Here is a 114,298-nt window from a genome sequence, read left to right as displayed (position 1 = left end):
CAAAGAGGCGCAGGACGCCTTCGCCCAGAGTCCAGTCGAATCCGGCGATCATCGCGGTCAGAATCACGATGGTGATGAACACGACGACCGAGTAGTTGACGATCTCGGCGCGGGTCGGCCAGATCACCTTCTTGAGCTCGGAACGAACTTCGCCGACGAACTGGGCCGGCCCAGTTCGTTCCGTGGTGGGCGATGCTGACGCCGCCTGGCGTCGCTCGCGCCTGCCCGCGGGCGCGCCGTCAGCCCCCATCTCGCCCTGACGCTGCAGGTGACGGCGTGTCCGTCGGTTCATGGCCATCGGGGAAGTCTCCGACCTTCTCTTCCTTGAGGACTTGTCTTCGGGGGCTTGGGCACAGTCAATTCGGTCCGGCTGAGGGTCAAACTTGGCGGAAGCGCAGGGCAGGAGGGACTCGAACCCGCAACCGCCGGTTTTGGAGACCGGTGCTCTACCAAATTGAGCTACTGCCCTCAGCGTCGGCGCATCGGGGGCGATACGCGGTGACTCTCAGTGCGGTCATTCTCGGCGAATGTCCGCCGCAACAGGCTACCCGCAGCAATCTGGGTCGCGTCCAGCGGACTCTGGCCGCAGTAGCGGACTCTGGCCGCAGTAGCGGGACTGGGACTCACTGCGCCCAAGGCCCGCAGCGAAGCTGCGGCGAAGGACCTCACGATGCCGTGTCTATGGCGGCGACCGCAAACGGCCGCCGCTGCCGTGCGCTCTGACCAACTGAGCCATCCCGCCAGATCGTGACGGGAGAAGGCCGGATGGGTAGCGGGACTGGGACTCGAACCCAGGACCTCACGATTATGAGCCGTGCGCTCTGACCAACTGAGCTATCCCGCCAAAATATGCACGCAGAGCCTACTGGCACCACCATTCACGCTCCCCGCCAGGACCTCACGATGCTGCGCTACCGGCGGCGACCGCAAGCGGCCGCCGCTGCCGTGCGCTCTGACCAACTGAGCTATCCCGCCAAAATATGCACGCAGAGCCTACTGGCACCGCCGATCGTGCTCCCCGCCAGGACCTCGCTCGGCGAGCCCCGTGCCGGAATCGAACCGGCGACACCAGCCTTACCATGGCTGTGCTCTGCCTACTGAGCTAACGGGGCGAAATCGGCGCACAACCCGAGCGGTCTGCACCGACATGTGTGGGGTCTGGAGTGTAGCTGTGGACCCCCGATAGCTTCGCTGTCGTGCGGACCCGGCTGGCCACGATGGCCGATGCTGATGCCATCGCGGAGATCTACAACCGCGAGGTCACCGAAGGCACCGCGACGTTCGACATGGTGCCCCGCACCGCCGCGGAGCAAGCGGCCTGGATGCAGGACCACTCAGGTGCCTACCCCTGCATCGTGGCGGTGCCCGACACCGGCAGTGACGACAACCCCGGCGACACGGTGCTGGGCTGGGCGTGCCTGTCGCCATACCGCACCCGGCCGGCGTACTCAACCAGCGTCGAAGACTCCGTCTATGTCCACCGCGACCACCACGGTCGCGGCGTTGGCAGCCTGCTGCTCGGCGACTTGGTGGCGCTGGCCGACGAGCACGGCTTTCACGCAGTCTTCGCTCGTGTCGCAGATGCCGGCGCCGCTTCGGTGGCGCTGCACGCCAAGCACGGCTTCGAGCTCGTCGGGGTGGAGCGAGAGGTGGGCCGCAAGTTCGGGCGATGGCTCGACGTGACGCTCATGCAGCGCCTGCGCCCGACTTGACGCATTTCGCGGATCCAGTTGCGGTCACGACTCGTCGCGCACGGCAACGTTGTACTGCGACAGGATCAGCGTGATGAGATCAAATGCCTCCGCGCCGCATGACGAGTTGGCCGACATCACGATGTCGCCCGTGCCGATTCGATCGCCGAAGAAGACGAACGCGAAGCCGTCGGGCTCCCGACCCGAGCGCCACGTGAGTCCCTGTGCCCAATCGGCCCACTCGCGGATCGCCGCGGACCACTCGCGCGTCACGGGGTACTCGGTCGATGGTCCGATGGTCAATCGGGTGTCAATTCCGATGGCGGCGAGGTCGCTGCCAGAACGAAGGCTGACCAGTTCGAGACCTGCTGCGACGTCGATCTGACTGACGCACAACCCGGAGACCTCTTGGGAGAGCATTTCGCGCTTTCCGAATTGACTGACCGGCAGATCTCGAAGCAGTTTCTCCGCGACGGCAGTTCTGTCGTCCGCGGCAGCGTAGAGAAACGGGTACGGGTCCTGCGTTGCGGAATCGAAGCGGCCTCCCGCGAACTCACTCGCGAGGTCTTGGGCGACCGGATTCGGATTGAACTCGTCGGCGGGGTATTTCTCCCTGTGTACACGCCACAGCGGAGTTCCGGCCGATAGCGGGAGTTTGTTCGGAGTGCCGTTGAATTGAGTGGGTGGATCCGGCAGCGTCCGCAGGCGCCTTGATGGGGCGGAACCCATGGAGACGAGTTCCGCCTGTTACCGCAAGTACGTGGTGCCCTGACCGCGCGGCTATGCGGCCGGATCGGTCATCGCCTGCGCCGCAGCAAATACGGCATCGGCTAGGCGACGGCCCTCATCATCAGAGGAAGCGCCACCTTCTCCGATATCTGCGGCCGTGTGCATCAGGTCGGCCGGGCGGCCCCCCAATCGAACGTGCTCAGAGAACCACCACGAAGCGACACCCCAGGGGTCATCGGCAGCCCTCAAGTGCTGATTGACCCGCTGCGTCGTCTCATATGCGGAGCCTCTTTGGTCAAATTGGAATCTCGGATACAGGAATCCGCTGTCGGTCGGCAGTGCCAGCAGCATCGAATCGGCGCGCCTCGAGCGAATGTCCGCGATGTCCAGGTGACCATGGCTGACTGCAGCAACCTCGTCTTCGCTGTACATCGGCTCGTCCAGCACTTGCTGCCGCACGGCGGCCCTCAGCCGTGCCGGGGCCGCAAGCACCTGCTCAGATTCATCGAGCAGAACTCTGAGCTGTTCGACCAAGCCCCGCGTCACGTCTCGGATATCGGGGTCGTCCAACATCTGGGCGCTGTGCGCGGCAATTGCGATTAGCTGATTCTGCACATGGCGAGCGAGAGCGTTGCGGAGTCCCGCGCCGCCTTGCTCAAGAGACTGCTCATATTGCCAATCGACGCCGACGCGGCGCTTGCAACGGTCACGCAGTGCCTTATCGATCAGCGAGGACGACGAGACCACGACGTACGAGGGGCCAGGTACTTGCACGGGCTCAGCTGGAAGGAGCGCCATGGGCACAAGAAGGTCTCGCACCGCAGGGGTCACGCGAATCACAGGGTCTGCCGACGAGGCACCCCCCACGACCTCGTGAACGACACGCTGCAGGATGGACCAAGTTGGAGGTGCCGGAGCGGCTTGCAGCCAGCCCTCAGCGTGCTTGGCCGAATCATCGAAGATGCTTGGGTCGTAGAGACCATCAAGGTGGGTCTGCGACATCATGCCTCCAACGTGAGATTCGCAATGCCAGCAGCTTCCAAGGTCTCCCTCAGCGATGTGGCTTTTTCAATCGCCCGCTCGATTGTCGTCTTCATGACTCGCAGGTCGGACTGGTCCAGCGCCACATAGAAGCTGTTGCGTTTGCCCTCCCGCACAAAGTCAACCTTGAGCGAATGCGTCAACACAACCGCGTCCAGTCCCTCAGACACCTCGCCGCCGAACACGGGCCGAATGTCGGTGAGGATCCGAGCGTCCAAGAAGACGCTCTGGTGCTCCTGCATGAGAGCCAAACTCTTATGCAGGACCTGGGTCGACCTCTGCTCAACCAAGTACTTGATCCGAGCGGCGAGACGCTGCTGGCCTTCGTTCTCCAAGCTCAGCGCTTCAGATGAGGCCATCTCGTCACTCAGTTCGCTGATGTCTAGTTCGCTCGCTTCAGCATGGGCAGCGGTTGACAGCATCATTGAGAGCAGCGCTCGCGCCTCGTCAGCGGTTAGCTCGGCCAACTGGCCCGCTCGCTCGACGAAGTCAACGATGCCGGACGGCTCGTCAAGCGCCTCCACCGCGGTGCATAGGGCCTCATAGTCATCCGGTGAGATGTCGTTGAGCTTCGCAAGCACGGGGACGAAGGCCGTGGGCAACTGCTGAGTCATCATGGCTGTCCTCGGGTCATGCCCAGCCCGCCCGGTTCCTCGCAGGCAGCGCAGCAGCATAGGCGGCCACGAATCGGGGCGTCGCGCAGGACTGCTGAGGTCGTGGCAATCGACGGCACATTGTGAGTTATAGCGCGCGCTTGTTCGCACATGGTGAATCAAGAGTCCTTTTCAGAAGTGCCAGGGGAATTGCTCGAATTCCGGGTCTCGCTTTTCGAGGAATGCGTCGCGCCCTTCGGCGGCTTCGTCGGTGCCGTATGCCAGTCGGGTGGCCTCCCCCGCGAACACCTGCTGGCCGACGAGGCCGTCGTCGATGAGGTTGAACGCAAACTTGGCCATGCGCTGCGCCGTCGGTGAGCGCGACACGATTTCCGCAGCCCACTCCAGCGCGACCGATTCCAGCTCGGCGTGGGGCACCACGGCGTTCACGTCACCCATATCGAACCGCTCCTGGGCGGTGTAGGTGCGGCCGAGGAAGAAGATCTCGCGGGCCTTCTTCTGGCCGATCTGGCGCGCCAGGTAGGCCGAGCCGAAGCCGCCGTCGAAGCTGGCCACGTTGGTGTCGGTCTGGCGGAAGCGGGCGTGCTCTTGGGACGCAATGGTCAGATCGCACACGACGTGCAGGCTGTGGCCGCCGCCAGCAGCCCAGCCGCTCGCCACGCAGATGACCACCTTGGGCATCATCCGGATCAGCCGCTGGCACTCCAGGATGTGCAGGCGCCCGGTACGGGCCGGGTCGATCTCGGCGGCGGTCTCGCCGTCCGCGTAGCGGTAGCCGTCACGGCCCCGAATGCGCTGGTCGCCGCCCGAGCAGAACGCCCAACCGCCGTCCGCGGGAGCCGGCCCGTTGCCGGTGAGCAGGATGCAGCCGACATCGGGCGTCATGCGGGCGTGGTCCAGCGCCCGGTACAGCTCGTCGACGGTGTGCGGCCGGAAGGCGTTGCGCACATCGGGCCGATCAAACGCGATGCGAACGGTTCCGTGCTCGGTACTGCGGTGGTAGGTGATGTCGGTGGGATCGAATCCGTCGACGGCGTCCCAGCGCGACGGGTCGAAGATGTCCGAGACGTGTGGCAAGAACGGCATGGGTGCTCCAAGGCCGGCCGGGTAAGCGCAGTGAACCCGGTGCGGGCGACGAGGGCACGGTATTGGATCGGGTCACCGCAGCGGTCACCGCGAGCACGAGGCGGAGCCGATGGATGACGCGGTGATCCGCGTGACCGCTGAGGGCAGCGGTTGAGCGGTCAACGAGCGACGCTGCGCGCGAGACTGCGAATCCGGCGCTTGGCGACGGGCTCGTATCGAAGGGACAAGGGGCATGAAATTCGCACTGAGGTATTGCAACACCGGCAAGTTCGCCATGGATACGGCGCTCGCCGCCGAGCTGGTGCAGGCCGGCGAGGCGGCCGGATTCGAATCGGCGTGGACGGTCGAGCACACCGTCATCCCCTCGGGCTATGAGTCGCAGTACCCCTACAGCCCCGACGGCAAGATGGCCGGCGGCGTCGAGGATCTGCTGCTGCCCGATCCGCTGATGTGGATGGCCTACATGGCCGGCGTCACCTCCACCATCAAATTCGGCACCGGCATCCTGATCGTGCCCCAGCACAGTCCGGTGGTGTGCGCGAAGCAGATCGCCACACTCGACCACATGTCCGGCGGTCGGGTGCTGCTGGGCATCGGCGTGGGCTGGATGCGCGAAGAATTCGAGGCGATCGGAGTCGGCGACCACTTCCACGATCGCGGGCGCCGCACCGACGAGTACGTCGCGGCCATGCGAGAGCTGTGGTCGGCCGACCGACCCACGTTCCACGGAGAGTTTGTGAATTTCGATGCCGCGTACTGCCGACCGCAGCCGATGAACGGATCGGTGCCGATCATCGTGGGCGGCGATTCGAAGGTGGCTGCACGGCGGGCAGGACGGCTCGGTGACGGCTATTTCCCGGCGCGCGGTGCGCCGTGGGATCTGATCGATCTCGCTCGCCAGACGGCTGCGGACCACGGGCGAGACCCCGATGCACTGGAGATCACTGTGCAGCTGCCAGCCGACGTCGACGAGATTCCGGAACTGGCCCGGCGAGGGGTCAGCCGAATCGCCGTGCCGGTGTCGCCCATGGCCGGGCTGCAGACCGTCATTGCCACGCCTGATGACGTCAGTTCGTGGGCCGAAACCATCGAGCGCTTCGCCGATCTCTAGCAAGCCCGCATCGGTCGAGATCGAAATAAATCGAGACTCATCAAGAAGACTCGACCACTAGGTTGCGCACTGGCGGGACGGACCCGGGTTATCTCGTTGAGCCGTGCACCCGGTATCCGTCCCGCTCGTATCGCGCGATGACGCCAGCGTATACGCGGCTGAGCCGCTAATGGAAACGGAATTCGACGAGGTCGTCGCGGGCGTACTGGTCAGGCAGCGCGACCTCCCAGTCCAAGTAGCCCTGCATCGCGGCCCGGGCAACTTCTGCGTCTTCGGGGTCGTAGGGAAGCGGTGGCTGACGTGAGCGCAGTGCGGCCTCGGCGGCGTCGTTGCCGCCTGTGACCGACTCCGGTTCGCCAGCCCAGTCGGGCTCGAGCACGCAGGCATCCCAGCCCATCTGGATCAGCCACGACGCTGTCATGGTGGCACCGACGCCGTCGTGGTCGGCCAGCACCACCCTGGCTCCCCGGGTCACGAGGTACTCGTCGGTGGCCTGCACCAGCTGGCCGCCGGGGGCACCCGTCGCTTCCGGCAAATGGCCGGCGGCGAACTCTTCGGGGGTGCGCACGTCCATGACGTAGGTCGTGCGGTCGCTCTGCGCGAGCCATGCCGACAGTTGGTCACGATCAATCGTACGAACCCCGCAGCGCTCGGCCGCCGCCACCGCCGCAGCGAGTGCCTGCTGGCGGTCGTCGGCATCGGGCTCGGGCACCTGCTCGTCGCGGCCGTGTTCCAGCTGCAGCCCGGCCAGCTCCCAGCCCATCGTGCCGTCCTTCAGAGCGACGACCCGCTCCAGCCCAGCCGAGCGCAGCGACTGCGCGCCCATGATGCTTCGGGTCCGCCCGGCACAATTCACGACCACCGTGGTGCCCTCGCCGATCAGGTCTCCCACCCGGCGCACCAGCTCACCACCGGGGCACGACCGGCCTGTCGGGATGCTCATGCGGTTGAACTCCCGACGGGTCCGCGAGTCCACCACCACCAAGTCGCGGCCCTCCGCCAGCCAACCGGCCAGCTCTGTTGCAGAGACATGCGGCGTGTCGAAGTGCGCCTCGACCAATTCGCCGAACAGCTTTGAGGGCACATTGATGCCCGAATACAGCTCGCCACCCGCGGCCGCCCACGCGTCGATGCCGCCGTCGAGCACCGTTGTGTCGGTGTAGCCGAGCACGGTGAGCTCGAGCGCCACCGCCGCGGCTTCTCCCCCACCGTCGTCGCACACCACAACCGGCGCGCTGCGCCGGGGAATGCGCGCCGCCACTTCAAGCCCGACATGGCTCAGTGGCAGGTTCGCGGCATACAGCAAATGCCGCTGGGTGAACTCGGTGGGCTCGCGGGCGTCGACCAGCGCCAGCTCCGTGCCGTCGCCGCGCAGCAGATCGCGGTGCAATGCCATCAGCTCGGCCGCCGAGACGGCGCGGACGTCAGCCACCACACTTCCCTCGAAGCTGGGCCACGAGAGTGCGCGGAGTGGCGAACCTTCTCATCGCGTCGCTCCTTGTCTCCCGCTCATGTTCCCAATTCCCATTGGGGACGGGCTCACGGGCTGCTCAGGTCCCGCCCGCACCTGCGGCGGCTTAGGCAACGGCCGTTGAGGGGTAGCCCGGGCGGGCCTCAACGATGCTGGCGGTGTCGGCGAAGACCCGCCATTCACCTTCGTCGGCACTCCAATAGCGACGGCCTGTCATCGCCTCCATGGCCAGCCCGTAGCAGTGGAAGTTGGTCGATGCGCCTTCGATGTGGATGGAGTGGATGTCGTGGCCGAGCATGGCAACGCCGGTGCCGCGCTCGACCATCTCTTCACGTTCGACATGCGGCTCGCCCTCACCGGCGCAGCAGTCGTAGAAGCGATTCAGCTCCTGGCCGCGCATGCCCACGATGACCGCCCACGTCGTGTGCTCATGCGGCGGTGCCGACGTGCCGGTGCTGACGCTCTGGACGTACAGCGCGAGCGTGTCGTCGTCGTTTTGGGCGAGCCGGTAGTTGAAAGAGCCGCGCTCGCCGTCAGGAGGCGGGAAGTCTTCCGACGGGAACAGTTCGGTGTGGGTGGCCAGCTCCAGCAGCCGTTCCTTGATGCGTGCGATGCCTGCCCGGTCGATGCCGCCGTGGGAACTGCCGTGCGCATCGATCTTGGCGATGTCGTCCATCGCGTCTGCGACCGCTGCTGCGCGCGCTGCGGCCCTCGCTTGTGCCGAATCCGATGCGCTCATGGACTCATCTTTTCAGAACAGCGTGAGGTATTGATCGACCTCGCCGGCGGTGACGACGCTGTGATGGGCCAGGAACTCATCTCGCTTCACCTTCGCGAAATAGTCACGGTAGGGACCCTCGGCAGTCTCACCGAGGCCGGCGCCGAGAACACTGGAGGATGCAAGCTCGTCGGCTGCGTGCAGCAGCGTGGGCGGCAGCACCGCGATCCCCTTCGCCGCCACCTCTTCGGCTGACATGGCATGCAGGTTGTCGGTGTTGGGCTCGCCGGGGTCAACGTCATTGTCGACGCCGTCGAGCCCGCAGGCCAGATAGGCCGCGAACATCAGGTACGGGTTGGCGGCCCCGTCGCCGAGGCGGACCTCGATGCGGTCGGGTTCGGGAACGCGAATCATCTGGGTGCGGTTGTTGCCGCCGTAGACCGCGTACGCCGGTGCCCAGGTGGCGCCCGACGTGGGTGCACCCACTCCCATGCGCTTGTAGGAGTTGACAATCGGGCAGACCACGGCCACCAGCGAGCGGGCGTGGCGGATGAGCCCGCCCACGAACTTGTAGGCGAGGTCGCTCAGGCCCAGCCCTTTGGTGTCGGGACCGCCGCCGCTGCCGCCGATGAACAGCGGCTCGTCGGTGTCGGCGGTCCACAGGCTGAGGTGGGTGTGCAGCCCGTTGCCGGTCTTGTCCGCGAACGGCTTGGGCATGAACGTGGCGTAGCGGCCGTCGCGCTGGGCCAAGGTGTGCACCATCAGCCGGAACAGGATCAGCCGGTCGGCGGTGGTGAGCGCGTCGGAGTACAGCCAGTTCTGCTCGTACTGGCCGTTCGCATCCTCGTGGTCGTTGGCGTAGTTGCCCCATCCCATCGCATCGAGGTTCTTCGACACCGCGGTGAGGTGCGGGAGCATTCGAGTGAGGCCCTTGGCGTCGTAGCACGGCAGAGTCATGTTGTCGCGGTCGTCAGCCACCGAGAGCGAGCCGTCGTCGTTGCGCACCACCAGTGAGTACTCGGCCTCCACGCCGCACTTGAGCACGAGATTGCGCTCGGCCGCAGCTTCCAGCGCCCGGCGCAGGATCACACGCGGCGCATAGGGCCACAGCTCACCCTCGACGGTCGGATCGCACTGCATGGCGGCCACGTTGGGCTGCCATGGCAGCTGCGTGTATGAGGCTGGGTCGGGCAGCGCCAAGATGTCGGGGCTGGAGGGGTCCTGACCCATAGGGCCAGCGGCGAAACCCGCAAAGCCGGCCCCGTCGGCCATCAAGCCCTCGAGGGCGCTGACCGGCACCAGCTTGGCGCACGGTTTTCCGTGCATCTCCACGAACATGGCGTAGATGAACTCCACGCCGTCGGCTTCGGTCCGGCTGCGGATCTCGTCCAGTGCATCAGCGCTGTCGCTCATGGCGCGTCCCCTGTGATCATGCCCTGGCAACCGCGCCCTCACCGGCCCGCCCGGGCGCTGTCCCTGCGCCGACAGTACCCAACACACTCAACCGCGCGACATTGCCGCAGAACCCCGCAGCAGGCGAGAACGAGACCACACCCGATGACGCGTCGACATCGAATACGCCGTCCCCAGCCGGTTGCACCACCACGGAGTTCTTGTCCAAAGAACCGCCGGACGGCACCACATCGTTCGCCAGCACATCGACACTCAACGGCGCACCGAGCGGAGTTGACACGGTATCGTCGGCCGCACACGGTGCCGTAGCCGGGTATGCCACCACGGGCTCAAGCATGTACACCGTATGGGTGCCCCCGGCGGGATTGCGTCCCGTCGCTTGGATCGCGTACCCACGCGGCACAGGATCCGTCGCCGCATCGGGCGCTGAGGGCACCGTCCACGAGAGTTCCAGAGCCCCATCGGCACCAGCGATTGCTGCAGGAATGTCAAAGTCCTGTGAGGAGTCCCCGACTGCCGACGCCCACTTCCCGACGAAACTCACCGACGACCCCGCAGAGAATCCCGCCGCAGCGAGCATCAGCTGCTCGCCGGGAGACACGAACAGCTCTCCGCAACCCGACACCCCGGTCGCCCGGCCCACCACCAGAAAACCCGTCGAATCTTCCGCAGCGACTGCGGTATCGCTTGCGCCGCCGACACCGTCGCTGCCGCCGTCAACCTGCCGCACCGCGGAAACGGACCCGAACGCATCCCAATGCTCAGCGCCGTCTGCCGCCGTCACACGCGCTGACGCAACCGGGGCCGGATCGCCATCGGCGGCGCCAAACCGGCCGTCAGCGTCACTGCCCGACACGAACCCGAATGCAGAGATCTCCGCGCCGCCAGAGCCACAAGAACCACTACTGCAGCCAGCCCCACAGACCACAACACCCGCTTCCATCCCCTTGCACTCATCGACACTTCCCTCGTCCCCTCACCGGCCAACGCCCGAGTCGTGAGCGACGCCACCCGACGGGCCACAACCCGACCCCGGCCGTGCCGAAGCCACAAACGTGCTCACCAACACCGTCCCCGCCACCATGTCGTGCCAACCGCGCCGATCAACGCGAAGCAAAGCAGACAGCAGCACCGACAACCAAACTGCCACACTCGAAAGAGCGAGCAAGCCGACCACACGCCATAGGTCGAGACCAACCCCCAACGCCGACCCCACGACAAGCGACAGGCCGAAAGCCGCCGCGCATGTCCCAGACGACACGGCAAACCGACCGGCCGCGCGCCGAGGCGAAGCCGGCCGCCTGCAGTCGCTTGCAAGACGGATTTCGACTCTCCTGCCCGCCTTTCCGAGCGTGACTGTCTTACCGAGCGTCAAGCGCTTGACGGTGAGCGTAAACGGCTCGTAGCCCAGCGCAGCAAGCGCAGCCGCAGCAATGAACATGCCATATTCAGCAAAATCGGCATGAGGACTGCCGGTCCCCCCAAGGCCCAGGTCTCCCACGAGGAGAACAGTGAAGGATCCGAGCACGAGCAGAGTCGGCAACAACACGAGAGCGAACACAACACCCACCAGAATCAGATCAACCAAGCGGGCGGCCACCCGGTCCGCCATCGAGGCCGATCGCACCCCAGCGATTTCGGGCGACGGCTTCATTCGCTTGCCTCTGGCCCGAATGCAGAGATCTCCGCGCCGCCGGAGCCGCGGCCAGCCGCCGTCAGCGTCACAAGCGCCGCCCCAGCAGCCAGCCCCACAGACCACAACACCCGCTTCCACCCCCTTGCACTCATCGACACTTCCCTCGTCCCCTCACCGGCCAGCGCCCGAGCCGTCCACGACGCCACCCGACGGGCCACAACCCAACTGCGGCCGTGCCGAAGGCACAAACGTGCTCACCAACACCGTCCCCGCCACCATGTCGTGCCAACCGCGCCGATCACTGCGAAGCAAAGCAGACAGCAGCGCCGACAACCAAACCAGCGCACATGGAACGGCAATCAGAGCGACCACGCGCCAAGGTGTTACACCCATCCCTGCCGCGAGGGCCGCAGCTAACGACAGACCGATACACGCGCAACACGTCACTACTGAGACCGCATACCGGCCTAGCACCCGACCGGTCGAGGCATGTAGATGCGGGTCTGCACCATCTCGCAGCTCAATGTCAACCGTAGTCCTGCCAAAAGTGCGTCGTCTTGTCGACTGCCAGACTGGCTCCCAGCAGGCTGCTGCGAGTCCGCCGACCGCCAACGCTCCGACGAAGCCCTCGGTGCCGGATTGATTGCCGGGTTCCAGCATGTGTTGGAGGCCAACGAATCCGTCTATGACAATGATCGGAGCCGCCACAGCACAGAACACCGTGCCCATCATCAGCAGATCAAGGCCACGCGAAATGACGCGATCAATCATCGAAGCAGGAACGAACACCTTGCGCCCATCTGGCACCGTCATTGTCTCGCCCCAGGATTGACCGGCAAGCCGCTTTCGTTCAGCTGCGCGCCGACACTGACCTGTGATTCAATATATGACTCCAAGAGCCGCGCATACGCCCGGTGCCCCGTCTCATTGGGATGAAACGAGTCGTCAGCGACAGGCATGCGACGATGCCGTCCCAAACCTTCATAGGCAACAAAGCCTTTCAGCCACGGTTCGGCACCACACGGCGAATGACCGGCAAAGCCGGTCGCACGCTGCGACGACGAACCAGTGTTGACATCCACGAAATGCGCCCCTGCTACGGTTGCAGCGGCTTTGAGGATCTTATTCATCTCCGTCGCTGTCTGCCGCAAGAACACTGCTTCTTCAAACGAGATCGCTGTGTCAGCAACGTTGCCGCCCAACAGAAAATGAGTGACAGCCGGAATCACACCGGAATTGATCGATGATGCTCGCAGAGGCCGCCCGTGCAGCCCGCAGACTTCGATCGCGCGACGGTTCGCCTCGACAGGTTCCGGTGTGATGTGCGGGTAGCCGAGCATGAAGATCGATGCATTGGGCGCGGTTTGCTTCAATTCTGTGAGCAGTGCCGTGAGCCGAGCCGGGATCTCGTCGTAATCGTCCGGCAGATGGCGCCGCCCGCAATCGCGACCGCCCAACACGCACTTCCGCAGCACATCGGCGAATCCTGCGTCGTTGCCTCCAATCGTGACGGTGATCATGTCGACGTCGGCCATGCCCTGTGTCGCGGCGAGGGATGCTGCTTGACGCGGCTCCCAGCTGTCCGGCGGCGGGAGCAGCTCACCGGTGTCAGAGTCGTATCGAAGGCTCGGCACCTCATGCGAAGGCTTGTTCGTGTCGATCAAGTCCTCTTGAGTGACCCCGTTGCCGGGACCACGCGGGTCGTGGATGTTGCGGGTGATTGCACCGGTGCATGCGAAGGTGCGGAACTCGAGGTCGATGCCGGGGTCTGCGGCGCGCAGCACATCTTCGGCAAACACGTTCGGGTAGGCCTCGCTCCAGCGGCGGCAGTGCCCGTCGGCTGAGCTCACGCCGGACTGGTACGAGGTTCCAAGCGGCGGTTTCTCGCCCGCTTCGCCTGAGGAGTAGGAATCGCCTAGTGCGACGTAGCTGACCGTCTTGGCGACCGGGCGGGCGAGAAAGCTGGTAGGCGCGCCGAGTGCACGTCGGCCGTCTTGGTCGGGGTCGTGAAACACCGCGAGGACATCTTCAGTGCGGCGCAGCACGCTCGCCGCCGTACTGCCAACCTCATAGCGCACGATGACCTGCCCGTCCGCGTCTGTGCGGCACCGCGAACGTCTCACAGCCGACAGCCACAGCCGCCGACGCGTCCACCAGCGTCGCCCCTACCGGGTCCGACAACAACAAGCTGAACGACTCATTGCCTTCCGCTTCAGCGTCGTCGACCAACGACACCGAGACCGTCGCATGCCGCGCACCTACTGGGATCATCAGCGTGCCCGACACATCGCTGTAGTCGGAAGCCGCGCCGGCCGAGCCAGGCGCCAACGCATAATCGACCCGCACGTCGGCCTGCGGCGCAGATTCTGTCGAGCGCACAGTGAACACCAGCGTGCCGTCGCCCTCCACCACCGCCTCTGGGCACACCAACCGCACGTCTCCGAAATCCACAATGCCGAAGAAGTGCCGCGACAGCGGCGGCAGACTCGAATGCAACGCGCCCAGCCGCCGCGCGTCCTCAATGTCGCTCTCGCTCGGGGGAGTCTGCGCAGCCGCAGACTGCAACGGCCAGGCCAACAGCAAGAGCAAGCCGATCACTGCCACCAGCGAGTGCCGCCCACAAACGCGCCACAGGCCAAGCCGCCAGAGACGCGAAAGGCCCATGCCAGAACAGCGCCCACTGACGACAACGCGTCCAGCCGCCGTGTTCGCTGAACCGGGAGGATTCCGCTTCACTGGCACTGGCGCGAACAGTAGTCGTCATCACTTGACTCACGATCGTTCACGTGACGAGGGCATTCCCGGCAAGAACACACGCCCTCGGGCATGGCTCACCGATTCGGGGTCTGTCAGATCCGTGCGGACTCCGATGCGACACCAACTCGCAATATGGCAGGGCGCTACGGTGCGCGAGGCTGGGCAGACGGACGCGGGATCATCGGGCTGGGGGTGCATCATGTGCGGAATCGTGGGCCTGTTCTGCAAGACCAAGACCCACCGCCCTGAACTGGGACGGCTGACCGAGGTCATGCTGGCCGAGATGGGGGACCGCGGTCCCGACAGCGCCGGATTTGCTGTGTACGACGCCGGCACGCCGGGCCGAACCCGCATCACCGTGCTGGCCGAGGGGTTCGCTGTGGATTGGGAACCGGTCGCTGAAGCCTTGGAGCGGGCCCTGGGCGCGGAGGTGTCGGTGCGCTCGGTGCACGACCATGCGGTGTTCTCCACCCATGGCGACGGCCGGGTCGCCCGCCAGTGGCTCATCGACAACGTGGCTGGCGCGACCGTGCTGGCCTACGGCAGCCAGATCGAGCTGTACAAGGCGGTGGGGTATCCCGACCAGGTGGCCGAGCGCTACGACTTGGCGTCGCGCACTGGCACGCACGCTCTGGCCCACACCCGCATGGCCACCGAATCGGCGATCACCACCGCCGGTTCGCACCCATTCGCCACCGGCGCCGACACCTGCTTGGTGCACAACGGATCGCTGTCGAACCACAACCGGCTACGGCGTTTCCTGGAGGCCCACGGCGAATCGTTCCAGACCGAGAACGACTCCGAGGTTGCCGCTGGCTACCTGTCGTGGCGGATGCGCTCGGGCGACGCCATCTCCGAAGCGCTCGAGGGTGCGCTGAACGACCTGGACGGCTTCTACACCTTCGCCATCGGCGTGGCCGACGGGTTCGCCATCCTGCGCGATCCCATCGCCTGCAAGCCGGCAGTGGTGGCCGAGACCGACGATTGGGTGGCGATGTCGTCGGAATACCGGGCCATCGCCCGCCTGCCGGGCGCAACCGACGCTGAAGTGTGGGAACCCGAACCGGCCCGCATCTACTCATGGAGCCTGGCCGCGTGAAGGATCATGCGGCATGAGCGAAGCGGCACGCGTCTTCGACCTGGCCGAGGTGACCAAGCGAGAGCTCAATCAGACACTGCACGACGCCGCGGACGGCGAGTCGTTTGAGGTGATCAACCCGCGCGGCGCGCATGCGGTGGCCTGCGGGGTCACCGCAGACATCGAAGTGGTGGTGCGCGGCTCGGTGGGCTACTACTGCGCCGGCATGCACCAGCAGGGCAGCGTGCGGGTGGAAGGCAATGCCAGCACCGGCCTGGCCGAGAACATCATGTCGGGGAAGGTGCACATCACGGGCAACGCCACGATGTCGGCGGGTGCGACCGGTTGCGGCGGCCTGCTGGTGGTAGGCGGAAACGCCGGCGCCCGCTGCGGCATCTCGATGAAGGGCGTCGACATCGTGGTGGGCGGAAACGTCGGCCATATGAGCGCGTTCATGGCCCAAGCGGGGAACCTGGTGGTGTGCGGCGACGCTGCTGGCGACCTGGGCGACTCCATCTACGAGGCCCAGATCTTCGTCCGGGGCGATGTGGAGTCCCTGGGCGCCGACTGCGTCGAGAAGGAGATGCGGTCTGAGCACCGGGAGCTGCTGACGCGGCTGCTCGGCGCAGCAGCTCCCGTGACCCGCGGTGTGTTCGCAGAAGAATTCCGCCGGTTCGGATCGGCCCGCCGTCTGTACAACTTCGCCGTCGACGATGTGGCCGCGCTGGAATCCACAGCGCGAGGCGAGCAAGGGAATGCGAGCCAATGACCGGGGCGCCAAGCCGTGACGACGAAACAAGCAGGCCAGCAAACGGGTCAGCACGTCCGCCCGCCGCGGACCGCGACCTGAAACCGTTCGCCGAACCAGGCCCGGAGCACTGGCACCTGCGCGAGTCCTACACATTCGACCGCAACGCGATCGCCGAGATCCGGCGCGCGGCCAACACCGGCATCTACCGCATCCGGGGCTGGGGAGCCAAGCGTCGCTTGCCCACCCTCGACGACCTGGTGTTCCTCGGTGCGTCGATGTCGCGTTACCCGCTGGAGGGATACCGCGAGGCCTGCGGCACCGACGTGGTGATCGGCGAGGATCGGGCCGAGCGGCCCATACACCTGCAAATCCCGGTCACCATCGCCGGCATGAGCTTCGGCTCGCTGTCGGCCGAGGCCAAAGAGGCGCTCGGGCGGGGCGCCTCGGCGGCCGGCACATCCACGACCACCGGCGACGGCGGCATGACCATGGAGGAACGCGAGCACTCGGGGGTGCTCGTCTACCAGTACCTGCCGTCGCGCTACGGCATGAACCCCGACCATCTCCGGGTGGCCGACGCCATCGAGGTCGTGGTGGGCCAGGGCGCCAAGCCGGGCGGCGGGGGGATGCTGCTGGGCCAGAAGATCACCGAACGGGTAGCGGAGATGCGCACGCTGCCCACCGGGATCGACCAGCGCTCTGCTTGCCGCCACCCTGACTGGACCGGCCCCGACGACTTGGAGATCAAGATCGGCGAACTGCGCGAGATCACCGACTGGCAGGTGCCGATCTACGTGAAGGTGGGCGCGGCCCGCCCGTACTACGACACCGCGCTCGCAGTGAAGGCCGGCGCCGATGCCGTGGTGGTGGACGGCATGCAGGGAGGCACCGCCGCCACTCAGGACGTGTTCATCGAGCACGTCGGCATCCCGACGATTGCCGCCATTCCCGAAGCCGTCCGGGCACTGCGCAAGCTCGGCGTGCACCGCCGCGAGGTGAAGCTGATTGCGGCGGGGGGTTTCCGCTCAGGCGCCGATGTTGCCAAGGCGCTGGCGCTCGGCGCCGACGCGGCCTCGATCGGCACCGCAGCGCTGATCGCCATCGGCGACAACGACCCGGCCTATGAGGCCGAGTACCGCGAGCTGGGCACTTCAGCCGGATTCTGGGAAGACTTCCAGGCTGGCACCGATCCCGCCGGCATCACCACCCAAGACCCTGATCTGTCAGCCCGGCTCGACCCGGTGCTCGCCGGGCGCCGCCTCGCCAACTACCTGCAGGTGCTCACCATTGAGACGCAGATCCTGGCCCGCGCCAACGGCAAATCGCACGTCCTGAACCTGGAACCCGAAGACCTGGCCGCGCTCACTGTGGAAGCCGCTGCGATGGCGCATGTCCCGCTGGCCGGCACCAACTGGATACCCAGCGCCGACTGAAGAAATCCGGTGGCTCGAACCGCGGGCGCATGACTACCTTGACGCGCCGGTGCGCCGCCCCAAACACCGCTCTAGCAGGGAAGCGCCGGGGCGGCGCACTCGCACTTGCCAGATTAGGCAATGCTGCTACGCGTCAGCAAGCGACTTCGGCGGCGAGTTAGCGGCCCTGCCACTGAGGCGGGCGCTTCTCGGAGAACGCGCGGGGGCCTTCGATGTAGTCGGCGCTGTTGCTCATGGCGCGCACAGCGTCGTAGCGGCCTTCGTGGGCGGCTCGCGCCCCGGCCTCGTTGAGGCCCTGCATCGCTGCCTGCTTCGTGGCCCGGATCGACATCGGTGAGCACTCCAGCACCATCTCGGCCCAGCGACGTGCACATGCGAGCGCCTCGCCTTGGGGAACCACTTCGGCGACGATGCCCATCTCCTTGGCCTCTGCCGCGGGCACGTGACGGCCGGTCAGCATCATGCTCATGGCGCGCTTCAGCCCGATGTGGCGCGGCAGACGATGCACGCCGCCCGCCAGTGCAGCCAGACCCACCTTGGGCTCGGGCAGCGCGAGCAGCGCGTTCTCGGAGGCGACGATGATGTCGCAAGCGAGCGCGATCTCAAAGCCGCCGCCCATCGCCACGCCGTTCACTGCCGCGATAACCGGCTTGTCGAGGTCCCAGCGTGACGTCAGCCCGCCGAAGCCCGACGACGGCATCGCCGAGCGGTCGCCGCCCTCGGCCTGGTACCTGAGATCGTTGCCAGCCGAGAACGCACGGTCTCCCTCGCCGGTCACAATCGCAACCCACAGCTCCGGGTCGTTCTGGAACTCGTCGAACAGGTCGGACATCTCGGCATTGCCCGGCGGGTGCAGCGCATTCATCCGCTCCGGCCGGTTGATCGTGACGACGAACAAGTGCCCGTCGCGCTCCGCATAACAGAATTCACCCATAGCGCGGGAACCTAGTTGTCGTCTGACGACTTCGCTCATCGTGATACTCTGAAGCGCGCCGCATTTCGCCGGTCAGGACGTGGACGCTGCTCGCTCAGAACAATCGCCCGCGACTCTGAGCAACGCTGAGATTCAGTGAGCATCGTTCATATAGCGCGCATAATGTGCATGTGGCGTACCCGCTCATCAGCGGGTACGCCGGCCTCGGGGGTGGCTGATGCAAGCTCGGGGGTACGACCTGCGCACGCTGCGGGGTGACATCTTCGGCGGTGTCACCACGGCGGTCGTCGGACTGCCGGTCGCGCTCGCGTTCGGTGTGGCTTCGGGCCTCGGGGCGATGGCCGGGCTGTACGGCGCCATCGCGCTGGGCTTCTTCGCCGCGGTGTTCGGCGGCACGCGCTCGCAGATCTCCGGACCGACGGGGCCCATGGCCGTCGCAATGGCCGTCGTCATCACCGAACATGCCTCGACGCTCCAAGAAGCGCTCACCGTCGTGGTCATGGCGGGAGTCATCCAGGCGCTGCTGGGCATCCTGCGATTCGGCCGTTTCGTCTCCTACACGCCGTACTCGGTGATCTCGGGCTTCATGTCGGGCGTCGGCATCATCATCATCATCTTGCAGACGCTTCCGGCATTGGGCGTCGAGGGCACCAGCGGCGGCCCGCTCGACGTCATGCGCGGCTGGCCTGACGCCATCGTGAACCTCAATGCCAGTGCCGTGGCCATCGCGGCCGTCAGCTTGGGCGTGTGCATCTTCTGGCCTGCCCGATTGCATCGCTGGTTCCCCGCAACGCTCGCGGCCCTTGCCGTGGGGACCCTGATGGGCGTTCTCCTCCTCAATGACGCGCCGGTCATCGGCGAAGTGCCCTCCGGCTTGCCGGATCTCCAGGTACCGGTACTGTCGTTGGGAGTCCTGGCCGCAGCGGTGCAGCCTGCCGTCACGCTCGCACTGCTGGGCGCCGTCGACAGCCTGCTGACGTCGTTGATCGCCGACTCGATGACACGCACGCGGCACAACCCCAACCAGGAGCTCATTGGTCAGGGCTTGGGCAATATCGCTGCGGGTCTGGTGGGCGGGCTGCCCGGGGCCGGGGCCACCGTGGGAACCGTGGTGAACATCCGGGCCGGCGGCAGCACCCGAGTCTCGGGCGCGCTGCGTGCCGTGGTGCTGCTGGCCATCGTGCTGGGAGCGGGACGCCTTGTGGAATCGGTGCCGATCGCCGCGCTGGCCGGCATCTTGCTGAAGGTCGGCTGGGACATCGTGGACTGGCGGTTCCTCAAACGCGTGCGCCAAGTGCAGCGCGAGCACCTGATGATCATGGGCATCACCATGGTGCTGACGGTGGTGCTCAACCTGATCACCGCGGTGGCGATCGGGCTCATCGTGGCGGCCATGTCTGCCGCTCGCCAATTCGAACGGCTCCAGCTCGACAGCGTGGTCTCAGTGCCGCTGCTCGACGTGAGTTTCCTGGGCGCGGATGCCAACGAGGCCGACGAGGCCGCGCCCGGCGAATTCTCAGCACGGGTCGGGCTGGTCGCGCTTCGAGGCACGTTTACGGTCGCATCGTCGAAGAGCCTCATCGACATCCTGGGCGCGGACATCGCCGAGCACGAAGTCGTCATTATCGACTTCACCGACACGGTGTACATCGACGACAGCGCGGCAATGCTGGTGGAGTACCTCATCGACACGGCCGTGGAGGCCAAGACCGAAGTCATCGTGATGGGGCTCAGCGGCCCGCCGGCGACCAGCCTGCGCGCACTGAACGCACTCGCGAAAGTGCCGAGCAACCGATTCGTGCCGACGCTGGACGCAGCTCGAACAGCGGCTCGGATCCTGCTGAAGCTGCCCGAGCCGAAGTGAGCTGACCGGCGGCGGGTGCGGGGGCCTGCTCAGTCGCTTGGCGAGTAGATGGGATGCGTCCCGAACTGGTTCTTCGTGACCGGCGTACCGGTCTCAGCGAAGTACGCGGTGCCCCGCACGACCGAATCGAGATATGACGGCAGCGGCCGGCGGATCATGTGCTCGGCGTAGTGCTCCCGCTCGGCAGCCGGCACGTCGTCGCGCAGCAGCGCCACCACCTTGATGGTGAAGTCGCTGCCGGTCTCGGCCTCGCCGATGCGCCAGCGCACGAGCGCCGTTCGGGCCTGCGGCGGGCCGAGCACCAGGTCGTAGCCGACGCCGTCGAACCAGTCGGCGAATTCTCGCTGGTAGTGGACGCCACTGTAGTAGTAGACGTGGTCGCGGCTGGCGGCGCCGTCCCACACGTTGATCTCGTTGCGCTCGCAGAACGGGTGGATGTTGAGGAGGTTGCCGGGGGGGCTGATGGCGGCCCAGACGTCGGCCGGCGGGGCTGCCACGGCGACACGGCCGATGATCGGCGCCATCATCTCGTAGGCGGTGCCTGCGTGACCTCCCACCAGGGCTTCGTCCGAAGCCGTCAACGCGGGGGCGGTCGCTTCATCCATGCCGTCATTGTGACCGATGTTCTGCAGCGGCGCACTGCTCAGCGCCGCATAGACGCTCAGTTTTTGGGAAGGAGTTGGGTGGTCTCGATGATGCGCGAGTCCGCGAGGGCCGCCGCCCGGATGGGCGCAATGGCGTGATAATCGGGGTCGCGGAACATGCCGACGAATTGCGACCGGGTGGGATAGCGCACCAAGATCGCGATGTCCCAGTCCTCGTCGTCGGGGCCGATGGCGATCTTGCCGGCGCGTCCCATCCAAATGGGCTCGCCGCCGAAGCGCGGATGCAGTTCCGCGAAGCGCCGGCCGTACTCGCGGTAGGCAGCTTCGCCTGACATCCCGTCGACACCATGGCCCGACGCCGCCACCTCGCGGTACTTCAGCAGGTTGAGCATCACGACGGGCTCGTCGGGGTCGCCTTCGGCGATGGCGTCGATCTGTTCGGGGCTCGCGTGAAGATGCATGCGGTCTCCTGTCGCAGTGCAGAAAGTGTCGCAGGCCTGGTGGCGGCGCGGCTCAGCCTGATCAGGGCCAGACCACTGGGTAGCGGTCGAGTTTCATAGTGGAGCCCGCCTCGAGCCCGTCGACGTGCAGCACTTGGGCGGTGCCGATACGAGGGTCGTAGCGAACGTCAGTGCCGATGTAGCGGGCGGCATAGCCCCTCCGCGCTCGTCCCTGATTCGAGTTGCCCTGCGAGCCGTGCAGGATCATCGCCCAGAAGGCGACCGCATCGCCGGGTTCGAGATCGAACGAGACGATGTCGTAGCTGTCCCGGTCGGCCTCGATGTCGGGCATGAGTTCGTAGTCGGGGTTGCGCTCGTAGTCGTGGGCGTTCGTCGGGGCGAAGGTGCGCGGCTGGAACCAACGGTCCCAGGCCTGCGAGCCCCTCACGTACTCGACCCGGCCGTTGGAGGCATCGACGGTGTCGAGTGCGATCCAGAACGACATCACCTGCCGTCCCGAGATCGGCCAGTACGGCTGGTCGTTGTGCCACGGCACCGGCTGGCTGGAGCCGGGTTCTTTGACGAAGAGCTGGTCGTAGTACATGCGCACCACCGGCGAGCCGAACATGGCAGCTGCCATCTCGCCGAGCCGGGACTGGGTGACGAATTCTTCGAACAAGGAGTGAAACCGCCACAGATCCAACGAGCCGAAGAACCCGGTGGATGAGTAGTTGTGCGCCGTCGGGCTCGGGTTGGCCATCTCGTCGGCAACACCGCCGCGCAGCCGTTCCACCCATTCGGCGTCGACCACGTTGCGCAGTGCGACCACACCGTCGGCGCGGAACCGCTCGATCGTGTCGTCGTCGACGAGGTCGTGTGCTGGTCGATCCAGAATCGTGTCGCTCATCGTCGTCCCCTGTCGCGAACGTCAAGCCAACAGGGCCAAGTCAACACGATGGATGCACTGCATTGCCAGACACAGCACTGCATGCCGAGGAATACAACGCGCGGCCGGTGCTGGAAGTACGGTCGGCGCGGTTCTTGAATCGACAGCGAGGAGCACGTAGATGAGCAGGTTCACGGGACGGGTGGTGATCGTGACCGGCGCGGCCGGCGGGATCGGGTTGGCGGCGTGCGAGCGGTTCGCGTCCGAGGGGGCGTCGGTGGTGGCCGTCGACCTTGCGACGACCGACCTGGGCGCTGCAGTCGCGACGGTGGAAGCTCAGGACGGCGCGGCGCTGGCGGTCGGCGCCGACGTCACCAGGTCCGACGAAGTCGCCGGCTACGTGCAGGCGACGCTCGACAACTTCGGACGAGTCGACGTCCTGTTCAACAACGCCGGCATCGAGGGCACCTACGCCCCGATGATCGAATACACCGAGGAGTCGTTCGACCAGGTCATGGCCGTCAACGTGCGCGGCGTGTGGCTGGGCATCAAACACGCCGCGCCGGCGATGATCGCGGGCGGCAGCGGCGCCATTGTCAACACTGCATCGGTGGCCGGCCTGTTCGGCTCTCGCGGCATCTCTGCGTACTCGGCGAGCAAGCACGCCGTGGCCGGGCTCACCAAGTCGGCCGCGCTCGAGCTGGCCACTTCAGGAGTGCGGGTGAACGCCGTGTGCCCGGCGCCGATCGAGACACGCATGATGCGCTCGCTCGAGACCTTCATCGGCGGCGACGATGCCGACGACATCCGCAAGGCCATGGCCGAGCGCTTGCCGGTACAGCGCTACGGCGAGCCCCACGAAGTGGCCGCGCTGGTGGCGTTCCTGGCTTCCGACGACGCCAGTTACATCACCGGCAGCCTGCACCCCATCGACGGCGGCTACAGCGCCGGCCGCTGATTCGTACCGACAGTCCGCGCTGAGCAGCAAGACGTCATGGCGGCAGCCAGTGCCGAGCCACACGCGAGCGGAACCCGGTCTGCCCACTGCGACAGGTTGACATGGCAGTTGTCAACGTCGAATATCGTAGGATCAGGATCCCGCAAGAGGAGTCGAGTGTGGCTGACACAATTCAGAATCTGACCTATGGCGACGACAACGACAATCGGATCGTCGGCGACAACAGCCCGGGCGTGACACATGTCATACACGGCGAGGGCGGCGACGACTATCTCGTCGGAGCGTCGGGCGACGATGTGCTGCATGGCGGCACCGGCAACGACGTTCTCGTCGGCGGCGACGGCGACGACCAGCTCCACGGGGGCGCCGGCGACGATCTGCTGTACGGCGACGGACTTGCCCACGAACAGCATCCAGGAGACTCCGACAGCGACACGTTCTTCTACACCTCCGGCGGCGGCAATGACTGGATCAAGGATTTCGGCGACGGCGTGGACAGGATCGATCTCTCGGGCGTGTCATCGGTTCATGACATGTCCGACCTGACGATCACCAAGGAGCGGTTCGGCGCCAAGATCACGTTCGGCGACGAGTCGGGCTCGGTCAACCTGCTCTACTTCAACGCCGACGATCTCGATGCAAGCGACTTCATTTTCCAAGGCGCTACGGACGGCGTCGACGGGCTCTAGCAAGCCGCGATTGCATCAACGAACGCTGTCGCGACCGGCCCTTGCTCAGAGTTGCTTGGTCATCACGACGGCGTTGCAGCCGTTTCGACGCACCGATGCGACGCTGTCCATGACTTGATGCACGAGCAGCAGCCCCAGATGGTCCAGAGCGGATGGGGAGGCGCCGTCGAGTGCGCCAAGGTTCTCCGGCGGATCCACAGACGAGGAGTCTGGGGGCGGATGCATCTGCAGCGACCGACCGTCGTGTACGACGAACACCTCGAACTGGTCTGAGTCGAGATACACGGCAACTTCGATTCGATGCATGTCGTTGTCGCTGTACGCGTTGGCAATGATGTGGGCGAGCACTTCTTCCACGGCAAGGTTGACGGCATAGCCGAGCCGCTGACCCAGGCTTGCGACGGAGCAGAACTCGTCGACCGCGGCGCCGACGCGGGCCAGCTCCCGCACATCGTTGGCGAGCGAGACTGCGAGATGACGGCCTTGGTGGGCCGGCGGGGCGGCAGAACGGTCCGTCACGGCGAAGGCTCAGTTCTCGCGCAGCGAGCGCGTGAAGAAATCGGTGACCGGCTTGGCCAAGTAGCTGAGAATCGACCGTTCTCCTGTGTTGATGATGACCTCCGCGGGCATTCCTGGCACGAGCGGCAGTTCCTGTGGGGAATCGGCCGAATCGGGGCCGTCGGTGTCGATGGCAAGCTCGACATCGAACCACGAGGCGCCGGTCTGCTCGTCGCTATAGGCGTCAGCGGAGACGCTCAGCACCCGCGCCGCTCGCTCCGGCGTGGACCGGTACGCAAATGCCGGGAAGCGGACCAGCGATTCCTGGCCGATGTAGATCTGATCGACGAGATTGGTCTCGATGCGTGCCAGCACGATCAGCTCTGAGTCGGCCGGCACGATGCTCAGCAGCGGCGCTGCTGGCCGCACCAGATCTCCGGGGCCTGCGACGGTCATCGCGAACACGGTGCCCGCTATGGGGGATCGCAGGGAACGGCGAGCGACGCGCTGGGCCAGCTGGCGAATCCGCGCTGCCAGAGTCTGCTCTTCGGCAAGCTCGGCTGTGATGAGTGCGTCGGCTGTGTCGAGCCGGTCAGCCTCACGCGCCAGCACCTCGGCTCTGAGGTCGTCGAGCCGGCTGCGAGCGCCTGCGACAGTGACCCGATCAGCGTCGCTGCGTGAGGTCAGCGCATTCAGCTCTTGAGTCGCCTGGGCGATCCGCTCGTCAAGCAGCGACGACTGCTCGCGATGCAGCTCCAAGCGCTCGTCGAAGACGAGTTCCTCGTTGCGAAGCAGTGCTTCGACCGCCGAGCTTTGCTCGGCCGCGATCAGCAGATGCACGCTCCACTCGATTTCGCCTGTGTTGCGCAGCTCCGCTTCAAGCCGCTCACGGCGAGCCTGATGAGAGGCAAGCTGAGTCTCCAGCGCCTCCACCTCGGATTGCAGGGCGCCGACGGCGAATTCGACCAGCACGTCGCCTTGGGAAACCTCGTCGCCGTTGCGCACGAGCACAGCTTCGACGACGCCGCCGTCGACGTGGCTGACCGGCTGGTGCCGTGCTTCCACGGTGATGCGGCCTTGGGCGATCGCCGCGCTGGAGACCGATGCCAGCACGCCCCACCCGAACAGCCCGACGACCAGCACTGCCACTGCGGCGAAGCCCAAGGCGATGAATGAGCGTGCCGACAGACCGGGCGGCTCACCGTGATGGACGGCTTCGCCGGATCGGGCGAGTGCGGGCTCCTCGCCAGTCATGGAGCGTCGCGTGATGAACGCGCAGGTGCAGCTTCGGATGCCGGTGGGCGGGAAGGATCGTGCTGGTTGCTGAGCAGGCGCGCAATCGCAGTGTCGATACGTTCGAGCGTCCTCGTCGGCAGTGTCGAGAGGGCCTCGTCACCGTCGGCCTCGGGCATCGAAGGTGCCTGGCTCGAATCGTCGGGTCCCGTCGAGCTTGGTGCGTCGTCGCCGTCGGCGGCCTGGAGCGACCTCACTGGCGAGGTGGCCTGGCTCGGGCGCAGCGAGCTTGCGGGCACCGGTCGGCCGTTCTCCATGATGTAGACGGTGTCGCACTGGTTGAACGCGCCGTGGCGGTGCGCGACGATCAGCGCTGCTCCGCCTCGCTGCTTGTGACCCTCAACCGCGCGGGCGAGCGCCATGGTGCCCTCGGCGTCGAGGTTGGAGTCGGGCTCGTCCATGACGATCACCGCCGGCGACCCGTAGAAGGCTCGCGCGAGCGCGATCCTCTGGCGCTGCCCCCCCGACAGCGCCGCGCCGCCGGCAGCGACCCGGAAGTCGTACCCGTCGGGCAGGCGCAGGATCATCTCGTGTGCCCCGGTGCGCTTTGCCGCGTCGACGATGTCCTCGTCGAGCGCGTCTGGCGACATGCGAGCGATGTTCTGAGCGACGGTGCCGTCGAAGAGGACGACTTCTTGGGGCAGGTAGCCGATGTGCAGGCCAATGTCGGTGCCGTACTGGTCGAGTTCGGCGCCGTCGAGGCGAATGGAGCCGTTGGCGGGGAACCACACGCCCGCCAAGGCACGAGCGAACGTGGACTTGCCTGAGGCCGACGGCCCTGCAATGCCGACGGCGTTCCCCGGTTCGAGCCGCAACGAGGCGCCGCGGACGGTGGCGTAGCGGGCGCCCGGCGGCGCGACGATGACGTTGCGGGCTTCGAGCAAGGCACGCGGCTGAGGAAGCGAGGTGCGGGCCACCGGCGGCGGGCTGTGAGCAAGCAAGCTCGACAGGGATCGATACGAGGCCAGCGCCCGCTGCGTGGCCGGCCATTGGCCGATTGCCTGGTCAATCGGCGCGAGGGCGCGGCCCAGCAGGATCGAAGCAGCGATCATCAGCCCCGGCGATATCTGCCCGCGGATCGCCAGCCACGCGCCGAGCCCGAGCATGGCCGATTGCAGGAACAGGCGCAGTGTCCTCGACGACGAGGTGAACAACCCGACCCGGTCTGATGCCGTGAGGGTCTGGGCGAGTGTGCGGCCGCGCAGTTCCCGTGAGCGGCGGACGACGGCATCGGTCATGCCGAGACCTTGGACCGTCTCGCCGCCTGCTCGCATCTGCTCGACGAAGAATGCCGACTGCTGGGTGGTGCTTCGGAGTCCGTCTTGCAGGTGAGCCGTTCGCTTTTGCCCGATGAGGGCGATCACGACCAGCAGGGTTCCGGAGCCCACTGCCAGCAACCCGAGAGTCCAGTGGAACACGAACAGCACGGCGAGGAATATCGGCGTCCAGGGTGCATCGAACAGTGCGAACGGAGCGCTGCTCGCCGCAAACCTCTGCAGCGACTCGAGGTCGGCAGGTCCCGCTGCGGGCTGCGCTCGCTCGGCGGGCGAGACAGAACGAGCCAGCACGGCGCGCAGCACCCGATCGTCGAGGCGAATCTGCATCCGAGCGCCGGCGCGTGCCAGCACCCGCCCGCGGGCGTAGTCGAGCAACCCCATGATGAGAAACAGGAATGCGACGATCCCCAGCAGCGTGAGCAGCGTCGCCTCCGAGCGCGAACTCAGCACGCGGTCGTACACCTGGAGCATGAACAGCGGCCCGGTCAGCATCAAGAGATTGACGAAGACGCTGAACAGAGCGCACGCGCCGAAGAGCCGACGGCTCTCAGCGAGCGCATCGCGGATCTCGCGCTCGCCGTCGGCGGAGTCAGTCGGCGGGTTCACGCAGTGTGGTCGGGTTCATGCGGCTCGAATTCGTGCGGCGACGCATGCGACCGCGGGCATGAACCCCGAGAGTACATCAGTGTTCCGCTCGTTCTTCAAGCACCCGCGAGTGACGACAGCCCCTGGGACATCGCGGCATGCATATGGCTCGGCGATTTCTGGCTGAGTCGGTCTTACAGCGCCCCGTCGTCGATGTCGGCGGGGGGGCTGAAGATGAAGTCGGCCTCGCTGAGATTGTCGGCGTTGAAGCCGTGCAGGGTGATCGTGCCGTTGGCGGGGCCCAGGTCGATCACTGTGCTGCTCCCGTGGTCGAGGATCGTCAGATCGTTCATGGAGGCGATCGAGTCGATAGCGCTCAGGTCGATGACGTCGATGCCGGCGTCGAAGTCAGCGATCGCGTCGGTGCCGCCGCCGGGCTGAAACACGAAGGTGTCCGCGGCGGTGCTGTCGGCAGTCGTGACGACGAAACCGGCCTCGTTGACCTCCGAAGCATTGCCGAACATGAGGTCGTGACCTGACCCGCCGACAATCGTGTCCGCGCCTTCCCCGCCGAGCAGTACGTCGTCGCCTGCGCCGCCGAGCAGCGTGTCGTCGCCTTCAAGTCCAATGAGGACATCATTGCCGGCGAGCCCGTCGATGACCGAACCGAAGCCGGTTTCGTCCTCGAGAACGTCGGCACCGGCGGTCCCGACGAGATCTGGGGGCGGTCCGGGATCGCTGTTGTCGGTGGTTGACATGGAAAGCCCTTCTGTCTTCGGATCAAGCGCTGTGAATCACAACTTAGCTGTCGCAGTGCGATGTGGCAATGCAGCATAGATACCGCACGGATCCTGCGACTGCCCGTCGATGCCCTGAGCGATGCCTGCCGCGCAAAGTCGTGGTTCAAGGCGGAACTCGCCTCCGCGCTGGTGGGCCGGGGAGGATTCGAACCTCCGTAGGCGAAGCCGACGGGTTTACAGCCCGCTCCCTTTGTCCGCTCGGGCACCGACCCAGGTGAGCCTCGCAGCCTAGAGCGTTGCAGAACTCCCGCAACCCGGACGAGGACTGCCCCGCCATTGAGATCGGCAGCCGGCGCAGCGTCCGCTCGGGTACCGGTCCAAGAGTGGGCGGGCCACCGGATTGCATCGCACCCACAGCATGGTCGAATGCGCCGCGAGCTCCGGGGTCTGAGACATGATTCAGCTCGCTAACTTGCGGCCATGCCTTCTTTCGACGTCGTCTCCAAAGTGGACATTCAGGAGATTCGCAACGCGGTGGATCAGGCGTCCCGTGAGATCGCCAACCGGTACGACTTCCGCAACACCGGCAGTGCCGTGGAGCTCGGAGACGATGCCATCAATATGCGAGCGAGCACCGAGGATCGCCTCACAGCAATGCGCCAGGTGCTCGAAGAGAAGCTGGTGCGCCGCCAGGTCAGCCTGAAGGCCGTCCACTACGGCAATGTCGAGGAGGCCTCTGGCGGCACCGTCCGCCAAGCAGCCTCACTGCAGGCCGGCATCTCATCGGACCGCGCCCGCGAGCTGAACAAGTTCATCAAGGGACTCGGCATCAAGGGTGTGCAGTCGCAGACCCAGGGCGATCAGCTGCGAGTGATGTCGAAGAAGCGCGACGACTTGCAGGCCGTGATCGCCGAGCTCAAAGCAGGCGATTTCGACGTGCCCTTGCAGTTCGAGAACTTCCGGGACTGAGCCCGAGACTCAGATCGCTTCCTGCCAGGAGCCGTCACGCAGGCGGCGGATGCGCTCTTCCATCGGCGGGTGCGTGGTGAACAGCCCTTTGAAGCCCATCCGGCGGCTGGCCAGCGGGTTGGCGATGTACATCTGGGCCTGATTGGGATCGGCCAGGCTGGGGACGGTCTTGGAGGCCACGTCGAGCTTCTCGAGCGCCCGGGCGAGCGGTTCGCCGTCGCCGATCATCCGAGCGGCAGTGCGGTCGGCCTGGTACTCGCGGCTGCGGCTGATGGCCATCTGCAGCAGCATCGCAGCGATCGGTGCCAGGAAGATCAACAGCAGTTCGCCGATCGGGTTGCGGTCGTCGTCGCGACCACCGCCTCCGAAGATGAGCGCGAACTGCGCCATGCGGGCAGCGAAGGTGATGGCCGTGGCCACGGCCGCTGCCACGGAACCGATGAGAATGTCACGGTTGCGGATGTGGGCCATCTCGTGTGCCAGCACGCCGCGAATCTCATACCAGTCGAGGTGGCGAATGAGTCCTTCGGTGACGCAGACCGCTGCGTTGGCCGGGTTGCGACCTGTGGCGAACGCGTTGGGCTGGGGATCGGGCGAGACGTACAACCGGGGCATCGGCATGTCCGACAGCGTGGTGAGCTCCTGCATGATCCGCCAGTAGTCGGGTAGCTGGTGCGGCTCGACTTCCTGGGCTCGGGCGGAGCGGATCGCCAGCTTGTCGCTGAACCAGTAGCTGCCGCCCACCATTACCAAGGCGATGATGACGGCGATCACCAGGCCGCCTTGCCCCCAGAAGCTGCCGATCCACAGGATCAGGCCGGCGAGGCCAGCCAGCAGAACAGTGGTCTTAGCCGTGTTGCGCACGTTGTGTGATACCTCGTTTCCGACGCTGTGCTGCGGACGCTGTGCAGTCACGGTTCAGGATAATGACGGCAGCCTGTTCCCCAGACGCGCAACCGCGTCTGCGCAGCCGAGCACCAGCCTCTGGAAACCATGGTCCACAACAGAGACAGCCACGCTACTTTTTGGAACGTCCGAACTTGCCGGAACGTCCGACTGTGAGGAACGCCGTTGTGGCAAACATCAGCATCGAGGACATGCCCGCGGCAGCAATTGAAGACTACGTGTCGCAGGCACGCGAATTCTTGGACGCCAGCCACTCCTATCTGGCCGAAGACCGGTTGCACCAAGCCTCTGAGAAGGGCTGGGGTGCCGCAGCCCACATGGCCAAGGCTGTCGCGCTGGCCCAGCGATGGGAGTACGAGACCCACGCGGATTTCAGCGTCGTCCTGAACAACGCTTGGCAGCAGATCGGCGACGATCGCATTCGCGCTCTGCGTGCCACGGCCAACGACCTGCACGGCAACTACTACCGCCGCAAGCGCCACCTCAATGCGAAATCGATCGCTGCTGACCTCGAAAGCGTGGCCGAACTCGTCGAGATGCTCACACCGCTGACCACGCCGTAGCCGTCAAAGGAGGGTCGGCGTCGGGAACCTGCGCGACGTTGTTCTGAGCGTGAGGCCAGACGCCGCCGCCACCGGTCCGATCCGATGACTCACGCTGCGGGATCAGTGGGGGTGGTAGCCGCTGTCGATGTAGAGGGTGGGCAGGTCAAGGTCTCGGTACATCCGGACGTTGCGCATGTCGTCGTCGATGGCGAGGCGGGGGAGGTAGCCCAGCTCAGCCAGCGCCTCGGTCTGCTCGCCCTTGAACATCGGTGAGGGGCGGAAGTCGCCCATCGGTCGCATGATGAGCAGGTCCCAGCGGACCTTGTGCTGCACCAGCCATGTGTGGGTGGCGTCGGACACCCACGTCGGGCGGGACGTCAGGGCCACCACCACGAGTTCAGGGGCCAGCAGCACCAGCAACTCGGCCACCTCGTCGAGCACGTCGTCGTCGCCCACATCGGCGAAGAACGAGTCCCAGTCGCGCCACGGGCCGTCGAGATGATGCTGACGGTGGGCGGCATCGGCGAGCACCCCGTCGATGTCGACGATCACGCAGTCGCCGGGCGGCACCGGGCCGGCACGCCACCACCAGTACGACGGCCAGTCGTCGTGCCCGGTCACTGCGGGCTCACCGGGTGCCTGGCGCCGCAGACGCAAGGCGTCGATTGCGTGTCGCTGCGCACATCGGCGATCTCGAAGCGGGGGATGGGAGACGTCGTCGTTCAGTCTTCGCTCGGGGCTTCGGCTGCGCGTGTGCGTATTTCCTCAACCACGCCGGCGTCGGCGAGGGTGGTGGTGTCGCCGAGCTGGCGGCCTTCGGCGACGTCGCGTAGCAAGCGGCGCATGATCTTGCCCGAACGGGTCTTTGGCAAGTCCGGCACCAGCACCACGGCCCTGGGGCGGGCGATCGCACCCAGCTTGGTGGAGACGTGCTGGCGCACTTCCTCGCGCAGCTCATCGGTGGCGTCGTGGCCGCCTCGCAAGATCACGTAGCCCACGATGGCCTGGCCAGTCGTGTCATCGGTCGCGCCCACCACTGCTGCTTCCGCAACGGAAGGGTGGTCGACCAGCGCCGACTCCACCTCGGTCGTCGAGATGCGGTGGCCGGACACGTTCATGACGTCGTCAACACGGCCGAGCAGCCACAGGTAGCCGTCGTCGTCGAGCTTGGCGCCGTCGCCCGCGAAGTAGCGGCCTTCGTAGGTGCTCCAGTAGGTCTCGCGGTAGCGCTCAGGGTCGCCCCAGATGCCTCGCAGCATCGATGGCCAAGGTTCGGTGATGGTCAAGTAGCCGCCGCCGCGTTCGACCTGGTTGCCGGCGTCGTCCACCAGCTCCACCGAGATGCCCGGCAGCGCGTGGGTTGCCGAACCGGGCTTGGTCGTCGTGACGCCCGGTAGGGGCGTGATCATGTGACCGCCGGTCTCGGTCTGCCACCAGGTGTCGACGATCGGGCAGGTGCCGCCGCCGATGTGGGTGTGGTACCACATCCAGGCTTCGGGGTTGATGGGCTCGCCGACGGTGCCCAGCACACGCAGGCTGGACAGGTCGTGCCGCTCGACTTCGGACGCACCCCACTTCATGAACGTACGGATCGCCGTAGGTGCGGTGTAGAGCTGGGTCACGCCGTAGCGCTCGAGGATGTCCCACAGCCGGTCCTTGGGCCACGATGCCCGGTCGCCGTCGCGGAACTCCGGGCGCGGGGTGTCCGGCGTGCCCTCGTACATGACCGACGACGCTCCGTTCGCGAGCGGTCCGTAGACGATGTAGCTGTGGCCGGTCACCCAGCCGATGTCGGCTGCGCACCAGAACACGTCGACGTCGGGTTTGAGGTCGAACACGTAGCGATGAGTGAACGCCACCTGGGTGAGATAGCCCCCGGTGGTGTGCATGATGCCCTTCGGCTTGGCCGTCGTGCCCGACGTGTACAGCAGGTACAGCAAATCCTCCGAATCCATGTGCTCGGGCGGGCAGTCGGCAGAAGCACCATCCATCAGGTCGTGGTACCAGTGGTCGACGCCGTCATTCCACGACACGTCCTGGCCGGTGCGCCGCACGACCACCACATTTTCGATCGTTGACGTTGCAGCCACCGAGGCGTCGGCGGTGTCTTTCAGCCCGAAGGGATCGCCACGCCGGTAGCCGCCGTCGGCGGTGATGAGCAGCTTCGCCGAGGCGTCGTCAATGCGATCCGACAGCGAGTCGGCAGAGAAGCCGCCGAACACCACCGAGTGGGCGGCGCCGATGCGAGCACACGCCAGCATCGCCACCGGCAGCTCGGGGATCATCGGCATGTAGATGCACACCCGGTCGCCCCGTTCCACGCCCAAGCCCTTCAGCACGTTGGCGAACTTGCACACTTCGATGAGCAGTTCGGCGTAGGTGATGGTGCGGGTGTCGCCTGGCTCTCCTTCCCACCAATAGGCCACCTTGTCGCCGCGGCCGGCCTCGACATGGCGGTCGAGGCAGTTGTACGACACGTTCAGCGTGCCGCCCAAGAACCACTTGGCGAAGGGCAGGTCCCACTCGAGCACCGTGTGGAAGTCGGTGAACCAGCTCACATGCTCGCGGGCTTGGCGGGCCCAGAACGCCAGGCGGTCGGCGCCTGCTTCCTCATACAGCGACCGGTCTGCGGTGAGCGCCACGGAGCGGAATTCCTCGGCGGGCTCGAACACTCGGTCCTCGACGTAGTAGTCCTCGATCGTCGCCTCGGTGGATGCGCCCGTCCCAGATGTTGTTGCCATCGGTGCCCCTGTCTCGTCGTGCTGCTGGTGTCGGTGTGCAGATCGGGTCGGCATCGCTTGCGGGACCCGAGCCTGCTCAGCCAGATTCGCAGAGTAGTTGCCACCCGCCAGATGATTGCTGCCAAGAGGATGATGAAGGCAATGGAAGCGTACGACAGGCCCGAGGCGTCGAGAATGTGAAGTTCGAGGCGTCGAAATGAGCAACTACAAGCCGTCGAAATCACAAACTTGTTTCCCCGGAATCCGACCACTCGACCGAGTTCTGCGCCCCGGAAGGCGCCCATGCCGGCCGCGGTGAGCCCGGTAATGTCCCGCCGGTGAGCGCCGCCCTCGAACCTGCTGTGGCGAGTGTCCCTGGGGACGTCCTGATATGGCGCTTCGACCGGCCAACCGAAGCGATTTCGTCGGCGAGCGTGAACGGCGGTGCCGGCCGGATCGACTGGATCTTGAACGTCGGTGTGGAACGTGGCTACGCCCGCACTGATCTTGATGAGCACGCAGCGGGAATCGCCTCGAAGTTGGGCCTCGCCGGCAGGGGGACGGCTCTGTTCACCGCTGTCGACGTCCGTGGCGTTTGCCGGGCTGAATGCGACGGCGTCGTCGTTCACGCCACCGTCGGCGTTTCAGGGCCGACCTGGGCTGCGGACAGCGAGTTTGTACCCGAGTCTTCGGAAGCAGGAACCATCAATGTGATCGTCCAGCTCCCGGTCGGACTGGATCCGGGCGCGGCTGTGAACGCCACGATGACGGCCACCGAAGCGAAGGTCCAGGCGCTGACTGAGCATGGCGTCGACGGCACCGGCACCGCTACCGATGCGATCGTCGTTGCGTGGCCGGCGGCCGCCCCCCAGGAACGCTTCGGGGGGCCGCGTTCGGTGTGGGGACAGCGGCTCGCACTTGCCGTGCACAGCGCAGTGCAGTCCGGATTGCCACAGCAGAGCACATGAGAGCGGAAGCGCCGTCATGAGCCGGATGGCGCGGCGCTGTGGCGCCGCAGCGATTGGACTGCTCGCGGATCGGATTGCGGGAGAGCCACCCGCGCGGGTGCATCCCGTGGCGGGGTTCGGGAAGCTGATGGCCCGGCTCGAGCGGCAGATCTGGGCTGATCGACGTTCAGCCGGTGTGGCCTATGCGGCGGCTGGTGTGACCATCGGAGCGATCGCTGGGACCCTCCTGCGTTCGACCGTTTCCGCTGTTGCGCTGACTGCGGCCGGGCGAGAGCTGCGGTCGGTTGCGATGCGAATTGCTGACCTGCTCGCTGCGGATGAGTTGGAGATGGCTCGGGCCGAGCTTTCCGCCCTGGTGGGCCGCGACCCGAGCCAACTCGACGAATCCGGCATCGCTGCTGCGGTCATCGAGTCGGTCGCCGAGAACAGCGTCGACGCCGTCGTGGCCCCGGTGTTCTGGGCAGTTGTGGCCGGGGCTCCGGGAGCCGTTGCCTACCGGGCGGCCAACACGATGGACGCCATGGTCGGACGGCTAGACGAGCGGTACCGGCAGTTCGGCTGGGCTGCCGCACGCCTTGACGATGTGGCGAACTATGTGCCGGCGCGGCTGTTCGCAGCGCTGGTCGCAGCGTTGCGGCCAAGCCGGGCGCGCACTATCTGGCAGGTAGTGCGCCGGGACGCGCCGGCGCATCCCTCCCCCAACGCTGGGGTCGCCGAGGCGGCCGTTGCTGCCGCCATCGAGCGCGAACTCGGCGGGCCGCTGCGCTACGGCACGCGGTACGAGAACCGGCCACGGTTGGGCGAAGGTCCACGGCCATCGGCGTCCGACATCTCCAGCGCCGTGCGTCTCGCATCGCAAGCCGAACTCCTAGTCACGGCTCTCACCGGTGCTGTATGGGTGACACACATGAAGGCCAACCGACGAGCCAAGACTCAGCCAGTAGCAACCCGCCAGATGATCACTGCCAAGAGGATGATGAAGGCAATGGTCTCGATTCTCTGAAGGGCGCCCCAGAGGCCTGATTCCCAGAAGCGGCTCCAGTACCGTCTGATGCTGGCCCACGAACGATGCATGAAGCTCGGCGGCGGTTGTTCCATGCTCGGAAACTCAGACATTCTGGATCTCACTCACCGTGATGGCTATGGCGGGGTTGCACGGAACGTAGTCAGCCACAATATCTGCTATTGACGACCAGAAATTTGCACAATATGACTGCCGATAGTCAAAATTACATGACATTTCCTTAAATCGTCGGCTACTGCGCCGCCTGCCACTCAGCGGCCCAGAAGGCTCCCATGCCGTCGGGGTCGGTGAGCGCGGCTGCTTCGTCAAGCAGCGTCCGGGCTGCAAGCGCGTCGGCGGCCGGTTTGGACCGGCTTTGCTCCCACAGCGCCCGCGCGTCTGCCGTCATTGCTTCGATGCCCGCCGCAGCCAGCCACTCGGCCTGGGTGGCAAGCGTCGCACCAGGCGGCAGCTGATCGAAGGCCACATCACAGGTGATGTCCACGGTGCCCGGCGCGTGCAGCGGGTTATGCGCACGGCGTTGGGACTGGTAGGTCCGCAGCCATTCGCTCTGCGGACGCTGTGCCAGCTCGGCCGTGTGGGGCACGCCGTAGTCGAATACCAGGACGCGGCCTCGTTCCAGCAGCCGCAGCGCCCGTCGCACCCAGACAGCAGATCGCAGCTGCAGCGGAATACGAGCGCCACCGGCTGCTTCCGGCGCGAGTGCGGCGGCCATGTTCACGGCGTCGGCAGCCGCGGGATACAACTCCTCGACCGCAGTGGCTTCGTCGCGCTGTACGTGTACCTCCTGCCAATCGTCGTGCGATCGTTCGAGCAGGCGGAACGGCAGGTTGTCGAGCAGCTCGTTGGCAATCACCACACCTACGATTGGACCTGACGGAAGGTCCGGTACCGCGGCGACCGGGTGAACGACACCGCGGGCGCCTATCCGTGCTTCAGCAACTTTGCGCTGTGTGGCAACACGCTCGACCATCACGTAGTGCAGTGCGTCGCTGCACTCGACCACTTGGGTGAGTACATCGACGCACAGCGTCCCGCGTCCTGCGCCGCCCTCGATTACTACGAACGGGTCGGGTTGTCCCAGCTCATGCCACGTGCGGTCCAAGTAGGCGGCCACGCATTGGGCGAACAGTGAACCCAGCTCGACTGAGGTAGCGAAGTCGCCAGCGCGACTACCCGGTTGCCCACCGCGCACATAGAAACCCGAAGCGCCGTACAGCGCCTCGTCCATGTACGCGTCGAAGCGCACGGGCTCACTCATAGAAAGGGACGGTCCCAGTCGCCTCGACTAGATCGTGCCGACTCGATCATGCAACCCGATCTTTGCGGACCGGTCGCAGGGATCCGCTCATGCTCGGTGCCTGACGACGATGCCCAGGCCGTGATCAGCCGCCCAAGTAGAACGACGCGACCTCGCCGAAGTGGCTGACGAGGCCGGGGAAGATGCCGAGCGCCATCGTGGCCACCACCGTGATGACCAGCGCGGCTGCGAGCGCGCCGGTCATAGGGATCGATCCCGGGGTGAACGCCACCATTGTCTGCCGGCGCGTCTCGGTGGCCACGAACCCACCATCGTCGTGCGCATCGGCTTCGACCGGCTCGTCGGCCGGCTCGTCGTCGGCATCGCCGCTCGCATCCACTCCGAGCGCCACCGTCTCGGGCACTGGCTCGAACCACATCTGCACCAGCACCCGGGCGTAGTAGCCGAACGCGATCACCGCGTTCACGGCGACAATTGCCGCAAGCACCCAGCCTGCCGGTGTGTTCGCATCAGCCAGCGTCCGGAAGATGACGAACTTGGCGAACCATCCGCCCGCCGGCGGTATGCCCGCCAGCGCCGCCAAGAACAGCGTCATCAGCACCGCCATGCCGGGTGCATAGCTGAACAGCCCGCCATAGCTGTCGATCGAACCCGAGCGGGTCCGCCGCGATACCGCCAGCACCACGCTGAACGCCCCCAGGTTCATGAAGGCGTAGATGACGAGGTAGACGATGACCGCTTCGTACGTGCTGGGCAGCACCGTCGTGGTGATCCCGACGCCGGGGACGGTCCAAGCATCGCCTTCGAACGCCACGGCGAAGGGCACCAGCATGAAGCCGCCCTGCGCCACGCCCGAATAGGCCAGCATCCGCACGATGTTCGTCTGGCGCAAAGCGATCAGGTTGCCCACGGTCATCGTCACCACGGCCAACACCCAGAAGAACGGCTGCACGACGTCGGCGGCGCCTTCAAAGGCCACGAACACCAAGCTCAGCAGCGCCACCATGCCGGCTGCCTTCGACGCCACCGACAAGAACGCTGTCACCGGCGTCGGCGCGCCCTCATAGGTGTCTGGCGCCCAGGTGTGGAACGGCACGGCCGACACCTTGAAGGCGAAGCCGATCAGCACGAACAGGATCGCCACGATGACAATCGGGCTCGCCCCCTCGCCCCGCAGTGCCTCAGCGATCGTCCCGAAATCGGTGTCGCCGGCCACACCGAACACCAGCGACATGCCGTACAGCATCACCGCCGAAGCGAAGACCCCCATCAAATAGTACTTCAGGCCCGCCTCGTTGGAACGAGGCCCGCCCTTGCGCCAAGCGGCGAGCATGTACGCCGGGATCGACAACAGCTCCAGCGCCACGAACACGCTCACCAGGTCGCGCGAGCTGGCCATCATCACCATGCCCAGCAGCGAGGTCAGCAGCAGCGTGTAGTACTCGTTCTCGTAGTAGTCGCCCTCGCGCACGTAGTCGACCGACATCAGAACGACCACATAGCCCGCCAAGATGAACAGTGCCTTGAGCACCAGCGAGAAGTCGTCGACGACGTAGGCCCCGCCGAACATGGACCGTTCGGCGCCGTCAGCCGCCAATGTCAGGATCGGGACCAGCGTGATGAGCAGGCCGATTCCGGCCAGCGTCGGCATCATCCGCTTGGCTTTGTCGTCAAGCGCGATGTCGGCAACGGTCACCAGCGTGCCGACCGCCAGCAGGGTCAACTCGGGCGCGAGCGCGTGCCAATCCAGCGCCGGCCGCACGAACGCCACGAGTACCCCGAGGTTCATCGTCAGCTCCCGCCCACAGCCGCGCTGATGCTCTCGGCGATGCCGACCGACACGTCATCGACCATGCCGAAGATCAGCCCGGGGACCCAGCCGAAGAGCACCATCGCGATGATGAGCGGCATCCACGCCGCCCACTCGTAGCGGTTCACGTCAGCGATCGTGTGGCCCTCCCACTCGGGCTTGGGTTCGCCGAACGCACTGCGCTGGAACAGCCACAGCAGGTACCCCGCAGCAAAGACCGTGCCCACCGCGGCGATCACCATGTAGGTGCGGAACAGCTCTTCGGAAAGTCCGGCGCCGGGGTTGTAGGCCGACAAGATCACCGGGAACTCACCCCAGAATCCCGCCAATCCGGGCAGGCCCAGCGATGCCATCGCCGAGATGGCCAGAATCCAGCCCATGCGGGGCGCCGACTTGAGCAGGCCGCCCAGCCGGCCGATCTCCAGCGTGTGGTAGCGCTCCTTGATCGAGCCGGCCAAGAAGAACAGCATCCCGGTGATAATCCCGTGGGCCACCATGCCGAACACCGCAGCGTTGATGCCGATCGAGGTCAACGTGGCAATCCCCAGCATTACAAAGCCCATGTGGGCCACCGAGCTGAATGCGATGAGGCGTTTCATGTCTGTCTGCGCCAGGCAGCCCAAGGCGCCGTAGATGATGCCGATCACCGCCAGCAGGCCGATCCAAGGCGCCCACGCCGCAGCGCCTTCGGGCAGGAACGGCAATGCGATCCGCACGAAGCCGTAGGTGCCGAGCTTCAGCAAGACGGCGGCCAGGATCACCGAGCCCACCGTGGGTGCCTCGGTGTGCGCATCGGGCAGCCAGGTGTGGAAGGGGAACATCGGCACCTTGATGCCGAAGCCCATGAACAGGCCCGCGAAGATGATCGCCTGGGTGCCGCGTGCCAAGTCGCCGCCAGCGGCCTTGGCGAGCTCGCTCATGTTGAACGTATTCAGCGCTGCCCCGGCGTCGTTGGTGGCCACGAAGTACAGCGCCACGAAGCTGACGATCATCAGCGCCGAGCCGAACAAGGTGAACAGGAAGAACTTCAGCGAGGCATAGCGGCGGTTCTCGCCGCCCCATACCCCGATCATGAAGTACATCGGCAACAGCACGACTTCGAAGAAGACGAAGAACAGGATCAAGTCCTGCGCCACGAAGGTGCCGTTCATGCCTGACGCCAGGATCAGCATCAAGATGAAGAAGGCCTTGACGTTGCCCGGCTCGGGGATGTGCTCCCACGAGTAGATCACGCACAGCGGGATGATGGCCATCGACAGGATCAGCAGCGGCAAGGACAGCCCATCGAGACCCAAGATGTAGTCAGCGTTGATGGCGTCGATCCAGCCCTTGTGCACGCCGAACTGCAACGAGTTGGCGTTGCCGTAGTCGAAGGCGAACAGCAGGTAGACGCCCACGGCCAGCGTGGCCAGCGAGGTACCCAGCGCCACCATCTTCAGTTCGAGTTCGTGTGCGCGCGGCACCACCATCATCACGAGCGCACCGACGGCCGGCAGGAATACCGCGAGCGTCAGCGCCCAAGCGTCGAATCCAGTTGCGTCCACTAGGAAGCTCCCTCTCGATTGGAACACGGAGCGGCAAGGTCAAGGCCGCGGGCTAGCGAGGTCGCGCTGCGTCGGGCGAAGCAGCCAGGGGCGACATGCCGACAGGACATGACCTTGACGGCGACGGGGTGAGCGGCGGGGAAGGTCACAGGACGATCACGAACACGATGGCGACCACGGCTGCGGTGCCGAACAGCAGCGAGCCGTAGTTCTGGACCTTGCCGGTCTGCATCACCCGCAGACCCTGACCGCCGGCATCGGCACCGGAACCGAGCGCGTTGACGGTGTTGTCGATGGTGCCCTGGTCGATCCAGCGATACACCCAGCGGCCGCTGTCGCGGGCACCTTCGCCGGCACGGTTGACGACCAGGTCGATCACGTTGTTGTTGACCCAGTTGGCGGCCCGGGCGATCGGCGCCTTGATCGAACCCACCACGATGTCGGTGTAGAGGTGGTCGAGGTAGTACTTCTGCTCGAGGAACGTGTACCCCGCCTTGGCGTAGCGGTTGCGCTCGGTCAGCCCATGCGGCCCGGCATTGCGCCAGAAATACAGGAACGTGACGGCGATGCCGGCCAGCGCCAGGGCCAAGCCCACGGCGGCCATCTCCCATTCCGGACCCGGATGCGACAACCCGATCGCGTTCAGGTAGTGCGTCGGCTCGACATACGTCTGTACGAGGTGGGCAAAGCGCTCGAGCCCGAACAGCTCAAGCACCGGCGTGGGCAGGTTGAACGCCCCGGCCACCACGGCCATGACCGCCAGGATCCACAGCGGAACGGTCATCACCTTGGGCGACTCGTGCGGGTGTCCGTGGCCGCGGTACTCGCCCCAGAACGTGTACCAGATGACCCGAGTCATGTAGGCAGCGGTCATCAGCGCCACGACGCAGCCGAACGCGAGCATCACGGGGTACCAGTTCTCCTGGCCCTTCAGCGCACCGAGCAGGATTTCGTCCTTCGACCAGAAACCGGCGAAGGGGAAGATGCCCGCGAGCGCCAGCGTCGCGATGACGAATGTCTTGTAGGTGTGCGGCATGTACTTGCGCAGGCCGCCCATCTCCCGCATGTCGAAGGTGTGGTGCGCAGCGTGGCTCACCGAGCCGGCGCCGAGGAACAGGCATGCCTTGAAGAAGGCATGCGTGAAGAGGTGGAACATTGCGGCGGTCCAAGCGCCCACGCCCAGCGCCATCACCATGTAGCCGAGCTGGCTCACCGTTGAGTAGGCCAGCACCTTCTTGATGTCCCACTGGGCGAAGGCCAACCCAGCGCCGATCAGGGCCGTGAAGCCGCCGATGAACGCCATCAGGTTGATCGACGAGGTGCCGATGGAGAAGCCCTCGAAGAACACCGGGTAGAGCCGGCCGATCATGAACACGCCTGCGACGACCATCGTCGCTGCATGGATCAGCGCAGAGACCGGCGTGGGGCCGGCCATGGCGTCGGGCAGCCACGTGTGCAGCGGGAACTGGCCCGACTTGGAGCACACCGCCGCCATGAGCGCAATCGACGCCATCAGCAGGGCGAAGTGGTAAGGGTTCGGGCCGCCGGTTTCACTCGCGACACGGCTGGCGTCGCCGATCCTCGTGTTGATCTCGTGGATGCTGAAGGTGCCGAAGGTGCCGAACAGGATGATCACGCCGACCAGCAGGCCGATGTCGCCCACGCGGTTCGTCAGGAACGCCTTGAGCGCCGCGTCGGTGTTCGGCCGTTCCTCCCACCAATGCCCAATGAGCACGAAGCTGCACACGCCCACCAGCTCCCAGCCCACGATCATCTGGACCAGGTTCTGGGCCATGACGAAGAAAAGCATCGAGGCGGTGAACAGGCTCAAGAAGGCGTAGTAGTGGACGAAGCGCCGGTCGCCCTTGACGTACTCGCTGGAGTAGATGTGCACGAGCAGCGAGATGGAGGTCACCACCACCAGCAGCAGCACGGTCTGGCCGTCGACCAAGGTGCCGACGGCGAAGTCCATGCCACCGCTCGACCACCAGCCGTCGGTGGTGGCCCTGACCGGGTCGGGTCCTGCGGCATAGCCGTGGCCATCGTCGGTGCCGTGGCCGTCATCTTCGGCGGCGAGATGCAGGTCTCTATCGAGTGAAGCTGCATCTCCGGCAATCGGGCCTGAAGCGCTCAGGCCTTCGTTGACCGACACCAGCGCGTGCTCGGCGTCGTCTGATTTCGACGACGTAGCGTCCTCTACCTGGGTGATCCACGACACCGCCGCGATCATCGAGAGGATCCACACGATGCCCACGGCGGTGATGCCCACCTTGTGCACCCTGTCGCCGCCGATGACGCTGCGCCCGAACAGCAGGATGACGAGAAAGGAGACCGCCGGGATCAGCGGGATCAAGAACGCGTTCTCAAGGATCCACATGCGCGTTCCGTCAGCCCTTCATCAGGTCGAACTCGTCGACCGCGATCGATCTGCGGTTGCGGTACAGCAGCAGCACGATGGCCAGGCCCACGCCGACTTCGGCGGCTGCGACCGCGATGATGAACAGGGCGAAGACCTGCCCCGACACGACGTCGTGCTGCAGCCCGAACGCCACCAGGTTGAGGTTGACGGCGTTCAGCATCAGCTCGATCGACATCAGCACCATGACACCGTTGCGGCGCGCCAGCACGCCGTAGACGCCCACAGCGAACAGCAACGCACCGAGCAGCAGGAACTGGTTCAGCAGCATCAGCGAACCACCCCGGCGTCCGACGCCGCGGCCCTCATCACCCTGACGTCCATCACGGCCACCTCGGCGTCCACCGTGGCCACACCCAGCGCCGTGGCCCTCATCACCCTGACGTCCATCACGGCCACCTCGGCGTCCACCGTGGCCACACCCAGCGCCGTGGCCCTCGTCACTTTGACACCCATCACTGTCGCATTCATCGCGGCCTGCCTCAGTCCCTGCGCGCCAGCACAACGGCGCCGATCAGTGCTGCGAGCAGCAGCACCGAGACGGCTTCGAACGGGATGATGTACTGCGAGAACACCGAGTCCGACACGTCGGCTGTGCGGAAGACCGTGTTGTCGGTAGCCAGCGATTCGGTGCCGAAGCCATCGATGAGGGCGTAGACGGTGACACCGCCCAGCGCGAGCGCGGAGAGCGCTGCCACCGGCCAGGTGGCCCCGGTCATCTGGGGTATTCGCCCGATCGGCGCCCGGGTGAGCATGATGCCGAACAGGAACAGCACCATCACGGCGCCGATGTAGACCAGTACCTGCGTGGTGGCGATGAACTCGGCGGTGAGCAGCACGTAGTTCGCTGCGAGACCGCCCAGCACAGCCACCAGGAACAGGGCTGCATGCACGATGTTGCGCGTCGTCACCATGCCCAGCGCGGCCAGCACGGTGATGCCCGCGATGATGCCGAAGGCGATGTTCTGCGCAACCATCTCGATCGCCTAGCCCGCCGAGCCGCCGGACCCGGTGGCTGCCTGAGCTTCGAGCCCGCGTCCTGATGTTGGCCCGGTCGTCTCTGCGCCAAGCTCGCGTCCGGGAACTGCGTCGTCTGCCCCGAGCTTGCGCGCGGGAGCGAAATCGTCGATTCCGAAGTCGGGCACCACGCGCACCTTTTGCTCGGAGCCGGGCTCGTAAGCCTGGAACTCGGGCACGGTCTCCATCCACTCGCTGAGCCGGATCCGGTCATGCAGCAGATCGGCGATGTGCGGCTCGGAGTACTCGTACTCGGGTGTCCAGAACAGCGCGTCGAACGGGCACACCTCCACGCAGATGCCGCAGTACATGCACAGCGCGTAGTCGATGTCGAACCGGTCGACCACGTTGACCGAACGGACCGCACCGCCGGCACGCCGGGGCGGTGCTTTCACCTTGTGGCCCTCGATGTAGATGCACCAATCAGGGCACGAGCGCGAGCACAGCATGCACGCGGTGCAGTTCTCCTCGTGCAGCGCGATCACGCCCCGGGCGCGGTCGGGCGGGGCTTCCTTCTCATGCGGGTACTGCACGGTGACCGACCCCTGCTGGGGGGCAGGGATGAGCGTGCGTATGCCCCGCTTGGGGAACAGCGTGCGCGCCGCGGTGCGAGCAGTCACGCCGAGGCCCTTGAGCAGTCCGGGGAGCTGTGGCATCTAGAGCACCACCTTGAAAATGCCGGTCACGACGATGTTCGCGAGCGACAGCGGGATGAGGACTTTCCAGGCGAACTTCTGAAGCTGGTCTTCGCGCAGGCGTGGGTAGGTGAAGCGGATCCAGAAGATGACGAAGGCCACCAGCAGGATCTTGACGAGCATCACCACCGGTCCGAGCACGTTGAGTATCGGGGCGTCGATGTCGAACCCGGGAATCCACCAGCCGCCCAGGAACATCACGGTGGCCAGCGCCGAGAACGCGAACGCCGTGGCGACTTCGGCCATGAAGAACAGCAGGAAGCGGAAGCCGGTGTATTCCACGTGGAAACCACCGACGAGCTCGGTCTCGGCTACGGGCATGTCGAACGGCGTCTGTGTCAGCTCGGCCTGGGCAGCGATCATGAAGATCAAGAAGCCGACGAACTGGGTGAGGATGAAGGGGTTGCCGATGAGGCCGAAGCCGAAGATCTCGCCGGTTGCCTGTGCCTCGACGATCGTCTGCAGGTTCAACGAGTCGGCCTGGATGACCACGCCCATGACGGCGAGGATCAGCGGCAGCTCGTACGCGATGAGCTGGCCGGCCGCCCGCAGGCCGCCCAACAGCGCGTACTTGTTGGCCGAGGCCCAGCCCGCCATCAGCACACCCAGCACTGACAGCGACGAGACCGCCATCGCGTAGAAGATCCCCGTGTCGAGGTTCTCCACGACGGCATCGGGGCCGGTGGGCAGCACTACGAAGAGCAGGAACGACGAGGCGAGCACTACTACCGGGGCCGCCCGGAACACCCGCCGGTCGGCAGCGGCGGGGTGGATGTCTTCCTTCTGGAGGAACTTCACTGCGTCGGCAATGAGCTGCAGCGAGCCGTGAGGGCCTACGTCGGTGGGGCCCAGCCGGCTCTGCATGAACGCCATCATCTTGAGCAGGAACAGGTAGCCCAACATCAGCGCAGCCGTCGGGATGACGATGAGCGCGACGCCCAGCTTGATGCTGGTTTCGGCCCAATACGCGAGGCCGAGCGCTCCCGAAAGGGTCAATTCGCTCACCGGTCCCCACTCATCGGTCGATGTCCCCGAGGATGAAGTACAGCGAACCCAGAATGGTGATGATGTCGGGCACGTAGGTGCCGCGCATCACCCACGGCACGATCGAGATGTTGCTGAAGCTGGGCGTGCGGATCTTCACCCGGAACGGTTCGAGGCCGCCCTTGGACACGACGTAGTAGCCCATCTCGCCCAGCGGGTTCTCGGTGGAGACGTAGGCCTCGCCGGCGGGCACCTTGATGATGCGCGGCACCTTGGCCATGATCGGGCCCGAGGGGATGGCGTCGAGCAGCTGGTCGACGATCTTGGTGGCCTCTCGGGTCTCTTGCAGGCGCACCCAGTAGCGGGCGAATGAGTCGCCGTCGGGGTGTGTCCAGACGCGCCAGTCGACCTGGTCCCAGGCGAGGCCCGGGTTGGCGTCGCGGCGCAGGTCCCAGTCGACCCCGCTAGCTCGCAGGTTGGCGCCCGACAGGCCGTAGCTCAGCGCCACGTCGCGCGGGATCACGCCGACGCTGCGGCAGCGAGTCTGGAAGATCTCGTTGCCCATCAGCAGGTCTTCCATCTCGTCGCAGAAGCCGCGCATCTTGGCCATGACGGCGTGTGTTTCGGCGATCCAGCCGCGGGGGATGTCGTCCTTCAGGCCGCCGATGCGATCGAAGTTGGGGTGGAAACGGCCGCCGGTGACCTCTTCGATCTGGTTGAGCACCCGCTCACGGTCACGGAAGGCGAAGAACACCGGCGTCAGCGCACCGACCTGCACGCCCATGTCGCCCAGGAACAGCGACAGGTTCGCGATGCGGCTGAGCTCGAACAAGATGGTGCGGATCCACTGGGCACGGGGCGGGGCCTCGACACCCATCAGCTGCTCGGCCGCCAAGATGAACGGCACTTCGTTGGCGAAGCTGCCCAGCCAGTCGATGCGGTTGATCAGCGTGGTGCACTGGGGGTACGTGCGGACCTCGCAGAGCTTCTCGTAGCCGCGGTGCATGTAGCCCATCAGCGGTTCGGCTGAGATGACCTGCTCGCCGTCGAGCCGGCAGGCGATGCGCAGCGTGCCGTGGGTGGCGGGGTGCTGCGGGCCGATGTTCAGCGTCATGTCGCCGGTGTCGAGCTCGACGTTGACACGGGCATCGGCGGCCTGAGCCGCCACGTATGCCTGCTGCTCGCGCAGCGCCGTCGACCCGGCGGCGGGACTCATGCGCCCGCTCCAGATGCGAGCCTGCGAGCACCATCAAAAAACGCCGGTGCCACGGAATCGGGACTCATGCGCCCGCTCCTGACGCCTCGAACTCGGCCATCACTTCGGCTTCGAGTTGGGCTTCGAGCTCGGGCGGGATCTCTTCGATGTCGACCACGCCGGGCCACGGCTTGACCGATCGGGCCAGCAGCGGGAAATCCTTGCGCAACGGGTGGCCCTCGAACTCGGTGGGCAGGTAGATGTGCTCCAGGTTCGGGTGACCGTCGAAGACGATGCCGAACATCTCGTGCGCTTCTCGCTCGTGCCAGTCGGCGCCGGCGAAGATGTCGATGATCGACGGAACCGACGCGGGAACACCGTCGACGTCGGACAAGTCGGCCTTGATGAGAACGGCGGCGTGACGGGCCGGCGAGTGCAGCTGCGCCAGCAACTGGAAGCGTGTCTCGCCGCCTCCCCGCCGCACAGTCTCGGCGGCAGTGGCGCTGGCAGATTCGTCGTCGTCGGTCCCGACGCCTGCGGCATCGAATTCGGTGTCCTCGTAGCGGCCTTCGGGGGCATCGGTCCAGTCGATGGCCGACAGGAACCCGAAGTAGGCAAACCCAGCGTCGCGCAACGCAGCCATCACGGCCTGCCAGTGCTCGACTTCGACGCGAAGCCAGAGGTTCTCGCCTGCTTCGATGTGGGATTCGACCAACGCATCGCCGAGCAACCCAGACAGTTCGGCGGCGAGTGCTTCGCGGGCCTCGTCGCCGGGCGCTGCTGCGTCGTCGGTCGTGTCCGTCATCGCTACGCCTGCACCTGCGCTGGGGCGGTTGCCGAGGTCGGCGCTGTGCCCGATGCTCCCGCCGTCGGCGGCACACGTGTCGATGCTGGTGCCGAGGGCGGCGCTGCACCTGATGCTCCCGGCGAGGCCGGGACGACGATCGGCTCGCCTCGCCAGCGTTCCTGGATGTCTTCGCGCTGGATGCGCTCCTGCAACAGCACGATGCCTTCGAGCAGCGCTTCGGGCCGTGGCGGACAGCCGGGCACGTACACGTCGACCGGGATGATCTGATCGACGCCCTTGGTGACCGAATAGCTGTCCCAGTACGGGCCGCCGCAGTTGGCGCATGAACCCATCGAGATGACGTACTTGGGCTCGGGCATCTGCTCGTACAGGCGCCGGATGACCGGGGCCATCTTGTCGGTGACGGTGCCCGAGATCACCACCAGGTCGGCCTGGCGCGGACTGGCCGGGAACGGGATGACGCCCAGGCGCATGACGTCGTATCGGGGCGAGCCGAATGCGGCGCCCATCTCGATGGCGCAGCACGCCAGACCCCACTGGTACACCCACAGCGAGCGTGCCCGGCCGAAGTTCAGCAGCCAGGTGAGCGGCTTGGGCAGTTTGACCTTGTCGACCAGTGCCATCGTGCGGTTTCCTTCAGCCCCTCACACCCAGCGCAGGACGCCCTTGCGCCATGCGTAGAACAGGCCCAGCACCAAGATGAAGATGAAGATCGCCATCTCGACCAGGCCGAACAGGGCATACACCTCGAGCCGAGTCGCCCAAGGGAAGATGAACACAGCCTCTACGTCGAACAGGACGAAGAGCACCGCGAAGACGTAGTAGCGGATCTGGCTCTGAGTCCAGTCGCTGCCGACTGGATCGACGCCGCTCTCATACGCGATGAGCTTTTGGGGCGTCGGTCGCTGCGGCCGCAGGATCCGTGCGACGCCGAACATCGTGAAGGCCATCAGGACTGCCGCTGTGCCGAAGATCGCGACAGTCAGATAGCTCCGCAAGAGGTCGGACACGGACCGCAACGCTAGCGACTTCACGCCACCCTGCGCCGATTCGCTGTCATCGTTTCACGGCCACGGAATCCAGCGGCGAGACTCGCCCGGCGGCACCCCATGCGCACCGATAGGCGTCGCTTGCGGCAGCTACTCGAGGACGGGCGGTGTTCCGTCGTGGACGGACGGTTCGCGGCACCAGTCACGGGCGAGGTCGCGCAGCGACTCTGCATCGGGGATTCCCAGCAAGCGAGCTGCCGCTTCATCGAGTGCCGCACGGGCAGGGTCGCGGTACACGTCACGAGCGGGCATGAGTGTCGTGCGCAGGAGCTCCGGCTTGTCTTCCAGCAATTCACGGGCTGCGGCAGAGATCGAGGTGTCCCTGAAGTCCGGGCTCGGCATCAGACGGATGCCTTCTAGTTGTGCGCTGCTGCGCCCGTGCTGCTGGCGCTGCGCTCGCGACCAGTGGACGACCATCCCGAGGGTCGAGTTCGCCCAGACGGCGAACCCGAAGCGCACGGCAGGGTCGTCGTGCAAGAGCGCGCACCACGCGCGCCCGCCCATGACGGGCATGTCGGTGACCGCGGCAAGCGCGACCTGCGACGGCCAGAAGATGCCTCGCTGGTAGAAGAGCGTCGACCGGCAGCGCCGCATCTCCCCAAGCACAGCTTGAGCGCGGGCTCGCTCGGCGGCTTCGGCTTGCGCCACAGCCGCGGCGATTGCGAGCTCGCCCGGAACGCCGCCGTTGGTTCGAGACAGCCTGCGCCGCAGCTGCTCGATGGCGCGCTCGCGTGCCGCTGCGAGTCTCGGGCCTACGGCGAGGCCGTAGTGGGTCGGATCGACCGTCAGCTTGGTCTGCGCGTCCGCGTCGGATGCCCACAGCGACACGTCGGCTCGCACGTGATCGTCGGTGATCGGCCACAGCTCGAACTCGCCGATCGGTTCGTTGCCCGCCACATGGCCAATGCGATGGTGCGTCGGACCCAGCTCGAACAACTCGCCGATGGTCGTCATGGCGATCTCGCAGACGGGCTCGTGCGCATCGAGCGGCACAAACTCGCCTCGCCGGGTCAGCCGCTCCGCGACAGCCACAGCACCGAAGCTCTCCGCCCCGACTGCGGCCCACGGGCCGCCCTCGGCAGCCGGGAGCACCGTCCAGCGGCCTACCACCGCAGTTCCCACGGTGACGTTGCCGTCCCGCTGCTCCTCGCGGCCGCGAATCGCGGCATCGACAGATCGGCCGGTCTCGGCTGCCACGGCGATGCTGGCGAACGGCTCATCAAGCGCCACCGTCATGATGTCGGCCGCGGCCAGATCAGCGCGGGGCTCAGAGCGCTTGGTGGCTGCAATGATCATCTCGCCCATGGCGGTGTCAGCGGAGAGGGTCTTGTCGCCGCCTCGGGTGGCACCCGGAAATGCCACCAGCAACAGGTCATCGAAGTGGGTCTCGAACATGGCCCGCGTTGCCGCCCACGTCGGTGACGCCGCGGCTGTGATCGGCAGCACAATGCCAACCCGTCCTCCAGGGCTGAGCTTCTGGCGCACCAGTTCGCAGAACACCGAAGCAAGGCCCGCCTTGAGATTGGCGGGCGTGTCGCGCACCAGTTTCGCGGCCCGCTTCTGGGCCTTCGTGCGCTCGGCGTCGGTCGCGCCGGCGATGTCAAACAGCGCTTGACCACCCCGTGTGCGCGAGTAGGGCGGGTTCATCATCACAATGTCGAAACGCTCGTTGGGGGCATACAGACCTTGTGCATCCGCTTCGGCGCCATCACGCGGCGCGGTGCCGGCCGCCGACGCGTCCCAGCCGAACAGGTCTGCAAGTTCTTCAGTGGCCAGGTACTCGACCGAGCCGGTCGCTCCTTTCGGCCCGCAGACAGGCGCGACACCGATATTGGTGTGACGGTAGTCGGCACCCGGCTCGATGTTCGAGAGACCCGATGCAGTCAGATGGGCCGCGATCGGGGAAATGTCGACGCCACAGAAGCCGTGCTCCATCAGATGCGTGTGCAACGCGGCCAAGCCCTCAGGCTGCGCTCCCGCGACGCGTGCGAGCGCACGAACCCTCCGGTACGCCGCACGAAGCAGCGTCCCTGTGCCGCAGGCAAAGTCGGCGATGCGGAATACCTCGCCCAGCCGGTCTGACTCGCCGAGTGCCAGCGAGCGGGCCGACTGCGGAAGCCGCACGCTGTCATTGACCGTGATGTGGGCGAGGAACTCTGCGACCTCGGGGCGTGTGTAATAGCTCGCCGCCTCGGACCTGTCCGAGATGAGACGCTGGAACAACTCGCCGCCGATGTCGAACAGACCGAGCACACCCGACTCGACACGACCTGCAATGAGCACCGCTCGCCCGAGCAACGCAGCAGTGAGCGCGGTCCCGACATCTCGTTCGACGATGCGCAAGGCATCGGCCGCAGGGTCAAACACTGATCGGTAATCGATGGCACGGATCGCTTCCCAAGCCTGCGCGACCAAGTGGGGGATCGGATTGAGGTCGGGCGCTGCCTCGGAGCGCTTCGGCACATCGTCGTGCGACCGCGCGATCCGGTCCTGGAACAAAAATGCGTTCAGCCACACCACGCCGACCACGTTGAGGCTGTCCGAGCCTGACGGCCGTCCCATGGCGACTGCGAGTCGGAGCTTGGCGTCGTCGCTGAGGTTTGCGTCGAGGTCTTCTGCAATACCGCGCATCTTGTCGGCAGCGTCGGATGCGACCACTTCCAGCTGTCCCGGCGGAACGGAAACCATGACGGCGAGTTCGGCCAACGACTGGGCCGTGCCGGTGAGCCAGCCTGTCCGCGGCCAGCGGTCGGGTTCGGCCGTACCGTCGAGCCGCGAGAGGACGGCGTACTGCAATTGCGCCCCGCCCACGAGGCGGCTCACGGCGTCTTCGTGGTCCTTCCACTGCTCGGCGAGCGGGGGCGCCAGCACCGAGATCGCCGAGGAGATGACACGGCCGTCGGAGGCCAGCTCGAGACCGAGCCGCGCCGCGGCGTCGCGGTCAGGCGAACTGCCGGACCGGTTGTATTCCACCTCGACGGCAACTGGCAGAAGGCTCTCGGCCCGTACCAGGACGTCCACGCGGCGCGAGCTGCCCCCAGAGACTGGCTTCAGCACGCCGACGCGCTCGTGGCGGAAACTGATGCGGTTGTCGGCGTGCATCCGCTTCATCGCTTCCGCGAGTGCGGCATTGAAGTCGTGCTCGTGGAGCTTGCCTTCGGGCATCGAAGCGTTCCGCTCGTTCAGGACGGCCTGCGAACACTGGTCTTGGTTGCTTCTGCGTCTGAGCCGTCCACTCTATGGAGCGTCGCCATGTGCACTGCGCATCGCGCGAGTTCACTGCCTCGTCAGTCGCAGTGCCGCCCGGCGCGGTCAGACCTTCCGGCGGGGTATGTCTGCGTTCTTGAGAATCTCGCCGTGGGCGTCGATGATTCCGGCCTTGGAACCGAGCGAAAGCGGGTTCGCGCCGAACAGGTCGGCACGGTTGATGGCCACCCACCGGTAGCCGTCGATCTTCTTCACACGCTTGAAGGCGCCCTTCAAGTCGTCGGCGCTCGCCGCGACAACGATGGAGCCTTTGTCGAAGACGAGATCGGCCGCACCCGAGGCATCGGCTGACGCCCCGACCGCTTCCGCCACAGATGCAACGAGTGCCTCGTGGTCGAGTCGGCTCATGTCACTCCTCCTCGGTGAGAATGGCCACGACAGTCTCAAGTGCGGCTTGCGCCTGCGCTCCCTGGGAGTGAACACGTGCAGTGTCACCGGTTCCCGCTCCGAGCGCGAGCACGCTCATGATGCTCGCGGCGCTGGCCGTCTTTTGGCCTGCCTCGATTCTGACTTCCGCATCGAAGCTCTTCAGCCTCTCGACCATGACCGCAGCAGGTCGGGCGTGAAGGCCATGGGGATTGGTGATGACCACCTCGGCGAACACTGAGTCCATCGAAATCTCCAGTTCCTGCCGTCAATCGTCGTCGGGGGGTGCAGCGCTCAGCTGGTCGTAGACGAAGTCGGCATCGCCGGTCTGCGCCAGCTCTTCGCACAATTCGGTGTCCTGCAGTATCTCGGCAAGCTGGGACAGGACGCGCACGTGATCGTCGCCGACCGCCGCCAGCCCGACCACCAGATAGGCCGTGCCCGGCCCCCAGTCGACGCCCTCGGGATACTGAGCGACCACGATCCCCGTTGACCGAATGAAGTCCTTGCTCTCGTTCACCCCATGGGGCAGGGCGACACCGTTGCCCAGATAGGTCGAGACAACCCGCTCCCGCTGCTTCATCCCCTCGACGTAGGGAGGTGTGACCGAGCCGCGGCTCACGAGCAAGTTGCCCGCGTGCTCGATGGCCTCGTCCATGGCATTCGCCCTGCACCCGAGCACGACATCCGCTCGAGTCAGGACAGACCCAAGCCCGCCGTCTGCGCTGCCGTCCACGCCAGGGCTCAGATCTTCGACACGACCGGATCACCGGCCTTCAGCGTCGCAACGAGTTGCTTCACCGACGGGTCATTCATGAACAGGACGAACGGCACGATGGCCGCCGAGGGAACCTTTTCCTTCGCCTGCTTCGCGAGACCTTGATGGACGACGACCACGTCGGCATCGTCTGAGAGCTGTCCCACGGGCCGATGCACGACGTCGATGTCGAGCTTTGCCTTCTTGACCAGCTTCTTCAGCTGATTCGCTCCCATGAGGCTGCTGCCCATCCCTGCTTCGCAGGCAAACACGATCAGCTTTACGTCGCTCGCTGTCTTGGTGACTCGCTCCGTCATCTTTGACCTCCGGTCGGTACCTCAAGCACTGGTGCCGCCCCCCGTACGCCCCAGCACGCAGGGAAACGGCGCCAACGAGATTAGGAGGACCGGGGCGCTCAGCAATCCTGAACCGCCCCGGCCCCCTCAGGCTGCGCCCATCTGGGGGTCGGCGCAACCTCCGCGGTAGCTCAGCTCAGCGGGACGCCCTCCATCGCATCGTCGAGCGAGGTGTCGTCGTCGCTGTCGTCAATCTCTGGGACCGGGAACAGCCTCAATAGGATCGCGCCGACCACGAACGCCGCCGCAGCCCCAGCCGCAATGCCGAGGAACACGCCTGCAACTGCCCCGCCGCTGGACGGCAAGAACGAGATATAGGCGAAGATGCTGCCCGGCGACGGCGGCCCGGTCAGGCCTGCGTCGAAGATGACGAACACGATGTCGGCCACGATGCCGCCTGCCCACATGGCACCGATCATCACCGGGTTCATCAGGACATACGGGAAGTACACCTCGTGGATGCCGCCGAAGAAGTGGATGATGATGGAACCCGGAGCGGACAGCTTGGCCAACCCCTTGCCGGCGAACCAGTACGCGAGCAGCAGCCCCAGGCCAGGCCCGGGGTTCGACTCGAGCATGTAGTAGATGGAGCGGCCGGTCTCCGCCACGTCGGTGGTGCCCAGCGGCGTGAGCACCCCGTGGTTGATGGCGTTGTTGAGGAACAGCACCTTGCCGACCTCGATCGGCAGATCCATCAGCGGCAGCAAGCCGGCATCGCTGATGCCCTCGACCATGTTGCCGAATGCGTTGGCGATGTTCGATGTGATCGGCCCGATGACCAAGTAGCCGAGCAGGGCCAAGCCGAGACCGGCAATGGCTTGCGAGAAGTTGTTGATCAGCATCTCGAAGCCAGCAGGACGCTTGTCCTCCAGGTACTTGTCGATTTCCCTCATCACATAACCCGCAAGCGGGCCGACGATCATTGCACCGAGGAACTGCGGCACGTTGTCGGCCGAGGCACCGGATGCCAATTCGAAGGATGCACCCCCGATGACACCCAGGACGGCAACTCCGGCGAGCACGCCTCCACGGTGGCCGTGGATCAGCTTGCCACCGGTGTACGCGACGAGCACTGGCAGCAGGTACACGATCATCGGGCCGACAATGTTGCCGGTTAAGGCATCCCAATCCCAGTCGAGGTTGGTCTTGGCTAGCCAGCCCGTCGGAATGAACAGAGCGGTGATCAACCCCCAAGCCATGAACGCACCGATATTCGGTATGACCATGCTCGACAAGAACCCGCCAAAACGTTGGACACGTTGAAGCATTCGTAGAACCCCCTTGCTTCAGGCGATGGGAACATCTTTGCCCTTGGGGTCCACCCGTCTCTACTGCCAATACGGCACCGCGCAGCAACGACATTTCGGCGCGCGCGCTGCACTGTGTCGCAACTGCAATCGGCCGGTGGTGACGTCTGAACGGCGACTGGCCTCGACAGCCGCGGGATCAGGCGTACGCGGCAACCTGGGCGACATCGGTGTTCGACAGCAGGGGGCTGACCACCACCACCGGCACGTCGCTTGGTCCAAGCGGCACCGTCGAGATGACCAAGTCGAAGTCGTCATGGCAAAGTTCTTCGAAGCCTTGCTCGGACAGGACCTGCACGAGATCCAGTTCGGGGAACTCGGACTTGATCCGCGAAACGAGCACCCAGACGGTGGCCATCCCGCTCGGGCACACGACGAGGGCACGGCGCCTCGGCCGCAACCTGGCCCGCTCCATCGCACCCGAGAGGTACATGGTGATGAAGCCGATCTCGTCGGGGGAGATCGCCACCCCCATCGCCCCGTTGACCAACCACGCCATCTCGCCAGCCACGACGTACACATCGGGATAGCGCTCGCGCACTTCGTCGAGCAGCGGATTGTGAATCGGCAACCCGTAGCGCAACCGGACGCCGAGACGTTCGAGATGCGACGCCAGTCCCCGCCTGAGCTCGGAATCGTCGACCAGAGCGGTGTGCAGCCTGTCACCAGCGAGACGCATGATCTCGTCGAGGAGATCGTCACCGACCGATTCCGAGCCTGCTCGCGCAGTGTCGAGGGCATCGAGTCCGAGAAGGTACTCGGTGATTGTTGCGACCTCCGCGGCGGGCAGACTGGCGCCGACGAGCCGTTCCAAGCTCGGAACGATGGTCGCAACGCTGCGGGCTATGGGATGGTCCATCGCCGAGCGATGCGAGCCGGCGTCGAGTGCGACGCTGCGCCCGGCTTCAATCCGGGCGACCGAGACCGCCAGGTACAGAGCAAAGACCGCATCGCTGCGACCCGTGGTGAGGGTCTGGCCGAGCGCGCTGGATCTGACTATTGCAGCGGTCTCGGCAAACGGAAGCGTGAAAATCCGCTCCAGCAGGCCGACCGGTACCCGAGCGGTCGCCTGCTGAGCGGCAGACGGAGCCTTAGCGAGTTGCAGGTGCAGGACCTCTTCAGGGATTGCCTCGAGAATGAGCTGCACGGTGACGCGGCGGATGCGTCGCTCGGTGCCGACAACAGAGATTCCCTGACCTGCGCGTCGCACCAGCGGAAGCCCGTTGCGTTCGAGCCATGGCTCGCAGCTCTGCAGATCGCGCCGGGCCGAGGTCTTCGAGACTTCCAGTTCCAGATGGAGCTCTTCGAGGGACACCACGTCGGGCGCTTCCCACAGCAGCGCAGCGAGGAGAATCCGGACCCGTTCAGACGGCGCATAGACCCGCGGCACTTCTGGCAACGACTGGATATCTGCGGCGATTCTGGAGCGAACATCGGGCGAGGCAGTGACGAGCAGCCCTTGGCCGCGCTTGCGCGCCAGTTCCGCGCCGCACCCGATAAGGAACCTCTCGACTTGGTCGAGGCGGTAGCGGACGACGCGCTGGCTCAGTCCGAGATCCGATGCAAGTGCGGCCGTGCTGCGGGGCTGATCCTGTTGCAGCAGCCACCGGGTGATCCGCAGCGCGCGGGTGTCGAGCAGAGCCGTCATGGGCTGCGGGATGGGTCGGCGATGATGCGGCGAGCCTCGTCAGCCGTTGCGGCGGCGAGTGCTGCGCGCACCATCGAGTCGACGCTCGACGCATCAGTCGACGCAATCGCCGACTTCACCAGATTGACCGTTCTCGGGCTGACCGAGAGCTTGTCGACGCCCATGGCAGCGAACACAGCCGCACCGAGCGGGTCGGCCGCAGCGAGTCCGCACACCGACACGCTGATGCGGTGGCGCTTCGCCGCGACCACCGTGCGCTCGCACAGTGCGAGCACCGCAGGGTGGAGCGGATCCTGGAGCTCGTCGAGCGCTGTGTTGGTGCGATCGGCGGCCATGGCGTATTGCGTGAGGTCGTTGGTGCCGATCGAGAAGAAGTCGACATGTGGCGCCACGGCGTCGGCCACGAGTGCCACCGAGGGGACTTCCACCATGATCCCGATCAGCGGCATCTCGTGGCGGACGCCGTGGGCCGTCAACTCGGCCGCAATCTCGGAGATCCAGTCGCGCAGGACGCCGATCTCGGTCACCGTGGACACCATCGGAAGCATCAGCCAGATCTGTGTGTCGGCCGCAGCTCGCAGGATTGCTCGCACCTGCGTCTCGAACACTTCGGGAAACTTGCTGTACAGGCGCGCGCCGCGCACACCGAGGAACGGATTCTCCTCCGCGGCGATGCCGAGGTAGGGCGCGGGCTTGTCCCCGCCGATGTCGAACGTCCTGATCACCACGGGCTGGCTGAAGCTGGCGCCGGCAAAGGAATAGAAGTCGAACTGCTCTTCCTCGCCGGGGGCATCGGACCGGTCGAGAAACAGGAATTCCGTGCGAAGCAGGCCGATGCCATCGGCCGCGGCCTCCACGGCGCGCTCGACGTCGTCTCGGGAACCCACGTTGGCGGGCACGTCGACCCGATGTTCACCGAGGGCCACGCTCATCCCGCGGTACTGCTCGGCGGCAGCGACGGCTGCCTCGAAGGCCTCGCGGCGTGCCGCGAAGGCCTCGGCCGTCACCTCGGTCGGGTGGACGACGACGTCGCCCGTCGCGCCGTCGATGGCGACTGGGTCACCTGCGCGCGTGCGCTCGACAATGCCGGCGGCGCCCACCACGGCCGCGACCCCCAGTGATCGAGCGATGATGGCGACGTGAGAGGTGGGCCCGCCGGCCTCGGTCACGAAGCCGAGGACACAAGCAGGGTCGAGCGCAGCGGTGTCGGCTGCCGTGAGCGCCCGTGCAACGAGCACCGACGGCACGGTGATCTGGCCCAAGTCCGGCACGTCGACGCCGGCGAGCCATCGGCTGATCCGTTCGGTGACTTCGACCACATCCTGGGCGCGTGCCGCGATGTAGGGATCGTCGATCGCCGCGAACAGCTCTTCGATCTGCTGGCGAGCCTGTTGCAGCGCCGCGCCGAGGCCCGCGCCGTCGCCCAGGGCAGCAGCAACGGCATCGGCCAGCATCGGGTCCTGTGCCATCAGCGCCTGGGCTTCGAGGACATCACCAGCTTCGGTGCGCCCAGCCGCACGGGCCGTCTCGCACATCGCTGCGAGCTGTCGACTCACCGCCGCGCTCGCTTCGCTGAACGCGTCGGCTGAATCTTCCAGATCCGGCACCACCACGGCTTGGGAGTCGATGACGATCGCCGGCCCTACCGCAACGCCCGACGAGGCCGGTGTGCCGCTGAGCCTGACCTCAGGTGATTCGCTCATTGCTCGCCCAATCGCTCCGTCAGCGCGTCGTACAGGCACGCTCCCCCCACCAGCGTGATGCTGGCCGTCACCGTCAGCAGGGCGAGCGTGGGCACCACCGTCAGCGCCGACACCCCATAGCCGAGCGGAATCGCAGCCAACAGATTGAAGATGGCGAACAGCGCCAAGATTGCGAAGAGTGCGACGCGGCGCTTGGTGCCGAGTCGGACGCTGGTGCCGAGTGCCCGCAGACCTCCTTTGGCCGCTCGATCGGCGACGACATAGCCGTAGAAGCCGTAGAACAGGGCGGCAAGGATCGACGGGATCCCTGCCAGATAACGCAAGCCGAGCATGAAGGCGGCCCAGAAGAAGATCGCGCACACGAGCTGCGCGGCGAACTGCGCCCCGCTGCGCCACGGCGCGGCAAGGTCGATCTGCTTGCCGCGGGCAGCGTCGAGGGCATAGGCGAACCACGGCAGCGAAACGGTTCCGGCGAGCACCAGCCCGACGAGATCGAAGACGATCGACTGAAACGTCTTGCCGTCGTCGCTCGCAACCTGCGCCCAGAAGCGGAAAACACCGAAGACGGCAATGGTGACCGCTGCGGCGGCCGTGAGAGGGAAGAGATTCTTGACATAACCCGAGATGCCAGAGCGGAACATCGCCGAGATCCGGAGCGGAAACTGTTCGCTCATGCTCATTCCTCCACTGGCAGTTCTCGCGGTACGCACGGCGACACCGCCACAGCGCGTCGGTCGTCGAGGCTGACTCTGGTGCCAGCGGTGCCCACCGAGCGCACTGCGGCTGACGCCCAAGCCAGCCCCTCAGCCAGTGCCGCCGAGCCTCGGCCGCCTGCTGCGATGAAGCCGGCCAGCAGTGCATCGCCCGCACCGACCGTATTGCGCACGTCGGTCACCGAGACTGTTCCGTAGGAGATCTCGTCACTCACCAGCACAGCCCCGAAGCGGCCGAGACTGACCAGCACCGAGCCCCAGCCACGGTCGCGCAGATCCCTGGCAGCATCGACGACATCGCCCACGGTGCACATTTGCTGACGTGTGAGGCCGACCAGCTCGCTGAGGTTCGGCTTCACGACGGCGCACGGCGTCCCGATGAGCAGCTCGAGCGGTTCACCGCTTGAATCGACAGCGAGCCGCTGCGCTGCGTCGGGGAGCGACTCGGCGAGCTGGGTATAGAAATCGGCCGGGGTTCGAGGCGCGAGGCTCCCGCTGGCGATGAGCCAGTCCGAGCCCGAACCGGTCACCGCGGCGCGCATCAGCTCGGCGGCCTCCGCCGCGTCGAGTTCTGGTCCCGGCTCGTTGATCTTCGTCGTCGTGCCATCGGGCTCGACCACGGTGATGTTGGTGCGGACGGATCCTCGAATCCGCACCGCATGCGACGTCACCCCGGTTGCGGCCAACGCGGCATCGAACAGCGCGAGATCGTCGTCGTTCGCGGGAAACACCGCCCGAGCCTGGTGTTCGTTGACGGCAAGCGCGCGGGCCACGTTGACCCCCTTGCCGGCACACTCGACCCGCACGAGCGATGCCCGGTACACGCTGCCTCGTTCGAGTGCATTGACGCGCAAGGTCCGGTCTAAGCTCGGATTCGGCGTCAGCGTCGTGATCACGGATCCTCGACGACCCCGTGGGTCTCGAGCAGCCGTCGCTCGGCTTGCGATGTCCATTGGCCCTGCGGTCCCAGGGCGCTGCCGATATCGGGGTACCGGTCGGCGAGCTCGTCGAGTCCCAGCAGCGGCATACCGGCAACCTGGGGGAAAATGACGATCTTGCCGGCAAACCGGCCGTCGAGCATCGCCTGCACACCGTCTCGCCCGGCTTCGATCCCGCCGACGGCAGCCAGATTTAGGTCGGGCGAGAGCAAGCCCGCCGCCGTCTTGTCGAGCACGAGCGCTTGATCGTCGAGTGTCGAACCAGACGTGCCGGTGTACTGGGCGTTGCTGAGATACACCTTGCTCATGTCGAGCGGCCCGGTTGTGCCGTTCGCGACTCCGGCGAAGAACACGAGCATTCCATCGTCGCTCATCAACTGCGCCGCCGATGCCATGACCGACGCCACCGGCACGGTAACGACCACATCGTCTGCGCCGTCGCCGTCGGAACGCTCGTCGATCAGTTCGCGCACGCTCGGGTCGGACGCATCCGCGTTCAGCACGATGAGCTCGCAGCCAGAGCGTTCCGCGAGCGGGCCGAGCGATGCCGCCAGCACGTCGAGGCGCGCCCGGTCTGGGTCGATGCCGATGACGACGGACGGGCCGTCGGCCTTCTCGAGCGCCCGCTGCACGTGCATCTGACCCATCGGGCCGCCAGCGCCGACGAACACTGCCACCCCACCGGGACGCAGGTCGCAGCGGTTTCGCTGCTCGCCGTATCCGTGCGCGACGTTCGGGCCGCGTGTTCCGACGAAGGCGGTGTAGTCGTAGTGCAGGCGGCCGAAGTCGATGGATGAGAGACCGTCGAGTGGGTATTCGCCGACGAGGTTGAGCGTGCCGCGAAACGCGACGTGCCGTGCGACCTCGGTCACCTGCGAAGCAGACCGTGGGTCGATGAGGATGATGTCGTCGAAGCCCTCGCCATCGGTCTCGCGGTCGACGAGCGAGGCGTATTCCGACAACTCGGGGGCATCGACGACTGACGTCTCGGTCTTCGGGCCTATTGCTTCGAGCACCGCGGAGGCGGTGTGCGGGTTCAGACCGGTGAGCACGACGCGGGCGGCGTGGCGGAGCGTCTCGCCGAAGTCGTAGTTGCGCTGGTCGTCGGGGTGGCCGATGATCCAGGCCGTCCCGCCGCTGAGCGGCCACAGGCGACGGCGCTGCGTGTATGCGGCTTCCACGCATGCCCACGGCTCAGACAGCGCCGCTGCCGCGTACCCGATGTGGTCAGCCACCGGCATCACGTACGAGACACCGTCCGCGTCGAGCACTTCGGGGCCGATCAGGTGATATTGGATCAAGCCACCGGGGATCGTGTAGCCGTAAGCCGTGCTGCGACCGTCGATGAAGATGTCCGGCTGGATTGCGAGGCGATCACCCGTGCGGTAGGTCTCGGCGAGGTCGTCTCCCACCTCGATGACCGTGACTGTCGCCTCATGGCCGAGCCGGATGGGGTCGACCGACAGATCACGGCCGTACAGCTTGGGATGCTCAGAGCCGAGCCGGATCAGCTTGACGTCTGAGAAGCAGAGCCCGACAGCGTCTACCCGTACGAGCAGCTGGTTCGGTGCTGGCGCAGACACCTCGACCGGTTCCGGGCACCCGTCGCGGCCGATGCTCTCGACGCCTCCGCCGTAGGTATTCCATGCGAGATTCGGGCGGGGAAGTGGCGCCGTGCCCTCGCGGTATCGGTCGTATGACCATGCACCGGTCGCCGTCACCCCTCGGACCTCCCTGCGGGAGCCGCACCCCGAACTCCGCAGGCACCATCGTTGACGGCTACCTAGTGGGTTGCAACCGGCAGTTTGACGGAGAGCAGATCAGCCAAACTGGCGCAGCAGGCCGCTTCTGTCACATCAGACGCAACGTTCGCTCTAGAGCGTGGGAAACCTGCCCATGTGGGCTTGGCGAAGCCACGCGTTCACCGTGAATCGGGTCACACCGGCGGCCTTGGCCATCTCCTTCGTCGTCGAACCGGCACTCTCGAGCTTGCGTTTCAGCTCTTGCCGGAGGGACTGTTGACGCTCGAGGTCGCTCATCTGCGATGTCCCATCTGCAATCTGCCGGGCAAGGCTGCGCAGCTCGCGTCCAAGAGGCGTCATAACGACTCCACCTTAGGCAGCGCACGGCTTCCGAGACTGTTTGGCGTCGTCACATTTGGGTCACATTCGATTCTTACGTTGCTCCCCAAGTCAGAACCTCACGAAAGGAGAATGACATGGGGTTCAAGAATTCAAGAGCAAGGAAGTGGCTGGCGGGGGCACTCGCAGGAGTCACACTCTCGGCGGCTGCACTGGGCGGATGCGCCCTGGGTTCAAGCACCGGGGACGACGTTGAGACAGCGGCGGGCGAGATCATCGCCGATCCCCGCAACGGCGAGGGTGCTGAGGCGAACCCGACTCACGCAGAGGGCACCGAAGGCGTCGGCGACGGCAGCAGCGAGGAGATCAACGAGGCTCTGATGTCGAGCCCGGTGATCCCGCTCGACCAGACCTGGACGGGCAACCTGGGCGGCCTCGACGTTGCAGCCAGCTACGACACAGCGACCCAGACCGTGCGCACCACGGTTCGCAACACGACAACCCAGACGCTGTGCTACGTGCAGTCCGAGCCGCACATGAAAGCCGGTGCGCAGACGGTCGGCGAGCTGGGTCCAGAGAAGCTCGGCGACCTGGCACCAGGCCAATCGGCAACGTCAGTGCTGTCGGTAGCGGATGAGCCCGCCATGGCCGGAGTGGCCTTCGACGGCTACGTCGTGCACATGGAGGTCTTCGACTGCAACGGGCCTGGTCCCATCCCCCACAGCGGGGGCGAAGGCGGCGAAGGCGCTGAGGGTGCCGGCGGCCATGCCGAGGGCAACGAAGCCAGCGGCGAGAATGGCGGCGAGTCAGGCGGCGAGCGCGGTGGCGAGGTGACCGAGGCAGGCGGCGAGAACGACACCGCCGTGGCGCTCACACCGGGCCAGACCTACGACGTGACCCGCAACGGCGCCCGGCTGGTGCTGGCCTATGACCCCGCGGCGAACACGTTCAACGGCACGGTGACCAACACCACCAACAGCGTGCTGACCCGAGCCCGGGTGGAGATCCACCTCTCCAACGGCACCGAGCTCGGCCCCACCACGCCCACCGACCTGGCACCAGGCCAGACGCTGCGCATCAGCCTGCCCGCCACACAGGCACCGTTCACCACCTGGAGCCCCCACGCCGAAGTCGGCAGCGGCGAAGGCGGTGAAGGCGGCACCGGCGGCGGCGAGAGCAGCGAGCGTGCCGGCGGCCACGCCGAAGGCAACGAAGGCGGCGGCGAGAGCGGCCGTGAAGGCGGCTCGGAGCGCAGCGGCGAGCACGGCTCCGGCGGCGAGGGCAGCGCAGGCTGACACCCGCACCGCCAAGGGCGCGACAGCTGCCCCCGGCAGACGGCAGGTGACCCCCTCCCATCACCGCACCGCACCACGGGCAGCACGCAAAGCGATCCCCCGGCCTCGACGGAAACCAACCGTCAGAGCCGGGGGATCTGCCGCGTCCCACGGAAAGCATGCTTCTTCATAACGACGGCCAGCCACTGAACTCATCGAGTCTCAACGGTCGTAGTCGTAGATCACAGCATCGATGTTCTCATCAGGTTCGACATCAAACTGCCCGACGAGCGCGTCGATGGGATCACCTGCGCCGGGCCCTTCCGCGCCTGGGAGCGGGTTCGGCGAGACCGGCACCACATAGCGTGCTGTGCGACGCTCGCCGACTAGATCGAGCACTCGTGCGTGACGCATCTCGCGAAGCACTCGGGCTGCGCTGCTCGAATCGATCTGGCACAAGTCTGCGGCTTCGCGCCGAGCGATCGAGCCGTGTGCACGCACGTAGGTCAGGATCATCTGCTCTTGCTGGAGGCGGTCGTACCCGCGCATGCGCACATAGCGAGGTGCCTCATGAAAGCGGCGGTACAGGGAAGCCGACAGGTGATATTCGCGGCCGCGGCCCCGACCGCGAGGCTCGATGAGTCCTTTCTCGATGAGCGTCGTCAGCAGGCCGCGGGCCTGGGCTTGATCGCGTTGGATCAGCTCGGCCACGCGCCGGGCAGAAACGATGCGCTCGCGGCGGACCTCATGCAGAACGAGGAGTTCGTCAAGCTCAAGTTCATTGCCTTCCCGGCGAGCCTCCTCCACATAGCCTGCGAATTCCCGGTCGGCAGGTCCAGCGACGACGCGCACCAAGACCGTCTCCGAGGTGGTGCCGCTGTAGTCAGGCGGTCCGTGCCCGCTGCGCAGTTGGCCTCTGAATACGAGGTTGATTCCACGGCTCGTGCGCTCCACCAAACCTGCACGCTTGAATGCGTCAGCCAGCAGCGGATTCCGAGGCCGTGGCGGGGTGATCAACAGATTGGCCAGCGTGACCCCGACGGGGAAGCCGCCCGGATTCGACACCTCAAGGCCCGCGTCCGTCAAGACGACCTGAGTCTGGCCCAAAGCCGTGTAATCGCGATGTGTCAGCGCGTTGGCGATCAACTCGCGCACTGCCCGCTCGGCAAAGCGCGGGACCGGCACGCGAAACATGCCCATGTCGATCTCTTCTTCGGTGTTGCGGGCCTGCACTCTTTCAGACAGCTCTGACATGGCGCGCAGCAGAGGGGCATGACCGATGTCATTGGCGAGCACAGTCAGTTGGGCACCGAGATGCTGGAACGCCACTTCTGCGCCAGGCACTTGGGTTCGCAACGCGGCTTCTCGGCCGAACAGCAAGACGCTGGCGAGATTGAGTTGTCCTCCTACATCGACGAGTTCCAAGGCACGCAGCAACGCGTCATCGTTGAGGGACGCCAGCACCGCGTCGCCGTGCTCGCTCGTCGCCAAGGTGCGGAAGCGGTCGATTTCGAGAGGGTCCAGGTCGTCGATGCTGAGGTCGGGCACCGGTGTTCGTGTGAAATCGCGTTCGCCGGTGCTGCCCGCTCGCGACAGGACCTCGCTCGGCCGCATCGGCAGGCATTGTGGCTTCCCGCGCACATCAAGCGCCCTCCGGACGAACTTGCCTTTGCTGGTCGCAACGACCGTGTTCGCGGCAGGCACGGCAACCACAACGACATTCGATGTGCCGTCGTCGACAACCTCGACAGACACCCGAACCGCAGGCTCGGTGTTCGCCGCGATGTGGGCCTCGATACGCACCGGATCGAGATCCATCCTCGGCCACGGCTCTGCACCGACTATCTCGCCGGTCTTCTCGTCGACGCCAACCAACAGGTGGCCGCCGTCCGTGTTCGCAAGACAGACAACAGCCTCAACGAGTTCGGTGGCGTCAATGTTGGACTTGATCTCCACTGTCAGCGTTTCGCCGCCGGCAATTGCCGTGTGCAGTTCCACAGTGTCCACGCCAGCACAATAGTTCAAACGTTTAACATTTACAAATACTTTGACTTCTAGTTCAAAATATTGCAAACCCAGCCGTTGGAGGACAGGATGCCTCGCACGATGCTATTGATACCGAGGTCAAAATATTGGAACTTGCTGTGAGCTTGAATTCTTGTTCAAAACTATGCAAACGGGGTCGTCGCCGGGTCTGCTCTACAAGATGATCGACAGGACGGCGTCGGCGCTCCAAGGGTTCTCCGCATCACGTTGACGCGGTCGTAGATCGCCGCCACTGGCATCCTTCGACCTGGCTTACGGTACGAACCGGTCCAGAAGCTGGTCGAGCGATGCGGAGCATTCGGTCCCAAACAGCACGGCCTCGATACCAACTGCACGCGCGCCATCGACGTTCTTCTGACGATCATCGACGAAGAGGCATTCGCCAGGCTCAGCTTCGATTGCTCTGAGGAGCGTCCAGAAGGCCTCGGCATCGGGCTTGCGGATACCGATGTCGCCGGAGATGCACCATGGATCGATGAACTCCGCCAATCCGAAGTGATCGCGTTGAAGGGCGGCCCACTCGCTCACGTCGTTTGAGAGGCACGCAACGCGTATGCCGCGAGCTGTCACGTGTTCGAGCAATTCCCGCAGACCAGGCGACAGCGAGTGGCCCGCGATGTAGTCGGCGTCGTTGCCGTCGACACCGCAGCGCTGCCAGAACTCCGAACTGGACATCCGGCCGAGGCTGGCTGCGTGATAGCCGGCCTCGATCTCCGCTGCCGAGAGTCGACAGCCCTGGTCGCGGAGATACGGAACGAGCAGCTCAGCGACATCGTCGCCTGCGCGATAGATGACTCCCATTGCGTCAAGCACCAGCCAACGGAAATTGGCGAGTCGTCTTGAGTCGGCCGCCATCCCTACAAGATGATCGACAGGACGGCGTCGGCGCTCCATTCGAGGAGCCGCTGCGGGAATACGCCGACGACAACCGTCACGGCTACCGCGAGGCTGATGGCGAAGACCGATGTCAGGGGCAGGCCGCCCCAGCGCGGCCGGCTCGCGCGGGCGGCCGGGGCGCTGTCGCCCTCGCCGGCGTCCGCTGCGCCTTCGGGGGCATACATGGCCAGAACGACGCGCAGGTAGGCGAAGGCGCTCACGACCGCTGTGATCATCGCGACAGCGGCCAAGACGTAGCCGCCGGCACCGATTGCAGCACGGATGACCTCGAACTTGGCCACGAAGCCGGCCGTGAGCGGCACGCCTGCCTGCGCCAGCAGCAGCACGGTGAAGGCGAGCGCCAAGACAGGGCGGCGGCGTGCCAGCCCGCCGTAGCGGCTGAAGGAATGCGCGCTCGCGTCGGCATCCGGCGATTGAAGCTCGGGGCCGACAACCGACAGCACGGCGAAGCTGCCCAGCGCCATGAACGAGTAGGCGATCAGGTAGAAGACAGCCGACGAGACTGCGTCGCCGCCGCCTGCGGTCCACTGCGCCAGCCCGCTGGCGGCCGGGACCGCAGAGAGGCCGACCAGCACGAAGCCGGCGTGGCTGATCGAGCTGTAGGCCAGCATCCGCTTCACGTCGCTCTGGCAGATGGCCATGACAGCGCCGACGGCCAGCGTCGCGAACGCCAGCCCGATGAGGATCGGCGACCAAGCAGTGCCCTGCTCTGCGAGCGCCACGTACAGCACGCGTGCCAGCGCGGCGAAGCCTGCGGCCTTGGCAATCGACGCCAGGTAGCCGGTGACCGGGCTGGGCGCACCCTCATAGACGTCGGGTGCCCAGAAGTGGAATGGGACGGCGGCCACCTTGAAGCCGAGGCCGACGAGCAGCAGCGCAATGCCGGCGAGCAGCAGGAAATCGGTTTCCCTGATGGATCCGAAAAGGAACTCACCGATCCCGCTGAGGTTCGTGCTGCCCGTGGAGCCGTACACCAGCGCGATTCCGTAGAGGAAGAACGCCGAGCTGAACGCCCCCAGCACGAAGTACTTCATGGCCGATTCGCGGGCGCTCGCGCGCCGGCCTGCCAGCGCGATCAGCACGTAGAGCGCGATCGACAGCGATTCGAGCCCCAAGAACAGCACGATGAGGTCGTTCGCGCCTGCCATGACGACAGCACCGGCCGCCGAGGCCAGCAGCAGCGCCGCGAACTCCGGCGGCGCCATGTCGTACCGATCGAGTGCGGAATGGGCGACGAGCGCCGTCATCACCACGCCCGCGCCGATCAGCACCGTGAGCAACAGACTGAAACCATCGCTCACGAACGCGCCCGCCAGCGTGGGCCGAGGCGTCGAGCCCCACATGGCCCACTGGACCGCAGCCACGACGGCCGCAACCGCGCCCGCAGCGATCGAGGTGATGGTGGACACCCAGCCGGGCAGCGACCGCGGCGTCAGCGAGGACACCAGCAGCAGCCCGAGCGCAGCGCCGACCAGGACCATCTGAGGCAGGAGCACCCACCAATCGACGGTCGGCGGTGCAAACGACGGCATCACCTGTGACCTCCGCCGAGTTCACCGACTCGTTCGCCGGTTCGGCCGTGCACCGCCATGACCGCCGAGCCGGCCGGTCTGAATAACCCGGTGTCGAGCGGCGGCATCAGTGGCCGTCCTCGTCATGGTTGCCGGCGTCGTTTCCTTGGTCGACGACCACCGGATCGTCCGGATCCGGCAGATCGAAGTCGCTGTGCTCGGCAAGGTGCTCGAGCAGTTCGTCCGCCGACGGCTCCACTGCTTCGAGCAGCGGCTTGGGGTACACCCCGAGTGCCACCACGGCGATGACAAATGGCGCCAGCGTCGCCAGCTCGCCCCGTCGCAGGTCTGCCGTCTGGCGGTCGGCCGCGGCGGGCGGGCCGTGGAACACGCGCTGGTAGGCCCACAGCAAGTACAGCGCTGCCAGGATCACGCCGGTGGCGGCGATGATCGTCCACACAGGCCGGGTGTCGAACGAGCCGATCAGGATCAGGAATTCGCCCACGAACCCGTTCAGGCCCGGCACGCCCACCGACGAAAGCATGATGAGCGTGAACACCCCGGCGTAGACCGGCGCGGCGGACTGGATGCCGGCGAGCTCGTCGATCCGGCGGGTGTGCCGCCGCTCGTACAGCATCCCCACCAGCAGGAACAAGGCGCCGGTGCTGATGCCGTGGTTGACCATCTGGATGACGCCGCCGCCGACGGCCTGGGCGGTGAAGGCGAAGATGCCCAGCACGATGAAGCCCATGTGGGCCACCGAGGAATATGCGACGAGGCGCTTGAGGTCACGCTGCATGGCCGCGGTGATCGCGCCCCAGATGACACCGACCACTCCGACGGTGACCAGCACCGGGGCTGCCCAGTTCGACGCCTCGGGGAACAGGTACAGCCCGAAGCGCAGCAGCCCGTACGTGCCGAGCTTCAGCAGCACCGCGGCCAGCACGACCGAACCTGCTGTGGGCGCTTGGGTGTGCGCGTCGGGAAGCCAGGTGTGCAGCGGCACCACAGGCACCTTCACCAGGAACGCGATCGCGAACGCCACGAAGCACCAACGGGCCGCGTTGGTGGGCAGATGCTGGCCTTCGGCCAGCGCGACAAGATCAAACGTGGTGCCGCTGTCGGGCGAGCCGAGCACGGCGGTGGCCACGATGGCCACTAGCAGCAGCGCCGAGCCCGCCATCGTGTAAATGAAGAACTTCGTGGCGGCGTAGCGGCGCCCTTCGTAGCCCCAGCCCGCGATGAGGAAGTACATGGGCACCAGCACCACTTCGAACATCACGAAGAACAGGAACAGGTCGAGAGCGACGAAAGCGCCCACCGAGCCGGCCTGCAGCAGCAGCATCCACACCGTGTATGGCTTGGGGTCGTGGTGCGGGTCGACGCCCGCCAGCACGATCGGCACGACCACGCTGGTCAGCACCACCAGCCACAGCGAGATGCCGTCGACGCCGACATGCCACGAAATGCCGAGCTTTGGGATCCACGACTGCTGGCTGACGAACTGGAATCCCTCCCCCACGGAGTCGAGCTGCGCTGCGGGGACGATGTCGAATTGCCAGGCCAGCGCCAACGCCAGCGCACCGCCGACGGCGGCAAAGAGCGCGCCCAGCGGACGAGCGAGATCGGGACGGCTAGTCGGCAGCAGGGCCACCACGAGGGCACCCACGGCGGGCACGAAGATCAGCGCGTTCAGCAGCGGGAAGTCGGCCCCGGCTGAGGCCCCCAGCAATCCGGCCGGACTCATCGTGTGGCCCCCTGCAGCGGTACCTCTCTCGACAAGGGAGGCATCGGCAGGCTGCGAAGCCGACGGTGTCGGGCCGCGGCGAGCCGATACGCACGGGACGGTCGAGAGCGCCGAGGCAAGCGGCTCTGAACGCTCACGAGATGCCCCGCAGTGCGAGCCAGATGACGAGGACGATGGCGCCGACCGCGACGCCCGATGCGTAGTGCCGCAAGTAGCCCGACTGCAGCGGCCGCAGCGCTTCGCCGATCATGCGCACCAGCCGTGCGACGCCATTGACGGCACCGTCCACGAAGCGCCGATCGGCAGCAGCCGCGGCCTCGAATGCCTTGGTGCCGGGTCCGCCCACAAACCTCGAAATGGTCGAGTCGACATAAAACGCGTTCTCGAGCAGCGCCGGTTCGAGCCTGCCGGTCGCGACGCGCGAGCGCAGACAGGCGAGCACGGCGATGGTGATGCCGATCAGCGCCGCGAGAACCGCCACGAAGGCGAACAGCAGCTTCTGCCAGGTCGCTGACTCGAAGTGATGTTCATGGGCCAGCACGGGTTCCAAGAAGTGCTCGAGCACCAGCCAATCGCCCGCCAGTGGCAGGTTGACGATGCCGCCGACGGCCGCCGCGCCTGCGAGCAGCACGAGCGGAAGCGTCATCGTGGCGGGTGACTCGTGCGGGTGAGTGCCCTCATTCCAGCGCTGGCCGCCGAAGAACACCAAGAAGGTCTGGCGGCTCATGTAGTAGGCGGTCAGCAGCGCAGTGATCAGGCCGACGGCCCACAGCAGCGGGCCGATGGCGGGCTGCTCCCACGCGGCGAGCAGGATCTCGTCCTTCGACCAGAAGCCCGACAGTGGCGGCACGCCGGCAATTGCCAGCCAGCCCACGATGAACGTGACCGCGGTGATGGGCATGACGACGCGCAGCGCGCCCATGTGACGCATGTCCTGCTCGTCGCCGAGACCGTGGATGACTGAGCCGGCGCCCAGGAACAGCAGCCCCTTGAAGAACGCGTGGGTGATGACGTGGAAGATTGCCGCCACGTACGCGCCCGAGCCGATGGCCAGGAACATGTAACCGAGCTGGCTGACCGTGGAGTACGCCAGCACCTTCTTGATGTCGTGCTGCGCCACTGCGGCCAGCGCTGCGAACAGCGCGGTGGCAGCGCCGACGATTGCGATGACCGTGAGTGCCCCGCTCGACTCGTCCATCACCGGGTTGAGTCGCACCAGCAGGTAGACGCCGGCTGTCACCATCGTGGCGGCGTGCACCATGGCCGAGACCGGGGTGGGTCCTTCCATGGCGTCGGGCAGCCAGACGTACAGCGGGAGCTGCGCTGACTTGCCTGCAGCGGCGAGCAGCAGCAGCAGCGACACCGCCGTGGCGGTTCCCGTCGCCAGCGCCGGAGCACTTGCTGCGAGACCCGCCTTGCCGGCGTAGGAGACGGTGCCGAGTGTCGTCCACAGCAGGAACGTGGCGACCATGAAGCCGAAGTCGCCGATGCGATTGGTGACGAAGGCCTTCTTGCCGGCCGTTGCCGCGGTAGGCCGCTCGTGCCAGAACGAGATCAGCAGGTACGAACACGTGCCGACGCCCTCCCAGCCCAGGAAGGTGACCACGAGGTTCTCGCCCAGCACCAGCATGAGCATCGAGAACAGGAACAGGTTGAGATACAGGAAGAACTTCGAGTACTTCGGGTCGCCATGCATGTAGCCGACCGAGTACAGGTGGATGAGGGTCCCGACTCCCGTCACGAACAGCGCCATCGTCATCGACAGCGGATCCACCAGCAGCGCCGCGTCGACCTCGAGGCTCCCGAGCGGCATCCACTCGAACAGCGTCGAGACGAACCAGCGACCGTCGCGACCTCCCGCGCCGACTTCCGCCGCCGAATCGAGACCGAGCAGCCCGCCGAAGGTGATGAGCGTGAACAGGAATGACCCGGCGCTCGCAGCAGTGGCCAGCCAGCCCGCACGGGGCTCGCCCAGGCGCGGGCCTGCCAGCAGGAGCACTGCAAACCCGGCGAGGGGCAGCGCGGGGATGAACCAGACCAACTCGACCACCGCCCTAGCTCCTGATGCTCAATGTCATCGTCGGCTGGTTCGTGAGTACCCTGCCCACGCGCTCAGCCCTTCAAGGCCGACAGATCGTCGGCTGTCGCACGAGGCGAGGCGCGCAGCACCGCCACCACCAGACCGAGACCGACCACCACTTCGGCCGCCGCGACCACCAGCACGAAGAGCACCACCGTGTGCCCGTGCACATCGCCGAAGCGGTCAGCGAACGCGATGAAGCTGAGATTGACGCCGTTGAGCATCAGCTCGACGCACATGAGCATGATCAGCGGGTTGCGCCGAAGCAGCAGCCCGGTGCCGCCGATCAGGAACAGCATCGCCCCCAGCGTCAGATACCAGCCGGTCGTCACCTCGAGACCGCTCATCGGCGCGCCTCCTGCTGCCCCGCAACGCTCTCAGCCTGCTGAGGATCGCCCCCGTGCATACCATCGAGCCGTCCATCGTCGCCGGAGCTGCGCCGGGCCAGGATCACCGTTCCGATGACCGCCACGATGAGCAGCAGGGAGGTCAGCTCGAACGCGTACACGTAGTCGGAGAACAGCGACCGGGCGATTGCGCTGACATCGGTGAGATAGCTCGTGGCGGCCGGCTCGGCCCCGCTGCCGAGTGCGCCAGATTCCAGCAGCGGACGACAGACCGATCTCGACCCGTCTGGAGGCACATCGAATCCGAGCTGCTCAGCCTCCTCAAGGCAATACGAGTGAAGACCTCCAAAGATCCGGTCGACAGCTGCGACGAGCCAGACCAGCACGGCGGCGCCGCCGATGCCGAATGCGGCTGCAGTCCACCGCTGGGCCGGCAGTGCGCCCAGCGACAGCTCGGCGGCCCGGTCTACGCCGAGCAGCATGATCACGAACAGGAACAGCACCACGATGGCGCCGGCGTAGACGATGACCTGCACGGCGGCGATGAAGTGCGCCTGCTGGGCCACGAACAGCACCGCGACGCCGAACAGCGTCATCACCAGCATGAGCGCTGCGTGCACCGGATTGCGCGACAGCACCACACCGATCGCGCCGATGAGGCACGCGGCGCCAGCCACTGCAAACACCAACACCTCGACCATCAGTGATGATCTCCTGCCGCCGGCGCCCCGCTGTGCTCGTCGAGGTCGGCGGGTTCGTCGCCGGCGGTGACCGAGTCGTCCTCCCCGCCGTCGAGGTCAGCGTGCTGTCCCTGCTCGGGAGCGCGCACGCCATAGCCCAGCTCGCCGCTCCACCCGACCCGGCCCTCGTAGTCGGGCTGGCCTGAGGGAGAGGTTGCCCGCATCCAGCCTGAGGTGTGCTCGTCGTCGCCTTCGTGCCACAGCTCCCAGGGCTGGCGCCGGGGCCGTCCGTCGTCGTCGGTGAGCAGTTCATCCTTGGTGTAGATGGCGTCTCGGCGGGTCGGGAAGCTGAACTCGAAGACCTTCGTCTCGGTGATGGCCTCGGTCGGGCAGGCCTCCACGCACAGGTCGCAGTGAATGCAGCGCAGGTAGTTGATCTCGTAGACGTAGCCGTACCGCTCGCCCGGCGACACCGGGTCATCGGGCGCGTTGTCGGCGCCGCGCACGTAGATGCAGCGGGCCGGGCACACACCGGCGCACAGCTCGCAGCCGATGCACTTCTCCATGCCGTCGGGATAGCGGTTGAGCACGTGCCGCCCGTGGAATCGGGGCGGCTTCGGACGCTTCTCGTGCGGGTACTCCGTGGTGACCCGCTCGCCGAAGAGCTTGCCGAACGTGACCTTGAAGCCGTCGAGGTAGCCCATCAGCCTCCCCTTCCCGGTCCGACGTCTCCCGGCGCTGCACCGGTGGGCGTGCCGGCCAGATCCTCTGCGTTGAGAGGCTCTTGGGCCGTGTTGCGTCTGGCTGCGCGCAGCGCCGCCGACAGGAGCAGCCATCCGAGCGCGCCGCCGACGGAGGTCACGCCCAGCGTCACCACCAGCCGTTGCGCCAGATTCCAGCTCTCCTGTTCGAACACCACCTGCCGCAGACCCAAGAACATCAGCCACAGGAGCATCACCGGGATGAGAACCTTCCATCCCAGCGACATGAGCTGGTCGTAACGCAGGCGCGGCAGCGTGGCACGGAACCACACGAACACGAACAGGAAGGCGAGCACCTTGGCCAGGAACCACACGGTCGGCCACAGCCACGTCAGGCCGAAGAAGATGGGCCCGGCCGGACCGCCGAAGAACAGCGTCACCATGATCGCCGACATCGTGATGACGTTCATGAACTCGGCCAGGAAGAACAGGGCGAAGCGGATCGATGAGTACTCGGTGTGAAATCCGCCCACCAACTCCTGCTCGGCTTCCACTAAGTCGAACGGCGGGCGGTTCAGCTCGGCCGTGGCGGCAATCAAGAAGACGATGAAGGGCACGATGCCGGTGGTGACCACGAACCAGGTGTTCGCACCGCCGGCCTGGAGCGACACGATGCGCTGGGTGGAGAGCGATCCCGCCACAATCACGACTGCCACGACCGACATGCCCAACGCGGCTTCGTACGAGATGGCCTGTGCCGAGGCTCGCACCGACCCAATGAGCGGATACTTCGACCCTGAGGACCATCCCGCCAGCATCACGCCGTAGACGGCGACCGAGGACATCGCAAGCAACAGCAGAATGCCGACAGGCGGATCGGCCACCTGCAAGATGGTCTCCTTGCCGAAGAGCGTGACCGTGCCGCTGCGACCTTCGGTATCAGTGAAGACGCCGCCGATGGGCACGATTGCGAAGGCAACGAACGCCGTGACCGCCGAGATGTAGGGCGCCAGCCGGAACACAAGCGGATCGGCATTGGCGGGGCGGAGGTCTTCCTTGAAGAAGAACTTGATGCCGTCTGCCAAAGCCTGCAGCAGGCCCCATGGACCGGCAACGTTGGGGCCGATGCGGTGCTGCATGTCCGAGATCAGCTTGCGCTCGAACCAGATCATGAACATGGTGGCGACCAGCAGGGCGGCGAATGCCACCCCGATCTTGAGGCCCATGATCCCGATGTCACCCCAGTCGACGCCGTCGGCGAACAGCGGATCACCCGTCATCGCGACGCCCCATCACGCGCGACCGGTACATCAGGCCCTTCGGTGCCGTCGGCGAACAGCGGATCACCCGTCATCGCGACGCCCCTCCGGCGCCGCGAGTCTCGATCCGCACGTCGGTGACGGGCGCAGTCACGTCGATCAAGGCGCCCACATCGATGTGAGGCGAGGGGAACTGCACCACGACGTTCCCCCGGGCGATTCCGGCGTCAGCCACGATCGGCAGCCTCAGGGCACCGCGCTCGGAGTGGACCTCGACCTCGGTTCCCGATTCGACGCCGACGCGTTCGAGGTCGACCGGATGCACAGCCAAGACCGTGTCGGCTGCCAGCGACGCCAGCGCCGGAGTCCGCTCGACCGTCACCCCGCCGTCGTAGAGCTTGCGGTTGCAGACCAAGCGGAGGCCGTAGGCGTCTCGCGCGGGTGCGACATGTTCGGCCGGGAACTCGGGCTCCAAGGCTGCTCCCGATGCCACCACACCGTCGGTGCCGAGTTCAGGCCCGATCGCTTCAGCGTGGGTAGCGCACACGGCGGCAATCTCGGCGGTGATCTCATCGACCCCCAGGACGCCGAGGTCGCCGCCGCAGAGCACGGCCAGCTCGGCCGCGATCATCCAGTCGGGACGGGCCGAGCCGGGCGCGGTGACCAACTCTCCGACGGCCGAGATACGCCCCTCAAGATTGGTCGTCGTTCCCGACTTCTCCCCGAACACTGCCGCAGGCAGCACGATGTCGGCTTCCGCGGTCGATTGGTTCACGAAGGAATCCACCGCCACCACCGTGCCCGCGCCGGACACGCCGAGACGCGCCAGCATGCTGTCGGGGAAATCGGTGAGGGGGTCCGCACCGAGCAGGAAGAGCACATCGATCTCTCCGGACGCGGCCGCCGCGAGGATTCCCGTGGCGTCGTGCCCCCGTTCGCTAGGCAGTTCGCCCCATGCCTGCGCCAAGCTCGGCGGCGGGCTGGCGCTGAGCGCCCGGCCCGGGATCAGCCCTGGGGCCAGGCCCATGTCGAGCGCACCGCGGACGTTGCCCCGCCGTGCGGCGACGAGGAAGCGGGCGTGAGGGACCCGAGTACGGATGACTGACGCCACCTCGGCCGCCGCCTCAGCAGACTCCGCGACCGACGAGCGACCCAGCACCACGACCACGGATCCCGACGCCAGCTCGTCTGCCAGGGGATCGTCGCCATCGAGCAAATCACGCAGCACCGATGCAGCCTCGCCACCCCGGCACTGCTCGCTTCGCGCTGCGTTGCGAGTCAGGCCCGTCCTGACCGGCGCAATCTCGACCAGGCGAGTCGTGCCCGCTCGCGCCGCGCCGCGCAGACGCAGGTGCAGCACCGGCAGCTCTTCGCGCAGGTCTCCGCACACCAGCAGTGTCGTGTCGGCGTTGCACGCCTCGTCAATCGTCGCCGCGGGCAAGCCGACAATCAGCTCCGCGGGCAGCCCGTCGCCGAGCTGCGCGTCCACGTGGTCGGTCCGCAACACCGTGCGGGCCAGCTTCGACCATGCGTAGGCATCTTCGTTGGTGCCGCGAGCGCCGCCAAGCACGGCAATCGCGCCAGGCCGGGCCGCCTTCACCGCGGCGGCCACAGCGCTCAGGGCGCTTGACCAGTCGGTCGGCTGGAAGCGGCGCAGCGGCTCGATGTCAGCCAGGTCGGAGGTGGTGCTCGTTGGCGGGCGCGCCTGCAGCGGTGACGTCACCCGTTCGGGGCTCGAGACAGAACCGAAGGCAAACCTGCCCTTGTCGCACAGCCAGCCGTGGTTGACCGGGTCGATGTCAACTCCGAGGTAGCGCACCAGTTCGTTGCGAGACGACTGCACCGCGATGCGGCAGCCCACCGCGCAGGTCGTGCAGGTGGACTCGGTCTCGATGAGATCCCACGGCCTCGCCTTGAACCGGTACGGCGCCGCAGTGAGCGCACCGACGGGACAGATCTGCACCGTGTTGCCCGAGAAGTACGACGAGAAGGGCTCGCCGGGAAAGGTGAGCACCTGGGTCTCGTTGCCGCGCTCGGTGAAGTCGATGAGCGGGTCGCCCGCGACCTCGTCGGCGAATCGGGTGCAGCGGTCGCACAGGATGCAACGCTCCCGGTCGAGGTGCACCAGGTCGGAGATGGGGATCGGCTTTTCGAAGTGGCGCTTTTCCTCCACGAATCGCGATTCGCCGGGGCCGTAGGCCATGGTCTGGTCCTGCAGCGGGCATTCGCCGCCCTTGTCGCAGACCGGGCAGTCGAGCGGATGGTTGATGAGCAGCAGCTCGAGCACGCCTTCTTGTGCCCGCTGCGTGCGTTCGCTGGTGGTGTCGACCACCATCTGCGGCGAGACGGGGACCATGCAGGAGGGCTGCAACTGCGGCCCCCGGCCGGTATCGATCTCGACGAGGCACATGCGGCACATGCCCACCGGGCTCATCCGCTCGTGGTAGCAGAACCGCGGGATATGCACACCAGCGCGATCCGCGGCTGCGATGACCAGCTCACCGGGTCGCGCATCAACAGCGACACCGTTGATCGTCACTTCCACGGTGCTCGGTGCTGCTTCGGCAGCCGCATCAGGCATGTGCGGTCACCTCCGAACCTGTGCCGGGCGGGCGACCGTCTTCGGGCTGCACGACGGCACTGGCTGGGTTAGCCGGGCGGGAGATCGAAACCTCGACACCGCCGCGGCCTACGCCGAGCAACTCAGCGTCGAGGTGCGCGTTCGGCGCCACCCGAGCCTCGAATTCCTCGGGGAATAACGTCATGGCTGAGTGCACCGGGGCAAACGCGGAGGGTCCCACGAAGCAGATCGTTGTCATCTGGTACGGGAACGGCTTCGGTTCGAGGCCTCGTTCGGGGACCGCGGCATGGGGGAAGTCGCCTGGGCAGATCGAGGCGCCCACCTCGAACAGCAGATCGAGGTCGCGCGGTGTGCCCGTCCCGTCGCATACCCGGCGCAGCACGCGCTCCAGCCAGGTTGCCCCTTCCCGGCACGGCACGCACTTGCCGCACGACTCGTGGGCATAGAACTTGGTCAGCGTCAGTGCCGCCGCGGGGATGTCGGTGGTGTCGTCCATCACCATCACTGCGCCGGAGCCCAGCATCGACCCCTGGGGGCCGATCTGCGAGGCCTCAAAGGGCAGGTCCAACTGTGCGGGCGTGAACCAGGGCGCTGAGCCGCCGCCCGGAACAAACGCCTTCAGCTCACGTCCCGGTCGCGTGCCGCCGCAGTAGTCAGGGCGGTAGATGAGGTCACGGAATGTGGTGGTGCCGTTGGTGATCTCGAACACGCCTGGACGCTGGACGTGCCCGCTGACTGCCACCATGCGCGTGCCAGGCGATGTCGGCGTGCCGATGGCCGTGAACGCCTCCGCGCCATGACGCAGGATCCACGGCAAGTTCGCCAGGGTCTCGACGTTGTTCACGATGGTGGGCTGGCCGTACAGCCCGATGGCCGCCGGGAAGTAGGGGGGCTTCAGCCGCGGCATGCCGCGGTTGCCTTCAAGGCTTTCGATGAGGGCCGTTTCCTCGCCCACCACATACGCGCCCGCGCCCGAATGCAGCACGATGTCGACCGAGAAATCAGTCCCGCAGATGTTGCGGCCCACCCAGCCGGCCTCGTATGCCTCATTCAGGGCCTGCGCCACACGTTCTTGCGCGAGCGCCATCTCGCCGCGGATGTAGAGGAAGCACTGCGACAATCCCACGGCATAGCAGGCAATGAGACACCCTTCGATGAGCTGATGCGGGTCGAGCTCCATGAGCAGACGATCCTTGTAGGTGCCCGGCTCAGACTCGTCGCCGTTCACCACGAGGTAGCGAGGCCACACACCCGGCGGGCAGAAGCCCCACTTCACACCTGCCGGGAAACCGGCGCCGCCACGGCCAAGCAAGGTTGCGTCGCGCACTTCGCCGTGAACTTCGGCTGGCGTGCGCCCGAGTGCAGCGCGCAAACCCTCATAGCCGTCTGTCGCGAGATACCGCTCAAGTGTGTAGCTGTCGGGGTGATCGAATCGCTCGGTGACGATGCGCGGCGCGTCGTTGACGACAAACCCGGGCGCATGAGCGATGGTGTACGGCGTCATGAGCTGGGCCTCCCACCATTGGTCGCCGGAGCTGTCAGCCACACGGGTTCTTCGTTCACTTCTTCGGGTGGAATGGCGCCGACCGCCCTTTCGGCCGGAATGTGTTGCCGTACGCGCGCCGTGGTGCCATGCGGCGGGATCTCGTCGTCCAGCACGCCCGCAGCGAGATCGTCTACGAGCTGGTCGAACCCGTCAGCGTCGACCCGGTAGCGGTAGCGGTAGTTCACCTGCAAGCACGGCGCTTCGGTGCAGGCGGCCTGGCATTCCGCGGACGCCAGCGTGAACATGCCGTCGGAAGTGGTGCCGCCGGCACGCACGCCCAGGCGCTCTTGCGCGTGGGACATGAGCTCGACCGCTCCGGCGAGCGCACACGACATCGTGGCGCAGATGTTCACGAGGTACTTGCCGACGGGCTCCCGCTTGAACATCTCGTAGAACGAGCAGGTGCCGAGCACCTCGGCCGATGTCGTGTCGACGAGCTCGGCGATCTCCACCATCGCCTCTTCGGAGACCCAGCCGGCTTGTGCCTGCGCGACGTGCAGCAGCGGGATCATCGCCGAGCGACGCTTCGGGTACCGGCCGATGATCTCGGCCGCCAGCGCGCGGTTCTCTTCAGTAAAGAAGCTCACCCGGCTGTCCTTCCACCGTCGGACGCGGAGCCAACACCGGCGCGGCGGTCACACGCCCTCATCGATCTACTTCCCCCATAATCGGGTCAACCGAGGAGATGATGGCAACGGCATCGGCCAGCAGGCCGCCGTACATCAGATGAGGCAGGCTCTGCAGGTTCACGAACGACGGCGCCCGGATGTGCACGCGCTGCGGCTTGGGCCCGCCGTCGGACACCAGGTAGCAGCCCAGCTCGCCACGGGGCGACTCGACCGCGACGTACGTCTCACCGGGAGGCACCCGGAATCCTTCGGTGAAGATCTTGAAGTGGTGGATCAGCGCTTCCATCGACTCGTCGATGCGTGCCCGGGGTGGCGGCGTGACCTTGCGGTCTTCTGCGCGGTAGGGGCCCTTCGGCATCTTGTCGAGGCATTGGGCAACGATGCGCATCGACTCCCGGATCTCGTTCAAACGGATGGAATAGCGATCGAACGTGTCGCCGTAGGCACCGACGACGACGTCAAAGTCGACCTCGTCGTAGGCCAGGTACGGCATGGTGCGGCGCAGGTCCCAGGCTTCGCCGGTGCTGCGCAGCAGCGGCCCCGTGGCCGACATGGCAATGGCCTCCTCGGCAGTCATGACGCCGACGCCTTGGGTGCGGTCCCGCCAGATCGGCTGGCCGGTCATCAACGTGTCGAACTCGACGAGCCGGTCGGGCAGCACCGCCAAAATGTGCTCCACGTCGTCCTGCCAGCCGTCGGGCAGGTCGGCCGCCACCCCGCCGGGGCGGATGTAGTTGTGGTTCATCCGCAAGCCGGTGACGCTCTCGAAGAACCGCAGGATCTCTTCTCGCTCGCGCCAGCCGTAGAGCATCATCCCGACGGCGCCGAGGTCCATGCCGTTCGTAGCCAGAAACAGCAGGTGCGAGCTCATGCGGTTCAACTCGCACATCAGCATGCGAATCCAGGTAGCTCGCGGCGGGATCTCGGTTCCCAGCAGGTCTTCGACGGCGAGGCAGAACACCAGCTCGGTGAACAGCGGCGAGGCGTAATCCATGCGGGTGACGTTCGTCGGCCCCTGCAGGTAGGTGAGATCCTCGGCGGTTTTCTCCATGCCGGTGTGGAGGTAGCCGATGATCGGCTTGGACCGCAGCACGGTCTCGCCCTGCAGCTCCATCGCGATGCGCAGCACGCCGTGGGTGGACGGGTGCTGCGGACCCATGTTGATGAGCATCGGCCCGTCGTCGGGCTCCGCAGCGACGGTCTCGGCGTGTACCGGCGCGATGTCATCGGCAATTGCAGTGTCCTGCGGCGGCGCAGCAACCTCGGCGGCGGCCAGCGCAACCTCTTCGGAGATGCGCAGCACGGCGTCAGCCGGTCGGCGAATTGTGCCTTGCAGCACGGACTCCGCCGGAGTCGCCTCGGGGGCTGCGGCAGCCGCGGCGGGGGCGCTCATCGGCCTTCGACTGCCTTGAACTGCACCGGTATCGCACCGATGGCGTAGTCCTTGCGCAGCGGATGTCCATCCCAGTCCGGCGGCATGAGGATGCGGCTGGGATCGGGATGATCGCTGAATCTGATGCCGAACAGGTCGGCTGCCTCCCGCTCGGGCGCTTCGGCACCCGGGTACAGCTCGACCAACGAGGGCACCTGGGGATCATCTGCAGGCACCTGGGTGCGGATGCGCAACCGGCGGCGTCCACGCAGATCCAGCAGGTTCACCACCACCTCGAAGCGCTCCGACTCGACGCCGGGCGGCACGGTACGGCTGCGATTCGTGAGCCCGTCAACGCCACACACGTCGACGCACAGCTCGAAGCCATCGGCAGCGGCCATGGCCAGCACATCGAGGTACTCGTCACGGCTCGGGTACAGCACCTGCTGGCCACGCTCATCGATGCACGGCACGCCGAACATGGTCGGCCCCGAATCGACCTCGGCCGCCGGCGCGGCATCGTCGGCTGCTACACCGGGGTCCGCCATCAGCGCGTCACCGTGCTTGATTGCGGCGCCCCATGCGCCGCCAGGCTTGATTGCGACACACCATGCGCCGCCGGACTCGACTGCGGCACACCATGTGCCGCCAGATCCACGGCAGCGCCGCCGCCTCGCTCAGCCCGGCGCTGGGTCAGCTCGCCGGTGCGGATTTTCTCGTGCAGCGCAAGGATCGCGTGCAGCAGCGTCTCAGGTCCCGGCGGGCAGCCAGGCGCATACATGTCGACGGGAACGACCTGGTCGACGCCCTGCACGATGGCGTAGTTGTTGAACATCCCGCCGCTGGACGCGCACACGCCCATCGACAGCACCCACTTGGGCTCCATCATCTGGTCGTAGATCTGGCGCAGTACCGGGGCCATCTTCTGGCTGACGCGGCCCGCCACGATCATCAGGTCGGCTTGGCGAGGCGAAGCGCGGAACGTTTCCATGCCGAAGCGGGCCAAGTCGTAGTGAGCCGTGCCCGTCGCCATCATCTCGATGGCGCAGCAAGCGAGCCCGAAGGTGGCCGGCATCAGGCTGCGTCGCCGCGCCCACTTCACCAGCTCCTCGACCGGTGCGGTGAAAAAGTTGTACCCGAGGCCCGCGAGACCGTCGTCGATGCCGAGTCGCGTCTTGATCTCGTCGATCCCCGCCATCAGCCCGCTCCCATGGTGTTGCCGGCTTGACCTGCGCCGTGTTGCGGTGTGCCGGGTTGCTGTGCGCCGCTCCATGCGGCGCCGGGCCCCGCGTGGCTTGGGATGTACTCACGGCCCGTGAGTCCGACGGTGCGCACGCCTTGAACGCCGCTGCGGCTCGCGGGGGGCAGCGGGAGGACGCGGCGCTTGCGCGGCCCCCACTCCAGCCCGCCCATGGCCAGCTCATAGACGAACGACAGGAAGAAGATCACGACGAAGATCAGCATCGCCATGAACCCGAAGAGGCCCAGCTCGCCGTTCGCGACTGCCCACGGGTACAGGAAGACGATCTCGATGTCGAACATGATGAACAGCATCGCCACGAGGTAGAAGCGCACGGGAAAACGTTCGGGAATGGCGGCCTGGTCGACGATGCCGCATTCGTAGGACGCCAGCTTGGCGTTCGTGGCGCGCTGGGGTGCCAGCAGCCGCGACGCGATGATGCTCACGAGCACGAACACGACAGCGAGTACGCCGAGAACCAACACCGGCAGGTATTCCGCCAAGCCGCTGTTCATGCGCCGGTCCCCCTCAGCGAGTCGTCGATGTACTGGCGGCCTCAGTCTGGCCCAAGAACAGCTCAGCCCCTGCGGTCACTGGCTCGCAGCTTCGCGCACCGCCCAGATTGCCTGGTCACGCCGGTGCAGGTGATAGCAGCCCAAGCCGAACAGCAGCGCCGAGAAGATGGTCAGCAACGCCGGGCGCAGCCGGACGCTGCCGTGATCGCGCACCAGCACCACCGAATACTCCGGCGCGCTCGTGTCGACCTGAGGCTTCGGGACGAAGATCTTTCCGTCGTCGCCGAACACATTCGGATCGATCTCGACTCTCGGCCGGTACGGCTGGATCTGCACGACGGCGTAGTGCGGCCTGCCCCTGCTTGGCAGGAAATACTGCGTGATGGCGTTGTCGGGGATGCCCAAGGGCCGGTATCGCTCGCCGCCCCGGATCAGCACTCGGTAGGTCTTGTATTCGTCCGCGGCTGTGAACAAGCACGAGTTCACTGCCAGCAGCTGCCGCGGGTCCGCAGGGTCGCAGACGACATGTCCATCGGCAGCCGAGCGGGCGTCAGCCGCAAGCGCTTGAGCCTGAAGAAGGTCGGGATCGACGACCTCTTCGGCGCCGTCGTCTCGTTTCTCGTCGGCAACTATCTGGATCCAGCCATCGGGTGGCTGATCGACAGGGATGCCTTGGAGCCGCTGCACCTCGTCGACGAGCACCGTTGCGGGATCGGAGGTCACAGCCAGCACATTCCAGCCCGGCTGGCTGCCGATCCATCCGATGCCAAACACCCACCACACGATGGACATCAGCAGCATCCAGCCCCACAGCCCGGTCCACGCCACCAAGAAGCCGAGCCGGACCCCCAGGTTGGTAGCCAGCAGCAAGTAGACCGACCCGCACAGCACCGCGATGCCGATGATGACGGCCAAGTATCCGGTGAGAACTGGATCCCAGCTGACAATGCCGAAAAGGTGCGCGGCGGTCATTGGTCATCTCCCGCTTCGTGCAGCAGATCGAAGCCGACCGCAGTCTGACTCTGCGGATCGAGGCCGCGCTCGTACTCGACGATCTTCCGGATGTCGTCAGGGGTCAGCACCCTCTTGAAGCCGGGCATGCCGTAGTTGCCCAGCCGCGCGAATTCTCCAAACGCCACGTGGTCGGCTGCGCCCTCGGAAACGAATGAGATGTGATCTTCGATGTCGGGGAACAGCCGCTCAAGGCTCACGCTGTTGAGCGCCGGGCCGTAGCGTCCGGCGCCGTCAGGTCCAGGGAGCACCTCCACCGTTCCGCCGTTGTTGGGCAGCTGCGCGGTGCCGCGGCCTGGCCAGCGCGGCGTGTGGCAGCGGGCGCAATGCAGATCGAACAAGATCTTGCCGTCGGATGCTCCGGCGTACTCATCAGACGCTCTCGCGGCCTCGAACCGTGCTGTGGCCCGAGCGTGGGCCTCCTCATTGAGCGGGTCGTCCAAGGCGTCCAAGGCATCTACCGCTGCGTCTACAACGATGTCAACGGCCTCGTCGTCGCCTTCTAGCATCTGCCCGACGATCTCGCGGATGATCTCGTCGTCCGCGGCATCTGCTGCGTCTTGGTCTGCGCCGATCCGGTTCGCCCACAGCCACGCCACGAGGTCGTCGATCTGCTGGTCGTTGTACGGACCGCCGCCCTCGAGGCCCCACGCCGGCATGACGCCTCGGCCGTAGACGATGATCTGGCGCACCTCACTGACTTCGTCCAACGTCTCGGCATCGGTGTCGAAACGCGTGAACACGTCGTCGAGGGACGGGGCCTCCCACGTCGTGTTGATGATGAAGGATTCCTTGTCGGCGAACTGGTGGCCGATGTCGAGCACCACCGGCGCGAAGCGCGCCCCGCCGAGATCAGCACCATGGCAATCGGTGCATTCCGCCGCGGCGGCGACGGCTGCACCGCGGCTGACAGCCGCTTCGGAGAACGACGTTTCCGCGCCGGAACGACGCCCGCCCTCGAGCATCCAGTAGATCGGCAGCACCAGCGCCATGATCAACAGCATCAGCACCCCGAAGGCCTGCACCTTCTCAAGCCGGCTGCCCTCAAGTTCCTCGTCGTCGGGCATGTTGCCGCGGTTCGGCGCGAGCTCGATTTCGCTGCCGATTTCGGATTTTGCCTGGCGAATGTTGACGAAGACGTAAATCGCCCATCCGACGACGACTATCGCCAAGAGCACAATCGCGATCGAACGCTCCGTGCTGGCGGCCAGCATGTGGTTTACCTCAGGCACAGTGCGGTCCCTCGAGGCCCTGCCCCGTGGTGTCGGTGCCGATCGCAGGTCCCTGCGACACCTTGCCGGTGTCGACGAAGACGTTGCCTCCCTCGATGGTCACCGGGAATCTGTCCATGCCGCGAGGCGCGGGGCCTGATTTCTTCTCGCCGACGCGGTTGTACTTCGAACCGTGGCAGGGGCATTCGAACCACTGCGAGCTGCCGCATACCGGCACCTTGCAGCCGAGGTGCGGGCACACCTGCCACAGTGCGACGTAGCCCTGCCTCATGGCGTCGAGCACCGCGCCGCCGTACACCGTCTCGGCGTTCGACAGCGTCGCAGAGTCTGTCGGGTAGGGCTGGATATAACTCTGTGCCTCGGAGAAGTACGAGAAGTTCTCGGCTGGGGTTGACGAAGTGATCGCCTCGTCGACCGATGCCACCGAGCCGATCTTGATCTTCGAACCGAAACCGCCCGTCGGGCGTGGCCACAAGAAGGCGATCATGGCGGCGTTGAAGGTTCCCAGACCAGTCGCCATCAGCAGCACCGAGGACCGGTTCAAGAACTGCCGTCGAGTGACGCCCACCTCTTCGGCGGGCGGCGGCGCCCAGTCTTGGGGCAGCTCAGGCTCGGCCACCGCGACGGTCGACGGGCGACGCTCCAAGGCCACCGAGCGCTCCAGCTCACGAGCTTGTGAGCTGATGCCGAAGGCACCGGCCTCATCCTCAGCCGCTGCGTCGTCGCCGCCCGCACCAGCGGCCAGCTCGTCGCGGCGACGCGTCTCGCGCGACAGGTGCCCCAGGCCGGTGGCATCTCGGCGACGCAAGGAGACGAACGCGACCACCGCACCCAGCACAACGATGACCGGGATGGCAATCGCGAGAATCGTTCCGGTGGACATTCCGACGTGCTCCTACAGGTGGAAGATGCCGTGCAGACCGGTGTCCCACGGGTAGGTGAAGTTGAAGCCCTGCCCCCGGAAGAACGAGCCGATGATCACCAAAACCGCCCAGAACATCAGGTGGATGGTCTGGATCGAAATGGCGAACTTGCGGTCCTCTGGCCGCAGCGAAGTGTTCCTGTCGATGTAGGGGGCGAACGCCAGCAAGATGAGCGCTACTCCGGGGATCGTCACGCCGGCGATCATCGGGTCGAACATCGTGAGCAGTTCTTGCAGGCCCAGGAAGTACCACGGCGCCTTGGACGGGTTGGGTGTCTCGTTGTGGTTGGCCAGCTCCAGCAGCGGCGCGTTGATGAACAACGAGAACACCAACGTGAACGCGGTGATGAAGAGCGCCGCCGTGAATTCCGCGGCCAGCAGGTGGGGCCAGACATGCACTTTGTCGCCCGGGCTGGCCTTGACATCCTGGATGGAACCCGACTTGACGACCGTCAGCAGTCGGTGGGTGTTGCCTGCAGGCCCTCCCATGAGCGGAGGAAGTGCTGTGGCGACGCCCCCACCCGCCGCAGCGGGACTGCCTGCCTGCGCCGTTCCATACGGCGCCATGCCCGCGACTGCGGGGGCTCCGCCTGGCTGCTGGCTGGCTTCCAGTAGCGAACGAGGAATCGTGACGCCGTCATCGTCGCCGGGCTGCCCGGCATCTTGGGCCGCGGCTTCGCCGGACGCAGGCGCGCCGGTCGCACGGGCCCTCGCTTCGGCACTTCGCCGCAGAAGGTGTTCGGGGATCTCAGTCATGCTGATGGGGGCGGGCGTTCAGGCTTCCTACAGCGGCCCCGAAATGCCTCCGTCCTTTCTCACTCGCCAGAAGTGGATCGCCATGAAGATGACGATCACGAACGGGAGCATCAAGACGTGCAGCACATACCAGCGCAATAACGTCTCGGCTCCGATCTGCTGGCCGCCGAGCAGCACGAAACGCACTTGCTCCCCGAAGACCGGCGTGAATCCCATCATGTTCGTGCCCACCGTGACCGCCCACAGCGCGAGCTGGTCCCACGGAAGCAGATAGCCGGTGAAGGCGAGCAGCAGCGTCAGCTGCAGCAACATCACGCCGACGACCCAGTTGAACTCTCTCGGTGCTTTGTAGGCGCCGTGATAGAAGACCCGAGCCATATGCAGGAAGACCGTGATCACCATGAGGTGCGCGGCCCATCGGTGCATGTTGCGCACGAGCAGGCCGAACGCCACCTGGGTGTGGAGGCTCTCGATGTCCGCCCATGCCGCAGTGTCGGTTGGGCGGTAGAAGAACATCAGGAAGATGCCGGTGATGGTCAGCAAGATGAACAGGAAGAAGCTGAGGCCGCCGAGGCACAGGGTGTAGCTGACCTTCACCGCGTGCCGCTTCACCTTCACCGGGTGAAGGTGGTACAGGACGCTGTTCATGATGACGTAGGACCGGTTCCGGGGGCTGTCGGTGTAGCCCTTGCGAAAGATCGATCCGGGACGGAAGACCGACGTCCAGAACTGACTGTCCTGCATCCAGTCGGCCGCCTGCTGCTGCGCGTTCTGCAAGCGCTGCGGCAGGGGCGGCTTGGACTTGGGGGACTCGAGAGTGTTCGCCATATCTGTTCGATCTAGTTGGACCGTGTCCTTCGCTTTCGCATCACTTCACGCATGGGGCCGGCGCTACAGGCGCATCCCGTAGGAGTAGCCGTGGGTGTGGGTCCGGCCGTGGACGTCGCCCTCTGGCGGGGGATTGTTGCTGACCCGCCCGAGCGTGATCACGCCAGTGGGGCAGCGGTCGACGCACAGCGCACAGCGTGTGCAGACGTCGTCGTCGATGATGAAGACGGCGTTGTCGGTGGGATCCAGCCCCGGCAGTTCGACGCCGACGGCTTCATCGATCGCTTCGGTGGACACATACCAGATGCACTTCCACGGGCAGATGTCGACGCAGCCTTCACACTGAATGCACTCCGACTGGTCGATGTTGATGAACTGCTTCGGCTTGACCGCTGCCTCGAGGTAGGAGGCGTCGACCTGCTGCAGGAGGTAATCGTCCCGGAACTTGGGCATCGGCGGATTTGCGTCGTTCGCAGCCATGTTCTCAGTTGCCCTTGACGAGAGGTCGGCCGTAATCAGATGTCGGCTCGGCGGCGGGCTGGGCCTTGTCGCGCCGTTGCCACCACATCACGAGAACGGGGAGCCCGATGAAGGCCGCGAGGTGCTCGATCACGACCACTATGTCGCTGACCTTCTTCAAGTCGATGCGCATCGGCGGGAAGGTGATGGGCGACGTCATGAACTGGCCTTCGGTCACCAAGAAGCGCTCCACCGACCAGCCCCACTCGTTGTCGGTGAGGCGGATCCAGCGGTCGGGCACGATTCCGAACACCAGCAACAGCAGCATGAACACATAGGCCGCACCCACCATGGCCTCGCCCCACGTGGTGGGTCGGTCGGTCGGTCGGCGCTTGCCGTACCAGACGAGCCCGTGAACCATCAGCGCGGTGACGAGGATCGATGTGACGAGTGCAACCACTCCTTCGTTCCTCCCGAGTTCGAATGTCGGCGTTTCCGGGCTGCTGCGGGCTGGCGAATTCGACGGTGCATCGAGTGCGTCAGCCGCAGCAAGACCGGGGCAAAGATTACCGGCGCCCCGGCTATGGCGCGTGATGTTCTAGCACGACATCGGGCGCTCGCCACCGTGTCGTCGCAATCGGCCCGCGCCAATGGGCGCGGTGAACGGACCCTCTGCTGCTGCGCCTTCGGAGCGGCTGCATGGCAGACTTGCGCCTCGGTGCGCTCGGGCGCGTATCGTGCCCAGCGAACTTGGCCGTGCCGGCCGTGACAGAACCCCTGGGGGCGACCCCGCGGAGGATCCCGTGACCGATGTTCCCGAGTACCTGCTAGAGCGCTCGCGACAGCGTCGCATCGCGCTGGGGGTGCTCGAAGACGACGGCAGCGGCGACGGCGGCGCTGCGAGCGCGGCAGCACCCGCGGCCGGAGGGGCTCCCGCGGCAGGCCCCAGCCAGGCGGACATGATCGCTGCCGCTCGCGAAGCGGCGCAGCTCGAAGCCGAACCCGAGGCGCCGCCCGATTCGTCATGGGTGCTCGCCGCCCGCAGGAGACATCGAATTCCGATCTGGGTGCTGCCCGTGCTGTTCTGCCTGCCGCTGTGGGCATTCGTTTATGTGAAATTGACCGAACCGCCGCCTGAGCCCATTACCGCCATCAACGAAGGTGCGGCGACCTACGCGGTGCGCTGCGCGAGCTGCCATGTGGGCGATGGCTCCGGCAGCGACGGCAGCGGCGTGGGACGGCCGCTGTGGAACGGCGAAGTGCTGCTGACCTTCCCTGACCTGGACGACTCGTTCATCGAGTGGATCTCGGTCGGCTCCGAAGGCATCGGCCTCGGACAGGTCTACGGAGATCCGAACCGGCCAGGCGGTGCGCACATCACTGGCGAGACTGAGTCCAACATGCCGGCGTTCGGGGAAGTGCTGAACGACCATCAGCTGTACTCGGTCGCGCGATATGTCCGCGAGGTGATCGGCGGCGAGATGATCAGCGACGAGGTGGCCGCCGAGCGCGACGCCGAGTGGGAGCATCTGGGTGGCGGCGCCCTGTCCGGCGGGGGCGGCGGCGGCCACTAAGAGGCTGAGCCGCGGGCGAAGCCGTGGCCCCGTCTGCGGGGATCTCCGATCGTGATCGCGACACCGTGACCCAGACACTCGCTTGCGACGTGCTCGTCATCGGTGGCGGCCCCGCGGGCAGCGCTGCCGCGTACTGGCTGGCGCGGGCAGGACGCGATGTGCTGCTCATCGAGCGCTCGACGCACCCTCGAGAACGCGTGTGCGGCGACGCGCTCACACCGGTCGCCGTGAGCGAGCTCATCGATATGGGCTGTGACCCTGCCACCGCGCGCTGGCACCGGCACCACGGTCTGCGCATCACGGCCCACGGGCAAAGCCTCGAGGTGCCGTGGCCACAAGGCGAGCAATGGCCCGGCTATGGCGTGGTGGTACGGCGGCCGCGACTCGACGCGCTGACGTTCGCCCGCGCGCAGGCTGCGGGTGCGCGCGTGCTCACCGGCACAGAGGTCACGGCTCCGCTGATCACCGATGGCCACCTGCGCGGCTGCACTGCTGCGGACCGCAGAGGAGCACAGCCGCGCGACGTGACGGCACGCGCTCGCTACGTCGTGATCGCCGACGGCCCGCGTTCGAGCTTTGGCCGGGCACTGGGGACCGTGCGCTCCCGGACCCACGCGCAGGGGTTGGCGATGCGCGCGTACTACCCAACGCCCCGCCACGACGAGCCCTGGATCGAGTCGGTCTTCGCTTTGGCTGACCGCTCGGGGAGCCAGCTGCCGGGTTACGGCTGGGTCTTTCCGGTCGGCGACGGCACGGCCAATGTGGGCGTCGGCCTGCTCAGCCATCACTACGGCAATGAAGCCATCTCGCTCGAGCGACTCTTCGAGCAGTGGGTCCGGCAGATTCCCGAGCGCTGGGAGATCGACCCTTCGGGACCCTGCACCGAACCAGCGAGCGGCCGGCTGCCGATGGGAGGATCGGTACGCCCACGCTCGGGTCCGAATTGGGTGGTGGTCGGCGATGCAGCGGGCAGTGTCAACCCCTGGAACGGCGATGGCGTCGGCCCCGCACTGGCAACCGGCAGGCTGGCAGCCGAGGTCATCGGACGGGCGCTCGACAACGATGACGGTCTCGAGTTGCGGCGCTACGAGGCCGAGCTTGCCGCGCGCTGGCAGCAGTACCACCATCTCGGTCGGCTGACGACCCGCGCGCTCGGCCGCCCCGGCCTCATGCGACAGCTGACTCAGCTCGCGATTCGCTCCCCCCGCATAGGCAATTTGGCCATGCGGGTCTCGACCGATCTGATGCAAACCAAGGCCGGCCCGCTCGGCCCCCGCGGCATCTACCGAGCGGCCTCGGGAGTTGCACGGCTCTGGCGCGACCGCACCTGAACGCTGTCCGCCACCAATATCGCCTTGGAGCGATCTCTCCAAGGACGCTAGGTTCAAGATCAGGCGGCCAGCAGGGAGACGTAGACGTGCGGACCACGAAGATCGTCTACTGGCAAGAGGATGAGTTGTGGCTCGGCTACCTCGAGGAATTCCCCGACTATTGGACCCAAGGCACGACGCTGGGGGACCTCGAGGAGCACTTGCGTGACCTCCACGCGGATCTGGCAAGCGGTGAGTTGCCCGGAGTGCGCCACCTCGCCGACCTCACGCTGGCGTGAAGCGAGCTGAACTCGTCAGGAGAATCCGTGCGACAGGGAGCGTCTGAAAGACCCGCTCAATCTCTAAGCCATCGCTCAGAAATATCCGAGGAGTACGTCGTTCCCTTCTACAGCGAACCGGCCGAGCCCCGCCGTTCGAGGGCTAGCAACTGAAGGACTAGTACAGGTACCAGAACTATTCCGAGGCGAAGAATGGATGCAAGAAGGCAGATTCCGATGGCTATCGCGCTCAAACGAAGAACCGCAACCATTACCCGATCTGGAACCACGACTGGAAGCCCAACGATGACCCCGACAGTCCAGAATGCGGCGACCACCGCGCCTGGTGGGTTGGGCGGTGTCGGCGCATCTAAGATCGTAACGCCACTGCTATGCCCGACAAGTGGGAACACAGTGTCCAAGTAGATTTCGTCACCATTCAGTGAAAATAGCAGGATCGAAAATGAGATCCAATATGCAAGCCCGAACAAGATGATCCAGCGTGCTGTAATAAGGCGAGTGAGTCCCCTCATCACATCGCCGCCACGATCACACTTTTAGAAACAATTAGCATTCTGATATCACGACGATTGTAGGCACGATCATTCCGTCGGACGATACCATTTCACCTGAATCCAGCAACAGTTCTTTCACCTCGTCCGGTGTCGCGTCTACATGACATGCCATATAGATCGCCGCGGCCGCAGCTACATGCGCCGCCGCCAAAGAGGTACCACTCGGCGCAACAGAATCTCGAAGTGATTTCAGTCTGGTAGTCTGTATACAGACTCCAGGTGCATATATGTCAACGCTGGCACCTCTGTTGCTAAAATCAGCGATATCGTCATCGATCCCGGGTCCACAAGTCGGTGAACCCAAGCCGCCGTCGACCCCATCAAAGTCGACTATGGCACCCACGCTAATGACCCGACTCAGCTTAGCCGGAACAAATTCCGACGCGTCCGCCTTCTGATTTCCGGCTGCTGAGACTACAGTTATACCTGCTTCATGCAAGCGGCAGATCATTTGTCGGAGAGAATCCGCGGTACAGTCCGTCTCATCGGCCGCGGATTCATCGGACCGGTTGAACGCTGTCAGCACGACATCTATACGGCTTGAATTCTCGTCTACCCACCTGAGACCACATAGAACACTTTCCTCGGACGCCAAGGTTTCATCTGCGAACAGGCGGATGGCGTATAGCTCTGCACCTGGGGCAACCCCGATAATCCCTTCACCATTTTGCTTAGCTCCTACGACGCCTGCCAACGACGTACCATGACCATTTGAGTCGTGCCAGTCCTCAATGTCATCCGTAGCACAGTTGAAGCCTCCCACTACGTTCAAATCGGAATTCGTCGTGTCAATTCCCGTATCCAAGATTGCGATACTGGGCGGCCATCCAGGTCCCTTTGGGATCTCAGGGCCGCCGTGAACTCGACTGACATTTGCAGGAACAATCTCAGTCACTGGCTCAACAGCATTAGTTCCAGCTACCGAACTCGCCCGATAGTCTTCCGCACTGCAGGACACAAAGCCCCACAAGGCCACTCCGCTAAGCAAAACGACATAGTTCACAATCGACACACGGCTGTACCGAAATGAGCGAGGCACCGACCAATCGCGGTTCCGTAGTCTCCTGACGAACAACACCTTCATCGAGTTCGTGGATCAGAATATTGTGTGGCAGCTGTCAGTTTCGGTTTATCCACCAAAAGTTGTTCGTCTGACTCGTACGTAGCAGATATGAGCATCCACCATACTTGTAGTTCAGGACATAGTTTTCTACTGTCAGATTAGCGTACCCTATCGTCTGCACAGTGTGGCGAGCAAATGTGGTGCCGGGTGAACGCGGGATCGGTAACGCGCCAGTGCAAACTAGATTGGCAAAATACCGATTCGAGTAGCCGGACGTTTCACCTACGTATATGTAGTCGGAATTCCGGTCACTCCATGTGTAGCGACTGTCACGACGCCATCCTGTTGCAGACAACCAATCGTCCCACGACCTCGATTTGCTTGGTGAATATTGCGGTTGTTGATTCCATACCTCGACTTGAGCATGGACCTCTGATGTGGCGGGCAAGAGCCCGTAGGCAAGTTCTAGAACTTGGGAGCGGGTCTTGGCTCGATAGTCTGGAATCTCTAGCCTGAAATCGTTCTTCCCGACTCCATCATTGTCAAGATCGGTTGCATCAGGAGTCGCAGAATTCTCCGGCAGACCAGAGTCACCGGGCTTCGGATTGGATATGACAGCTGCGGCGTCACCATCATCGGTATCGTCTGTCGCTGTTGAAGCAGGCGCAGCATGCGATACGATGCCCAATTCGACGACACGTCTACAGGTATCCGGGTCGTATGCAATCTCAACAAATGCCGTTGTCACCTGCCTCCCAGCAGAACTCCGGCTCACGAACTTGCATCCACTTACCTCGATACCATTAGGAAGCTCAATCGTATCTTTGTTGCCTTGCTCGATGACACGAACGGCGTCAATTGCCGCCGAACTCGAACCCGGCGCTGCGTTCTCGTATCGAATCACTGCTGAGCCAGATAGCTCGACATTCTTTCCGATCTTGGGAATGGTCTCCAATTGCATAAACCACTGAGGGTTTCCTTCAAGTATTGGGTCAGTAACGGCGTTGGCCAATCGCTGAGATATGTCGATTTGATGTCCATCAACAAATGCGCCTGCCGGCATGACAGCCGCAATCTCGAGAGCTTGATCAAATCGACCATTACTGTCAAACGTAATCTTGTATGCAGTGTGCGTCGTCGCGACGACGGCTGCGTCATCTCCAGATAAATCATCCGGCGACTGATCACCTTCGCTTAGGGCAGATACTGCGGTATGGCTCCCTAGACTGCCAGCGAGGAGAACACAGCAGACGATCAAGACGACAGCGACCGTATAGGAATGTCTCTTGACGCGACGAACTCCGAAATTACCAGTCTGCACCACTACCGACCTCCATGTATTAACCCAATTCTTGGCAGCGTAGCACCTATTTGTAGGCTAAAACGCGAGACGAGCCGGACCCGACTTGGCTCTGTCGGACGCGGCCTTGTCAAGCGGCGAGCGTGAGGGACTGGTTTCGGGCAGTTTCGTTGCGCCGCATTCGGCGGATGACGCGGCTGGCGGTTGTGGGCTCGTCTGGCTTCGCTTCTGGTCTTGCCTTCGGTGGCTATTCGGGCGAGATAGGCTCCGGCATGGTACCCGGTGCGCTGCTTTGCGGCCGACGTGATGTGCAGCACTGAGTTGATGTGCCGGTTGGCTGTGAAATCGAGCCGGTGCCTGGTCGGGTTGCCGACGCCTTCGCCTGATGAGAGCGCGACGGCGCCGGCGGCGGCACCAGCGCGCCAACTCGGGTCTCGCGGCTGAAGCGGGTCGGGTCGCCGACCCCGCACAGCAGGGTGGCAGCGGCGCTCGGACCGACGCCTGGCTCGTAGCGCAAGGCAGTGCCGCGAGTGTCTGCCCGCTCGTCGATTAGGCGCTCGAAACGGCGGACGCTGTGAGCGACGAGCAGGTCGATCGCGGCGCCGTAGCCGACGGCGGAGACCGTCAAGCGGCGGGGATGCGGATCGTCTCGAAGTGATCACGACCGGCGTCGATGAGCGAGTGTGGCTTCTCGCTGCATAGGACGTAGAGCGCATCACGGGCCCGAGTCATGCCCACGAACAGCTTGGAGGCAGCCAGTGCTTCTGCATCGGCCCGTTCAGCGGGACTCGAGACCCCTTTTGCTGTGAATGGCCACGCGCCGTGGGACACACCGAGCAGGAAGACCACCTTGAACTCAAGACCCTTCGCCCGGTCGAGCGTTCCTACCTTGACGCCGCCATCTTTGGCGTCGCCATTGCCGAGCGCCGAATCCTTCAGATTCTGGGTCAGTAGGCGCGAACCAGACAACACACTGACGGCAGCGTCGACGTCTTCGTTTCTGGCGGCGAACACACCGAAATCGCTCAGGGCGAGATCCTCCGGGTTGGCCTCCCTCAGTCGGGCGATCTCGGCAGCAACCCAGCGCCGCTCGGCCGACTTGTCGGCGGTGATTACCAGCCGGGGTGGCACGCCGTCGGTTTCCGTCTCGCGGGCGGCGTCGCTGCGGCGCGGGGACAAGTCCCTTCCCTGCTCAGCCTCGAGGTCAGCGACAGCAAAGCTGCCTGCACACGCGATTGCTGCCTCGATGATCTTGCGCGTGTTGCGGTAGTTGCGTCCGAGATTGTGGCTGCGACCGCGTACGTCAACTCCGGCAGCCAGCAGCGTGTAGCCGCCCGGGTAGACGCGCTGCGCAACGTCGCCGGCAATCAGCACAGAGTCCGCTCCCAACTCGTGGCGGGGCAATCCCTGCGTTGTCGGAATCCGACGAGCGACAAGTGCGCATATCAATTCGAGGCCGGTCTGCGTGAGGTCCTGCGCCTCGTCGACGATGACAGTGCAATAGCGCGGTTCTGGCAGCGCGCGGGCGTAGTCGCGAGCGCGTCGCATTCGGTCTTCGAAGTGCTCCAGTCCCTTCGCGTCCATGAGGTCGCGCCACGCCACGCGAAGTTCCCAGACCTGTTCCCGCACGGCCGGCCGGAAGGGCATTTCGCGACCTATCCGGTCGATGCCCAGGTAGCTGTCGAGATCGTCGATGCCGCGCCCGATGATGACCCGCCGGATTTCCTCTTGCAGGTAGCCGTCAGAGCAGCCCAATTCGTGCAGAGGCGTGCCCGGCCTTACGATCTCCCTCTTGGCGAGCCTAAACGTGTTCTCGTTCTGCACTCTGTTCCAGTCGCGCAAGTCACCAGCTTCTTCGCACATCTGAGCCGCAAGCAGGTCGATGTTGGTGAATCGGACGGCGTCGCGTGTGGAGCCAGGCAGTCGCTCATAGAGCGTCTCGAGAACGGGCACCAAGCTCTTCACATAGGTGGTGAACAGGATCGGCAGCGGTTCGGAGCCGAACATGTCGGCCTCGGGTCGGTGCCTGGCAATCCACGCTGCCCGATGCAGCGCCACCGTGGTCTTCCCTGTGCCGGCCGAGCCGCTGACGCGTGCCGGGCCGGCGAAGCTGCGCTCGACGATCTCGCGCTGGTCTGGGTGCAGGAAGAGCATCCAGTCTTCGATAGGTGCCGACGCGAGCTGCCGCAATTCCTCAGCGTCAAGTTCGACTGACAGCGCCGCAGCCGCCCCCTTCTCGGTGATGTCTCTGGCAAACCGTTCAACCGCAGCCGTCTCATCGGCGGTCAGCTGCGCCTCGCGCCAATCTTCGGGGGTCATCTCGGACAAATCGACAAGCACGTCGAGCAGCTGTGCGCGCGCGGGAGCATTGGCATCCCCTGGCCAACCGTCAAGCAACTTGTCCTCGGCGTCATCTTCCGTCACGCCGACAAGCACTGCTGCCTGCGCCGCTGAGACAGGGGGGAACTGGTCGTCCTGATTCCTGGCAGCTGAGGCACCGCGACGTACATCGAGATACCCACGCAGATTGTCGACAGACCACATCCACAGCAGAGGTTGCTGGGTTGCCCCGGGCGGTATCGCCGGAAGATCCGGCTCCTGCAAGGCAGGTGGCCTGTCATGGTGCTTTGTGGGCACCGGCTTCACATCTTGATCGGAGGCAACCGTTGAATCTTCGGGTTCCGGCACGCGCGGCGCGGCTTCCATCGGTTCAATGAGCGCGGCCTTGAGTAAGACCGCGTCATGGTGACCGGCATGTACGAGATCGGCAGCCGAACCGTTGCGCCTCAGCAGGATGCGGAGCTCCTCAGATGCGCGCATCGACCACAGCTGACCGGCCGGACTCTTGCCGCGTAGCTTCTTGAGCCTCAGCCCCGGCAACCACGGGTCTTCGAGGTACCGCATCACCGCATGATTCACCCGATGCTGCTCGTCCTTGGTGAGGCAAAGGACTGAATCGCGGAATCCCGGCGAGTAACGCACGCTCGGCGAGCCGGTGTCAGCAGTCGGGGCCACGGCCGGCGACGCTATGTGAATCAGTCGCGCAGATTCAAGATCTAGGTGATATCTCACCGCATGGGGTCCGGCATGCATACATGCCGTGATGCCAAACGACAACCCATGATTTAGATAGTCATGATAATCTAAAGTTGATGTTTAAGCGCAGATTGACACTGCCGCCGTCAGGCACGGAGACGTTTTTTCTGTGGGGACCTCGGCAGGCGGGCAAGAGCACCTTGCTGCGCCAGCAGTACCCCGACGGCGTGTGGGTGGATCTGCTCAAAGCCGACGACTTTCGGCGCTACGCAACCCGACCTGAGCGGCTGCGACAGGAACTGGAAGCGGCTGGCCCTCACGGCCCGGACCCGACCCGCCAGGTTGTCATCGACGAAGTCCAGAAGGTGCCCGCGCTGCTCGACGAAGTGCATTGGCTCATCGAACGTCACGGGTTGCATTTCGCGCTCTGCGGGTCGAGTGCACGAAGAGTCCGTCACGGTGCGGCGAACCTGCTCGGCGGACGAGCACTGCGCTATGAGCTCCGCGGCCTCACCTCCGGCGAACTCGGCGACGCGTTCAGCCTCGACCGGATGCTCAACCACGGGTATCTGCCGCGCATGTACGAATCGGAACGGCCCCACCGCCTGCTGGATGCCTACATCGGCGACTATCTGCGGCAGGAGATCGCCGCAGAGGGCCTCGTGCGCAGTCTGCCGGCGTTCTCCGATTTCCTCGACGCTGCCGCCCTCAGCGACGGCGACCCCGTCAATTTCGCGAACATCGCCCGCGAATGCGGCGTCTCGGGGCCGACAGCGAAGGCGCACTTCGGCATCCTCACCGACACGTTGCTGGCCCGCTGGCTGCCGCGCTGGCGGCGGCGGGCAAAGCGCCGTCTGGCCGGGGCGCCCAAGCTGTATTTCGAGGATGTGGGCGTGGTGAACCGCCTCGCCCGTCGCGGCACCGTCGAGCGGGGCTCAGACGCGTACGGCAAGGCGTTCGAGAACTGGGTCTTCCACGAGCTGTGCGCGATGACGGCGTATCACGAGACCGGCGAGGACCTCAGCTACTGGCGGCTGCCCAGCGGAATCGAGGTGGACTTCATCGTGGGCGACATGCGCATCGCCGTCGAAGCCAAGGCCACCGCCACTGTCACGACACGCCATCTACGAGGGCTGCGCACGCTGGCCGAGGAGCATCCTGAGCTAGCGGCCCGAGTGGTGGTTTGTCTCGAAGACCGGCCACGCCGCACTCACGATGGCATCGACATCATCCCCGCAGACCACTTTGCCCGCCGCGTCTGGGAAGAGGGAGCAAGTTCTATTGGTGGTCGCGGGTGAATTGAGTATAGATATCGTCGGCTGCAACGTTAACGGCGGGTCAGAAGGGGTCTGCATGCGCCAGATTGGCAGCATTGTCGTTGTCATCGAATGACGAGACGAGGTTGTCCTTGTCATCATACACTTCGACGCGCACGGAGCCGTTGTTCCATGGCGCCTTGGTGATCCAGTCCTTGTTGACTTCTTCCTTTGGCATCACGCGCGACCAATAGCATCGGCTCCAGTCAGCGTGGTAGACGAAATTGAAACCGTCGTGATTAAGTTGGTCTTTCACGGCAAACGAGTCGAAGACTCGTACTTCACGACGGTCTGACGCTTCGCGCGCTATGGGTTCCAGCGCGGCGACATCGAGTGTCGGGAAGCTGCACGCCTCTTGGACCATGTCGAGGAAAGGGCTACGCTTAGCGTGCTGTGTGCAGATGATCAGCCGCTCTCTTGCTCGGCTGATTGCCACGTAGAAGAGCCGCAATTCGGCAGCTTCGATGGATGCCAGCGTGTCACCGAATACTTGGCCGAATATCCAATGTGGGTGGATGAGGGGATAGTGATTCGCGACTGCATCCAGGATAACCACTGAATCGCATTCGAGTCCCTTGTAGCTGTGGGCCGTGTCCACGGTAACGTGATCGCGCAGCTCCTCGAGCATGGACTCTCGGAGCGCCACCTGGGCTGCTTTCGGTGTCCGGCCGGGGAGCGCATCGAGGTCTCGGGTCCGATTCAGCAGCGCAACTTCACCTTCTTGGGCAAGCCACTGTGCAATTCTCGCTACGGCAATCTCGTGCTCGTCAGCTCCCGAACTGCTACTGCGTTTACGCTCACGCAAAGCTTCACGTTCCAACGGCGTTGGGTCAAACTTGTCCAAGTTGCAAACTTCCACCAGTCCATCATATTTGTTGACAGCTTCGGCGAGTTCGTCATCGTCGGCCAATAGAGCGTTCGAGGCGTTGACGATCTTCTTCTGTGAGCGATAATTCTGCGTGATCGACAAGTGCTGAGCATTGGGAAAATGCTCGTCGAAATTGTGGAAGTACGCGAGATCAGATCCTGCGAAGCCGTTGATCGCCTGCCAATCGTCTCCGACCGCGAAGACCGTCATGTCGGGATTTGCCTGGCGCATGGTAGACGTGAGTTCGTAGAATGATCGCGAAAAGTCTTGGTACTCGTCGATATGCAGGTAGTCGATGTCCCTGATGTCGCCCGTATTTTCTTTGCGTCCAAACCAGGTCGTGCCGCCCTTAACCCTTTCGGCGGCTTGCAGCATGAGTCCGTTGAAGTCTTCCAACTCGTCACGATCCAGTCGTGCCAAGTAAGCTCTATACACGTACCGTCCGATACGGTAGAATTCGAGTTCGTAGTCCGATGCGTCCTCGTTCATCTTGCGCTGAATGGCATGCTGATCTAGTTCCTCAAGGGACCATGCACGCTGCCGGCACCGCCCAACGAAATTGACCATGGCCTGAGTGAAGCTGTCGACCGCGCGATCGCGTACTGCTTTCCAGAGCTCGTCTGCGGCGAGGCGTCGGGGCTTCAGGCCGTGCTCTCGCAGATCAGCGCACAAACGCTGGGCGAATCCCTCTTTGCCCAGCCTTTGCAGCTCGCTGGGGCCGTACTCCAGCAGCGCACCCTTGAACTTGCCGGCCTCGACCGCATCGGCGAGCCTCTTCCAAGCAGCACCGTCGTCGCTGTCCGCCGAATCGGCGAACCTAACGTACAGATTCGGCTGTGCGCCGCGTGGAACAGAGAAATCGGCTTGTAACCGACGGCCTCCCCAGCGAATTGTTCGCTTGAACCAATACAGCACGTCATGCTCGGTCAACAGGTTCGCTATGACCTTCTGGCCAAAACTGCTAACCCGATCGCCCCTAAGCGTCTCATGCTGAAGAGAGTACCGATGATCGAGAAATTCGTTGCTAGACAGATGATAGCCGCCAGTCGCGATTCGAGACCAATCCGCGCTAAAGTGTTCAAGCATCAAGTCTCGGATTCGATCCGCAAAGTCGGGATTTCTCACGTGTCCGTCGATGACCTGCTGAGTCACCTCGCTCAAATGCTGCTTGCCTTCATCTTTGTCATCAAACAACAGTTTCTCCCGCGGGTGTACCAGCCTGTTCGCAAGAGCATGGAACGTCATCACATGCGGAATGTCATCGCCAAGCCACTCCCGTAAACGACTCTCCATCTCCGATGCCGCGCGCCTATTAAACGCCAACAACATGATCTGATGTACTGGCACTCCGCAGTGCTTGTGCAAGAACAAGGCGCGAGCGGTCAAGACTCGCGTCTTACCTGAACCCGCGCGCGCAGTGACCAGCACATTGCTATTGACAGTACCGACGGCCGTCGCTTGCTCCGCATCCAATGGCATACCAGCACATTCGCTGACCCATTGACGGACGAATGCGACTCGTGCCACGTTGTAGTTGTGGGTAATCTCAGTCAGGGAGCGCCACCGCTGAGATGCATGGTGATCGAAATCCACGTAATCATCACCGAGCCGCCGGGCGACTTTGTCAGCGAACGATTTGAAATGTGTAGTGAGTTTGCCCCGCGACTCCGCAAGATGGCTCTGTAGGCGATGAACCTCGTTCAATTGCCTATTCGCATCATCGACTTTTTGCTGGCGTCGCTGTTCCCGCAGTTGGTCGTGGGCCAGCCGTGCTGCTGCATCCTCGAGCTCTCGCTGGCGTCGCTGTTGCCGCAGCCGTTCCTGCTCCTCTGTTTCGCGGCGTCTGATCGCTTCCTGTCGGTTCCGTTCCTGCTGCTCTACTTCTAGTTGTTGTCTTCGCTGGTCATCGCTGCGGAAATGTATCGATCTTCCTTGCAACACTTGACGGCCAAGTGAAGGCAATGAATCATACTCAGCGGGCGTGAGGTCTTGCTTTAGGTCCCGAAAGAGGCTACCAACTACACTTCCGATGATTAGTTTTTCGAGATTGTGTATCACGTGTCGCAGATATTCTTCTGCCTGCTTAGCTTGACTAGGCTTCCAATTCTGCCGAATGAATGACTCGAACTTGGATGCAGCTGATTCGAATGTGTGCATTTGCTTGCGAACCCAACCCTAGATTGGAGTAGCAGTAGCGGCGATGGCGCGGATGGCTTCGTCGATGACGTCGGCCGCGTCGGCGAGGGTGACGAAGATTGCCTCGTAGGCGCCAGGGGCGAACGCTATGCCTTGGGCCAGGGCCTGAGTGTGGAGGCGGGCGTAGGCCTGTTCGTCGGTGGTGCGGGCATCGTCGTAGTTCTTGGGGCACCACGTTGCATCGTCGATCGGAGGTTGGCCCATGTACAGCCCGAGGAGCGTGCCTTCCTGGACAATCGATGCCTCATAGCCGGCTTCGGAGAGCGTCGTGTCGAGCTGTGCCGCAGTTGCTGAGACCGTTGCTTCCAATTCGCTGTAGAACTCGGGTGTCAGATGTTCCAACACGGCGAGGCCTGCTGCAGTGGCGAGTGGGTTCCCCGACAGCGTGCCGGCTTGGTACACGGGACCGGTCGGGGCGAGCGTTTGCATGATCTCGGTGCGGGCGCCGAGGGCACCGATGGGCAGGCCGCCGCCGATGACCTTGCCGAAGCACGAAATATCGGGCGTGACCCCGTACCGCTCGGCCGCGCCGCCGCGGCCCAGGCGGAAGCCGGTGATGACCTCATCGAAGATCAGCAGTGCGCCCGCTTCGTCGCAGGCGGCACGCAGGCCCTCCAGGAATCCGGGCACGGGCGGCACCAGGCCCATGTTCGCTGCCACTGGCTCGACCACGACCGCCGCGGTCTGCTCGTCGAGTTCGGGCACGACGTTGTAGGGCGCAACCACCGTGTCGGCCACTGCGCTCGGCGGGACTCCGGCTGAGCCCGACAACCCGAGCGTGGCGACGCCACTGCCGCCGGCGGCCAACAGTGCATCGGCGTGACCGTGGTAGCAGCCGGCGAACTTGACGATGCGGGACCGGTCAGTGAATCCCCGCGCCAGCCGCACCGCGGTCATGGTGGCCTCGGTTCCGCTGCTGGTCAGCCGCACCTGCTCGACGCCGGGCGCGGCCTCGGCGATCAGCTCTGCAAGCAGCACCTCTCGCTGCGTCGGCGCGCCGTACGAGGTGCCGTCCGCAGCGGCCTTCGCCACTGCCTCAGTGACGGCCGGGTGGGCGTGACCCAGGATGATCGCCCCGTAGGACTGCACGAAGTCGAGGTACCGGCGACCCTCGACATCGAAGACGTACGGCCCTTCGGCCCGTGCAACGAAATACGGTGCGCCGCCGACCGAGCCGAAAGCCCGCACCGGCGAATTGACACCTCCCGGAATCACCCGCTGGGCAGCTTCGAACAGGTCGGCATTCGTCGGCGGCTCGGTCACGGCTCGCAGCGTAGGGGTGCCGATGCGCTCAGTCGCTTGCCGGATGGTGTTCCGCGCGCAGCGCCGTCGCGACTGCTTCGACGAGACCTTCGTTGGAGGGACGGCTGGCGACAGCTGCCACCGGCAGTCCGGCTTCGGCACACGCAGCAGCCGTGGTGTCGCCGATGCAGACCACCTTGGCGCGGACCTTTCGCTCGCCGATCTGGCTCAGATGGCCCGCCACCGCGGACGGTGAGGCGAAGATCACGGCATCCGCTGCAGCCACATCGGCGATCAGATGGTCTGACAGCGTGGGCGTGACCGTGCGGTAGGCGCTGACTGCGTCCACGGCCCAGCCCCGGGCTCGCAGGCCGTCGACGAGTTCGGGGCGGGCTTGCGCAGAGTGCGGCACAAAGCACGCGTCGCCCGGTTGCGGATCGCCGAAGGCCTCAGCGAGGCCGACTGCGTCGTTCCGGTCGGGCACGAGGTTGGCCGGTCGGTCTAGCTCGGCCTCGACGCGGGCTGCGGTGGCAGGACCGACGGCCGCGACGCGGATGCGCGCGAAGCGACGGCGCACCCCGCGCCGGTCGGCGCGTGCGAGTGTTGCTGCGACCGCGTTCGGCGAGGTGAACGCAACCCAGCTGAACTGTTCGAGCCGCAGCAGGGCATCGTCGAGCGGTTGGCCGCCGTCCAGGGGCGGCACCACCGCAATGGCCGGAGCGATCACGGGGCGCGCTTTGTGGCTGCGCAGCGCGCCCGCCAATGGATCGGCCTGGTGCGACGCCCTCGTGACGACAACCGTGCGGTCGGCGAGTTCGCTGAGTTGGCTTTCAGACATCGTCGCCCAGAGCGGACCACATGGCGGCGTCTGCGCCGGTTCGGGTCATCAGTTCGCGGGCCAACGCCGCGCCCAGGGAGAGACCGTCGACATCGCTGCCGCTGGTGCGCACGATGGCGCTGCGATCTGGCGTCGCGAGCAGCGCGGTCATGTGGAGGTGCCCGTCGGCGCCGAGAGTGGCGTGAGCGCCGGTCGGCAGGTCACAACCGCCGCCGAGCGTCCGCAGGAAGGAACGCTCGGCATGCACGCAGCGTGTCGTCGCCTGGTCGATGATCGCCCTGACTGCGGCCCCGGCTTGCGCGTCGTCGGTTCGGTGCTCGATCGCGATGGCACCCTGCCCGACCTGGGGCACGATCTCGTCGGGGCTGAATCGCTGCGCGATCTGCCCAGATTCACCGAGACGCTCCAGCGCCGCCGCTGCCACGATCACCGCGTCGATGCCTGGTTCGCTGGCTGTGGCAATGCGACGAGCCATATTCCCGCGCAATCCGGTGAACCCCAGATCGGGACGCAGTGCAGCCAGTTGGCACTGCCGGCGCTGTGATCCGGTTGCGACAACGCCGCCGTGCCCGATTGCATCGAGCTCGAGACCGACGAGCGCATCGCGCACGTCACCTCTCGCCAGGCAGCCTGCCAGCGTCAAGCCGGGAGTCGGGTCCGAGCGCATGTCTTTCGCGCTGTGCACCGCTGCATCGGCGCGCCCATCGAGTACGGCGGCTTGCACCTCGGTCACAAACACTCCCCTTCCGGACATCTGCGCGATCGGCGTGGACAGGTCGAGGTCTCCGCTTGTGCGCACCGGCACGAGCTCGATGTCGCCGCAGGACGCTCCGGCTGCTGCTAGTGCGGTCGCGACGGCACGCGCCTGCCACGTAGCGAGCGGGCTCGATCGTGTCGCGATCCTCACGCGGTCAAGAGGCTGAGCCAGCAGGCGAAGCCGTGGCCCGAGCGGCCCGTGAGCGCAGCGAATCAGAGCGGGAAACAACACATGCCGCAACGGGAGGGTTCACTAGCCTGCTCACCCTCCTAGGTCTACAAATCGAAGAGGTCGCGCACCGAGTCCGCGAGCCGGTCGCCCTTGGCTTTGCCTGCCGCAGTCCGCAGCGCGACGGTGGGCTGATGCAGCAGCTTGTTGACCAGCGCTGCGGTTGCCCGCTCGAGGGCCTCGCGCGCGTCTTCGTCGAGACCGGGATGCGCCGCCAGTGCACGCTCAATCTCGGCTCGGCGGACCGCTTCTGCCTGCCCGCGGAGCGATTCGATCAGTGGTGCCATCTCTCGGGCACTGCGATCGGCCGAGAAGCGCTCTGTCTCGTCGACCAGGATCGACTCGACTGCTGCCACTTCGGCTTGCCGGCGGACGTGTCCGGTATCGGCAAAACGGGACAGGTCGTCCATGTCGAGGAGGGTGACGCCCGCAAGGCGCGCCACGGCAGGGTCGACATCACGGGGTACGGCGATGTCGACGATCAGCAACGGACGGCCCGCACGCCGCTCGATGACTGCTCCCACGCTGGCGTGGTCGACGATCACCGATGTCGCACCTGTGGATGTCAGCAGCAGATCAACCTCGACCAGGGCGTCCTCCAGGCTTGCGAGCGGCAGATGATGGCCGCCTACCCGCGCGGCCAGGGCCTCGGCGTGCGAGGGCGTGCGATTGGCTACCTGCACGGCTGCGGGACCGGCCGCCGCGAGCGCAACGATCATGCCCTCGGCCATTTCGCCGGCACCCACGACGAGCACCCGGGAGCCTTCCAACGTGCCGAGATGGTTCTTGGCCATGCTGACCGCGGCGTGACTGATCGACGCGGTCCCCCGCGAGATGCCGGTCTCGGTGCGCGCACGCTTGCCAGCGCTGATCCCATGCCGGAACAGCTGGTTGAGCACCGTGCCAGCGGTACCTTCAGTTCGCGCCGCGTCCCACGCCGTGCGCACCTGACCCAAGATCTCATGCTCTCCCAGCACCGCTGAATCCAGGCCGCTCGTCACACGGAACAGGTGACGGGCCGCATCGTCGTCGTAATGGACGTAGAGATGGTCGGACAGATCGGCGGGCGCCGCACCCGACAGCGTGCAGAAGAAGTCGCGCACCTCGCCGAACGCCGCATGGAACCGCTCGGCCACCACGTAGGCCTCGGTTCGGTTGCACGTCGACACGACGACGGCTTCGCTGACGTTCTCGCACGATGCGAGATCACCAAGTCGTTTCGGCACGTCGGCAGCGGGAACCGTGCAGCGCTCCAATAGCTCAAGCGGAGTGCTGCGATGGCTCACGCCCATGACAACGATGGACACGAGGACTACCCAGGGTTCGGAAATGCGGCCCCCACAGTCTCGCCGATCCGGTACCCCGTTTCCACGCGCTTGACCCAGGTTTGCGCCACGAGTGTGACTCCGGGGCGCTCAATTGAAGAAGAACAGCAGCCTGAGGGTGGCCGCGAGCAAGATGAGTGCGACGAGCGCGGCAAGTACGAGCGCAGTTCGAGGTCTCATGTCACCGTCTCATGTGGGGGGCGCAGGCGGATCTCCGTGCCTGCGGCGAAGCCCAGGTGCGCCGCGCTCCCGCCGGCCACCGTCAGCTCAAGCAGACCGAATGGATCATCGGACAGCGCGAGGCTGACCGCGCCGGCTGCGCCCGCGGGCGCCACCTGGACCGACTGCGCGTTCGCTTCGGCCGGGTGTGAACCGGTTGCGATGGCTGTCCACTCCGCGACCAGGAGATCGCCGAGCGGTGCCAGGGTCTCACGATCGACGTTGAGCTGAACCGTGCCCCAGCGCGTGACCGACAGCACTTCGGCAGTCACCGAACCGTCGTCTTCGACGCGCGGAACCGCAACCAGGGAAGGCAGCAGCAGCGTCGATTCAATGGGCGAGCCCAGCGCCTCGATCGGCTCACCGGCCGCGAGGCGACCGGCCGCGGGCGCGAGCACGTCACGAGCCGGGTGAAGCACCGATGGTGGGTCGCCGCAGCCGGGAACATCGATGCGGATGGCCATGTCTGCGCCGCCGACTGCCGCTGTTGCCGCCGCCAGCACGCCGCTGTCTGGGCCCACCAAGATCGACTGCCCGCCGCCGACCGAGACGGCGATGGCGGGCCTGTCCAATCGGCGACCCAATGACGCCAGCACGACCCCAGGCGCGAGGTGCGGCACGCTGCGCACCAACATCAGCGCCGCGGTGCGCGAATCGCCCGGATCGATCTCGTGGCACAGATCGATCACGGCGGCGTGGGGAGCGGCTTGGCGCACGATCGAATGGATGACACCCACCGATTCGTCTGCGGTACCGAGATCACTCAGGAGGGTGACTGTGTCGAAGCCCGTCACGACTGCAGTCCGTCTCGTGGCGGCACCCTTATCTCCCGCTCTCGTTCCCAGTCTCGATTGGATACGGGCTCACGGGCCGCTCGGGCCACGGCTTCGCCCTGTGCTTCCCGCTCTAGCTCGCTTCGCTCGCGGGCCGCTCGGACCCGGGGCTCAGCCTCTGGGATTCTGATCACGCTTTGCCGAGTTCGGCGGATCGGCGGGTAGCGGCTTCGATAGCCGCAGCGAATGCAGCGCGCACACCGTGACGTTCCAGCTCGCGAAGCCCGGCTGCGGTGGTGCCGCCGGGCGATGTCACATCGGCTCGCAGATCGGCAGGCGAACGCCCTTGGGCCAGCAATGTCGCTGAGCCGAGCAAGGTCTGGATGGCCAGTTCGGTAGCCACGGGACGGCTCAGACCCATGAGGACGCCCGCTTCGATCATCGCTTCGGCCACAAGGAAGACGTACGCCGGACCCGATCCTGACAAACCAGTCACAGCGTCCATCAGGTGCTCAGAGACGCGCGCTACTTTGCCGACCGACCCGAGGATCTCGCTGGCCCAGTCAAGGTCGGCATCGGAAGCGTGCTCGTTCGCGCAGATGGCCGCCGCCCCTTCCGACACCAACGCGGGCGTGTTGGGCATGGCGCGCACGATGGGAGTACCGCTGCGGGCCGCGCCGCCCAGCGTTGCGAGCGTCACACCTGCGGCAATGGAGAGGACGCGGTCGGTGCCGGCCGCGGTGACAGCAGACGCAACAGTCGGGATCACGTCGGGCTTGGTCGCGAGGATGGCACCCGCCGAGGCCGCGATTTCGTCCGTGACGGCGACGCCATAGCGGTCTGCCAGCTCATCGCGGCGGGCGGGAATCGGCTCTGAGACGCAGATGTTCTGGGCACTGCGGCCCGCGGCGAGCAATCCGCCCAGCAGCGCTTCGCCCATCTTGCCGCCGCCGACGATCAGCAGATCGATCCTCTCAGCCATGCGGTCACGGTACCGGACGGCATCGGGACCCCTGCTGAGAGGCTGAGCCGATAGGCGAAGCCGTGGCCCGAGCGGCCCGTGAGCGACAGCGAACAAGAGCGGGAAACGACTGGTGCGACAACGGAAGGGTTCACCTACTGGCGCTTCCTCGTCGGGGGCGGTGCCGGGGCACTCGCAGTCAGTGAGTGGAGCACTTCCCTGCATGCCTGCTGGCGAGTGCCCCGGCGAGCGCCAAATCAATCAGAAAACTACGAAACACATCAAATGGTTTTCGGCATCTGCTTCTGGAAGCCCAGCCGGACGAGCGTCGTGAAGTCACGCTCGATGTACGCCCAAAGCGACCCGACAATCCGGTCCATCTCGTCCTCGTCGACGCAGTGGGTAGGCAGTTCTCCCGTCACATACAGCGCATCCTCGGGACCGACGCCGTACTGGGCACCCACCAGCGAGTAGTTGCGTCGCAGAACGAAGTCGGCAACCTGATCTGCTCGAAGCTGTGGGGCAGGAAGGACGTAGGACTCATAGGCCAGCGTGCGTTGGCGCAGCGTCAACCAGATGGCGATGACATCGCGGGATTCCCCCGCAAGACGCACGTACCAGCGGCGCGGCACCTCGGAGTCACGGGTCACGTCCAGCAGCATCGGTCGTTCATCGGGAGCGCCGTGAGACTGTGAGCGAGCCCATTCGGCCAGCCAGTCGTCCATGCGGGCCTCGAGCTGATCGAGCTCGGCGGCGGTTGCCGGGCGACGAGTCATGGCGCGACCGACCCGAGATTCACAGGCAAGCGACAAGCTCTCGCCGGCCCGCGGCGTCGAGCACGTCCAGCGCTGCTGCCGCGCTCGCACGCCAGCTATAGCGCTCGGCGCGGCGAGAGCCGGCGTCGCCGAGGCGCAGCGCCAGCAGCGGATCAGTGAGGATGTCGGTGACGCGGCGGGCATACGCCTCGCCGCTGCGGCCAGCGATGAGGTAGCCGGTGCGTCCCTCGACAACGTTGTCGCGCAAACCCCCGACATCCGACGCGACAACCGGCGTCCCGCACGCCGCGGCCTCCAGAGCGACCAGTCCGAACGACTCGGATCGGCTCGGCACCAGGCACACATCAGCGGCCCGGTAATAGGTCGACAACAGGTGGTGCGGGAGAGGATCGACGAACTGCACACAGTCCGAGACCGCCAGATCGTCGGCCATACTCGCCAGCCGGGCGAGCGTGGCGTGGCCTTGCGGACCGCTGGGCCCTCCCACGATGACGAGCTGCGCGTTGGCGCCCGCTGGGCCCCCAGCTCTCGTGGCGGCGAGGGTCTCGATCGCCAATTCGGCGCCCTTGAGCGGCTGCAACCGTCCGACGAACAGCAGCACCGGTCCGGGCGGAAGCCCGATTGCCGCGCGCGCGGCGTGTCGCTGACCTGGCGCGAACATGGCCCGGTCCACGCCGGGTGTCAGCACGTGAACTCGTTCTGGCGGTACGTCGTACAGCGATCTGAGCTGGCCCGCCTCCGCGTCTCCCGAGGTGAACACGGCGTCCGCGCAATCGATGACACGCTGCTCGGCCTCGCCGCGGTGGCGCGGCTCGGCCTCACCGGTGCTCGCCTTGACTCGGCCCAGCGTGTGAAAGGTGACGGCCAGCGGGACATCGAGGCGGTGCTTCAGCTCGTGTCCGGCCAGGCCGCTCAACCAGTAGTGAGCGTGGATTGCGTCGACTGGCCGCCGAGCCAGGTGCTCGCCGACCCGATCAGCAAACGCTGCGACGACCGCGAGCAGATCATCCTTGTCGAGCGATGGAGCACCGGCGTCGACGTGGGTGACGCTCAGCCCCGACTCGACTTCGATGTGGTCCGGTTGCGACGGATCGGTGCGACGGGTGTAGATGTCGCAATCGACCCCAAGATGGGCCAGCGCGGCGGTGAGCTCACGCACGTACACGTTCAAGCCGCCGCCGTCGCCGCTGCCTGGCTGGTGGAGCGGCGAGGTGTGCATGCACAGCACCGCAACTCTCGCGACGCGACCAGGTTCGCCCGGCACCTGAAGATCGGGAGCATCGGGGGTCACGGCCGATAACGCTACGCAGATCGCCGGAGATGCACGATCTCAGCGAGCCGCACCACGCCAGCGCGCCGCCGCGACCACGCCGGGGCCGCTCCGGCGCAGCGATCAGAGCAGGGGCAGCGATCAGACATTGAGCAGACCCAAGCCCCACATCCACACCAGCGCCGTGACGCTGAGCGAATCGATCCTGCGCACAGCCCACTCCCCCCTCAGGCGCTGCCGCGCTCGGTGGAGCCCGCCGGCGAGCCGTGACTCGCTGCGGCCGACGGCTGATCGGCTCGCAGCATCGGCCCCATCCCGCAGTCGCTCCCGGGGTCGTGCGGCGATCGCTGTGTTCGTTCGGGCAATGGCAGGGCCGAGCGGCAGCGTCACCGCAGCGAGCAGGCCAAACCTGATGACGTCGGTGGGTGCGAAGGGCGGCACGCTCAAACCGGTCAGCGCAAAGATCGCGATCGCGGCTGCGACCACCCCGACCAGGGGGCCCCGCACACTCGGCGGCCGACCCGCCGCGCTGAGGTGATTGCCAGCGTCGTAGATCGCAGCCGCGCTCACGAGTACGAGTGCCGCGCCGAGCGAGTAGCGGGCGACCGCCGCCGCACACGCAGCGGTGACGCCGACCTGCATCCACGTGCGGACCAGCAATCCCGCACGGGCCAGGAATGGCGATGGGGACGAGTGATCTGCGGACGGTGTGTTGGTGCCGGAGCGGCCGGGTTTCAAGGCACCGACCACGATGAAGCTGGCCACAACGGCTGCGCCGAGCACGGCTCCTGCCAAGCGGGTGTCGAGGACGCCCGCGAACCCGACTGCACCGGCCAACGCGGCCGCCGGCAGCCGATAACTCGGGTGCAGCGTGGGCTGTGCGGACGCCCCGCCGGCGCCCGGCGAAGAACGTGGCGCATCGGTACTGCTGCGAACGCTTGCGGCTTGCCAAGCTCCCACCATGGCGATCGCCGTCATGGTGAGCCCGAATGTCAAGGCGCCCGCCCACAGCGCACCGATCAGCACCCCGAACCAGATCAACCCAGCACTGATGGCGGCATCACCCAACGCGACCGCCGGCCCAATCCACAGCACTGCTGCGCGGCGTGACGCCGGTCTGAGACCCGGCGACGCTGCCACCGTGCCGCCGCCGCTCAACCGCCCGATACCGGCGGAAGGACAGCGATCTCGTCTCCAGCGCTGAGCTGTGCCCCTTCGAGCGCCGGTTCGCCGTTCAACCAGACCCGGCTGGCCGCCAGCACGGCGGTGAAGCCATCGCCAAACGTCGCCATTGCCCAGTCCAGTGCCTCGGCGACCGACGACGCCTCTGTCTGGGTGCTGCCGACGCCAGCCGCTTCGCGCGCCCCTGCGAACAGGCGGATCGTCACCGTCGGCATCGACGTGATGCTACCGATCGTTGTTGCGTCGGCCAGCGAGCCGACTGCGCGGCCATGCTCACCGTCCCGATGCCGCGCCGAGGCAATCACCTTCCAGGTCTGCCAGCCGAGCGCCTTCGCCACCGCGCCCACGAGGCAGCCATGGTCAGCCGGCCGCTCCGGCACATCGGCCGGGCCCGAGGTCGGCCCGAGCCCCGACCGATCGACAGAGCTCCCGTGTTCGCAGCGGCGCGCTTCCGCTCATTTCGAGCGGCATCGTCCGCTGTGCCCTGCTGGGCGTATGCATCTTCCGGGGACTTGCTTCATCGGCTTGTTGCATCGGGAGCGGCGCGGCTGCCCCGACGCGGCGCTCTGCGCAGCCGCACCACCACGCTGCTCCATGGCTCTGAGCGCGGCTGTGGCGTCCGACACGAACTCTGCATCCATCAGCGGCCCGAGCCGAACATGGGACTTGCCGTCATAGCCGAGCGCCCCGACAGCGTCGAGGCGCGCCAGCATGTCTGTGATCGATTCAGGCGAGTACGGCAGCGCATCGGAGACATCCCAGAGCGCTGCTTCGCCTTCGTGCGCTGCGACTGCTCTCACGAGCGCGCGTTCCTCGTGGCTGATGTTCTGCCATATGTGAGCGTGCACTCGGTCCCGGACGATCGACGATGCCTGCGCTTCTGCGAAGTCGGCAGCGTCGCGGTCGATCTCCCGAAAAGGAGCGTCTGCATACCGCCATGCCCAGTGCCCGAGGAGCTGCATCTTGTAGGGGTAGCCGACGGCATGACGGACCAGCAGCTCTCTGGCTTCCGCCGTGATGGAACCGCCGGCGTCATTGACTCCTTGCTCGAAGAACAGCCGCGCTTCCTCGTCGCTCACCGCACCGATCTCGTATTGATCGCAGCGCCGGAAGAACGACAAGCGGGGATCGCGAAGCATGGTGTAGAAGACCTCAGGGAGCGCCGCGCCGACAAAAGCCACCGGCAGCTCCTCTCTGGCGACGACGAGCTGCAGATCGGCAGCGAGACGCACCATCTCGTCGCGCTCCCCGGCGTGCAGTTCGTCCACGGTGAGAAGCACGCCTGTGTCTCGCTCATCGGTGGCACTGCCCAGAACTTCGAGGGTGTCTCGCACGCTCGGGCCGGGCCTGGTTTCCGACTTCTGCTCAGAGATCGACGCCCACCGCAGCTGCACGCCACGGCTGACCGAGCGAGAAGTCCGCGTCGCGTCGGCAGATCGAGATTCGCTCAGCACTTCCTGAGCGAAGGGGTGTTTGGCCGCTTCAGCCAAGACGCGCTGCGACACACCCGGCGAGCTGGCGTCGACCTTGAGAACCATCCATCCCTCAGACGAAGCGATGTCCTCGATCTCGTTGAGCAGCACCGTCTTGCCGAAGCCGCGCTGCCCGAGTATCAAGCCGGTGCTGTTCGGATGATGCGGCGATTCAAGAACACTCGCTTCGAGGTCAGCGATCTCCGATGCACGGCCGGCCACGCGATGCGGGCGGCGCCCGAACCCCGGCGTGAACAGGCTCTGCTGCTCATGCCTCCCTCGCACGCTGCGAGCCATGCACCCAAGTTAGCACACCACCCGACACAACGGCACACCACTCGACACAATGGCGGACACCTGCCTGCGACGGGGCAGTGACCGCGTCGAGCCCGTCCGCCTGTCTTACGCTCATGCTCGCTTCGCTCACGGGCAACTCGGTCTCCGGGGCCGAGCCCCTAGGGTCAAGCGCCGTGACACAGCATTCAGAGCTGCTGGCGGTGCGACACGGCCAATCCGAATGGAATCTGCGGGGCCGCTGGCAGGGACAGGCCGATCCTGCATTGACCAGTCTCGGCGAACGGCAAGCCGAGATTGCTGCCGATGCCCTAGCGGCGACGCTCGCTGGGGCGGACGACAGCTGGCGAACGCCGGTGATGCATGGGCGCGGCCTGCATACCGGTCGGCATACATTCGACTTGCCCGCATTCGATCTCATCGTGTCGAGCGACCTGCAACGTGCGCGCCGGACTGCGGAGATCATCGCAAAGCGGCTCGGAGTCAGCGAAGTCGTGGCCGACGATGCACTGCGCGAGCGCAGCGCGGGGCCATGGGAAGGCCTGACTCGGGCGGAGATCGACGAGGGATGGCCGGGCGATGTCGCAGCCAGACGATGGCCGCCCGGGTTCGAGTCCTCCGACAGCATTGCCCGGCGGATGCTGCCTGCCCTGCAACGCCATCTTTCTGTATGCGGACGCGTTCTGCTGGTGGGCCACGCAGGTGTGCTCAAGACGATCGACGCACGAGTGGGCCTCGGCGACGATCGGGTGCCGAACCTGGCAGGCCGCTGGTTCTGGCTCGACGGGGCAGCCGCTGACGCGACGTGGAACTGGGATCAGCTGGAGCCCCGCAACCGGGTCGAATTGGTTTCCTCCGACATCGACCTCATGATCGAGTAGCTGGCCCAGGCCGCACAGGCGCACGCGGGAGTGACGTTCAGGACTCGGTGATCCAATCCGTGGCAACTGCGGGATCGATGTCGTCGTCCGCCAGCAGGCCCAGGGTTCGCTCCGCCCGTTCCAGATCGTCCTCGATGGTGTCGAGTTCGTCATCGCTGAGCAGTTCGGGCTGCAGTTCCGACTGGGGCGGCCCGGCACGCAACCCATCGGGCGAAGGCGGCTCTTCGGGCCCGGTTTCGGGGGACACCGTCGTCAGGCTAGAGCGAGAACCCTCGCCAGTAGCCTCGATACGAGTACCGGAGCGCCGCATCGGCGCCTACCGACGGCGGGCCGCTAGCTCATCAGGTAGAGCAGGGGACTTTTAATCCCAAGGCGCCGGGTTCGAGTCCCGGGCGGCCTACCGCACCGACACACTGGCAGCTTGCGCGCTTCGAACCAGCCGCCTTCTGCCGCGAGCACGCCGGGCTGGGACTGTCAGAAAGTTTGTGTAAACGGCGTGGTCTGAGGGTCCGCAGCGATGGGCTGTGGGCCGGGAAGGATCATGTCTGTGACTGATCAGAATATGCCGGCTGTGCCGGCGGGAGAGGCCGTCGGCGAGACGGCGATGACCGACTGGGCCGAGCTTTTGGTGACCCAGGCACGCGCTGAGGGCGTGGAGCTGACCGGCGACGGCGGTCTTTTGACGGGGCTGGTGCGTCAAGTGCTCCAGATCGGCCTCGAGGTCGAGATGAGCGAGCATCTGGGCTATGAGCGTCACGCCGTTGCGGGCCGCGGGTCGGGCAACTCGCGCAACGGGTCGACCCCCAAGACGGTCACCACCGAGATCGGCGAGGTCGACCTTCGGGTGCCTCGTGACCGTGCCGGGACGTTCTGCCCGGTGACGGTGCCCAAGCACCGCCGCCGGCTGGACGGCCTGTCGGGCAACGTGATCAGCCTCTATGCGAAGGGGCTCACCACCGGCGAGATCCAGGACCACCTGGCCGAGATCTATGACACCTCGGTGAGCCGGGAGACGATCCCGGTAGATCACCGAGGGGATCGTGGCCGACATGGCGGTGTGGCAGAACCGCACCGCTCGACCCGGTCTACGCGGTGCTGGGTTCGACGCGATCGTCGTCAAGGCCCTTGACTCCCAGGTCGCCAACAGGCCTGTGTATGTCGCTATCGGCGTGGATCTTCAAGGAGAACGCGACGTTTTGGGCATGTGGCTGGGCCCGTCGGGCGGCGAGGGCGCCAAGCAGTGGGCGACGATGCTGACCGAGCTGCGAAACCGCGGTCTCGCCGACGCGTCGGTTCGTGTGCTGCGACGGCCTCAAGGGCCTGCCCTCGGCGATCCGGGCGACCTGGCCCGAAGCGACAGTTCAGACATCGTTAGTTCATTATGGGTAGGCCCCGAAGGGTTCGGGGTGTCATCCGCGTCGGCGGAAGAGAACCAGTGCAGACCGACCCAGGAGGTCCGGACGCAGACCTGTTCCTTTCGTCGATGACGGGCCTCGAACTGCAATCAGGAGTTGCGCTGCGAGCGCCGAAACGAGTGACGGTGGCGGTCTGTCGAGACGGGTGAGCTGACCTCGACGGAGGACGAC

Annotated in this window: 109 protein-coding genes, 6 tRNA genes and 2 pseudogenes (1 of these 117 running past the window's edge); 23 read left to right on the top strand and 94 right to left on the bottom strand. The window is 65.6% G+C overall.

All coding sequences use genetic code 11. From position 1 onward, the window contains the following. The 5 genes from secE to ACOGJB_RS12855 all read right to left on the bottom strand — a co-directional run. Positions 1–298, bottom strand: the 5' portion of a protein-coding gene (gene secE, locus ACOGJB_RS12875) for a preprotein translocase subunit SecE (protein WP_419837508.1). Its footprint begins 11 nt before the window's first position; 298 of the gene's 309 nt are visible here — the first part of the coding sequence; the start codon lies at positions 296–298; the stop codon falls past the left edge of the window. Between the two features lie 97 nt (positions 299–395). Continuing rightward, positions 396–469: transfer RNA gene (locus ACOGJB_RS12870), tRNA-Trp, on the bottom strand. Between the two features lie 139 nt (positions 470–608). Beyond that, positions 609–742, bottom strand: a tRNA-OTHER gene (locus tag ACOGJB_RS12865). Between the two features lie 28 nt (positions 743–770). Continuing rightward, positions 771–844, bottom strand: a tRNA-Met gene (locus ACOGJB_RS12860). A 195-nt stretch (positions 845–1,039) separates the two neighbouring features. After that, positions 1,040–1,112: transfer RNA gene (locus ACOGJB_RS12855), tRNA-Thr, on the bottom strand. 84 nt (positions 1,113–1,196) lie between these two features. On the opposite strand from ACOGJB_RS12855, the gene ACOGJB_RS12850 reads away from it, so the two are divergent. Further along, positions 1,197–1,712, top strand: a complete 516-nt coding sequence (locus tag ACOGJB_RS12850) for an N-acetyltransferase family protein (protein ID WP_419837507.1) — start codon at positions 1,197–1,199, stop codon at positions 1,710–1,712. A 24-nt stretch (positions 1,713–1,736) separates the two neighbouring features. Here the strand turns inward: ACOGJB_RS12850 and ACOGJB_RS12845 are convergent, their stop codons facing one another. The 4 genes from ACOGJB_RS12845 to ACOGJB_RS12830 form a co-directional block, all read right to left on the bottom strand. Further along, a complete protein-coding gene (locus ACOGJB_RS12845; protein WP_419837506.1) occupies positions 1,737–2,420 on the bottom strand; it encodes an RES family NAD+ phosphorylase in 684 nt (227 codons plus the stop codon). 51 nt (positions 2,421–2,471) lie between these two features. Beyond that, positions 2,472–3,425, bottom strand: coding sequence for a hypothetical protein (locus ACOGJB_RS12840; RefSeq protein ID WP_419837505.1), 954 nt, complete (start codon positions 3,423–3,425; stop codon positions 2,472–2,474). After that, positions 3,422–4,078, bottom strand: a complete 657-nt coding sequence (locus ACOGJB_RS12835; protein WP_419837504.1) for a hypothetical protein — start codon at positions 4,076–4,078, stop codon at positions 3,422–3,424. Before ACOGJB_RS12835 ends, ACOGJB_RS12840 begins: the two co-directional genes overlap by 4 nt. Before the next feature lie 168 nt (positions 4,079–4,246). Further along, positions 4,247–5,161: a 1,4-dihydroxy-2-naphthoyl-CoA synthase gene (locus ACOGJB_RS12830; protein WP_419837503.1), complete on the bottom strand. Its 915-nt coding sequence runs from the start codon at positions 5,159–5,161 to the stop codon at positions 4,247–4,249. Between the two features lie 232 nt (positions 5,162–5,393). Between ACOGJB_RS12830 and ACOGJB_RS12825 the strand changes: the two genes are divergently transcribed. Further along, complete coding sequence (locus tag ACOGJB_RS12825) at positions 5,394–6,272, top strand: LLM class F420-dependent oxidoreductase (RefSeq protein ID WP_419837502.1); 879 nt, start codon at positions 5,394–5,396, stop codon at positions 6,270–6,272. Between the two features lie 166 nt (positions 6,273–6,438). Here ACOGJB_RS12825 and ACOGJB_RS12820 read toward each other — a convergent pair whose 3' ends face one another. The 9 genes from ACOGJB_RS12820 to ACOGJB_RS12780 all read right to left on the bottom strand — a co-directional run bounded on the left by ACOGJB_RS12820 (position 6,439) and on the right by ACOGJB_RS12780 (position 14,108). Continuing rightward, positions 6,439–7,704, bottom strand: a complete 1,266-nt coding sequence (locus tag ACOGJB_RS12820) for a rhodanese-like domain-containing protein (protein ID WP_419837501.1) — start codon at positions 7,702–7,704, stop codon at positions 6,439–6,441. Positions 7,705–7,849: 145 nt separating this feature from the next. Further along, positions 7,850–8,482: a cysteine dioxygenase gene (locus ACOGJB_RS12815; RefSeq protein ID WP_419837500.1), complete on the bottom strand. Its 633-nt coding sequence runs from the start codon at positions 8,480–8,482 to the stop codon at positions 7,850–7,852. 12 nt (positions 8,483–8,494) lie between these two features. Next, entirely contained in the window at positions 8,495–9,874 is a 1,380-nt protein-coding gene (gene glnT, locus ACOGJB_RS12810; protein ID WP_419837499.1) for a type III glutamate--ammonia ligase, read from the bottom strand. A 16-nt stretch (positions 9,875–9,890) separates the two neighbouring features. Continuing rightward, positions 9,891–10,730: an Ig-like domain-containing protein gene (locus ACOGJB_RS12805; RefSeq protein ID WP_419837498.1), complete on the bottom strand. Its 840-nt coding sequence runs from the start codon at positions 10,728–10,730 to the stop codon at positions 9,891–9,893. 120 nt (positions 10,731–10,850) lie between these two features. Then, positions 10,851–11,486 (bottom strand): RDD family protein, encoded by a 636-nt coding sequence (locus tag ACOGJB_RS12800; protein WP_419840739.1) that lies wholly within the window; start codon positions 11,484–11,486, stop codon positions 10,851–10,853. A 38-nt stretch (positions 11,487–11,524) separates the two neighbouring features. Further along, the gene (locus tag ACOGJB_RS12795) at positions 11,525–11,662 is read right to left on the bottom strand and encodes a hypothetical protein (RefSeq protein ID WP_419837497.1); all 138 of its coding nucleotides are present in this window, start codon (positions 11,660–11,662) and stop codon (positions 11,525–11,527) included. Between the two features lie 19 nt (positions 11,663–11,681). After that, positions 11,682–12,281 (bottom strand): RDD family protein, encoded by a 600-nt coding sequence (locus tag ACOGJB_RS12790; protein WP_419840738.1) that lies wholly within the window; start codon positions 12,279–12,281, stop codon positions 11,682–11,684. Positions 12,282–12,319: 38 nt separating this feature from the next. Continuing rightward, entirely contained in the window at positions 12,320–13,588 is a 1,269-nt protein-coding gene (locus tag ACOGJB_RS12785) for an SGNH/GDSL hydrolase family protein (protein ID WP_419837496.1), read from the bottom strand. Continuing rightward, entirely contained in the window at positions 13,578–14,108 is a 531-nt protein-coding gene (locus ACOGJB_RS12780) for a Calx-beta domain-containing protein (RefSeq protein WP_419837495.1), read from the bottom strand. Before ACOGJB_RS12780 ends, ACOGJB_RS12785 begins: the two co-directional genes overlap by 11 nt. A 358-nt stretch (positions 14,109–14,466) precedes the next feature. Here ACOGJB_RS12780 and ACOGJB_RS12775 point away from each other — a divergent pair, with 358 nt between their 5' ends. The 3 genes from ACOGJB_RS12775 (at position 14,467) to ACOGJB_RS12765 (ending at position 17,529) form a co-directional block, all read left to right on the top strand. Continuing rightward, positions 14,467–15,366, top strand: a complete 900-nt coding sequence (locus ACOGJB_RS12775; protein WP_419837494.1) for a class II glutamine amidotransferase — start codon at positions 14,467–14,469, stop codon at positions 15,364–15,366. A gap of 13 nt (positions 15,367–15,379) precedes the next feature. After that, positions 15,380–16,114 (top strand): hypothetical protein, encoded by a 735-nt coding sequence (locus tag ACOGJB_RS12770; RefSeq protein ID WP_419837493.1) that lies wholly within the window; start codon positions 15,380–15,382, stop codon positions 16,112–16,114. 116 nt (positions 16,115–16,230) lie between these two features. Then, on the top strand, positions 16,231–17,529 hold the full coding sequence (locus tag ACOGJB_RS12765; RefSeq protein WP_419840737.1) for an FMN-binding glutamate synthase family protein: 1,299 nt from the start codon (positions 16,231–16,233) through the stop codon (positions 17,527–17,529). A gap of 157 nt (positions 17,530–17,686) precedes the next feature. On the opposite strand, the gene ACOGJB_RS12760 is transcribed toward ACOGJB_RS12765, so the two are convergent. Beyond that, positions 17,687–18,463, bottom strand: coding sequence for an enoyl-CoA hydratase-related protein (locus tag ACOGJB_RS12760; RefSeq protein WP_419837492.1), 777 nt, complete (start codon positions 18,461–18,463; stop codon positions 17,687–17,689). Positions 18,464–18,680: 217 nt separating this feature from the next. Between ACOGJB_RS12760 and ACOGJB_RS12755 the strand changes: the two genes are divergently transcribed. After that, complete coding sequence (locus ACOGJB_RS12755; protein WP_419837491.1) at positions 18,681–20,327, top strand: SulP family inorganic anion transporter; 1,647 nt, start codon at positions 18,681–18,683, stop codon at positions 20,325–20,327. A 29-nt stretch (positions 20,328–20,356) separates the two neighbouring features. Here the strand turns inward: ACOGJB_RS12755 and ACOGJB_RS12750 are convergent, their stop codons facing one another. The 3 genes from ACOGJB_RS12750 to ACOGJB_RS12740 form a co-directional block, all read right to left on the bottom strand. Further along, positions 20,357–20,932 carry a hypothetical protein gene (locus tag ACOGJB_RS12750; protein WP_419837490.1) on the bottom strand — a complete coding sequence of 192 codons (576 nt, stop codon included), beginning with the start codon at positions 20,930–20,932 and terminating at the stop codon, positions 20,357–20,359. Positions 20,933–20,988: 56 nt separating this feature from the next. Then, the gene (locus ACOGJB_RS12745) at positions 20,989–21,393 is read right to left on the bottom strand and encodes a DUF1330 domain-containing protein (protein WP_419837489.1); all 405 of its coding nucleotides are present in this window, start codon (positions 21,391–21,393) and stop codon (positions 20,989–20,991) included. A 61-nt stretch (positions 21,394–21,454) separates the two neighbouring features. Beyond that, positions 21,455–22,279 (bottom strand): phytanoyl-CoA dioxygenase family protein, encoded by an 825-nt coding sequence (locus tag ACOGJB_RS12740; protein WP_419837488.1) that lies wholly within the window; start codon positions 22,277–22,279, stop codon positions 21,455–21,457. A 160-nt stretch (positions 22,280–22,439) separates the two neighbouring features. On the opposite strand from ACOGJB_RS12740, the gene ACOGJB_RS12735 reads away from it, so the two are divergent. Both ACOGJB_RS12735 and ACOGJB_RS12730 read left to right on the top strand, forming a co-directional pair. After that, a complete protein-coding gene (locus ACOGJB_RS12735) occupies positions 22,440–23,216 on the top strand; it encodes an SDR family NAD(P)-dependent oxidoreductase (RefSeq protein WP_419837487.1) in 777 nt (258 codons plus the stop codon). A gap of 158 nt (positions 23,217–23,374) precedes the next feature. Continuing rightward, complete coding sequence (locus ACOGJB_RS12730; RefSeq protein ID WP_419837486.1) at positions 23,375–23,905, top strand: M10 family metallopeptidase C-terminal domain-containing protein; 531 nt, start codon at positions 23,375–23,377, stop codon at positions 23,903–23,905. A gap of 45 nt (positions 23,906–23,950) precedes the next feature. On the opposite strand, the gene ACOGJB_RS12725 is transcribed toward ACOGJB_RS12730, so the two are convergent. The 5 genes from ACOGJB_RS12725 to ACOGJB_RS12705 form a co-directional block, all read right to left on the bottom strand. Next, a complete protein-coding gene (locus ACOGJB_RS12725) occupies positions 23,951–24,424 on the bottom strand; it encodes an ATP-binding protein (protein ID WP_419837485.1) in 474 nt (157 codons plus the stop codon). A gap of 9 nt (positions 24,425–24,433) precedes the next feature. Further along, on the bottom strand, positions 24,434–25,657 hold the full coding sequence (locus ACOGJB_RS12720) for an HlyD family efflux transporter periplasmic adaptor subunit (RefSeq protein WP_419837484.1): 1,224 nt from the start codon (positions 25,655–25,657) through the stop codon (positions 24,434–24,436). Continuing rightward, a complete protein-coding gene (locus tag ACOGJB_RS12715) occupies positions 25,654–27,579 on the bottom strand; it encodes a type I secretion system permease/ATPase (RefSeq protein ID WP_419837483.1) in 1,926 nt (641 codons plus the stop codon). Before ACOGJB_RS12715 ends, ACOGJB_RS12720 begins: the two co-directional genes overlap by 4 nt. Before the next feature lie 173 nt (positions 27,580–27,752). Beyond that, complete coding sequence (locus ACOGJB_RS12710; RefSeq protein ID WP_419837482.1) at positions 27,753–28,316, bottom strand: hypothetical protein; 564 nt, start codon at positions 28,314–28,316, stop codon at positions 27,753–27,755. 169 nt (positions 28,317–28,485) lie between these two features. After that, positions 28,486–28,570: transfer RNA gene (locus ACOGJB_RS12705), tRNA-Tyr, on the bottom strand. 208 nt (positions 28,571–28,778) lie between these two features. Between ACOGJB_RS12705 and ACOGJB_RS12700 the strand changes: the two genes are divergently transcribed. Next, positions 28,779–29,267: a YajQ family cyclic di-GMP-binding protein gene (locus ACOGJB_RS12700; RefSeq protein WP_419837481.1), complete on the top strand. Its 489-nt coding sequence runs from the start codon at positions 28,779–28,781 to the stop codon at positions 29,265–29,267. A gap of 9 nt (positions 29,268–29,276) precedes the next feature. Here ACOGJB_RS12700 and ACOGJB_RS12695 read toward each other — a convergent pair whose 3' ends face one another. Further along, positions 29,277–30,182: a zinc metalloprotease HtpX gene (locus ACOGJB_RS12695; RefSeq protein WP_419837480.1), complete on the bottom strand. Its 906-nt coding sequence runs from the start codon at positions 30,180–30,182 to the stop codon at positions 29,277–29,279. 158 nt (positions 30,183–30,340) lie between these two features. Here ACOGJB_RS12695 and ACOGJB_RS12690 point away from each other — a divergent pair, with 158 nt between their 5' ends. Continuing rightward, positions 30,341–30,736: a PaREP1 family protein gene (locus ACOGJB_RS12690; RefSeq protein WP_419837479.1), complete on the top strand. Its 396-nt coding sequence runs from the start codon at positions 30,341–30,343 to the stop codon at positions 30,734–30,736. Between the two features lie 102 nt (positions 30,737–30,838). On the opposite strand, the gene ACOGJB_RS12685 is transcribed toward ACOGJB_RS12690, so the two are convergent. Together ACOGJB_RS12685 and acs are read right to left on the bottom strand one after the other, a co-directional pair. After that, positions 30,839–31,339, bottom strand: a complete 501-nt coding sequence (locus ACOGJB_RS12685; RefSeq protein ID WP_419837478.1) for a hypothetical protein — start codon at positions 31,337–31,339, stop codon at positions 30,839–30,841. 101 nt (positions 31,340–31,440) lie between these two features. After that, the gene (gene acs, locus ACOGJB_RS12680) at positions 31,441–33,459 is read right to left on the bottom strand and encodes an acetate--CoA ligase (protein ID WP_419837477.1); all 2,019 of its coding nucleotides are present in this window, start codon (positions 33,457–33,459) and stop codon (positions 31,441–31,443) included. A gap of 317 nt (positions 33,460–33,776) precedes the next feature. On the opposite strand from acs, the gene ACOGJB_RS12675 reads away from it, so the two are divergent. Together ACOGJB_RS12675 and cbiB are read left to right on the top strand one after the other, a co-directional pair. Then, entirely contained in the window at positions 33,777–34,406 is a 630-nt protein-coding gene (locus tag ACOGJB_RS12675) for an adenosylcobinamide amidohydrolase (protein WP_419837476.1), read from the top strand. Between the two features lie 16 nt (positions 34,407–34,422). Next, positions 34,423–35,409, top strand: coding sequence for an adenosylcobinamide-phosphate synthase CbiB (gene cbiB, locus ACOGJB_RS12670; protein ID WP_419837475.1), 987 nt, complete (start codon positions 34,423–34,425; stop codon positions 35,407–35,409). A gap of 253 nt (positions 35,410–35,662) precedes the next feature. On the opposite strand, the gene ACOGJB_RS12665 is transcribed toward cbiB, so the two are convergent. The 25 genes from ACOGJB_RS12665 to ACOGJB_RS12545 all read right to left on the bottom strand — a co-directional run bounded on the left by ACOGJB_RS12665 (position 35,663) and on the right by ACOGJB_RS12545 (position 61,366). After that, positions 35,663–36,691 (bottom strand): SAM-dependent methyltransferase, encoded by a 1,029-nt coding sequence (locus ACOGJB_RS12665; RefSeq protein ID WP_419837474.1) that lies wholly within the window; start codon positions 36,689–36,691, stop codon positions 35,663–35,665. Positions 36,692–36,815: 124 nt separating this feature from the next. Then, on the bottom strand, positions 36,816–38,480 hold the full coding sequence (locus ACOGJB_RS12660) for an NADH-quinone oxidoreductase subunit N (RefSeq protein WP_419837473.1): 1,665 nt from the start codon (positions 38,478–38,480) through the stop codon (positions 36,816–36,818). Positions 38,481–38,482: 2 nt separating this feature from the next. Further along, positions 38,483–40,045 (bottom strand): complex I subunit 4 family protein, encoded by a 1,563-nt coding sequence (locus tag ACOGJB_RS12655; RefSeq protein ID WP_419837472.1) that lies wholly within the window; start codon positions 40,043–40,045, stop codon positions 38,483–38,485. Between the two features lie 145 nt (positions 40,046–40,190). Further along, positions 40,191–42,422 (bottom strand): NADH-quinone oxidoreductase subunit L, encoded by a 2,232-nt coding sequence (nuoL, locus tag ACOGJB_RS12650; RefSeq protein WP_419837471.1) that lies wholly within the window; start codon positions 42,420–42,422, stop codon positions 40,191–40,193. Positions 42,423–42,432: 10 nt separating this feature from the next. After that, positions 42,433–42,732: an NADH-quinone oxidoreductase subunit NuoK gene (gene nuoK, locus ACOGJB_RS12645; protein ID WP_419551211.1), complete on the bottom strand. Its 300-nt coding sequence runs from the start codon at positions 42,730–42,732 to the stop codon at positions 42,433–42,435. Continuing rightward, positions 42,732–42,932 carry a hypothetical protein gene (locus ACOGJB_RS12640; RefSeq protein WP_419837470.1) on the bottom strand — a complete coding sequence of 67 codons (201 nt, stop codon included), beginning with the start codon at positions 42,930–42,932 and terminating at the stop codon, positions 42,732–42,734. The genes nuoK (ACOGJB_RS12645) and ACOGJB_RS12640 overlap by 1 nt, the downstream gene beginning before the upstream one ends. Positions 42,933–42,943: 11 nt before the next feature. Further along, positions 42,944–43,438, bottom strand: coding sequence for an NADH-quinone oxidoreductase subunit J (locus tag ACOGJB_RS12635; protein WP_419837469.1), 495 nt, complete (start codon positions 43,436–43,438; stop codon positions 42,944–42,946). A gap of 9 nt (positions 43,439–43,447) precedes the next feature. After that, on the bottom strand, positions 43,448–44,134 hold the full coding sequence (locus ACOGJB_RS12630) for a NuoI/complex I 23 kDa subunit family protein (RefSeq protein ID WP_419837468.1): 687 nt from the start codon (positions 44,132–44,134) through the stop codon (positions 43,448–43,450). Continuing rightward, a complete protein-coding gene (gene nuoH / locus ACOGJB_RS12625; protein ID WP_419840736.1) occupies positions 44,135–45,169 on the bottom strand; it encodes an NADH-quinone oxidoreductase subunit NuoH in 1,035 nt (344 codons plus the stop codon). It lies immediately after the preceding gene. 19 nt (positions 45,170–45,188) lie between these two features. Beyond that, on the bottom strand, positions 45,189–46,373 hold the full coding sequence (locus ACOGJB_RS12620; protein ID WP_419837467.1) for an NADH-quinone oxidoreductase subunit D: 1,185 nt from the start codon (positions 46,371–46,373) through the stop codon (positions 45,189–45,191). 64 nt (positions 46,374–46,437) lie between these two features. After that, positions 46,438–47,157 (bottom strand): NADH-quinone oxidoreductase subunit C, encoded by a 720-nt coding sequence (locus ACOGJB_RS12615; RefSeq protein ID WP_419837466.1) that lies wholly within the window; start codon positions 47,155–47,157, stop codon positions 46,438–46,440. Between the two features lie 2 nt (positions 47,158–47,159). Beyond that, a complete protein-coding gene (gene nuoB, locus ACOGJB_RS12610; RefSeq protein WP_419837465.1) occupies positions 47,160–47,783 on the bottom strand; it encodes an NADH-quinone oxidoreductase subunit NuoB in 624 nt (207 codons plus the stop codon). A 21-nt stretch (positions 47,784–47,804) separates the two neighbouring features. Then, the gene (locus ACOGJB_RS12605) at positions 47,805–48,170 is read right to left on the bottom strand and encodes an NADH-quinone oxidoreductase subunit A (RefSeq protein WP_419837464.1); all 366 of its coding nucleotides are present in this window, start codon (positions 48,168–48,170) and stop codon (positions 47,805–47,807) included. A gap of 129 nt (positions 48,171–48,299) precedes the next feature. Beyond that, complete coding sequence (locus tag ACOGJB_RS12600) at positions 48,300–51,374, bottom strand: hypothetical protein (RefSeq protein ID WP_419837463.1); 3,075 nt, start codon at positions 51,372–51,374, stop codon at positions 48,300–48,302. 147 nt (positions 51,375–51,521) lie between these two features. Next, positions 51,522–51,824, bottom strand: coding sequence for a hypothetical protein (locus ACOGJB_RS12595; RefSeq protein WP_419837462.1), 303 nt, complete (start codon positions 51,822–51,824; stop codon positions 51,522–51,524). A gap of 1 nt (position 51,825) precedes the next feature. Then, positions 51,826–52,089 (bottom strand): HPr family phosphocarrier protein, encoded by a 264-nt coding sequence (locus tag ACOGJB_RS12590; RefSeq protein WP_419837461.1) that lies wholly within the window; start codon positions 52,087–52,089, stop codon positions 51,826–51,828. 21 nt (positions 52,090–52,110) lie between these two features. Continuing rightward, entirely contained in the window at positions 52,111–52,500 is a 390-nt protein-coding gene (locus ACOGJB_RS12585) for a PTS sugar transporter subunit IIA (RefSeq protein WP_419837460.1), read from the bottom strand. An 86-nt stretch (positions 52,501–52,586) separates the two neighbouring features. Next, positions 52,587–52,916, bottom strand: coding sequence for a hypothetical protein (locus ACOGJB_RS12580; RefSeq protein WP_419837459.1), 330 nt, complete (start codon positions 52,914–52,916; stop codon positions 52,587–52,589). Positions 52,917–53,086: 170 nt separating this feature from the next. After that, positions 53,087–54,154: a PTS transporter subunit EIIC gene (locus ACOGJB_RS12575; RefSeq protein ID WP_419837458.1), complete on the bottom strand. Its 1,068-nt coding sequence runs from the start codon at positions 54,152–54,154 to the stop codon at positions 53,087–53,089. Between the two features lie 247 nt (positions 54,155–54,401). After that, positions 54,402–55,910 carry a BglG family transcription antiterminator gene (locus ACOGJB_RS12570; RefSeq protein WP_419837457.1) on the bottom strand — a complete coding sequence of 503 codons (1,509 nt, stop codon included), beginning with the start codon at positions 55,908–55,910 and terminating at the stop codon, positions 54,402–54,404. Beyond that, complete coding sequence (ptsP, locus tag ACOGJB_RS12565; protein ID WP_419837456.1) at positions 55,907–57,613, bottom strand: phosphoenolpyruvate--protein phosphotransferase; 1,707 nt, start codon at positions 57,611–57,613, stop codon at positions 55,907–55,909. The genes ACOGJB_RS12570 and ptsP overlap by 4 nt, the downstream gene beginning before the upstream one ends. Further along, the gene (locus ACOGJB_RS12560; protein WP_419837455.1) at positions 57,610–58,287 is read right to left on the bottom strand and encodes a hypothetical protein; all 678 of its coding nucleotides are present in this window, start codon (positions 58,285–58,287) and stop codon (positions 57,610–57,612) included. The genes ptsP and ACOGJB_RS12560 overlap by 4 nt, the downstream gene beginning before the upstream one ends. Positions 58,288–58,289: 2 nt before the next feature. Further along, complete coding sequence (locus ACOGJB_RS12555; protein WP_419837454.1) at positions 58,290–59,222, bottom strand: 1-phosphofructokinase family hexose kinase; 933 nt, start codon at positions 59,220–59,222, stop codon at positions 58,290–58,292. Then, positions 59,219–60,985, bottom strand: coding sequence for an alcohol dehydrogenase catalytic domain-containing protein (locus ACOGJB_RS12550; protein ID WP_419837453.1), 1,767 nt, complete (start codon positions 60,983–60,985; stop codon positions 59,219–59,221). Before ACOGJB_RS12550 ends, ACOGJB_RS12555 begins: the two co-directional genes overlap by 4 nt. A 153-nt stretch (positions 60,986–61,138) precedes the next feature. Then, on the bottom strand, positions 61,139–61,366 hold the full coding sequence (locus ACOGJB_RS12545; RefSeq protein ID WP_419837452.1) for a hypothetical protein: 228 nt from the start codon (positions 61,364–61,366) through the stop codon (positions 61,139–61,141). Between the two features lie 116 nt (positions 61,367–61,482). On the opposite strand from ACOGJB_RS12545, the gene ACOGJB_RS12540 reads away from it, so the two are divergent. Further along, positions 61,483–62,640 carry an FxLYD domain-containing protein gene (locus tag ACOGJB_RS12540; protein ID WP_419837451.1) on the top strand — a complete coding sequence of 386 codons (1,158 nt, stop codon included), beginning with the start codon at positions 61,483–61,485 and terminating at the stop codon, positions 62,638–62,640. Between the two features lie 201 nt (positions 62,641–62,841). On the opposite strand, the gene ACOGJB_RS12535 is transcribed toward ACOGJB_RS12540, so the two are convergent. The 23 genes and pseudogenes from ACOGJB_RS12535 to ACOGJB_RS12425 all read right to left on the bottom strand — a co-directional run bounded on the left by ACOGJB_RS12535 (position 62,842) and on the right by ACOGJB_RS12425 (position 87,438). Next, the gene (locus ACOGJB_RS12535; protein WP_419837450.1) at positions 62,842–64,692 is read right to left on the bottom strand and encodes an RNA-binding domain-containing protein; all 1,851 of its coding nucleotides are present in this window, start codon (positions 64,690–64,692) and stop codon (positions 62,842–62,844) included. 225 nt (positions 64,693–64,917) lie between these two features. Then, a complete protein-coding gene (locus ACOGJB_RS12530) occupies positions 64,918–65,520 on the bottom strand; it encodes an HAD family hydrolase (RefSeq protein WP_419837449.1) in 603 nt (200 codons plus the stop codon). 2 nt (positions 65,521–65,522) lie between these two features. Continuing rightward, positions 65,523–67,094 (bottom strand): NADH-quinone oxidoreductase subunit N, encoded by a 1,572-nt coding sequence (locus ACOGJB_RS12525; RefSeq protein WP_419837448.1) that lies wholly within the window; start codon positions 67,092–67,094, stop codon positions 65,523–65,525. Positions 67,095–67,200: 106 nt separating this feature from the next. Then, complete coding sequence (locus tag ACOGJB_RS12520; RefSeq protein WP_419837447.1) at positions 67,201–68,820, bottom strand: complex I subunit 4 family protein; 1,620 nt, start codon at positions 68,818–68,820, stop codon at positions 67,201–67,203. Between the two features lie 133 nt (positions 68,821–68,953). Next, positions 68,954–70,870, bottom strand: a complete 1,917-nt coding sequence (nuoL, locus tag ACOGJB_RS12515) for an NADH-quinone oxidoreductase subunit L (protein WP_419837446.1) — start codon at positions 70,868–70,870, stop codon at positions 68,954–68,956. 62 nt (positions 70,871–70,932) lie between these two features. Further along, positions 70,933–71,247 carry an NADH-quinone oxidoreductase subunit NuoK gene (gene nuoK, locus ACOGJB_RS12510; RefSeq protein ID WP_419837445.1) on the bottom strand — a complete coding sequence of 105 codons (315 nt, stop codon included), beginning with the start codon at positions 71,245–71,247 and terminating at the stop codon, positions 70,933–70,935. Beyond that, positions 71,244–71,948 carry an NADH-quinone oxidoreductase subunit J gene (locus ACOGJB_RS12505; protein ID WP_419837444.1) on the bottom strand — a complete coding sequence of 235 codons (705 nt, stop codon included), beginning with the start codon at positions 71,946–71,948 and terminating at the stop codon, positions 71,244–71,246. The genes nuoK (ACOGJB_RS12510) and ACOGJB_RS12505 overlap by 4 nt, the downstream gene beginning before the upstream one ends. Next, complete coding sequence (nuoI, locus tag ACOGJB_RS12500) at positions 71,948–72,631, bottom strand: NADH-quinone oxidoreductase subunit NuoI (RefSeq protein WP_419837443.1); 684 nt, start codon at positions 72,629–72,631, stop codon at positions 71,948–71,950. The genes ACOGJB_RS12505 and nuoI overlap by 1 nt, the downstream gene beginning before the upstream one ends. Continuing rightward, on the bottom strand, positions 72,631–73,908 hold the full coding sequence (gene nuoH / locus ACOGJB_RS12495) for an NADH-quinone oxidoreductase subunit NuoH (RefSeq protein ID WP_419837442.1): 1,278 nt from the start codon (positions 73,906–73,908) through the stop codon (positions 72,631–72,633). The genes nuoI and nuoH (ACOGJB_RS12495) overlap by 1 nt, the downstream gene beginning before the upstream one ends. A gap of 70 nt (positions 73,909–73,978) precedes the next feature. After that, positions 73,979–76,468: an NADH-quinone oxidoreductase subunit NuoG gene (gene nuoG / locus ACOGJB_RS12490; protein ID WP_419837441.1), complete on the bottom strand. Its 2,490-nt coding sequence runs from the start codon at positions 76,466–76,468 to the stop codon at positions 73,979–73,981. Further along, the gene (nuoF, locus tag ACOGJB_RS12485) at positions 76,461–78,014 is read right to left on the bottom strand and encodes an NADH-quinone oxidoreductase subunit NuoF (protein ID WP_419837440.1); all 1,554 of its coding nucleotides are present in this window, start codon (positions 78,012–78,014) and stop codon (positions 76,461–76,463) included. The genes nuoG and nuoF overlap by 8 nt, the downstream gene beginning before the upstream one ends. Continuing rightward, the gene (gene nuoE, locus ACOGJB_RS12480; RefSeq protein ID WP_419837439.1) at positions 77,969–78,601 is read right to left on the bottom strand and encodes an NADH-quinone oxidoreductase subunit NuoE; all 633 of its coding nucleotides are present in this window, start codon (positions 78,599–78,601) and stop codon (positions 77,969–77,971) included. Before nuoE ends, nuoF begins: the two co-directional genes overlap by 46 nt. Before the next feature lie 58 nt (positions 78,602–78,659). Then, a complete protein-coding gene (locus tag ACOGJB_RS12475) occupies positions 78,660–80,036 on the bottom strand; it encodes an NADH-quinone oxidoreductase subunit D (protein ID WP_419837438.1) in 1,377 nt (458 codons plus the stop codon). Next, entirely contained in the window at positions 80,033–80,563 is a 531-nt protein-coding gene (locus ACOGJB_RS12470; RefSeq protein ID WP_419837437.1) for an NADH-quinone oxidoreductase subunit C, read from the bottom strand. The genes ACOGJB_RS12475 and ACOGJB_RS12470 overlap by 4 nt, the downstream gene beginning before the upstream one ends. A 151-nt stretch (positions 80,564–80,714) precedes the next feature. Further along, a pseudogene (locus ACOGJB_RS12465) lies at positions 80,715–81,213 on the bottom strand (NADH-quinone oxidoreductase subunit B); the annotation flags it as partial. After that, positions 81,213–81,770, bottom strand: coding sequence for an NADH-quinone oxidoreductase subunit A (locus ACOGJB_RS12460; protein WP_419837436.1), 558 nt, complete (start codon positions 81,768–81,770; stop codon positions 81,213–81,215). The gene ACOGJB_RS12460 and the pseudogene ACOGJB_RS12465, both read right to left, overlap by 1 nt. 75 nt (positions 81,771–81,845) lie before the next feature. Next, complete coding sequence (locus ACOGJB_RS12455; protein WP_419837435.1) at positions 81,846–82,742, bottom strand: hypothetical protein; 897 nt, start codon at positions 82,740–82,742, stop codon at positions 81,846–81,848. Further along, positions 82,739–83,995: a c-type cytochrome gene (locus ACOGJB_RS12450; RefSeq protein WP_419837434.1), complete on the bottom strand. Its 1,257-nt coding sequence runs from the start codon at positions 83,993–83,995 to the stop codon at positions 82,739–82,741. Before ACOGJB_RS12450 ends, ACOGJB_RS12455 begins: the two co-directional genes overlap by 4 nt. A 10-nt stretch (positions 83,996–84,005) precedes the next feature. Beyond that, the gene (locus tag ACOGJB_RS12445; RefSeq protein WP_419837433.1) at positions 84,006–84,896 is read right to left on the bottom strand and encodes a ubiquinol-cytochrome c reductase iron-sulfur subunit; all 891 of its coding nucleotides are present in this window, start codon (positions 84,894–84,896) and stop codon (positions 84,006–84,008) included. A 12-nt stretch (positions 84,897–84,908) separates the two neighbouring features. Continuing rightward, positions 84,909–85,691 carry a menaquinol-cytochrome c reductase cytochrome b subunit gene (locus tag ACOGJB_RS12440; protein WP_419837432.1) on the bottom strand — a complete coding sequence of 261 codons (783 nt, stop codon included), beginning with the start codon at positions 85,689–85,691 and terminating at the stop codon, positions 84,909–84,911. 27 nt (positions 85,692–85,718) lie between these two features. Next, entirely contained in the window at positions 85,719–86,435 is a 717-nt protein-coding gene (extP, locus tag ACOGJB_RS12435) for a selenite/tellurite reduction operon b-type cytochrome ExtP (RefSeq protein ID WP_419840735.1), read from the bottom strand. 147 nt (positions 86,436–86,582) lie between these two features. Beyond that, complete coding sequence (locus tag ACOGJB_RS12430; RefSeq protein ID WP_419837431.1) at positions 86,583–86,999, bottom strand: 4Fe-4S dicluster domain-containing protein; 417 nt, start codon at positions 86,997–86,999, stop codon at positions 86,583–86,585. A 4-nt stretch (positions 87,000–87,003) separates the two neighbouring features. Continuing rightward, a complete protein-coding gene (locus ACOGJB_RS12425; protein WP_419837430.1) occupies positions 87,004–87,438 on the bottom strand; it encodes a hypothetical protein in 435 nt (144 codons plus the stop codon). 343 nt (positions 87,439–87,781) lie between these two features. Between ACOGJB_RS12425 and ACOGJB_RS12420 the strand changes: the two genes are divergently transcribed. From ACOGJB_RS12420 to ACOGJB_RS12410, 3 genes are all read left to right on the top strand, one after another. Beyond that, complete coding sequence (locus ACOGJB_RS12420) at positions 87,782–88,552, top strand: c-type cytochrome (RefSeq protein WP_419837429.1); 771 nt, start codon at positions 87,782–87,784, stop codon at positions 88,550–88,552. Between the two features lie 23 nt (positions 88,553–88,575). Further along, positions 88,576–89,883, top strand: a complete 1,308-nt coding sequence (locus ACOGJB_RS12415) for a geranylgeranyl reductase family protein (protein ID WP_419837428.1) — start codon at positions 88,576–88,578, stop codon at positions 89,881–89,883. 86 nt (positions 89,884–89,969) lie between these two features. Then, positions 89,970–90,161 (top strand): type II toxin-antitoxin system HicB family antitoxin, encoded by a 192-nt coding sequence (locus ACOGJB_RS12410; protein ID WP_419837427.1) that lies wholly within the window; start codon positions 89,970–89,972, stop codon positions 90,159–90,161. A 546-nt stretch (positions 90,162–90,707) separates the two neighbouring features. Here the strand turns inward: ACOGJB_RS12410 and ACOGJB_RS12405 are convergent. The 3 genes from ACOGJB_RS12405 to ACOGJB_RS12395 all read right to left on the bottom strand — a co-directional run bounded on the left by ACOGJB_RS12405 (position 90,708) and on the right by ACOGJB_RS12395 (position 96,195). Further along, positions 90,708–91,799, bottom strand: coding sequence for a S8 family serine peptidase (locus ACOGJB_RS12405; protein WP_419837426.1), 1,092 nt, complete (start codon positions 91,797–91,799; stop codon positions 90,708–90,710). A 34-nt stretch (positions 91,800–91,833) separates the two neighbouring features. Next, the gene (locus ACOGJB_RS12400; protein ID WP_419837425.1) at positions 91,834–93,102 is read right to left on the bottom strand and encodes a hypothetical protein; all 1,269 of its coding nucleotides are present in this window, start codon (positions 93,100–93,102) and stop codon (positions 91,834–91,836) included. Positions 93,103–93,702: 600 nt separating this feature from the next. Further along, a complete protein-coding gene (locus ACOGJB_RS12395; RefSeq protein WP_419837424.1) occupies positions 93,703–96,195 on the bottom strand; it encodes a 3'-5' exonuclease in 2,493 nt (830 codons plus the stop codon). 35 nt (positions 96,196–96,230) lie between these two features. On the opposite strand from ACOGJB_RS12395, the gene ACOGJB_RS12390 reads away from it, so the two are divergent. Then, positions 96,231–97,412: an ATP-binding protein gene (locus ACOGJB_RS12390; protein ID WP_419837423.1), complete on the top strand. Its 1,182-nt coding sequence runs from the start codon at positions 96,231–96,233 to the stop codon at positions 97,410–97,412. Positions 97,413–97,452: 40 nt separating this feature from the next. Here the strand turns inward: ACOGJB_RS12390 and ACOGJB_RS12385 are convergent, their stop codons facing one another. After that, a complete protein-coding gene (locus ACOGJB_RS12385; protein WP_419837422.1) occupies positions 97,453–99,891 on the bottom strand; it encodes a UvrD-helicase domain-containing protein in 2,439 nt (812 codons plus the stop codon). Between the two features lie 96 nt (positions 99,892–99,987). Here ACOGJB_RS12385 and ACOGJB_RS12380 point away from each other — a divergent pair, with 96 nt between their 5' ends. Beyond that, on the top strand, positions 99,988–100,185 hold the full coding sequence (locus ACOGJB_RS12380; RefSeq protein ID WP_419837421.1) for a hypothetical protein: 198 nt from the start codon (positions 99,988–99,990) through the stop codon (positions 100,183–100,185). 288 nt (positions 100,186–100,473) lie between these two features. Here ACOGJB_RS12380 and ACOGJB_RS12375 read toward each other — a convergent pair whose 3' ends face one another. The 11 genes from ACOGJB_RS12375 to ACOGJB_RS12325 form a co-directional block, all read right to left on the bottom strand. Next, entirely contained in the window at positions 100,474–101,757 is a 1,284-nt protein-coding gene (locus ACOGJB_RS12375; protein WP_419837420.1) for a glutamate-1-semialdehyde 2,1-aminomutase, read from the bottom strand. A 28-nt stretch (positions 101,758–101,785) separates the two neighbouring features. After that, on the bottom strand, positions 101,786–102,574 hold the full coding sequence (locus ACOGJB_RS12370; RefSeq protein ID WP_419837419.1) for a uroporphyrinogen-III synthase: 789 nt from the start codon (positions 102,572–102,574) through the stop codon (positions 101,786–101,788). Next, positions 102,567–103,481, bottom strand: coding sequence for a hydroxymethylbilane synthase (gene hemC, locus ACOGJB_RS12365; protein ID WP_419837418.1), 915 nt, complete (start codon positions 103,479–103,481; stop codon positions 102,567–102,569). The genes ACOGJB_RS12370 and hemC overlap by 8 nt, the downstream gene beginning before the upstream one ends. A gap of 125 nt (positions 103,482–103,606) precedes the next feature. Next, entirely contained in the window at positions 103,607–104,866 is a 1,260-nt protein-coding gene (locus ACOGJB_RS12360; RefSeq protein WP_419837417.1) for a glutamyl-tRNA reductase, read from the bottom strand. 194 nt (positions 104,867–105,060) lie between these two features. After that, complete coding sequence (locus tag ACOGJB_RS12355) at positions 105,061–105,897, bottom strand: SAM-dependent chlorinase/fluorinase (protein WP_419837416.1); 837 nt, start codon at positions 105,895–105,897, stop codon at positions 105,061–105,063. Between the two features lie 169 nt (positions 105,898–106,066). Further along, complete coding sequence (gene proC, locus ACOGJB_RS12350; protein WP_419837415.1) at positions 106,067–106,858, bottom strand: pyrroline-5-carboxylate reductase; 792 nt, start codon at positions 106,856–106,858, stop codon at positions 106,067–106,069. Between the two features lie 260 nt (positions 106,859–107,118). Then, positions 107,119–107,613: a YbjN domain-containing protein gene (locus tag ACOGJB_RS12345; protein WP_419837414.1), complete on the bottom strand. Its 495-nt coding sequence runs from the start codon at positions 107,611–107,613 to the stop codon at positions 107,119–107,121. A gap of 19 nt (positions 107,614–107,632) precedes the next feature. Further along, a complete protein-coding gene (locus tag ACOGJB_RS12340) occupies positions 107,633–108,904 on the bottom strand; it encodes a glycosyltransferase (protein WP_419837413.1) in 1,272 nt (423 codons plus the stop codon). Between the two features lie 120 nt (positions 108,905–109,024). After that, on the bottom strand, positions 109,025–110,041 hold the full coding sequence (locus ACOGJB_RS12335; RefSeq protein ID WP_419837412.1) for a hypothetical protein: 1,017 nt from the start codon (positions 110,039–110,041) through the stop codon (positions 109,025–109,027). After that, positions 110,038–110,412 (bottom strand): MoaD/ThiS family protein, encoded by a 375-nt coding sequence (locus ACOGJB_RS12330; protein ID WP_419837411.1) that lies wholly within the window; start codon positions 110,410–110,412, stop codon positions 110,038–110,040. Before ACOGJB_RS12330 ends, ACOGJB_RS12335 begins: the two co-directional genes overlap by 4 nt. Before the next feature lie 108 nt (positions 110,413–110,520). After that, positions 110,521–111,834: an AAA family ATPase gene (locus ACOGJB_RS12325; RefSeq protein WP_419837410.1), complete on the bottom strand. Its 1,314-nt coding sequence runs from the start codon at positions 111,832–111,834 to the stop codon at positions 110,521–110,523. 173 nt (positions 111,835–112,007) lie between these two features. On the opposite strand from ACOGJB_RS12325, the gene ACOGJB_RS12320 reads away from it, so the two are divergent. Then, complete coding sequence (locus tag ACOGJB_RS12320) at positions 112,008–112,712, top strand: histidine phosphatase family protein (RefSeq protein ID WP_419837409.1); 705 nt, start codon at positions 112,008–112,010, stop codon at positions 112,710–112,712. Positions 112,713–112,749: 37 nt separating this feature from the next. On the opposite strand, the gene ACOGJB_RS12315 is transcribed toward ACOGJB_RS12320, so the two are convergent. Beyond that, positions 112,750–112,959, bottom strand: coding sequence for a hypothetical protein (locus ACOGJB_RS12315; RefSeq protein WP_419837408.1), 210 nt, complete (start codon positions 112,957–112,959; stop codon positions 112,750–112,752). A gap of 80 nt (positions 112,960–113,039) precedes the next feature. On the opposite strand from ACOGJB_RS12315, the gene ACOGJB_RS12310 reads away from it, so the two are divergent. The 4 genes and pseudogenes from ACOGJB_RS12310 (at position 113,040) to ACOGJB_RS12295 (ending at position 114,101) form a co-directional block, all read left to right on the top strand. Beyond that, positions 113,040–113,112, top strand: a tRNA-Lys gene (locus ACOGJB_RS12310). A 147-nt stretch (positions 113,113–113,259) separates the two neighbouring features. Then, positions 113,260–113,841, top strand: a complete 582-nt coding sequence (locus tag ACOGJB_RS12305; protein WP_419837407.1) for a transposase — start codon at positions 113,260–113,262, stop codon at positions 113,839–113,841. After that, a pseudogene (locus tag ACOGJB_RS12300) lies at positions 113,762–113,947 on the top strand (transposase); the annotation flags it as partial. The gene ACOGJB_RS12305 and the pseudogene ACOGJB_RS12300, both read left to right, overlap by 80 nt. A 61-nt stretch (positions 113,948–114,008) precedes the next feature. Then, positions 114,009–114,101, top strand: a complete 93-nt coding sequence (locus ACOGJB_RS12295) for a transposase (protein WP_419840734.1) — start codon at positions 114,009–114,011, stop codon at positions 114,099–114,101. Positions 114,102–114,298: the final 197 nt, after the last annotated feature.

The organism is Candidatus Poriferisodalis sp. (assembly GCF_965208895.1).
Classification (GTDB): domain Bacteria; phylum Actinomycetota; class Acidimicrobiia; order Acidimicrobiales; family Poriferisodalaceae; genus Poriferisodalis.
This window is presented reverse-complemented; position numbering and strand designations above follow the sequence as displayed.

What these genes read in the sequence shown, in the direction of transcription:
- ACOGJB_RS12530 (WP_419837449.1), bottom strand. Translation starts at nt 65,520, where the DNA reads ATGGCGGCCGACTCAAGACGACTCGCCAATTTCCGTTGGCTGGTGCTT.
- ACOGJB_RS12790 (WP_419840738.1), bottom strand. Translation starts at nt 12,281, where the DNA reads ATGATTGATCGCGTCATTTCGCGTGGCCTTGATCTGCTGATGATGGGC.
- ACOGJB_RS12450 (WP_419837434.1), bottom strand. Translation starts at nt 83,995, where the DNA reads ATGCTGGCCGCCAGCACGGAGCGTTCGATCGCGATTGTGCTCTTGGCG.
- nuoK (WP_419837445.1), bottom strand. Translation starts at nt 71,247, where the DNA reads ATGAGCGGTCTCGAGGTGACGACCGGCTGGTATCTGACGCTGGGGGCG.
- ACOGJB_RS12755 (WP_419837491.1), top strand. Translation starts at nt 18,681, where the DNA reads ATGCAAGCTCGGGGGTACGACCTGCGCACGCTGCGGGGTGACATCTTC.
- extP (WP_419840735.1), bottom strand. Translation starts at nt 86,435, where the DNA reads ATGCAGGACAGTCAGTTCTGGACGTCGGTCTTCCGTCCCGGATCGATC.
- ACOGJB_RS12750 (WP_419837490.1), bottom strand. Translation starts at nt 20,932, where the DNA reads ATGGATGAAGCGACCGCCCCCGCGTTGACGGCTTCGGACGAAGCCCTG.
- ACOGJB_RS12590 (WP_419837461.1), bottom strand. Translation starts at nt 52,089, where the DNA reads ATGGACTCAGTGTTCGCCGAGGTGGTCATCACCAATCCCCATGGCCTT.
- ACOGJB_RS12370 (WP_419837419.1), bottom strand. Translation starts at nt 102,574, where the DNA reads ATGTCTGAAAGCCAACTCAGCGAACTCGCCGACCGCACGGTTGTCGTC.
- ACOGJB_RS12710 (WP_419837482.1), bottom strand. Translation starts at nt 28,316, where the DNA reads ATGTCAACCACCGACAACAGCGATCCCGGACCGCCCCCAGATCTCGTC.
- ACOGJB_RS12570 (WP_419837457.1), bottom strand. Translation starts at nt 55,910, where the DNA reads ATGACGGCTCTGCTCGACACCCGCGCGCTGCGGATCACCCGGTGGCTG.
- ACOGJB_RS12800 (WP_419840739.1), bottom strand. Translation starts at nt 11,486, where the DNA reads ATGGCGGACCGGGTGGCCGCCCGCTTGGTTGATCTGATTCTGGTGGGT.
- ACOGJB_RS12720 (WP_419837484.1), bottom strand. Translation starts at nt 25,657, where the DNA reads ATGACTGGCGAGGAGCCCGCACTCGCCCGATCCGGCGAAGCCGTCCAT.
- ACOGJB_RS12560 (WP_419837455.1), bottom strand. Translation starts at nt 58,287, where the DNA reads ATGAGCGAACAGTTTCCGCTCCGGATCTCGGCGATGTTCCGCTCTGGC.
- ACOGJB_RS12545 (WP_419837452.1), bottom strand. Translation starts at nt 61,366, where the DNA reads ATGACGCCTCTTGGACGCGAGCTGCGCAGCCTTGCCCGGCAGATTGCA.
- ACOGJB_RS12840 (WP_419837505.1), bottom strand. Translation starts at nt 3,425, where the DNA reads ATGATGTCGCAGACCCACCTTGATGGTCTCTACGACCCAAGCATCTTC.
- ACOGJB_RS12760 (WP_419837492.1), bottom strand. Translation starts at nt 18,463, where the DNA reads ATGGGTGAATTCTGTTATGCGGAGCGCGACGGGCACTTGTTCGTCGTC.
- ACOGJB_RS12520 (WP_419837447.1), bottom strand. Translation starts at nt 68,820, where the DNA reads ATGAGTCCGGCCGGATTGCTGGGGGCCTCAGCCGGGGCCGACTTCCCG.
- ACOGJB_RS12745 (WP_419837489.1), bottom strand. Translation starts at nt 21,393, where the DNA reads ATGCATCTTCACGCGAGCCCCGAACAGATCGACGCCATCGCCGAAGGC.
- ACOGJB_RS12440 (WP_419837432.1), bottom strand. Translation starts at nt 85,691, where the DNA reads ATGACTGAGATCCCCGAACACCTTCTGCGGCGAAGTGCCGAAGCGAGG.
- ACOGJB_RS12770 (WP_419837493.1), top strand. Translation starts at nt 15,380, where the DNA reads ATGAGCGAAGCGGCACGCGTCTTCGACCTGGCCGAGGTGACCAAGCGA.
- ACOGJB_RS12455 (WP_419837435.1), bottom strand. Translation starts at nt 82,742, where the DNA reads ATGACCGCCGCGCACCTTTTCGGCATTGTCAGCTGGGATCCAGTTCTC.
- cbiB (WP_419837475.1), top strand. Translation starts at nt 34,423, where the DNA reads ATGAGCCGGATGGCGCGGCGCTGTGGCGCCGCAGCGATTGGACTGCTC.
- ACOGJB_RS12595 (WP_419837462.1), bottom strand. Translation starts at nt 51,824, where the DNA reads ATGAGCCGACTCGACCACGAGGCACTCGTTGCATCTGTGGCGGAAGCG.
- ACOGJB_RS12640 (WP_419837470.1), bottom strand. Translation starts at nt 42,932, where the DNA reads ATGAATGCGACAGTGATGGGTGTCAAAGTGACGAGGGCCACGGCGCTG.
- ACOGJB_RS12390 (WP_419837423.1), top strand. Translation starts at nt 96,231, where the DNA reads ATGTTTAAGCGCAGATTGACACTGCCGCCGTCAGGCACGGAGACGTTT.
- nuoB (WP_419837465.1), bottom strand. Translation starts at nt 47,783, where the DNA reads ATGGCACTGGTCGACAAGGTCAAACTGCCCAAGCCGCTCACCTGGCTG.
- ACOGJB_RS12815 (WP_419837500.1), bottom strand. Translation starts at nt 8,482, where the DNA reads ATGAGCGCATCGGATTCGGCACAAGCGAGGGCCGCAGCGCGCGCAGCA.
- ACOGJB_RS12430 (WP_419837431.1), bottom strand. Translation starts at nt 86,999, where the DNA reads ATGGCTGCGAACGACGCAAATCCGCCGATGCCCAAGTTCCGGGACGAT.
- ACOGJB_RS12740 (WP_419837488.1), bottom strand. Translation starts at nt 22,279, where the DNA reads ATGAGCGACACGATTCTGGATCGACCAGCACACGACCTCGTCGACGAC.
- ACOGJB_RS12585 (WP_419837460.1), bottom strand. Translation starts at nt 52,500, where the DNA reads ATGGACGAGGCCATCGAGCACGCGGGCAACTTGCTCGTGAGCCGCGGC.
- ACOGJB_RS12460 (WP_419837436.1), bottom strand. Translation starts at nt 81,770, where the DNA reads ATGAACAGCGGCTTGGCGGAATACCTGCCGGTGTTGGTTCTCGGCGTA.
- glnT (WP_419837499.1), bottom strand. Translation starts at nt 9,874, where the DNA reads ATGAGCGACAGCGCTGATGCACTGGACGAGATCCGCAGCCGGACCGAA.
- nuoK (WP_419551211.1), bottom strand. Translation starts at nt 42,732, where the DNA reads ATGCTGCTGAACCAGTTCCTGCTGCTCGGTGCGTTGCTGTTCGCTGTG.
- nuoG (WP_419837441.1), bottom strand. Translation starts at nt 76,468, where the DNA reads ATGCCTGATGCGGCTGCCGAAGCAGCACCGAGCACCGTGGAAGTGACG.
- acs (WP_419837477.1), bottom strand. Translation starts at nt 33,459, where the DNA reads ATGGCAACAACATCTGGGACGGGCGCATCCACCGAGGCGACGATCGAG.
- ACOGJB_RS12525 (WP_419837448.1), bottom strand. Translation starts at nt 67,094, where the DNA reads ATGCCGTCGTTTGCACCGCCGACCGTCGATTGGTGGGTGCTCCTGCCT.
- nuoH (WP_419837442.1), bottom strand. Translation starts at nt 73,908, where the DNA reads ATGACGGGTGATCCGCTGTTCGCCGACGGCGTCGACTGGGGTGACATC.
- ACOGJB_RS12580 (WP_419837459.1), bottom strand. Translation starts at nt 52,916, where the DNA reads ATGACGGAGCGAGTCACCAAGACAGCGAGCGACGTAAAGCTGATCGTG.
- ACOGJB_RS12775 (WP_419837494.1), top strand. Translation starts at nt 14,467, where the DNA reads ATGTGCGGAATCGTGGGCCTGTTCTGCAAGACCAAGACCCACCGCCCT.
- ACOGJB_RS12615 (WP_419837466.1), bottom strand. Translation starts at nt 47,157, where the DNA reads ATGACGGACACGACCGACGACGCAGCAGCGCCCGGCGACGAGGCCCGC.
- ACOGJB_RS12835 (WP_419837504.1), bottom strand. Translation starts at nt 4,078, where the DNA reads ATGATGACTCAGCAGTTGCCCACGGCCTTCGTCCCCGTGCTTGCGAAG.
- ACOGJB_RS12575 (WP_419837458.1), bottom strand. Translation starts at nt 54,154, where the DNA reads ATGGCTTGGGGGTTGATCACCGCTCTGTTCATTCCGACGGGCTGGCTA.
- ACOGJB_RS12665 (WP_419837474.1), bottom strand. Translation starts at nt 36,691, where the DNA reads ATGAGTGAGCCCGTGCGCTTCGACGCGTACATGGACGAGGCGCTGTAC.
- ACOGJB_RS12830 (WP_419837503.1), bottom strand. Translation starts at nt 5,161, where the DNA reads ATGCCGTTCTTGCCACACGTCTCGGACATCTTCGACCCGTCGCGCTGG.
- ACOGJB_RS12600 (WP_419837463.1), bottom strand. Translation starts at nt 51,374, where the DNA reads ATGCCCGAAGGCAAGCTCCACGAGCACGACTTCAATGCCGCACTCGCG.
- nuoI (WP_419837443.1), bottom strand. Translation starts at nt 72,631, where the DNA reads ATGGGCTACCTCGACGGCTTCAAGGTCACGTTCGGCAAGCTCTTCGGC.
- ACOGJB_RS12380 (WP_419837421.1), top strand. Translation starts at nt 99,988, where the DNA reads ATGAACCTCGTTCAATTGCCTATTCGCATCATCGACTTTTTGCTGGCG.
- ACOGJB_RS12635 (WP_419837469.1), bottom strand. Translation starts at nt 43,438, where the DNA reads ATGGTTGCGCAGAACATCGCCTTCGGCATCATCGCGGGCATCACCGTG.
- ACOGJB_RS12825 (WP_419837502.1), top strand. Translation starts at nt 5,394, where the DNA reads ATGAAATTCGCACTGAGGTATTGCAACACCGGCAAGTTCGCCATGGAT.
- ptsP (WP_419837456.1), bottom strand. Translation starts at nt 57,613, where the DNA reads ATGAGCGAATCACCTGAGGTCAGGCTCAGCGGCACACCGGCCTCGTCG.
- ACOGJB_RS12735 (WP_419837487.1), top strand. Translation starts at nt 22,440, where the DNA reads ATGAGCAGGTTCACGGGACGGGTGGTGATCGTGACCGGCGCGGCCGGC.
- proC (WP_419837415.1), bottom strand. Translation starts at nt 106,858, where the DNA reads ATGGCTGAGAGGATCGATCTGCTGATCGTCGGCGGCGGCAAGATGGGC.
- ACOGJB_RS12795 (WP_419837497.1), bottom strand. Translation starts at nt 11,662, where the DNA reads ATGAGTGCAAGGGGGTGGAAGCGGGTGTTGTGGTCTGTGGGGCTGGCT.
- ACOGJB_RS12660 (WP_419837473.1), bottom strand. Translation starts at nt 38,480, where the DNA reads ATGAACCTCGGGGTACTCGTGGCGTTCGTGCGGCCGGCGCTGGATTGG.
- ACOGJB_RS12475 (WP_419837438.1), bottom strand. Translation starts at nt 80,036, where the DNA reads ATGAGCGCCCCCGCCGCGGCTGCCGCAGCCCCCGAGGCGACTCCGGCG.
- ACOGJB_RS12445 (WP_419837433.1), bottom strand. Translation starts at nt 84,896, where the DNA reads ATGTCCACCGGAACGATTCTCGCGATTGCCATCCCGGTCATCGTTGTG.
- ACOGJB_RS12630 (WP_419837468.1), bottom strand. Translation starts at nt 44,134, where the DNA reads ATGCCACAGCTCCCCGGACTGCTCAAGGGCCTCGGCGTGACTGCTCGC.
- nuoL (WP_419837471.1), bottom strand. Translation starts at nt 42,422, where the DNA reads ATGTGGATCCTTGAGAACGCGTTCTTGATCCCGCTGATCCCGGCGGTC.
- ACOGJB_RS12700 (WP_419837481.1), top strand. Translation starts at nt 28,779, where the DNA reads ATGCCTTCTTTCGACGTCGTCTCCAAAGTGGACATTCAGGAGATTCGC.
- ACOGJB_RS12845 (WP_419837506.1), bottom strand. Translation starts at nt 2,420, where the DNA reads ATGGGTTCCGCCCCATCAAGGCGCCTGCGGACGCTGCCGGATCCACCC.
- ACOGJB_RS12620 (WP_419837467.1), bottom strand. Translation starts at nt 46,373, where the DNA reads ATGAGTCCCGCCGCCGGGTCGACGGCGCTGCGCGAGCAGCAGGCATAC.
- ACOGJB_RS12325 (WP_419837410.1), bottom strand. Translation starts at nt 111,834, where the DNA reads ATGGCTCGCAGCGTGCGAGGGAGGCATGAGCAGCAGAGCCTGTTCACG.
- ACOGJB_RS12345 (WP_419837414.1), bottom strand. Translation starts at nt 107,613, where the DNA reads ATGACTCGTCGCCCGGCAACCGCCGCCGAGCTCGATCAGCTCGAGGCC.
- ACOGJB_RS12470 (WP_419837437.1), bottom strand. Translation starts at nt 80,563, where the DNA reads ATGGCGGACCCCGGTGTAGCAGCCGACGATGCCGCGCCGGCGGCCGAG.
- ACOGJB_RS12405 (WP_419837426.1), bottom strand. Translation starts at nt 91,799, where the DNA reads ATGAAGGTGTTGTTCGTCAGGAGACTACGGAACCGCGATTGGTCGGTG.
- ACOGJB_RS12540 (WP_419837451.1), top strand. Translation starts at nt 61,483, where the DNA reads ATGGGGTTCAAGAATTCAAGAGCAAGGAAGTGGCTGGCGGGGGCACTC.
- ACOGJB_RS12505 (WP_419837444.1), bottom strand. Translation starts at nt 71,948, where the DNA reads ATGGTCGAGGTGTTGGTGTTTGCAGTGGCTGGCGCCGCGTGCCTCATC.